The organism is Streptomyces albipurpureus, assembly GCF_023701525.1.
GTDB lineage: Bacteria > Actinomycetota > Actinomycetes > Streptomycetales > Streptomycetaceae > Streptomyces > Streptomyces albipurpureus.
Map to the genome: position 1 here is coordinate 1 of NZ_JAMQAW010000040.1, position 115343 is coordinate 115343.

The 115343-nt window shown below is 68.8% G+C and carries 102 protein-coding genes, 1 pseudogene and 2 riboswitches (1 of these 105 running past the window's edge); of the genes and pseudogenes, 43 read left to right on the top strand and 60 right to left on the bottom strand.

All coding sequences use genetic code 11. From position 1 onward, the window contains the following. Nucleotides 1-372: 372 nt before the first annotated feature. The 4 genes from NBG84_RS29535 to NBG84_RS29550 form a co-directional block, all read right to left on the bottom strand. Nucleotides 373-1056: an ABC transporter permease gene (locus NBG84_RS29535; protein WP_250922705.1), complete on the bottom strand. Its 684-nt coding sequence runs from the start codon at nucleotides 1054-1056 to the stop codon at nucleotides 373-375. 99 nt (nucleotides 1057-1155) lie between these two features. Further along, nucleotides 1156-1983, bottom strand: coding sequence for an ABC transporter permease (locus NBG84_RS29540; RefSeq protein ID WP_250922706.1), 828 nt, complete (start codon nucleotides 1981-1983; stop codon nucleotides 1156-1158). Further along, nucleotides 1980-2954 carry an ABC transporter ATP-binding protein gene (locus NBG84_RS29545; RefSeq protein WP_250922818.1) on the bottom strand — a complete coding sequence of 325 codons (975 nt, stop codon included), beginning with the start codon at nucleotides 2952-2954 and terminating at the stop codon, nucleotides 1980-1982. Before NBG84_RS29545 ends, NBG84_RS29540 begins: the two co-directional genes overlap by 4 nt. A 37-nt stretch (nucleotides 2955-2991) precedes the next feature. Beyond that, complete coding sequence (locus NBG84_RS29550; protein ID WP_250922707.1) at nucleotides 2992-4239, bottom strand: NYN domain-containing protein; 1248 nt, start codon at nucleotides 4237-4239, stop codon at nucleotides 2992-2994. Nucleotides 4240-4551: 312 nt separating this feature from the next. On the opposite strand from NBG84_RS29550, the gene NBG84_RS29555 reads away from it, so the two are divergent. Further along, on the top strand, nucleotides 4552-4731 hold the full coding sequence (locus NBG84_RS29555) for a hypothetical protein (protein WP_250922708.1): 180 nt from the start codon (nucleotides 4552-4554) through the stop codon (nucleotides 4729-4731). 155 nt (nucleotides 4732-4886) lie between these two features. On the opposite strand, the gene dnaE is transcribed toward NBG84_RS29555, so the two are convergent. Then, entirely contained in the window at nucleotides 4887-8429 is a 3543-nt protein-coding gene (dnaE, locus tag NBG84_RS29560; protein WP_250922709.1) for a DNA polymerase III subunit alpha, read from the bottom strand. Nucleotides 8430-8672: 243 nt separating this feature from the next. On the opposite strand from dnaE, the gene NBG84_RS29565 reads away from it, so the two are divergent. The 4 genes from NBG84_RS29565 (at nucleotide 8673) to NBG84_RS29580 (ending at nucleotide 13927) form a co-directional block, all read left to right on the top strand. Continuing rightward, nucleotides 8673-10103, top strand: a complete 1431-nt coding sequence (locus NBG84_RS29565) for a DUF2252 domain-containing protein (protein ID WP_250922710.1) — start codon at nucleotides 8673-8675, stop codon at nucleotides 10101-10103. 36 nt (nucleotides 10104-10139) lie between these two features. Next, nucleotides 10140-10826, top strand: a complete 687-nt coding sequence (locus NBG84_RS29570; protein ID WP_250922819.1) for a hypothetical protein — start codon at nucleotides 10140-10142, stop codon at nucleotides 10824-10826. A gap of 347 nt (nucleotides 10827-11173) precedes the next feature. Next, nucleotides 11174-11986, top strand: a complete 813-nt coding sequence (locus tag NBG84_RS29575; protein WP_250922711.1) for a DsbA family protein — start codon at nucleotides 11174-11176, stop codon at nucleotides 11984-11986. A gap of 360 nt (nucleotides 11987-12346) precedes the next feature. Continuing rightward, the gene (locus NBG84_RS29580) at nucleotides 12347-13927 is read left to right on the top strand and encodes an alkaline phosphatase D family protein (protein WP_250922712.1); all 1581 of its coding nucleotides are present in this window, start codon (nucleotides 12347-12349) and stop codon (nucleotides 13925-13927) included. Nucleotides 13928-14099: 172 nt separating this feature from the next. Here NBG84_RS29580 and NBG84_RS29585 read toward each other — a convergent pair whose 3' ends face one another. Then, nucleotides 14100-14678, bottom strand: a complete 579-nt coding sequence (locus NBG84_RS29585; RefSeq protein WP_250922713.1) for a dienelactone hydrolase family protein — start codon at nucleotides 14676-14678, stop codon at nucleotides 14100-14102. A 23-nt stretch (nucleotides 14679-14701) separates the two neighbouring features. Here NBG84_RS29585 and NBG84_RS29590 point away from each other — a divergent pair, with 23 nt between their 5' ends. Next, complete coding sequence (locus NBG84_RS29590; protein WP_250922714.1) at nucleotides 14702-15841, top strand: mechanosensitive ion channel family protein; 1140 nt, start codon at nucleotides 14702-14704, stop codon at nucleotides 15839-15841. Nucleotides 15842-15910: 69 nt separating this feature from the next. Here the strand turns inward: NBG84_RS29590 and NBG84_RS29595 are convergent, their stop codons facing one another. From NBG84_RS29595 to NBG84_RS29620, 6 genes are all read right to left on the bottom strand, one after another. Beyond that, a complete protein-coding gene (locus tag NBG84_RS29595) occupies nucleotides 15911-16657 on the bottom strand; it encodes an SDR family NAD(P)-dependent oxidoreductase (RefSeq protein WP_250922715.1) in 747 nt (248 codons plus the stop codon). 336 nt (nucleotides 16658-16993) lie between these two features. Next, nucleotides 16994-18580 (bottom strand): Na+/H+ antiporter, encoded by a 1587-nt coding sequence (locus tag NBG84_RS29600; protein WP_250922716.1) that lies wholly within the window; start codon nucleotides 18578-18580, stop codon nucleotides 16994-16996. Between the two features lie 469 nt (nucleotides 18581-19049). Continuing rightward, entirely contained in the window at nucleotides 19050-19523 is a 474-nt protein-coding gene (locus tag NBG84_RS29605; RefSeq protein WP_250922717.1) for a GNAT family N-acetyltransferase, read from the bottom strand. Continuing rightward, entirely contained in the window at nucleotides 19520-20461 is a 942-nt protein-coding gene (locus NBG84_RS29610; protein WP_250922718.1) for an RluA family pseudouridine synthase, read from the bottom strand. The genes NBG84_RS29605 and NBG84_RS29610 overlap by 4 nt, the downstream gene beginning before the upstream one ends. 83 nt (nucleotides 20462-20544) lie before the next feature. Next, complete coding sequence (lspA, locus tag NBG84_RS29615; protein WP_250922719.1) at nucleotides 20545-21105, bottom strand: signal peptidase II; 561 nt, start codon at nucleotides 21103-21105, stop codon at nucleotides 20545-20547. 59 nt (nucleotides 21106-21164) lie between these two features. Further along, the gene (locus tag NBG84_RS29620; protein WP_250922720.1) at nucleotides 21165-22133 is read right to left on the bottom strand and encodes a TraR/DksA family transcriptional regulator; all 969 of its coding nucleotides are present in this window, start codon (nucleotides 22131-22133) and stop codon (nucleotides 21165-21167) included. Between the two features lie 544 nt (nucleotides 22134-22677). Between NBG84_RS29620 and ileS the strand changes: the two genes are divergently transcribed. Further along, nucleotides 22678-25815, top strand: a complete 3138-nt coding sequence (gene ileS / locus NBG84_RS29625) for an isoleucine--tRNA ligase (RefSeq protein ID WP_250922721.1) — start codon at nucleotides 22678-22680, stop codon at nucleotides 25813-25815. Between the two features lie 235 nt (nucleotides 25816-26050). Next, entirely contained in the window at nucleotides 26051-26212 is a 162-nt protein-coding gene (locus NBG84_RS29630; RefSeq protein WP_250922722.1) for a hypothetical protein, read from the top strand. Between the two features lie 160 nt (nucleotides 26213-26372). Here NBG84_RS29630 and NBG84_RS29635 read toward each other — a convergent pair whose 3' ends face one another. The 16 genes from NBG84_RS29635 to rsmH form a co-directional block, all read right to left on the bottom strand. Beyond that, on the bottom strand, nucleotides 26373-27656 hold the full coding sequence (locus NBG84_RS29635) for a DivIVA domain-containing protein (RefSeq protein ID WP_250922723.1): 1284 nt from the start codon (nucleotides 27654-27656) through the stop codon (nucleotides 26373-26375). A 63-nt stretch (nucleotides 27657-27719) separates the two neighbouring features. Beyond that, nucleotides 27720-28010 (bottom strand): YggT family protein, encoded by a 291-nt coding sequence (locus NBG84_RS29640; protein WP_250922724.1) that lies wholly within the window; start codon nucleotides 28008-28010, stop codon nucleotides 27720-27722. A 71-nt stretch (nucleotides 28011-28081) separates the two neighbouring features. Beyond that, on the bottom strand, nucleotides 28082-28699 hold the full coding sequence (locus tag NBG84_RS29645; protein WP_250922725.1) for a cell division protein SepF: 618 nt from the start codon (nucleotides 28697-28699) through the stop codon (nucleotides 28082-28084). Between the two features lie 141 nt (nucleotides 28700-28840). Next, nucleotides 28841-29560 carry a YggS family pyridoxal phosphate-dependent enzyme gene (locus NBG84_RS29650; protein WP_250922726.1) on the bottom strand — a complete coding sequence of 240 codons (720 nt, stop codon included), beginning with the start codon at nucleotides 29558-29560 and terminating at the stop codon, nucleotides 28841-28843. After that, nucleotides 29557-30336 carry a peptidoglycan editing factor PgeF gene (gene pgeF, locus NBG84_RS29655; RefSeq protein WP_250922727.1) on the bottom strand — a complete coding sequence of 260 codons (780 nt, stop codon included), beginning with the start codon at nucleotides 30334-30336 and terminating at the stop codon, nucleotides 29557-29559. The genes NBG84_RS29650 and pgeF overlap by 4 nt, the downstream gene beginning before the upstream one ends. Then, the gene (ftsZ, locus tag NBG84_RS29660) at nucleotides 30333-31547 is read right to left on the bottom strand and encodes a cell division protein FtsZ (protein WP_250922728.1); all 1215 of its coding nucleotides are present in this window, start codon (nucleotides 31545-31547) and stop codon (nucleotides 30333-30335) included. The genes pgeF and ftsZ overlap by 4 nt, the downstream gene beginning before the upstream one ends. A gap of 275 nt (nucleotides 31548-31822) precedes the next feature. Further along, on the bottom strand, nucleotides 31823-32638 hold the full coding sequence (locus tag NBG84_RS29665) for a cell division protein FtsQ/DivIB (protein ID WP_250922729.1): 816 nt from the start codon (nucleotides 32636-32638) through the stop codon (nucleotides 31823-31825). 52 nt (nucleotides 32639-32690) lie between these two features. Next, a complete protein-coding gene (gene murG / locus NBG84_RS29670) occupies nucleotides 32691-33785 on the bottom strand; it encodes an undecaprenyldiphospho-muramoylpentapeptide beta-N-acetylglucosaminyltransferase (protein WP_250922730.1) in 1095 nt (364 codons plus the stop codon). Nucleotides 33786-33791: 6 nt separating this feature from the next. Continuing rightward, entirely contained in the window at nucleotides 33792-35126 is a 1335-nt protein-coding gene (gene ftsW, locus NBG84_RS29675; RefSeq protein ID WP_250922820.1) for a putative lipid II flippase FtsW, read from the bottom strand. Between the two features lie 431 nt (nucleotides 35127-35557). Next, a complete protein-coding gene (murD, locus tag NBG84_RS29680) occupies nucleotides 35558-37051 on the bottom strand; it encodes a UDP-N-acetylmuramoyl-L-alanine--D-glutamate ligase (protein WP_250922731.1) in 1494 nt (497 codons plus the stop codon). Continuing rightward, the gene (gene mraY / locus NBG84_RS29685; RefSeq protein WP_250922732.1) at nucleotides 37048-38118 is read right to left on the bottom strand and encodes a phospho-N-acetylmuramoyl-pentapeptide-transferase; all 1071 of its coding nucleotides are present in this window, start codon (nucleotides 38116-38118) and stop codon (nucleotides 37048-37050) included. The genes murD and mraY overlap by 4 nt, the downstream gene beginning before the upstream one ends. Then, nucleotides 38115-39554 carry a UDP-N-acetylmuramoyl-tripeptide--D-alanyl-D-alanine ligase gene (locus NBG84_RS29690; RefSeq protein WP_250922733.1) on the bottom strand — a complete coding sequence of 480 codons (1440 nt, stop codon included), beginning with the start codon at nucleotides 39552-39554 and terminating at the stop codon, nucleotides 38115-38117. The genes mraY and NBG84_RS29690 overlap by 4 nt, the downstream gene beginning before the upstream one ends. Nucleotides 39555-39558: 4 nt before the next feature. After that, on the bottom strand, nucleotides 39559-41364 hold the full coding sequence (locus tag NBG84_RS29695) for a UDP-N-acetylmuramoyl-L-alanyl-D-glutamate--2,6-diaminopimelate ligase (protein ID WP_250922734.1): 1806 nt from the start codon (nucleotides 41362-41364) through the stop codon (nucleotides 39559-39561). A 15-nt stretch (nucleotides 41365-41379) separates the two neighbouring features. Further along, nucleotides 41380-43335, bottom strand: a complete 1956-nt coding sequence (locus tag NBG84_RS29700) for a peptidoglycan D,D-transpeptidase FtsI family protein (RefSeq protein ID WP_250922735.1) — start codon at nucleotides 43333-43335, stop codon at nucleotides 41380-41382. A 4-nt stretch (nucleotides 43336-43339) separates the two neighbouring features. Then, entirely contained in the window at nucleotides 43340-44005 is a 666-nt protein-coding gene (ftsL, locus tag NBG84_RS29705; protein ID WP_425608726.1) for a cell division protein FtsL, read from the bottom strand. Nucleotides 44006-44105: 100 nt separating this feature from the next. Then, nucleotides 44106-45110, bottom strand: coding sequence for a 16S rRNA (cytosine(1402)-N(4))-methyltransferase RsmH (gene rsmH, locus NBG84_RS29710; protein WP_250922736.1), 1005 nt, complete (start codon nucleotides 45108-45110; stop codon nucleotides 44106-44108). A gap of 323 nt (nucleotides 45111-45433) precedes the next feature. On the opposite strand from rsmH, the gene NBG84_RS29715 reads away from it, so the two are divergent. The 4 genes from NBG84_RS29715 (at nucleotide 45434) to NBG84_RS29730 (ending at nucleotide 51045) form a co-directional block, all read left to right on the top strand. Continuing rightward, entirely contained in the window at nucleotides 45434-45976 is a 543-nt protein-coding gene (locus NBG84_RS29715; protein ID WP_250922737.1) for a beta-class carbonic anhydrase, read from the top strand. 194 nt (nucleotides 45977-46170) lie between these two features. Further along, nucleotides 46171-47229 (top strand): AAA family ATPase, encoded by a 1059-nt coding sequence (locus tag NBG84_RS29720; protein ID WP_250922738.1) that lies wholly within the window; start codon nucleotides 46171-46173, stop codon nucleotides 47227-47229. After that, a complete protein-coding gene (locus tag NBG84_RS29725) occupies nucleotides 47229-48602 on the top strand; it encodes a DUF58 domain-containing protein (protein ID WP_250922739.1) in 1374 nt (457 codons plus the stop codon). The genes NBG84_RS29720 and NBG84_RS29725 overlap by 1 nt, the downstream gene beginning before the upstream one ends. 16 nt (nucleotides 48603-48618) lie before the next feature. Next, nucleotides 48619-51045: a transglutaminase TgpA family protein gene (locus NBG84_RS29730; protein ID WP_250922740.1), complete on the top strand. Its 2427-nt coding sequence runs from the start codon at nucleotides 48619-48621 to the stop codon at nucleotides 51043-51045. Nucleotides 51046-51898: 853 nt separating this feature from the next. On the opposite strand, the gene NBG84_RS29735 is transcribed toward NBG84_RS29730, so the two are convergent. From NBG84_RS29735 to NBG84_RS29745, 3 genes and pseudogenes are all read right to left on the bottom strand, one after another. Continuing rightward, nucleotides 51899-52306 (bottom strand): DUF3040 domain-containing protein, encoded by a 408-nt coding sequence (locus NBG84_RS29735; protein ID WP_250922741.1) that lies wholly within the window; start codon nucleotides 52304-52306, stop codon nucleotides 51899-51901. A gap of 249 nt (nucleotides 52307-52555) precedes the next feature. Then, nucleotides 52556-53338: a methyltransferase gene (locus NBG84_RS29740; protein WP_250922742.1), complete on the bottom strand. Its 783-nt coding sequence runs from the start codon at nucleotides 53336-53338 to the stop codon at nucleotides 52556-52558. A 719-nt stretch (nucleotides 53339-54057) separates the two neighbouring features. Then, nucleotides 54058-54633, bottom strand: a pseudogene (locus NBG84_RS29745) (SAV_6107 family HEPN domain-containing protein); the annotation flags it as partial. A 155-nt stretch (nucleotides 54634-54788) separates the two neighbouring features. On the opposite strand from NBG84_RS29745, the gene NBG84_RS29750 reads away from it, so the two are divergent. The 7 genes from NBG84_RS29750 to NBG84_RS29780 all read left to right on the top strand — a co-directional run bounded on the left by NBG84_RS29750 (nucleotide 54789) and on the right by NBG84_RS29780 (nucleotide 62941). Then, the gene (locus tag NBG84_RS29750) at nucleotides 54789-55793 is read left to right on the top strand and encodes an ATP-binding cassette domain-containing protein (protein ID WP_250922744.1); all 1005 of its coding nucleotides are present in this window, start codon (nucleotides 54789-54791) and stop codon (nucleotides 55791-55793) included. Further along, nucleotides 55765-57849, top strand: a complete 2085-nt coding sequence (locus tag NBG84_RS29755) for a YhgE/Pip family protein (RefSeq protein WP_250922745.1) — start codon at nucleotides 55765-55767, stop codon at nucleotides 57847-57849. The genes NBG84_RS29750 and NBG84_RS29755 overlap by 29 nt, the downstream gene beginning before the upstream one ends. 60 nt (nucleotides 57850-57909) lie before the next feature. Further along, on the top strand, nucleotides 57910-58527 hold the full coding sequence (locus NBG84_RS29760; RefSeq protein WP_250922746.1) for a TetR/AcrR family transcriptional regulator: 618 nt from the start codon (nucleotides 57910-57912) through the stop codon (nucleotides 58525-58527). 513 nt (nucleotides 58528-59040) lie between these two features. Continuing rightward, the gene (locus tag NBG84_RS29765) at nucleotides 59041-59652 is read left to right on the top strand and encodes a DUF4126 domain-containing protein (protein ID WP_250922747.1); all 612 of its coding nucleotides are present in this window, start codon (nucleotides 59041-59043) and stop codon (nucleotides 59650-59652) included. A gap of 96 nt (nucleotides 59653-59748) precedes the next feature. Next, a complete protein-coding gene (locus tag NBG84_RS29770) occupies nucleotides 59749-61203 on the top strand; it encodes a phytoene desaturase family protein (protein WP_425608729.1) in 1455 nt (484 codons plus the stop codon). A gap of 212 nt (nucleotides 61204-61415) precedes the next feature. Further along, nucleotides 61416-62039 (top strand): TetR/AcrR family transcriptional regulator, encoded by a 624-nt coding sequence (locus NBG84_RS29775; RefSeq protein WP_250922749.1) that lies wholly within the window; start codon nucleotides 61416-61418, stop codon nucleotides 62037-62039. Further along, complete coding sequence (locus tag NBG84_RS29780) at nucleotides 62036-62941, top strand: SDR family oxidoreductase (RefSeq protein ID WP_250922750.1); 906 nt, start codon at nucleotides 62036-62038, stop codon at nucleotides 62939-62941. Before NBG84_RS29775 ends, NBG84_RS29780 begins: the two co-directional genes overlap by 4 nt. Before the next feature lie 54 nt (nucleotides 62942-62995). On the opposite strand, the gene NBG84_RS29785 is transcribed toward NBG84_RS29780, so the two are convergent. The 6 genes from NBG84_RS29785 to NBG84_RS29810 all read right to left on the bottom strand — a co-directional run bounded on the left by NBG84_RS29785 (nucleotide 62996) and on the right by NBG84_RS29810 (nucleotide 67913). After that, on the bottom strand, nucleotides 62996-63841 hold the full coding sequence (locus NBG84_RS29785; RefSeq protein ID WP_250922751.1) for a hypothetical protein: 846 nt from the start codon (nucleotides 63839-63841) through the stop codon (nucleotides 62996-62998). Nucleotides 63842-63892: 51 nt separating this feature from the next. Further along, nucleotides 63893-64810, bottom strand: coding sequence for a methylenetetrahydrofolate reductase [NAD(P)H] (gene metF, locus NBG84_RS29790; protein ID WP_250922752.1), 918 nt, complete (start codon nucleotides 64808-64810; stop codon nucleotides 63893-63895). A gap of 100 nt (nucleotides 64811-64910) precedes the next feature. Continuing rightward, the gene (thiE, locus tag NBG84_RS29795; RefSeq protein ID WP_250922753.1) at nucleotides 64911-65633 is read right to left on the bottom strand and encodes a thiamine phosphate synthase; all 723 of its coding nucleotides are present in this window, start codon (nucleotides 65631-65633) and stop codon (nucleotides 64911-64913) included. A 171-nt stretch (nucleotides 65634-65804) separates the two neighbouring features. Beyond that, complete coding sequence (locus NBG84_RS29800) at nucleotides 65805-66170, bottom strand: Rv2175c family DNA-binding protein (RefSeq protein WP_250922754.1); 366 nt, start codon at nucleotides 66168-66170, stop codon at nucleotides 65805-65807. A gap of 121 nt (nucleotides 66171-66291) precedes the next feature. Further along, nucleotides 66292-67527, bottom strand: coding sequence for an NAD(P)/FAD-dependent oxidoreductase (locus NBG84_RS29805; RefSeq protein ID WP_250922755.1), 1236 nt, complete (start codon nucleotides 67525-67527; stop codon nucleotides 66292-66294). A gap of 29 nt (nucleotides 67528-67556) precedes the next feature. Beyond that, the gene (locus NBG84_RS29810; RefSeq protein ID WP_250922756.1) at nucleotides 67557-67913 is read right to left on the bottom strand and encodes an avidin-fold protein; all 357 of its coding nucleotides are present in this window, start codon (nucleotides 67911-67913) and stop codon (nucleotides 67557-67559) included. Nucleotides 67914-68018: 105 nt separating this feature from the next. Then, nucleotides 68019-68132: riboswitch (TPP riboswitch) on the top strand. On the opposite strand from NBG84_RS29810, the gene thiO reads away from it, so the two are divergent. The 6 genes from thiO to NBG84_RS29840 all read left to right on the top strand — a co-directional run bounded on the left by thiO (nucleotide 68129) and on the right by NBG84_RS29840 (nucleotide 74378). After that, nucleotides 68129-69325 carry a glycine oxidase ThiO gene (gene thiO / locus NBG84_RS29815; RefSeq protein WP_250922757.1) on the top strand — a complete coding sequence of 399 codons (1197 nt, stop codon included), beginning with the start codon at nucleotides 68129-68131 and terminating at the stop codon, nucleotides 69323-69325. Its footprint overlaps the riboswitch before it by 4 nt. Next, nucleotides 69322-69537, top strand: coding sequence for a sulfur carrier protein ThiS (gene thiS / locus NBG84_RS29820; protein ID WP_250922758.1), 216 nt, complete (start codon nucleotides 69322-69324; stop codon nucleotides 69535-69537). The genes thiO and thiS overlap by 4 nt, the downstream gene beginning before the upstream one ends. Before the next feature lie 5 nt (nucleotides 69538-69542). Next, nucleotides 69543-70388: a thiazole synthase gene (locus tag NBG84_RS29825; RefSeq protein ID WP_425608727.1), complete on the top strand. Its 846-nt coding sequence runs from the start codon at nucleotides 69543-69545 to the stop codon at nucleotides 70386-70388. Between the two features lie 328 nt (nucleotides 70389-70716). After that, nucleotides 70717-72684 carry a Stk1 family PASTA domain-containing Ser/Thr kinase gene (gene pknB / locus NBG84_RS29830; RefSeq protein ID WP_250922759.1) on the top strand — a complete coding sequence of 656 codons (1968 nt, stop codon included), beginning with the start codon at nucleotides 70717-70719 and terminating at the stop codon, nucleotides 72682-72684. A gap of 163 nt (nucleotides 72685-72847) precedes the next feature. Next, the gene (locus NBG84_RS29835; protein ID WP_250922760.1) at nucleotides 72848-73699 is read left to right on the top strand and encodes a deoxyribonuclease IV; all 852 of its coding nucleotides are present in this window, start codon (nucleotides 72848-72850) and stop codon (nucleotides 73697-73699) included. A gap of 67 nt (nucleotides 73700-73766) precedes the next feature. Beyond that, a complete protein-coding gene (locus NBG84_RS29840; RefSeq protein WP_250922761.1) occupies nucleotides 73767-74378 on the top strand; it encodes a DUF4396 domain-containing protein in 612 nt (203 codons plus the stop codon). A 21-nt stretch (nucleotides 74379-74399) separates the two neighbouring features. Here NBG84_RS29840 and NBG84_RS29845 read toward each other — a convergent pair whose 3' ends face one another. Further along, the gene (locus NBG84_RS29845) at nucleotides 74400-74825 is read right to left on the bottom strand and encodes a hypothetical protein (RefSeq protein WP_250922823.1); all 426 of its coding nucleotides are present in this window, start codon (nucleotides 74823-74825) and stop codon (nucleotides 74400-74402) included. 169 nt (nucleotides 74826-74994) lie between these two features. Here NBG84_RS29845 and sigJ point away from each other — a divergent pair, with 169 nt between their 5' ends. Beyond that, complete coding sequence (gene sigJ / locus NBG84_RS29850; protein ID WP_250922762.1) at nucleotides 74995-75939, top strand: RNA polymerase sigma factor SigJ; 945 nt, start codon at nucleotides 74995-74997, stop codon at nucleotides 75937-75939. 35 nt (nucleotides 75940-75974) lie between these two features. Here sigJ and NBG84_RS29855 read toward each other — a convergent pair whose 3' ends face one another. Then, on the bottom strand, nucleotides 75975-76607 hold the full coding sequence (locus tag NBG84_RS29855) for a sulfite oxidase-like oxidoreductase (protein WP_250922763.1): 633 nt from the start codon (nucleotides 76605-76607) through the stop codon (nucleotides 75975-75977). Nucleotides 76608-76764: 157 nt separating this feature from the next. Between NBG84_RS29855 and bfr the strand changes: the two genes are divergently transcribed. Beyond that, nucleotides 76765-77244 (top strand): bacterioferritin, encoded by a 480-nt coding sequence (gene bfr / locus NBG84_RS29860; protein WP_250922764.1) that lies wholly within the window; start codon nucleotides 76765-76767, stop codon nucleotides 77242-77244. 109 nt (nucleotides 77245-77353) lie between these two features. Here bfr and NBG84_RS29865 read toward each other — a convergent pair whose 3' ends face one another. Both NBG84_RS29865 and NBG84_RS29870 read right to left on the bottom strand, forming a co-directional pair. Further along, entirely contained in the window at nucleotides 77354-77596 is a 243-nt protein-coding gene (locus tag NBG84_RS29865) for a (2Fe-2S)-binding protein (protein WP_250922765.1), read from the bottom strand. 173 nt (nucleotides 77597-77769) lie between these two features. Beyond that, on the bottom strand, nucleotides 77770-79116 hold the full coding sequence (locus tag NBG84_RS29870; RefSeq protein WP_285368036.1) for a class II 3-deoxy-7-phosphoheptulonate synthase: 1347 nt from the start codon (nucleotides 79114-79116) through the stop codon (nucleotides 77770-77772). Between the two features lie 208 nt (nucleotides 79117-79324). On the opposite strand from NBG84_RS29870, the gene NBG84_RS41650 reads away from it, so the two are divergent. After that, entirely contained in the window at nucleotides 79325-79381 is a 57-nt protein-coding gene (locus NBG84_RS41650; RefSeq protein WP_425608730.1) for a trp operon leader peptide, read from the top strand. 109 nt (nucleotides 79382-79490) lie between these two features. Beyond that, nucleotides 79491-81386 carry a chorismate-binding protein gene (locus tag NBG84_RS29875; RefSeq protein ID WP_250922767.1) on the top strand — a complete coding sequence of 632 codons (1896 nt, stop codon included), beginning with the start codon at nucleotides 79491-79493 and terminating at the stop codon, nucleotides 81384-81386. 81 nt (nucleotides 81387-81467) lie between these two features. On the opposite strand, the gene NBG84_RS29880 is transcribed toward NBG84_RS29875, so the two are convergent. The 5 genes from NBG84_RS29880 to NBG84_RS29900 form a co-directional block, all read right to left on the bottom strand. Continuing rightward, nucleotides 81468-82463: a 2-hydroxyacid dehydrogenase gene (locus tag NBG84_RS29880; RefSeq protein WP_250922768.1), complete on the bottom strand. Its 996-nt coding sequence runs from the start codon at nucleotides 82461-82463 to the stop codon at nucleotides 81468-81470. A 99-nt stretch (nucleotides 82464-82562) separates the two neighbouring features. After that, nucleotides 82563-83591 carry a 6-phosphofructokinase gene (locus NBG84_RS29885; protein ID WP_250922769.1) on the bottom strand — a complete coding sequence of 343 codons (1029 nt, stop codon included), beginning with the start codon at nucleotides 83589-83591 and terminating at the stop codon, nucleotides 82563-82565. Between the two features lie 364 nt (nucleotides 83592-83955). After that, nucleotides 83956-84672 carry a response regulator gene (locus NBG84_RS29890; protein WP_250922770.1) on the bottom strand — a complete coding sequence of 239 codons (717 nt, stop codon included), beginning with the start codon at nucleotides 84670-84672 and terminating at the stop codon, nucleotides 83956-83958. Nucleotides 84673-84935: 263 nt separating this feature from the next. Further along, nucleotides 84936-86165 (bottom strand): MacS family sensor histidine kinase, encoded by a 1230-nt coding sequence (gene macS, locus NBG84_RS29895; RefSeq protein ID WP_250922771.1) that lies wholly within the window; start codon nucleotides 86163-86165, stop codon nucleotides 84936-84938. A 31-nt stretch (nucleotides 86166-86196) separates the two neighbouring features. After that, entirely contained in the window at nucleotides 86197-86997 is an 801-nt protein-coding gene (locus NBG84_RS29900) for a lysophospholipid acyltransferase family protein (protein WP_250922824.1), read from the bottom strand. Nucleotides 86998-87177: 180 nt separating this feature from the next. Between NBG84_RS29900 and NBG84_RS29905 the strand changes: the two genes are divergently transcribed. After that, complete coding sequence (locus tag NBG84_RS29905) at nucleotides 87178-87957, top strand: alpha/beta hydrolase (RefSeq protein ID WP_250922825.1); 780 nt, start codon at nucleotides 87178-87180, stop codon at nucleotides 87955-87957. Next, entirely contained in the window at nucleotides 87950-88531 is a 582-nt protein-coding gene (locus tag NBG84_RS29910) for a hypothetical protein (protein WP_250922772.1), read from the top strand. The genes NBG84_RS29905 and NBG84_RS29910 overlap by 8 nt, the downstream gene beginning before the upstream one ends. 121 nt (nucleotides 88532-88652) lie before the next feature. Here the strand turns inward: NBG84_RS29910 and NBG84_RS29915 are convergent, their stop codons facing one another. After that, the gene (locus tag NBG84_RS29915; RefSeq protein ID WP_250922773.1) at nucleotides 88653-89414 is read right to left on the bottom strand and encodes an endonuclease/exonuclease/phosphatase family protein; all 762 of its coding nucleotides are present in this window, start codon (nucleotides 89412-89414) and stop codon (nucleotides 88653-88655) included. Nucleotides 89415-89689: 275 nt separating this feature from the next. Between NBG84_RS29915 and NBG84_RS29920 the strand changes: the two genes are divergently transcribed. Genes NBG84_RS29920 through NBG84_RS29930 form a run of 3 tightly spaced genes read left to right on the top strand, consistent with a single transcriptional unit; the run spans nucleotide 89690 to nucleotide 90869 of the window. After that, complete coding sequence (locus tag NBG84_RS29920) at nucleotides 89690-90100, top strand: phage holin family protein (RefSeq protein WP_250922774.1); 411 nt, start codon at nucleotides 89690-89692, stop codon at nucleotides 90098-90100. Beyond that, a complete protein-coding gene (locus NBG84_RS29925) occupies nucleotides 90097-90606 on the top strand; it encodes a DUF3618 domain-containing protein (RefSeq protein WP_250922775.1) in 510 nt (169 codons plus the stop codon). The genes NBG84_RS29920 and NBG84_RS29925 overlap by 4 nt, the downstream gene beginning before the upstream one ends. Continuing rightward, nucleotides 90603-90869, top strand: coding sequence for a DUF4235 domain-containing protein (locus NBG84_RS29930; protein WP_250922776.1), 267 nt, complete (start codon nucleotides 90603-90605; stop codon nucleotides 90867-90869). The genes NBG84_RS29925 and NBG84_RS29930 overlap by 4 nt, the downstream gene beginning before the upstream one ends. A 270-nt stretch (nucleotides 90870-91139) precedes the next feature. Here the strand turns inward: NBG84_RS29930 and NBG84_RS29935 are convergent, their stop codons facing one another. From NBG84_RS29935 to NBG84_RS29955, 5 genes are all read right to left on the bottom strand, one after another. Next, nucleotides 91140-92081 (bottom strand): ROK family glucokinase, encoded by a 942-nt coding sequence (locus tag NBG84_RS29935; RefSeq protein WP_250922777.1) that lies wholly within the window; start codon nucleotides 92079-92081, stop codon nucleotides 91140-91142. Between the two features lie 63 nt (nucleotides 92082-92144). Beyond that, entirely contained in the window at nucleotides 92145-92654 is a 510-nt protein-coding gene (locus NBG84_RS29940; protein WP_250922778.1) for a DUF5304 domain-containing protein, read from the bottom strand. A gap of 78 nt (nucleotides 92655-92732) precedes the next feature. Continuing rightward, nucleotides 92733-94022 carry an ArsA family ATPase gene (locus tag NBG84_RS29945; RefSeq protein ID WP_250922779.1) on the bottom strand — a complete coding sequence of 430 codons (1290 nt, stop codon included), beginning with the start codon at nucleotides 94020-94022 and terminating at the stop codon, nucleotides 92733-92735. Further along, a complete protein-coding gene (locus tag NBG84_RS29950) occupies nucleotides 94022-94471 on the bottom strand; it encodes an SRPBCC family protein (RefSeq protein ID WP_250922780.1) in 450 nt (149 codons plus the stop codon). Before NBG84_RS29950 ends, NBG84_RS29945 begins: the two co-directional genes overlap by 1 nt. Before the next feature lie 151 nt (nucleotides 94472-94622). Further along, on the bottom strand, nucleotides 94623-95390 hold the full coding sequence (locus NBG84_RS29955; protein ID WP_250922781.1) for a metallophosphoesterase family protein: 768 nt from the start codon (nucleotides 95388-95390) through the stop codon (nucleotides 94623-94625). A 276-nt stretch (nucleotides 95391-95666) separates the two neighbouring features. Between NBG84_RS29955 and NBG84_RS29960 the strand changes: the two genes are divergently transcribed. Next, nucleotides 95667-97463: an AMP-dependent synthetase/ligase gene (locus NBG84_RS29960; RefSeq protein ID WP_250922782.1), complete on the top strand. Its 1797-nt coding sequence runs from the start codon at nucleotides 95667-95669 to the stop codon at nucleotides 97461-97463. A gap of 451 nt (nucleotides 97464-97914) precedes the next feature. Here NBG84_RS29960 and NBG84_RS29965 read toward each other — a convergent pair whose 3' ends face one another. Then, a complete protein-coding gene (locus NBG84_RS29965; RefSeq protein WP_250922783.1) occupies nucleotides 97915-99057 on the bottom strand; it encodes a glycosyltransferase family 4 protein in 1143 nt (380 codons plus the stop codon). A 240-nt stretch (nucleotides 99058-99297) separates the two neighbouring features. Between NBG84_RS29965 and NBG84_RS29970 the strand changes: the two genes are divergently transcribed. Beyond that, entirely contained in the window at nucleotides 99298-100536 is a 1239-nt protein-coding gene (locus tag NBG84_RS29970) for a glycosyltransferase 87 family protein (protein WP_250922784.1), read from the top strand. A 52-nt stretch (nucleotides 100537-100588) separates the two neighbouring features. Here NBG84_RS29970 and NBG84_RS29975 read toward each other — a convergent pair whose 3' ends face one another. From NBG84_RS29975 to NBG84_RS29995, 5 genes are all read right to left on the bottom strand, one after another. Beyond that, nucleotides 100589-101833 (bottom strand): gluzincin family metallopeptidase, encoded by a 1245-nt coding sequence (locus NBG84_RS29975; protein WP_425608728.1) that lies wholly within the window; start codon nucleotides 101831-101833, stop codon nucleotides 100589-100591. A 59-nt stretch (nucleotides 101834-101892) separates the two neighbouring features. Continuing rightward, nucleotides 101893-102921 carry a C40 family peptidase gene (locus tag NBG84_RS29980; protein WP_250922785.1) on the bottom strand — a complete coding sequence of 343 codons (1029 nt, stop codon included), beginning with the start codon at nucleotides 102919-102921 and terminating at the stop codon, nucleotides 101893-101895. 279 nt (nucleotides 102922-103200) lie between these two features. Further along, on the bottom strand, nucleotides 103201-104235 hold the full coding sequence (locus NBG84_RS29985) for a C40 family peptidase (protein WP_250922786.1): 1035 nt from the start codon (nucleotides 104233-104235) through the stop codon (nucleotides 103201-103203). 377 nt (nucleotides 104236-104612) lie between these two features. Then, a complete protein-coding gene (locus NBG84_RS29990; protein ID WP_250922787.1) occupies nucleotides 104613-105974 on the bottom strand; it encodes an NYN domain-containing protein in 1362 nt (453 codons plus the stop codon). 43 nt (nucleotides 105975-106017) lie between these two features. Beyond that, nucleotides 106018-106263: a hypothetical protein gene (locus tag NBG84_RS29995; RefSeq protein ID WP_250922788.1), complete on the bottom strand. Its 246-nt coding sequence runs from the start codon at nucleotides 106261-106263 to the stop codon at nucleotides 106018-106020. Between the two features lie 240 nt (nucleotides 106264-106503). On the opposite strand from NBG84_RS29995, the gene NBG84_RS30000 reads away from it, so the two are divergent. The 7 genes from NBG84_RS30000 to NBG84_RS30030 all read left to right on the top strand — a co-directional run bounded on the left by NBG84_RS30000 (nucleotide 106504) and on the right by NBG84_RS30030 (nucleotide 113112). After that, complete coding sequence (locus NBG84_RS30000; protein ID WP_250922789.1) at nucleotides 106504-107241, top strand: rhomboid family intramembrane serine protease; 738 nt, start codon at nucleotides 106504-106506, stop codon at nucleotides 107239-107241. Beyond that, nucleotides 107238-107519 carry an Lrp/AsnC family transcriptional regulator gene (locus NBG84_RS30005; RefSeq protein WP_250922790.1) on the top strand — a complete coding sequence of 94 codons (282 nt, stop codon included), beginning with the start codon at nucleotides 107238-107240 and terminating at the stop codon, nucleotides 107517-107519. The genes NBG84_RS30000 and NBG84_RS30005 overlap by 4 nt, the downstream gene beginning before the upstream one ends. A gap of 159 nt (nucleotides 107520-107678) precedes the next feature. Then, nucleotides 107679-107984 carry a small secreted hydrophilic protein gene (locus tag NBG84_RS30010; protein ID WP_250922791.1) on the top strand — a complete coding sequence of 102 codons (306 nt, stop codon included), beginning with the start codon at nucleotides 107679-107681 and terminating at the stop codon, nucleotides 107982-107984. Beyond that, the gene (locus tag NBG84_RS30015) at nucleotides 107911-109464 is read left to right on the top strand and encodes a sensor histidine kinase (RefSeq protein ID WP_250922792.1); all 1554 of its coding nucleotides are present in this window, start codon (nucleotides 107911-107913) and stop codon (nucleotides 109462-109464) included. The genes NBG84_RS30010 and NBG84_RS30015 overlap by 74 nt, the downstream gene beginning before the upstream one ends. Further along, entirely contained in the window at nucleotides 109461-110123 is a 663-nt protein-coding gene (locus tag NBG84_RS30020; protein ID WP_250922793.1) for a response regulator transcription factor, read from the top strand. The genes NBG84_RS30015 and NBG84_RS30020 overlap by 4 nt, the downstream gene beginning before the upstream one ends. Before the next feature lie 323 nt (nucleotides 110124-110446). Next, on the top strand, nucleotides 110447-111859 hold the full coding sequence (locus tag NBG84_RS30025; RefSeq protein ID WP_250922827.1) for an SLC13 family permease: 1413 nt from the start codon (nucleotides 110447-110449) through the stop codon (nucleotides 111857-111859). Nucleotides 111860-111888: 29 nt separating this feature from the next. Then, the gene (locus NBG84_RS30030; RefSeq protein WP_250922794.1) at nucleotides 111889-113112 is read left to right on the top strand and encodes a glycerate kinase family protein; all 1224 of its coding nucleotides are present in this window, start codon (nucleotides 111889-111891) and stop codon (nucleotides 113110-113112) included. On the opposite strand, the gene NBG84_RS30035 is transcribed toward NBG84_RS30030, so the two are convergent. Both NBG84_RS30035 and trpD read right to left on the bottom strand, forming a co-directional pair. Then, the gene (locus NBG84_RS30035) at nucleotides 113055-114461 is read right to left on the bottom strand and encodes an aminotransferase class V-fold PLP-dependent enzyme (protein WP_250922795.1); all 1407 of its coding nucleotides are present in this window, start codon (nucleotides 114459-114461) and stop codon (nucleotides 113055-113057) included. The two genes, NBG84_RS30030 and NBG84_RS30035, sit on opposite strands and share 58 nt — an antisense overlap. Before the next feature lie 209 nt (nucleotides 114462-114670). After that, a riboswitch (SAM riboswitch) is annotated at nucleotides 114671-114788 on the bottom strand. A 154-nt stretch (nucleotides 114789-114942) separates the two neighbouring features. After that, on the bottom strand, nucleotides 114943-115343 hold the final stretch of the coding sequence (trpD, locus tag NBG84_RS30040) for an anthranilate phosphoribosyltransferase (RefSeq protein ID WP_250922796.1). Its footprint extends 664 nt past the window's final position; only the last 401 of its 1065 coding nucleotides appear in the window; its start codon lies beyond the right edge, outside the window — the gene reads right to left on this strand; it ends in the stop codon at nucleotides 114943-114945.

The following is a 115343-nucleotide window of genomic DNA, read 5'->3' on the forward strand; positions in this document are numbered from 1 at the left end:
GCCCGGAACCCCCCCACCCCCAGGTGAGAACACCCAACACAAGGGCGTCGTGCCCAAGCACCCCGCGCCCCGGCCACAAGCACCCCCGCCGAAACGAGCACCCCGCCAAGGGGGCACCCCCAGCCCGGGTACCCAAGCCCCCGGGACACCGGCAGCCCCAGCGACCAAGGGCCCGCCCCGGCAGGGGCAAACTCAGCCCGTCCGGCGCTTGAGGACGAACCCCACCCCCGGTGAGGACACGGAAAGCGGGCGCGCCCAGCCCAAAAGCCAAGACCCCGGGCACCAGCACCCCACGCAAACGAACGCCCCACCAGGGGGCACCCCAGCACAAGCGAGGCCCAGCCCCCGAGGCAGACATCACTCAAGGAGCGACTACTCCTCAGGAAACGGCTCCGGGTCCCGTGGCCCGAACATCGCTGTCAGGGCCAGGTGCCCCGCCATCGCCGCCACCGGCCACGCCAGAAGCGCCCCCTTGGCGTTCAGCTCCAGTGGCGCGTCGAACACCACCCCCGCACCCACCGCCTTCGCGTGTGCGACGACATCCTCTGTCGGCCCCAGCCAGGTACCCACGCCCCATGCCAGGAGCGCCCCGGCCAGCCCGCCGAGTGCCAGCCCCACCACCAGCGCGATGCCGCCGCCTCGGCGGAACAAGAACGCGCCAACGGCGCTCACCGCGCCGAATGCCACCCCGAGGAGGGCAAACGTTCCGTCGGCACCGACGGCCTCCTCGCCCTCGGAGTCTCGGAGGAACACGGCCTTACCGTCCGAGATCAGCGGCACGCTGGGTGCCAGCCATAGCCACAGGAGCCCGAGGCCGACGCCTAGGACCGCCACCGCGAGGAGGACGATCGCTCCGTCCCGTAGGTCTTCACGCAACGCCATGGTTCCCTCTTTGTGGAGGATTCCGGGCCCGTGCTGCGGGGCCTGCCAAGGGTCGCCGCCCGGGTCCCCGGGTGATGGCGGACGGTGTGGTTGGTGGGGCGGTGTCAGCGGTGCGGTCACCCCGCCATCGTGCCAGGCGAGGGCAGAGCGCGCCTCACCGGACCGGTGGCTCATGGGGGTGCCCGGCCCTGGGAAAACCGGTGACCTCGGCATACCGCGGTGAAACCCAGCCCGAGGGATTCAGCGGACCGCAGCCCGCCGCAGGGCCCAGATTCAGCGGACCGCGGCCCGCCGATAGGCCCAGGTCGCCACCGTCAAGGAGACGACACCCACCAGTGCGCAGATCGCCAGGTCGAATCCCACGGCCGCCCAGTCGGGCCGCGGCCCGAAGGTCCGCGCCAGTGCCTCGACTCCGTAGGTGGAGGGCAGTAGATCACGTGCGTACGAGATGGGCTCCGGCAGCCGATCAGGTGGCAGTACGCCCAGGAGCAGCGCGGCGGACATCCCCAGCTGCCCCAGCAGGGTGGCGAGCTCTTGGCGCGGTGCGAGCAGGCCGAGGGCGGCGCCGAGGCCGGCGAGGGCGGCTCCGGCGAGCGGGATCACCGCTACGAGGACCCAGAGGTGCGTCAGGGGCAGCGAGAACAGCACGCTGCCGGTGACCGCGGTGATGATGGTGCCGGGGACGGTGAAGGAGGCGTAGGCGCCGGCCGCTCCGAGTACGACGGCCGCGGGTGGCACGGGCAGGGTGGCGTAGTGGTCGAGTCCGCCGCTGGCCCGCAGCTGCCCGAAGTACTGGGCGAGCAGATTGAGCGCGACGAAGGCGACCACGAGCACCGACGATCCGGCGACCACGGCGCGCGCCTCGTCCCCGCCGTCAACGACCCCCCGCATCAGGACCATGATCCCGATGGATTGGAAGGTCGCCACGAAGAGCAGCGGAATCCGGGCGACGCGGGCCCGGGACAACTGTGCGGTGTAGACCGCCCCGAGCGCCGGTAGTAGCCGTGCCCGGGGGGCGAGCGGCGCGGGGGCAGCGACGGCAGTATCGCGCCCCCTGATCCGCGTCTGCCCGGACACTGCCTCCATGGGCACGATGCTCACGCTTTGACCAGCCCCTTCATCGCGTTCCCCCCGAGAGCCAAGTACACGTCCTCCAAGCTCGGCGTCGCCAGCGTGAAGTCGTCGAGCGCCGCGAACGCGGCACCGCCGGTCACCGCGGCGACCGCGGCCCGTGCCTCGTCGGGTGCGAGTCGCAGCACCCAGCGGCGGCCGGATTCCTGTGCGGAGCCGCGGAGCGCGGCCACCTCGGGTACATCCAGCGGCGCGCGTTCTCGCCAGACGAGTTCCACCCGGACCTCGCCTGCGACGTGTTCCTTCAACCCGCTGGGTGTGTCGCAGGCGATGACGCGGCCGCGTTCGAGCACGGCGACCCGGTCGAGCACGGTCTCCGCCTCGATCACATTGTGGGTGACGAGCACGACGGTCGCGCCGTGCTCGGCCCGGCGGCGGTCGACCGCCGCCCAGACCGCGCGGCGGGCGACGGGGTCCATTCCCGTGGTGGGCTCGTCCAGGACGAGCAGCGGCCGCTCTCCCACGAGGGTGGCCGCGAAGCAGGCCAGCCGGCGCTGCCCTCCGGAGAGTTTCTTCAGCGGACGTCCGGCCAGTTCGGTGAGGCCCAGTTCGTCGAGTACGCGATCGCGCTCGGCCCTGGCATCTCGAATGGAGAGCCCACGGAGTCGTCCGGTGGTCTCGGCCGCGAGCGAGACGGTCAGTTCGTCGAGTGCGGTGGATTCCTGCCCGAGGTAGCCGATGAGTCGGGCGGCCCGCTCCGGGTGGCGTACGAGGTCGTGGCCCAGTACCTCGATGCTGCCGGAGTCAGGGCGCATCAGTCCGGTCAGCTGGCGTACGAGCGTTGATTTCCCGGCGCCGTTGGGCCCGAGCAGGCCGAAGATCTCTCCGCCCTGGACTTCCAGGGTGATCCCGTCGGTCGCGCGGACCTCCGGTGTCGCGGGGACTCCTCGGCGACCGCGCGCAGCAGGGTACGTCTTGACCAGCCGCCGCACCACGCACACCGTACTCACGAGGTATGAGGGTACGGGGTCGCCCTTACTACTCCCCGGCCGGGGCGTGTTCCGCCGCGGCCCGCACATCGATCTCGCGCCAGAACCCGGCCCTGATCGCATAGCGGTCATGCTCGTCGATCTGGTCGTCCTTGTGGGCCAGCAGGCCGAAACGTGCTGCGTAACGCAGTAGTTCTCCATCGATCCGGTGCGGAATCCGGGGGTACATCGTCGAGAGTTTCTGTACATGGCCGCTCTCGGGCAACCGCTCCATCCAGCGTCGGGCGAAGACCTGGCCGACCTCGAACGGGTCGCCGCCGACGGTGGTGATGTCTTCTTCACGGTCGGCCCAGCGCTGCTCGGCGCTGGTGAGCTGGGCGAGGGTGGGGAGGGAGGCCGTCTCGGGCGGTTCCCCCACCGTCGCTCCGGTGCCGGGGCGTTCCACCCAGCCCTTGTCGGAGGACCAGCGCAGGGTGGCGCTCGGGGGCGGCTGGTGCGGCGGGTGCGGGCCGGGGGTGCGCAGTCCCGCGAGGTCCTTGGGGGTGGGGACACCCCTGGAACTGCCGGGGGTCGGCGCGTTCGCGGTGTCGTGGTCGACCGTTGAGGGCTGTACGCCGTTGGCCACGGCGTCGGCCGCCGCCGCCTGGGAGGCGGCCAGCGCGGATTCGGGTAGCGGGGCGGAGAGGATCGCCGCGATCTCGGGGCGGGGCACGGGTGGCGGCGCGCAGACCCCGGTGAGCTCCTTGGCGCGTACGGCCCGGGTGATCCAGACGCGGTCGAGGACCCGGCGTTCATCGGCCTCGGCGACGAGGTCTTCCGACTGGTTGTAGTCGCCGTCGGCGGCCTGGACGGCCCAGAGGTGGACGGCGACTCCATGTTCCTTGGCGGACATCAGGCCGGGCAGGAGATCACCGTCCCCGGTGACCAGCACAACATCCGAGCAAGCGCGATTTCTGGCCAACTCGGTGAGCTCTGCGTGCATGGCCGCGTCGACGCCCTTCTGCGCCCAGCGCCCATCACTTCGGGTCAGCGCTCCGAGTCGGACCGTGACTCTGGGCATCACGCGCAGCCGGCGGTGCTCGGGTTGCGGTACCCGATCGGGGGCACCGTCGAACCAGTAGATACGGAGCAGGGGACGCTCCGTGTCCGCCTCGGCAAGCTCACGTAGGCCCTGGATGAGAGCGGTGTGATCGACGGTGATCCGGGAACGCGCCGGCTCTCCGGCGAGGAGGCTCGCGGCGGCGCCGAGCAGATAGCCGGCGTCCACCAGCACAACGCAGCGGTCCACGCGCTCCACCCTCTTTCGGGAACTCCGAGGCCTCGGGGACCAGGGATTCTTTAAGGATCTTGGGAATTTGGGATCTTGGAATTCAAAGAGAAATAACGTCCCCGGAGTCGCTTGCGAACCGGGGAGTGTCACAGACTGCTTTGAGTCTGCCCGACCGGAAGAGGCTAAACGGCCGGAACTCGATCATCGGCGTGGCGGAAGTTCGCCAGGGCCTGTGACAAGGGGCGTTTACCCACGGCAATGATCCAAAATGCGACGTATCGCACCATATGTGAGTCTGGTCCCGGCCCTGGCCCCTAGACCCCACGATGGAGGCACACCATGGCCAAGCACAAGAATCGCAAGGGTGGCCATCAGCAGGACCGCTCGTCGCAGTCCGAGCGCGGCGAGGAGCAGGCCAAGTCGACCGCCTACGAGGCCCAGTCCCAGCCGCAGTCGCAGGCACAGGGCAGCCCGGCGGATGTTGCTCGCAAGCACCAGCGGCGTTTCGGCCACAACTGATCACACTCAGCTAGCTCGCCAGGGCTGCCGAACGGCCCTGGATCAGTAGGAAGAGGAGAAGGGGCGCACCCCGCCGCTCTGGCCGGGTGCGCCCCTTCTCCTCACTGTGTGCTCAGCCTTCGGTGGCAGCCGGTGATCGGCCCGTCAGAACGGGATCAGCCGGCCAGGCAGGCAGGACCCAGCAGCACCTTCAGATCACCGAAGAGCGCCGGGTCGGGCTGCACTCGATGCCGATCGAGCCGCAGCACCGTGGTGGTGCGGGGCCCCTGGAGCTTGATCCGCACCTCGGTGTTGCCCCTGTGGTGACTGAGGATCTCACCGAGGCGGGTCACCATCGGAGGGGTCACCTTCACGGTGGGGATGGTCACCACCACCGGCGCGTTGGTGCCCGCCGACGAGAGGTCGGGGACCATCAGCTCCATCGCGACCAGGCGGGGCACGTCTTCTCGTTTGTCCAGACGCCCCTTGACGAAGACGACGGTGTCTTCCACGAGCTGGGTGGAGACCAGCTGGTAGGTGGCGGGGAAGAACATGCACTCGATGGAGCCGGCGAGGTCCTCGACGGTCGCGATGGCCCAGGCATTGCCCTGTTTGGTCATCTTGCGCTGGAGGCCGGAGATGATGCCGCCGATGGTGACGATGGCGCCGTCGGCGTGTTCACCGCCGGTGAGTTGGGAGATCGCCGCATCGCTCTTGTCGGAGAGGACGTGCTCGATACCGAAGAGCGGGTGGTCGGAGACATAGAGTCCGAGCATTTCCCGCTCCTGCGCCAGCAGGTAGGACTTCTCCCACTCGATATCGGAGAATTCCACATCGAGCCCGAAGCCGGGCTCATCCGCGCTGTCGTCGCCGCCCATGCCGCCGAAGAGGTCGAACTGGCCCTCGGCTTCCTTGCGCTTGACCGCGACCACATTGTCGATCATGGGCTCATGGTGGGCGACCAGGCCCTTGCGGGTGTGGCCCATCTCATCGAAGGCGCCGGCTTTGATGAGTGATTCGACCGTGCGCTTGTTGCAGACCACGGCCTCGACCTTGTCGAGGAAGTCGGGGAAGGTGGAGTACTTCCCCTTGGTCTTACGGCAGCGAATGATCGAGTCGACCACATTCGTACCGACATTCCGAATGGCGGAGAGGCCGAACAGAATCACATCGTCGCCCTGGGCCGCGAAGTTCGACTGTGATTCATTCACATTAGGCGGTAGCACCTTGATGCCCATCCGCCGACACTCGTTGAGATAGACCGCCGACTTGTCCTTGTCGTCCTTCACCGAAGTCAGCAGTGCCGCCATGTATTCGGCGGGGTAGTTCGCCTTGAGATACGCCGTCCAGTAGGTGACAAGGCCGTACGCGGAGGAGTGAGCCTTGTTGAAGGCGTATCCGGCGAAGGGGACCAGCACATCCCACAGCGCCTGGATCGCCTCGTCGGAGTACTGGTTCTTCCGGGCACCCGCCTGGAAGATGGTGAAGTTCGCTGCCAGCTCTTCGGGCTTCTTCTTGCCCATGACTCGGCGGAGGATATCGGCTTCACCCAGTGAGTAGCCCGCGATGATCTGCGCGGCCTTCTGCACCTGCTCCTGGTAGACGATCAATCCATGGGTGATGTCCAGAACCTCTTTGAGAGGCTCTTCCAACTCCGGGTGGATCGGGGTGATCTCCTGCTGCTTGTTCTTCCGCAGCGCGTAGTTCGTATGGGAGTTCATTCCCATCGGGCCCGGACGGTACAGGGCCGATACGGCGGAGATGTCCTCGAAGTTGTCGGGCTTCATCAGCCGCAGCAGTGAGCGCATCGGGCCGCCGTCGAACTGGAAGACGCCGAGGGTGTCACCGCGGCAGAGCAGTTCGTACGTCGTGGGGTCGTCCAGGGGGAGCGCCAGCATCTCCAGGTCGATGCCCTTGTTGGACTTCACCATCTTGATGGCGTCGTCCATGATGGTGAGGTTGCGCAGGCCGAGGAAGTCCATCTTCAGCAGGCCGAGCGATTCACACTGCGGGTAGTCCCACTGGGTGATGGTGACGCCATCGGTGTGCCGGACCCAGACCGGGGCGTGGTCGGTGATGGTCTCGCTGGACATGATCACACCGGCGGCGTGCACACCCATCTGCCGGACCAGGCCCTCCACACCCTTGGCGGTGTCGATGACCTTCTTCACGTCCGGTTCGTTCTCGTACATCCCCCGGATCTCGCCCGCCTCCGAGTACCGCGGATGGGAGGGGTCGGTGATCCCGGAGAGGTCGATTCCCTTACCGAGCACATCGGCGGGCATGGCCTTGGTGAGCCGGTCGCCCATCGCGTACGGATAGCCCAGCACTCGGGCCGAGTCCTTGATGGCGTTCTTGGCCTTGATCTTTCCGTAGGTGCCGATCATGGCCACCTTGTCGGAACCGTACTTCTCCGTCACATACCGGATGACTTCCACGCGCCGACGCTCGTCGAAGTCGATGTCGACATCAGGCATGGAAACACGCTCGGGGTTGAGGAACCGCTCAAAGATCAGACCGTGCTCGATCGGATCGAGGTCGGTGATACCCATGGCGTACGAAACGATCGAGCCGGCTGCCGAGCCACGGCCCGGGCCCACCGCGATGCCCTGGTTCTTGGCCCACATGATGAAGTCGGCGACCACCAGGAAGTAACCCGGGAACCCCATCTTGATGATGACGTCCATCTCGTACTCCGCCTGCCTCTGGCGGTCGTCGGGAACGCCGCCCGGATACCGGCGGTTCATGCCGACCCGGACTTCCTCCTGGAACCAGGTGACCTCCGTGAAGCCCTCCGGGATATCGAACTTGGGCATGAGGTTCTTCGCCTCGAACATGCCGCTGGTGTCGATCTGCTCGGCGACCAGGAGAGTGTTGCGGCAGCCGTCCTGCCAGGCGTCCGATGAGTCGATGGCGTACATCTCGTCCGTGGACTTCAGGTAGTAGCCGGTGCCGTCGAACTTCAGCCGGTTCGTATCGGAGAGGTTCTTACCGGTCTGGATGCACATGAGCGCGTCGTGCGCGGTCGCCTCGTGCGCGTATGTGTAGTGCGAGTCGTTCGTCACCAGCGGCGGAATGCCGAGCTTCTTGCCGACCCGGAGCAGATCGTCGCGGACCTTGTGCTCGATGTCGATGCCGTGGTCCATCAACTCCAGGAAGTACCGGTCCTTGCCGAAGATGTCCTGGTACTCCGAGGCGGCCTTCAGCGCTTCGTCGAACTGACCGAGGCGCAGCCGGGTCTGGAGCTCGCCGGAGGGACAGCCGGTGGACGCGATCAGACCATCGGACCACTGGGCGATGGTCTCCTTGTCCATGCGCGGCCATTTCTGGAGCCAGCCCTCCGCATAGGCGTCCGAGGAGAGCCGGAAGAGGTTGTGCAGCCCCGTCCTGTTCGCCGCCCAGATCGTCGCGTGGGTATAACCACCGGAACCGGACACGTCGTCGCGCTTCTGGTGCGGCTGGCCCCACTGGATCTTGCGCTTGTTCCGCCGGGACTCGGGGGCGATATACGCCTCGATCCCGATGATCGGCGTGACGCCCGCCTTCTTCGCGGTGTGGAAGAAGTCATACGCCCCGTGGAGGTTGCCGTGGTCCGTCATCGCAATATGCGACATCCCCATCTCGTTGCACGCGGCGAACATGTCCTTCAACCGCGCCGCACCATCCAGCAGCGAGTACTGGGTGTGCACATGCAGATGCGTGAAGGGCGGTTTTGTCACGGCGGGGGCCTCCGGAGAGCGAGCGACGAGGGGGCGGCGAGGGGCCTGAGGGGGACAGGCAGGAAGTCTACGACCCCCCACCGACACATCGTGGTGGGCGGCGCGAGCACCCCCGGGTCCCGCGGCGGACGGGCACTCCCGGACGCGGTCGAGCGTTGAAGGGGCTGAAGCCGCATCCCCGGCTCTGGGTGCCGGGGAGGGGCCTGACCGTTATGCACGTACCGCACCAGGAGGCACAGAGCGATGCCGGTTCCGCACCCCACCGAGGTCACGGCCGAAGAGCGTGGCGAGCAGATTCTCGCCGTCTTCGAGACCGCCTTCGGTGACCTCCTGGCCGCCGACCCGGCCGCCTTCCGGGTCAAGTTCCGCAAGATGGCGTCCTCGGCGTTCGCCTTCTACCGGGGTACGGCCTGCCTGTTCTACCGCGACCTGGAGCGGGAGCACACCGAGCAGGATGGCAGAGCGTCCGAGCCGGACGCGTCGAACGGATCGGACGGATCGTACGAGTCGAACGGGTCACTCCGAAGGCACCCCTACCTGGACGAGCGCACCAGTCGGGTATGGATTCACGGTGATCTCCACGCGGAGAATTTCGGCACCTATATGGACTCCAGCGGCCGGCTCGTCTTCAACGTCAATGACTTCGACGAGGCCTACATCGGCTTCTTCACCTGGGACCTCAAGCGGCTCGCCGCCTCACTGGCGCTGATCGGGTACACCAAGGCGCTCAGCGACGAGGAGATCAGCTCCCTCGTGCGGATCTGCGCCAACGCCTACCGGGAGCGCATCCACGCCCTGGCCGCCGGTGCCAAGGACGACGATGTGCCGCCGTTCACCCTGGACACCGCGGACGGTCCGCTGCTGGACGCCCTGCGTGATGCCCGCTCGCTCACCCGGTTCTCCCTGCTGGACTCGATGACCGAGATCCGTGACTTCGAGCGCCGCTTCACCTCGGGCGGCGGTTCCATCGAGCTGGACGCGGCCACCCGGTACAAGGTGCTGGCGGCCTTCGACGGCTATCTGGAGACCCTGCCCGAATCCAGCCTGACCCGTCCCGATTCCTACCGGGTGAAGGACGTCGTCGGTCGGCGCGGCGTCGGTATCGGTTCCGCGGGCCTGCCCTCGTACAACATCCTGCTGGAGGGCAACAGCGACGCCCTGGAGAACGACGTCGTGATCTATATGAAGCAGGCCCAGACACCCGCGGTCTCCCGGCACATCGACGACCCGACCGCCCGGGACTACTTCCAGCACGAGGGCCACCGCACGGTGATCTCCCAGCGAGCGCTCCAGGACCATGCCGACCCCTGGCTGGGCTGGACCGAGCTGGATGGCATAGGCCAGCTGGTCGCCGAGGTCTCCCCGTACGCGGTGGATCTGGATTGGTCGGACATCGACGATCTGGAGGAGATCGCCGCCGTGGTGGCCGATCTGGGTCGGGCGACGGCCACCATGCACAGCGCCGCCGACGATGAGAGCGGACACTCCCTGGTGCCCTTCTCCACCGAGCGGGCCATCGATGCGGCCATCGCGGCCGACGAGGACGGTTTCGCCGAGCTGCTGGTCGATTTCGCGCACCGCTACGGCGCGCGGGCGCGAAGTGATCACCAGATCTTCGTCGATCTGTTCCGCAATGGGCGCATACCCGGCCTGGCGGGCGACGGCATCCGTTAAGGCTCCTCTCAGGCGGCCATGGCACACTCGCAGACGATGGACGTATCGGGGATGCAGCTCAGAGCGCTGCGGGCGGCGATCTTCACGGCACTGGTCGTGACGCTGTCCGCTGCCTCCCATGTGCTGCTCTCCCAGTCCCCGCTGCCCTGGACCATGCTCGCCGGTCTCTCGGTGGGCGTCTTCGCCGTCGCCTTCGTGCTCTCCCGGCGCGAGCGCGGCTTCTGGCGCATCGCGGGCTTGCTGATACCGCTTGAACTCGCCGCTGACACGGTCTTCACCGCAGGACAGGACCTCTGCTACGGACCGGGAGGCGGTCCGGTCACCGGCTCGCTGCGGACCTTGGGGCTCGATGTGCTGTGCGGGGGCGGCGTGGGCACTCAGCTGCCCGGGGTGGCAGCCGCCGAACAAGGCACCGTCCCACTGCTCGACACCCCGCATCCCGCCCTTCCCTGGGTGCTGCTCGCCGCCCATGTCTCGGTCGGACTGCTCTCCGCGGCCTGGCTGTGGCGTGGCGAGGCAGCGCTCTGCGGGCTGATGCGTACGGTGGCGGCGTTCACCTTCCGACCGCTGCTGCTCGCGATCGTGGTGACGGTGCGCGGGCTCCCGGGACCCCTGCGGCGCATGGTGCGCTCGCTGCCGCGGCACACGGCCTCCCGCACCCTGCTGCTGGTGCACTCCCTGGGCCTGCGCGGTCCGCCCCGCCCGACCGCGGCCCTCGGCTAGGTCCACTGGACCCCGAGCCTCACGTCCGGCGAATTCGTCAGGCCATGAGCGGTTCCGTACTGCTCCGACCAGGCCAGCACGGTTCCCTGAGTGAGCGGCGCACGGTAGCCCCTGGTCGGTCTCGATCACGCGGCGGCCGGGGCCGGGGTCCTCATCGCGGTGGAGCTCCCGACACCGTCGACAGCCGGTCACGAGCCTTGGACCCCAAGCCGGCCCGATCACCGGCCGCGACGCGCGGGGCCGATCCCCAGGGGCGCCCCCGAGTGCCCCTGGCCGTCCCTCGCTCTTCCCCACCTTCCCCATAACTTCCGCACCGCTGAGTGCGGCATGACCCGGAGTGATTCACCATGAGCGCACGCAACAGCAAGGCGAACAAGGCAGCGGCCCGTGAGCGGCTCCGTTTGGAGCGCGAGGCCCAGGCCAAGAAGGACAGGACCCGTCGGCAGCTGATCGTCATCGGTTCCACGATCGCCGTTCTCGCCGTCGCCGGCGGTATCAGCTACGGAGTGATCCAGGCCAACAAGCCGGATCACTGGGAGTCGGTGGGCAAGGAGGCGGTCACCGCCCCCAAGAACACCGACGGCACAAATGGCACCAATGTCGTCATCGGCAAGCCGACGGCCAAGAAGACCCTGGAGTTCTACGAGGACGCGCGCTGCCCGAAGTGTGCCGAGTTCGAGCAGGGCGTCGGCGAAACGGTCAAGAAGGACCTCGCCGCGGGCAAGTACAAGGTCAAGTTCGTGGGCGCGACCTTTATCGACAACATGGACCAGGGCGAGGGCTCCAAGAACGCGCTGAGCGCCATGGGAGCCGCCCTCAATGTGAGTCCGGAGGCATTCTCCGACTACAAGGCCGCGCTGTACTCGAAGAAGTTCCACCCCACGGAGAGCGAGGACAAGTTCGCCAAGGACTCCTATCTCCTGGAGGTCGCGGACTCCGTCCCGGCGCTGAAGGGGAACACCGAGTTCAAGAAGAACGTCCAGGACGGGACCTTCGATGCCTGGGCGGTGAAGATGTCGGGCACGTTCGACAAGAGCGGGGTCGAAGGCACTCCGACGCTCAAGATGGATGGCAAGAAGGTCACCGTGGAGGGCACCGCGAACCCGCCCGTGACCGCCGCCGAATTCAACACGGCAGTCGACAAGGCACTGAAGGGCTAGAGCCACCAGCCCCCGCTACCAGCGGGAGCCGGACCAACCTCTTGGCCGCCGTATCCGTTGCACCGCACCGAGGGCGCTTCGCTCACCCAGCGGTGCGGATACGGCGGCCAAGGTCGCTGACAGCACGTCACTCCCCCTGGGCGATCACCTCACCGGGGGCCGATTTCAGGACGGACTATGGCGGGAATCCCTACACCCCCACTGGACTACTGATCAGTAGGCTGATCGGCCGTGACCAGTCGAGCCCATTCCTCCCCGCCAGCCCCTTCCGCAACCTCTGGGCCCCCGTTAGCCACGGCGGCCCCAGCTCCCACTCGACGTACTCTCGTCAAGGCCGCAGCCGTCGGCGCTGTTGCCGCGGTGCCCGCGTCGGCCCTTGTCGCCACGGTCGCAACCCCGGCCCATGCCGCGCGGCTCCCGACGTTTGCGCATGGTGTCGCCTCGGGGGATCCGCTGCCCGATGGCGTACTGCTGTGGACCCGTGTCACCCCCAGCCCGGATGCCATCCCCGGGTCGGGCAGGGGCGCCGACACCGCTGTCGGCTGGGACGTGGCGGAGGACGCCGGTTTCACCAGGATCGTCACCCAAGGGACGGTGACGACGACCGCGGAGGGCGATCACACCGTCAAGGTGGATGTCCGAGGCCTCCGGCCGGCGACCACGTACCACTACCGCTTCGTGGCGGGCGGCGCGGTGTCCGCGACCGGTCGCACCCGCACCGCCCCGGCCGCCGACGCGACGGCCACGGGCATCCGCTTCGGACTGGTCTCCTGCGCCAACTGGGAGTCCGGCTACTTCGCCGCGTACCGGCATCTGGCCGCCCGAAGCGATCTGGACGCGGTTCTCCATCTCGGCGACTACCTCTACGAGTACGCCACCGGAAGCTATCCGCCCCCGGAGGATTCCGTACGGCAGCACTCCCCCGCCCACGAGATCATCACCCTCGCCGACTACCGGCTGCGGCACGCCACCCACAAGACGGACCCCGATCTCCAGGCGCTCCACGCGGCCCATCCCATGATCGCGATCTGGGACGACCATGAGATCGCCGACGACGCCTGGTCCGGTGGGGCGGAGAACCACACCCCTGGTACCGAAGGCGACTACGCCACCCGGGTGGCGGCCGCCCGGCGGGCGTACTTCGAGTGGATGCCCGTACGGACCTCCACCGAGGGCACGGTCTACCGACGGTTGCGGTTCGGCAGACTCGCCGAGTTGCATCTGCTGGATCTGCGGAGCTTCCGCTCCCAGCCCGTGCGGGCCGGCAACGGAGGCGTCGACGACCCCGACCGGACCATCACCGGACGGGCCCAGCTGGATTGGCTGAAGGCGGGACTCGCCGGATCGGACGCGTCCTGGCAGCTGGTGGGAACCTCGGTGATGATCTCCCCGGTCGCCTTCGGGGCGCTCCCCGCCCACCTTCTGGCGCCGCTGGCGGAGTTGCTGGGGCTGCCCGAGGAAGGCCTGGCGATCAACCCCGACCAGTGGGACGGCTACACCGACGACCGCCGCGAGTTGCTGTCCCATCTCACCGCGCGGGGCATCGACAACACCGTCTTCCTCACCGGTGACATCCACATGGCCTGGGCCAACGAGGTGCCCATCACAGCGGCCACCTATCCGCTCTCCGGCTCGGCCGCGACCGAGTTCGTGGTGACATCGGTGACGTCGGACAACTTCGACGATCTCCTCAAGGTCGCCCCCGGCACCCTGTCCCGGGTCGCCGCCACGGCCGTGCAAGGCGCCAACCGCCATGTGAAGTGGGTGGACATGGACAGCCACGGCTACGGCGTACTCGATGTCACCCCCGAGCGCTCCCAGATGGACTACTACGCGCTCTCAGACCGCAAGCGGCCGGACGCCACCGCCAACTGGATACGTTCCTACCGAACGCTCAGCGGTACGCAGAAGGTGGAGCGGGTCAACCAACCGGTGCGCTGAACCCAGCCCCGGTGATCAGCGCGAACAGCGGCGGCCAGAGCGCTTCCGTACCGCGTGCAGTGGGCGGGTGGCTGCACGCGGTACGAAGGGTTGGACGGTCGGCGCGGCCAAGGGAGGCCATCGCGATCCAGGGCGGATCAGCCCTGGGGAGGCGAGCACCCCGGAGACAGGCTCAGTTCCCCTTCAGCGTGGCGAGAAAGCCCAGTGCCACACGCCAGGTCTGCTCAGCGGCCCTCTCGTCATAGTCCGGAAGATCCGGATCGGTATAGAGATGCCCGGCGCCCGGATAGCTGTAGACCTCCACATCCGCTCCCGTACGCCCCATCCCCAAATACCAGGCGGTCAACCAGTCATGGGGCTCAAAGGCATCAGGGTCCGCGATGTGGAGCTGTACAGGCAGGTCATCCACCGCCGCGTTGGGGGCGATGTCGGAGGTGCCGTGGAGCAGCAGCAGTCCGCGTGCCTTCTCGTCCCCGAGCGCCAGATTCTGCGCGATGGAGGCACCGAGCGAGAACCCCGCGTACACCAGTCCGCGATCCGAGTGGGGCACAGCGGCGAGAACCGCCCGCTTGAGAAGTTCGTCCTTGCCGATCCGGTCCTTGAAGACCATGCCCTCCTCGACCGTGTCAAAGGTCTCCCCGTCGTAGAGGTCGGGCGTCCACACCCGGTGACCGGCGGCTTCGAGGCGCTCGGCTGCCATCCGCACGGCAGGTCTCAGACCGTAGGCGGAATGGAAAAGCATGATGTCCATGGAGTCAGGTTACGTTCGAAGACATGGAGAACGTGCTGCGTCCATTGATCGTCCTCGGCGGTACGGCCGTGCTCACGGTGCTCGTGGGCTGGCTGGCCGACCTGCTGCTCCGTCGTGTCGACGCCCGGCATCCGGAGACTCCCCTGTGGGGTCTGCTGCGGCAGTGCCGGATCCCCCTCCAGGTCGTGCTCGCCACGGCCCTGTTGCGGGGGAACTACCGCCAGGCAGAGATCGAGACCATCCGAAACCACTACGCGGGCATCGGGCAGATGCTGACCCTGGTGCTGATTGGAGCGTCCGCCTGGCTCGTGGTGAAGATCGCCACGGCCATCGTCGAATCCACCTACAGCCGCTACGCCGCGGCAACCCGCGATCCCGCCAGGGTCCGCCGGGTACGCACCCAGGTCACCCTGATCCAGCGGGTGGTCATCGCCGTGGTCGGCGTGGTCGCGGTCGCCGCGATGCTGCTGACCTTCCCCGCCATGAAGACCGTGGGAACCTCCGTGCTGGCCTCGGCCGGCCTCATCGGCATCGTCGCGGGTGTCGCCGCCCAGTCGACACTGGGCAACCTCTTCGCAGGCTTCCAGATCGCCTTCGGCGACATGGTCCGTATCGGTGACACCGTGGTGGTGGACGGCGAGTGGGGAACCGTGGAGGAGATCACCCTCACCTTCCTCGCCGTACGCACCTGGGACGAGCGCCGGATCACCATGCCCGTGTCGTACTTCACCAGCAAGCCCTTTGAGAACTGGTCGCGCGGCGGGGTGCAGATGACCGGTACGGTCTACTTCCATCTGGACCACTCGGCTCCCGTGGTGCGGATGCGTGAGCAGCTGCACCAGATCATCAAGGACCACTCGGCGTGGGACCGGCGCGACTGGTCGCTCGCCGTCACCGACACCACTCCGACGACCATTGAGGTACGGGCGGTGGTCACGGCCAAGGACGCCGACGACATCTGGACCATTCGATGCGCGGTACGCGAACAGCTGATCGCTTGGCTTCATGAGCACCACCCGTACGCCCTCCCCAAGGTGGCTACCGCTCCGGCCGCGCAGCTGGGCAGGGCCCAGCCGACCGCCGTCGCGGCGCTGGGGCACCGGCCCGGGCCGAAGGAGAACCACGCGCCGGACGATGAGCCCGCCCGGACGGGCCGCGGCTGAGCCACGAGCCGATGGTCGTCCCCCGGCCGCCGCGTCCGTCGGCTGGGCCCAAGGAGAACCGCGCCACCTTCAGTGGCCGCGCTCCGCACCGCCGTTGACCTGGATGATCTGCGCGGTGATGTGGCCGGCCCCGGACGAGGCGAGCCAGTGGAGGGTCCCTGCGACATCACCGGGATGACCGAGGCGACCGGTATCGGTCTCGGCGGCCAGGGCCTCCCTGCGCTCCCGCGGAAGCGGGTCGGCGAAGAAGTCGGTCTCCTCGACAAGGCCCGGGGCGACGACGTTCACCGTGATGCCCCGGGGACCAAGAGCGCGGGCTAGTTGGAAGGCGTACGGATGCAGTGCCGCCTTGGACGCCCCGTAGGCCGCTGACCCCGATCCCCGGTATGCGGCGATCGAGCTCAGAAAGAGGACGCGACCGCCCGGAGTGGCCAGATGCCCCTTCAGCGCCTCGGTGAGTAGAGCCGCGGTGAGGGTGTTGAGTTGGAAGTTCACCGTCCAGTCGTGGGCCACCGCCGCGAGCGGGTCATCGCTCTCGATCCGGTCCTCACGCCCGCCGTTGCCGCCCGCGCCATGCACCAGCACATCGACTGCCCCGTACTCACGCTCAAGGAAGGCGGCGGCGCTCCGTACCTGGGTGGGGTCCCTGAGGTCGGCTGCGAAGTGGCGTGCGGACGGCAGCCGTTCGGCCGCACGGGCCAGGACGTCCTCGCGTCGGCCGATGAGGACGACCTGATCCCCGTCAGCGGCGAACGTCTCCGCTGTCGCGAATCCGATTCCGGTACCCCCACCACTGATCACCACGGTCCGAGCCATGTCCGGAGCCTAAGGGCTGTCCGGTGATCCGGAGCGGGTTGGCGCGCGGCTTCGGACGCGGTGCGTCGCCGGCCGAAGCACATCCCCACATCAGATGTACTCGGGCGGTACGCGTAGCACCGCACGGGGATACCGCCCCGGGCGCGGCCAGGCGCGCGGGGCTTGCCAGCTGTCGTCGTGCCCCGTCAGAGCCGGGCGAACGGCGCTGGGATGCGTCGACCGCAGGCAGGAAAGGCGGAAGGCCGGGAGAGATGTCTCCGGGAGGTCCCGCGGCGGGGAACCCGAGCGTTGCGGGGAGCCGTCCGCACCGCGCTGGGACCAGCGTGGGCCGGGCGGTTATCGCAGGCTGCGTACATCGAGTTGTCTCAGTACCCGGTCGACCACCTCCGGGTTGGCGCCCGGCTCACTGCGCGCGGAGAGAACCTCATGGCGGGCCGCTGACATCATCTCCCGCTGAATGCGGCGTATCGTCCGGACGCGTTCGGTCCGTTTGGTGTACCACTCCCTCCGGTCCTCGTCGATGATGTCGGGGCTGATCCTCGCCCCCACCTCGTACGCGCCCCGCAGCAGCCGCTCACTGACCTCTTCCGGGAGCTCTTCGACCGCTTCGATCTCCTTGAGCCGCTGCCGGGCCGCTTTCGCCGCTCGGATCGCCAGGCTGTGTTCCAGGTCCCGCTCGGCATCCGCGTCGACCCGGACCCCGAGTCGGCGGACGAGCCACGGGAGAGTGAGCCCTTGGAGCACCAAGGTGGAGAGGATCACCACAAAGGCGATGAAGATGATCTCGTCCCGGCCGGGGAAGCCGGCTCCGCTGTCCGTGGTCAGCGGAATGGCCAGTGCCAGCGCGACCGAGGCCACCCCGCGCATACCCGACCACCACATGATGATGGTCTCCCGCCAACTGACGGGGATCTCCTCGTTGTAGTCGCGTCGGTTGTGCAGCTTCTTGGCCAACGCGGTGGCGGGCAGCAGCCACAGCAGTCGTACGCCGACCACGACCCCGGTGATGACCGCGCCCCAGCCCAGCAGTTCGGGCACCCGGCCGTCCTCCGTACCGAAGACCGTGTGGAGTTCGAGCCCGATGAGCCCGAAGGCGACACCGGTGACCAGGGTGTCGATGATCTGCCAGAAGGTGTTCCCGGCGAGGCGGCCCATCACATCGTCCGCGTCCGTGGCGTGTTCGGCCAGATAGAGCGCCGTGGTCAGAACGGCCAGGACCCCGGAGCCGTGCAACTCCTCGGCCAGTACGTACGCAACGAACGGCACCATCAACGAGAGCCCGATCTGGAGCGTGGCGTCGCCGAGGAGGTCCATCAGCTTGTTGGACACCCAGCCCAGCGCGAAGCCCACGACAACGGCGACGACGCCGGACAGGACGAGTTGTCCGGCGGCCGCCGGCCAGGAGAACGTTCCGCTGACCACCGCCGCGATGGCGACATGGTAGAGAACGATGGCCGTGACATCGTTGAAGAGGCCCTCTCCCTCCAGAATGGAGACGAGCCGACGGGGCAGCCCGAGTCGGCCGGCGACCGCGGTAGCGGCGACGGGGTCCGGTGGGGCGACGAGCGCGCCAAGGGCGACCGCCGCCGCGATGGGCAGCCCGGGGACGATGGCATGGGCGACCGCCGCGACCGCCGCGGTGGTGACGAAGACCAGGGCCACGGCAAGTAGCAGAATGGGTCGGACGTTGGCCGCGAACTGACGCCATGAGGTGCGCTGGACCGCCGCGTACAGCAGTGGCGGAAGGATGAGCGGAAGGATGAACTCAGGCGAGATCTCCACCATGGGTGCGAACGGGAGGAAAGCGACACCCGCCCCGGCGAGGGTCATCAACACCGGCGGGGGTAGATCAAACCGCTCCCCGAGCGGGACGGTCACCACGGCTCCGAGCAGCAGAGCTAGCAGTAGCGCCACCTGATCCACGGCGTGCCCTCCGGGAGAGACCTCAACGATCGGGGCCTCAGCCTGCCACGCAGGATGGGCGATTTGCCCAAATGAAGCAAGAGCGCCGCTCGGCAAAACCGCCCAGGTCAAACCGTCACACCAGGGTCGGCCATGGCTGCTGGGGGCGTCGGGAAGCTACGGCACGGTGGGGCCAACGGTACGGAAGACGTTGGGGAGGCGTCCCGCTCCGGGTGCTCAGGGCTGCTGAGGAGCTCGGGGGCGCGAAGGGCGACTCAAAGGCTCGGGCCTCAGGGCCTCAGGGCCTCAGGGCAGCCTTCAGCCAGAAGAGACGCCCCGACACTCACCGCCGACCGGTGCGCCCTGGCCGGTGGCGCGTCTCGGTAGGGCCACGATCAGGGCCTTCGACCCGGTGGGCACGGGCGGCCCCGAGCCCATCCGGTATCCAGGCCCTTGCTCGGCGAGGGCCGCGCAGAACCGCACCAGCAGGCTAGAGCTCCCGCCGCATGGAGCGATGGCCGATCCCGGCTTCCATCATCTCCTCGCCGTACGCCACATAGCCGAGCCGCTCATAGAACCCCAGGGCATGGGTCTGCGCATGGAGATCCACCGCCGTCAGCCCGCGCTCACGGGCCGCGTCCTCGATGGCGCGGACCAGTGCCACACCCGCTCCCAGCCCCCGAGCCGCCTTGAGCACGGCGAGTCTGCCAAGGGAGCCAAGCGCGAGATCACCACCGGTCCGCTCGCCCGCTGCCGGTCCGTACAGCAAACGGGCCGTGCCCAAGGCGGTCCCCCGCGCATCGACCGCCACGACATGGACCGTGTCGGCGTCGGGTTCGTCGAAGCGGTCGTACTCAATCTCGGCGGGCACCCGCTGCTCGACCACGAAGACCTCTTGGCGTACCCCGAAGCACGCTTCCCGGTCCGAGGGGTCCTTGGCCACTCGCACCCGGATCGTCGTCATGCGCTCTCGGCTGCGATCTTGTCGAGTGCCTGCCGCAGATCGTCCGGATAGGTGCTCTCGAACTCCACCCACTGACCGTCCGAAGGATGCTCGAAGCCCAGCCGCACCGCGTGGAGCCACTGTCGGGTCAGACCCAGCCGCTTGGCGATCGTGGGGTCCGCGCCGTAGGTCAGATCGCCCACACAAGGATGCCGATGAGCGGCCATATGCACCCGGATCTGGTGGGTGCGCCCGGTCTCCAGCTTGATGTCGAGCAGCGAGGCCGCGCGGAAGGCCTCCATCAGGTCGTAGTGCGTCACCGACGGCTTGCCGTCAGCGGTCACGGCCCACTTGTAGTCATGGTGGGGATGGCGTCCGATGGGAGCGTCGATCGTCCCGCTCATCGGGTCCGGATGCCCCTGCACCAGCGCGTGATAGCGCTTGTCGACCGTACGCTCTCGGAACTGCTGCTTGAGCAGGGTGTACGCGCGCTCCGACTTGGCGACCACCATCAGCCCCGAGGTGCCGACGTCGAGCCGGTGGACGATGCCCTGGCGCTCGGCGGCGCCGGACGTCGAGATGCGATACCCCGCCGCGGCGAGACCACCGATCACGGTGGTGCCCGTCCAGCCCGGGCTGGGGTGTGCGGCCACCCCCACCGGCTTCATGATCACCACGATGTCGTCATCGTCATGGATGATCTCCATGCCTTCGACGGGCTCGGCGACCAGTTGGACCGGCGCGGGAGCCTGCGGCATCTCGACCTCGAGCCAAGCGCCGCCATGGACTCGTTCGGACTTTCCTACGACGGAGCCGTCGACCAGCACTTTCCCCGCGGCGGCCAGCTCGGCCGCCTTGGTACGGGAGAACCCGAAAATCCGGGAGATGACGGCGTCAACGCGCTCGCCTTCGAGGCCATCGGGAACGGGCAGGGTGCGGATCTCGGGAAGCGTACTCACCCGTCGAGTATGCCTTGTCCGCCACCATGTCCCGCGGTCGGAGCCGATCCCTGTGGATAACCCGCCACCGCCGACCCGGGCGATCAGTCCTTGTGGACGGTCCCGTCGGGGTCCAATCCGCGGAAGGAGAGGATGACGATCAGGATGCCGCCGCAGACGATCGCGGAGTCGGCCAGATTGAAGACGGCGAAGTGCTTGGGCGCGATGAAGTCCACCACCGCCCCCTCGAACACGCCGGGTGCCCGGAAGATGCGGTCGGTGAGATTGCCGAGCGCCCCACCCAGCAGCAGCCCCAGGGCAATGGCCCACGGCAGGCTGTAGAGCTTGCGCGCCAGCCTGGCGATCACCACGATCACGGCCGCCGCGATGACGGTGAAGATCACGGTGAAGGCCTCGCCGATACCGAAGGCCGCACCCGCGTTCCGCACCGCCTCGAACCTCAGCCAGTCGCCGATGACCTCGATGGGTTCGTGGTGCTCCAACCTCGCCACCACGAGCATCTTGGTGGCCAGATCGAGGGCATAAGCCACGAGCGCCACCGCGAAGAGCACGGCAATGCGCCGCCTGCCCTTCGGCTGCTCAGCCGAGGCCGCAGCCTCGTCATCAACATCCGGCGTACCGATGGTCCGCTCCGCCTCTGCCACGTGAGTCCCTCAACCTAGGTGCCTGACTGACCACGAGGGTACGTTACGGACGTGCGGTTCTAGCCCCTGCGCTCCTGCTTCTGCTTGCACTCCACACACAGCGTGGCGCGGGGGAATGCCTGCATACGGGCCTTGCCGATGGGTTTCCCGCAGTTCTCGCAGACGCCGTAGGTGCCGGCTTCAAGCCGCAGCAGTGCGCGCTCGGTCTGCTCCAGCATCTCGCGCGCGCTGGCCGCCAACGAGAGCTCGTGCTCCCTGGTGATGTTCTTCGACCCGGTGTCGGCGTCATCGTCCCCGGCGCCGCCCCCGGAGTCCCGCATCAGACCCATCAGCGCGGCCTCGGACGTGGCCAGCTGGGCATTGAGCCTGGTCACCTCGCCCTCCAGCTCGGTGCGGGCCTCGTCGACCTCCTGCGGGGTCCATGGGTCCTCTCCCGGCCGTACCGGCAGCTCATCCGAGGCTGTGGCGGCTGATGCGCGGGCCGTGGGCACCGCTGTCGGCCCGTCGCCCGCAGCCACGGTCTTCTTTGATCCCACCGTCCTGGCTCCTGTCTGCTGCGCGGCCTCAGCCGCATCCTCGGCCGCTGGCGCGGCCTCTTTCGCGGCCCTCTTGGCCGCGGTCTTCCGTGCGGACGCCCGTTTCCCGATCCGATCGGGCGCTTTCCCTGCCACGTGCTTCTCAGCCGCCGCCTTCTTGGCCGCGGTCTTCTCAGCCGCGGTCTTCTTGGCCGCGGTCTTCTTGGCCGCGGTCTTCTTGGCCGCCGCTTTCTTCGCTGCGGTCTTCTTCGCTGCGGTCTTCCTTTCGCCGCCCTCCTTCGCCGCGGCCTCCCCCGTCTCCGCCTTCTGCCCAGTGCCTCGCTCGCCCGCCCCCGCGGCCTTCTTCACCGGGGTCGACCCATGGGTTGGTGCCGTGGCCTTCTTCGCTGCGGCGCGCTCCTTGCCGTCCCGGTCCTCCGCGTCCCCCACCGCCGCAGCGGCGGTGGATTCCACGGACGCCGATTTCTCCTCGGCAGTCTTCTTCGCCACCATGACCGCGGCCCCTTCACATATCGTGATCTTGCACACGAATCGTGCTGGGACGATAAATCGAACGCAGCCTGGCCGCAAACGGGGCACACCACCCATTCCGCTCGCACCCGCCTTGGTGAAACAAGCCTCCATCCGTTGTGCCCAGCTCCCAGCCCCATGAATCAGCCCTCCCCGCACCCCGGGCCCTCCCGCATATGTCTGGCCATTCGGGTCATGGCACCCCTCGTTCGCCGTCCGCGGTAGAACCCGGTCGGTGAACGCCCATCGAGGCCCTTACACTGGGCGCAGCGAAAGGCTTGGATGGGGACGAGTAGCGTCGCAAGCAGCCATGAGCGACCCGGGGACGGTGTGAGCCCGGGAGCGAGCGCGATGTGAAGCATCACCCCGGAGCCGCCGGAAGAAAGCCATGAGGCGACTAGACCCGGCCGCGCGACCCCAATGAGGGGGCGGTGCGCAATGCGCCGCCAAGGAGGGTGGTACCGCGGGAGCCGCTGGCTCTCGTCCCTCCGACGGAAGAGAAACTGTCCGCCGGAGGAGTTCGTCGATGACACCCCCGCAGTACCGCCAGGTGCCCGCCCAGGTCGACCTGCCCGCGCTGGAGCACTCCGTGCTCGACTTCTGGCGCGACAACAAGGTCTTCGCCAAGAGCCTCGCCCAGTCCGAGGGCCGCCCCGAGTGGGTGTTCTACGAGGGCCCGCCGACCGCCAATGGAATGCCCGGTGCCCATCACATCGAGGCCCGTGTGTTCAAGGACGTCTTCCCGCGCTTCCGTACGATGCGGGGCTATCACGTGGCCCGCAAGGCCGGCTGGGACTGTCATGGGCTGCCGGTCGAGCTCGCCGTCGAGAAGGAACTCGGATTCGCCGGTAAGAAGGACATCGAGGCGTACGGCATCGCGGAGTTCAATGCCAAGTGCCGCGAGTCGGTCTCCCGCCACACGGACGCGTTCGCCGAACTGACGGCCCGCATGGGCTACTGGGTCGACCTGGACGACGCCTACTGGACCATGAAGCCCGAGTACATCGACTCGGTCTGGTGGTCGCTGAAGGAGATCTTCAACAAGGGGCTGCTGGTCCAGGACCATCGGGTCGCGCCCTGGTGTCCGCGCTGCGGCACGGGTCTGTCCGACCATGAGCTGGCGCAGGGGTACGAGACGGTCGTTGACCCCTCTGTCTTCGTCCGCTTCCCCCTGACCTCGGGTCCCCTCGCGGGCGAAGCCTCACTCCTGGTGTGGACCACGACCCCCTGGACCCTGGTGTCCAACACGGCCGTCGCCGCGCACCCCGACGTCACCTATGTGGTGGCGACGGACGGCGAGGAGAAGTTCGTCGTCGCCGAGCCGCTGGTGGCGAAGGCGCTCGGCGAAGGCTGGGAGGCCACCGGGCAGTCCTTCACCGGCGCGCAGATGGAACGCTGGACGTATGAGCGCCCCTTCGAGCTGGTGGAGTTCCCGGCTCCGGCGCACTACGTCGTGAACGCCGAGTACGTCACCACCGAGGACGGCACCGGTCTGGTCCACCAGTCCCCCGCCTTCGGTGAGGACGACCTCAAGGTCTGCCGCGCCTACGGCCTCCCGGTGGTGAACCCGGTCCGCCCGGACGGCACCTTCGAGGAGGACATCCCACTGGTCGGCGGGGTGTTCTTCAAGAAGGCGGACGAACAGCTCACCGCGGACCTCCAGGCGCGCGGCAAGCTCTTCAAGCACATCCCGTACGAGCACAGCTATCCGCACTGCTGGCGCTGTCACACCGCGCTGCTCTACTACGCGCAGCCCTCCTGGTACATCCGCACCACCGCGGTCAAGGACCGGCTGATCGCGGAGAACGAGGAGACGAACTGGTTCCCCGACTCGGTCAAGCACGGCCGCTACGGCGACTGGTTGAACAACAACATCGACTGGGCGCTGTCCCGCAATCGTTTCTGGGGCACTCCCCTGCCCATCTGGCGGTGCGAGGAGGACCACCTCACCTGTGTCGGCTCCCGAACCGAGCTGACCGAACTGACCGGCGCGGACCAGTCGTCGCTCGACCCGCACCGCCCGTTCATCGACGAGGTGACCTTCGACTGCCCCCAGTGCTCGGGTACGGCCACCCGCGTTCCCGAGGTCATCGACGCCTGGTACGACTCGGGGTCGATGCCCTTCGCCCAGTGGGGATACCCCTACCAGAACAAGGACATCTTCGAGAAGCGCTACCCGGCGCAGTTCATCTCGGAGGCGATCGACCAGACGCGCGGCTGGTTCTACACCTTGATGGCGGTCGGCACGCTGGTCTTCGATAAATCCTCGTATGAGAACGTAGTCTGTCTCGGCCATATCCTCGCCGAAGATGGCCGGAAGATGTCCAAGCATCTGGGCAATACCCTTGAGCCCATCGCGCTGATGGACCAGCACGGCGCCGATGCGGTCCGCTGGTTCATGGCGGCCGGCGGTTCTCCGTGGTCCGCGCGCCGGGTGGGGCACACGGCCATTCAGGAGGTCGTGCGCAAGACCCTGCTGACGTACTGGAACACCGTCGCCTTCCAGGCACTGTACGCACGCACCTCCTCGTGGACTCCGTCCGCCGCCGATCCGGCGCCGGCTGACCGCACGGTTTTGGACCGCTGGCTGCTGAGTGAGCTGAACGCCCTGGTCGACCAGGTCACACAGGCCATGGAGAGCTACAACACCCAGCGCGCGGGCAAGTTGCTGTCGGCGTTCGTCGATGACCTCTCGAACTGGTACGTACGCCGCTCCCGCCGCCGCTTCTGGCAAGGCGACCCCGCGGCGCTCAGGACACTGCACGATGTGATCGAGACGGTCACCCGGCTGATGGCCCCGCTGACCCCCTTCATCACCGAGCGGGTGTGGCAGGACCTGGTGGTCTCGGTGGCTCCGGAGGCCCCGGAGTCAGTCCACCTCAGCTCCTGGCCGGAGGCGGATCTCCTCGCCATCGACCCCGAACTCTCCCAGCAGATGGTGCTGGTGCGTCGGCTGGTGGATTTGGGGCGGGCCACCCGAGCCGAGTCCGGCGTCAAGACCCGCCAGCCGCTGTCGCGCGCGCTCGTCGGCGCCAGTGGTTTTGACACTCTCTCCCCAGAACTCCAGGCGCAGATCACCGAGGAGTTGAACGTCTCGTCCCTGGCCTCGCTCTCCGAGGTCGGCGGCTCCCTGGTCGACACCACGGCGAAGGCCAACTTCCGCGCGCTGGGCAAGCGATTCGGCAAGGGAGTTCAAGCGGTGGCGAAGGCGGTCGCGGAGGCGGACGCGGCCGCGCTCTCCCTCGCGCTGCGCCAGGGAACGGCCACCCTGGAGGTCGAAGGCGAGACCATCACCCTCGCCCCCGACGAGGTCATCATCACGGAGACCCCCAGGGAGGGCTGGTCGGTTGCCTCCGACGCGGGTGCCACGGTGGCACTCGATCTGGAGATCACCCCGGAGCTCAAGCTGGCGGGGTTGGCTCGGGACGCCATCCGACTGATCCAGGAGGCCCGTAAGAACAGCGGGCTGGATGTTGCCGACCGGATCTCGGTGGTGTGGAGTTCACCCGCGGCATCGACGACGGAGGCACTCACGACCCATGCTTCCCTGATCGCGGACGAGGTCCTGGCGACCGATTTCACCACGTCCGACCCGGATGACTCCTTCGGTCCCGCATTCGCGGATGAGTCGCTTTCGCTGACCTTCCATCTGCGCAAGCAGTAACGCTCCACCCCAGGCCGGGGCGGGTCCGCTTTCAGGACCCCGCCCCGGCTCAGTCATATCCGCGGACGAGCGGAAGAGCAGCGCAATGACATAAGACGACCGGCTTGTTGGAAATGGTCCAGGAATCGAATTCCCACCCGGCCCCTTCGGGCCCGCCAGCAGACTCTCGGTTAAAGCAGTGGGGCGACTCTCCAGGAACGCGCACCGGGAATCAGGGACCCGACGGCCTCGGCCGATGAGTCCGACCGCGCGCCTTCTCGACCTACGCGGCCCGTTCGGCATACCCGACCTGCCCAACGTACGCGGCCTACTCGGCGTTCCGGCCGACTGGCACGGCTGGTCGACCCGCGCCCTGGTGTCCGACCACCCTGCCGAGCGCATCCATCCGCCCCGCTAGGCGCTCTGCCCACTCAGTGACCTGCGGCGACCACCCAACCTGGTGAAGTGCCTCCCCCTAGGACTCGGCCCGCACGGAAAAGAGCAGTGCCCGGGACTGATGTCCCGGGCACTGCTCCTCGACTGCCGAGGGTTTTACGCGCGCAGCGCGTCGGCGCCTGTCAGTTGTCGTCCTCGTCGATCAGGAACCCACGCATCGGCGCGGGCGCCTGCTGCATCGGCTGCGGTGCCTGCGGCCGAACCGGTGCCATCGGCTGAGTCATCGCCGGGGACATCTGCTGCTGGCCACCGTAGGAAGGGGCTCCACCCATCGAGGGTCCACCACCCATGGACTGACCCATCGACGGGCCGCCTGCCATGGAGTGCCCCATGGAACTGGCACCCGCGGAGGCCATGGACGGTGACGGCGGCAGCGAAGCAGCCGCCGGCGTGCGCGGCGGAGCCAGCGAGTCATCCGCTTGGGTCTCCAGCTGACGCAGCTGGCTCTCCAGGTAGGACTTCAGACGGGTGCGGTACTCGCGCTCAAAGCCGCGCAGGTCCTCGACCTTGCGCTCCAGCGTGGCGCGAGCGGACTCCAGGGAGCCCATCGCGACGCGGTGCTTCTCCTGCGCGTCCCGCTCCAGCGCGTCCGCCTTGGCGCGGGCGTCCCGCTCCAGGCCCTCGGCGCGTGAACGGGCCTCGCCCACGATCTTGTTGGCCTCGGAACGGGCCTCCGCGATCGCCTGGTCGGCGGTCTGCTGCGCCAACGAGAGAACTCGGGCCGCGCTGTCGCCACCGGGGCTCTGAACGGGCTGCTGCATCTGCTGCGGGTGACCGCCCATGGGATTGCCCTGCATGGGGTTGCCCTGCATCTGCCCGGGTCCGCCCATCGGGCCACCCTGCATCTGACCGGGTCCACCCATCGGACCACCCTGCATGGGGTTGCCCTGCATCTGCCCGGGTCCACCCATCGGGCCACCCTGCATCTGACCGGGTCCACCCATCGGACCACCCTGCATGGGGTTGCCCTGCATCTGCCCGGGTCCACCCATCGGGCCACCCTGCATCTGTCCAGGTCCACCCATCGGACCACCGTGGTTCTGACCACCGTGGCTCGGACCGGCCGGCAGCTGCGGAGCGCCGACCGGCAGTTGGGGGGGACCCATCTGCGGGGGCTGCTGCTGCTGGACCGGAGGTCCGGATATGGCGGCGGGCACGGGGGCCCCGGGTCCACCGCGGCCATCCTGCGGCTCGGGGGGTTTACGCATGCCCTGCTGCTGGTTCTGCGCCGCCGCACGGGTCGCTGCCGCCAACTTGGCGCGCAGGTCCTCGTTCTCGCGGAGCAAGCGGGTCAGCTCGGACTCGACCTCGTCGAGGAAGGCATCGACCTCGTCCTCGTCATAGCCTTCTCGGAGGCGGACGGTCGTGAACTGCTTGTTCCGCACGTCCTCGGGGGTCAGCGGCATCTCTTCTTCACCTCTACGTAGTCGTCGGCAGTCGGCAAGACCGTATCGTCCACAGTTACTTGATCACCTCGCGAAGCCACTCACGATGGAGATCAAGATGTAAACGATGATCATCAGAACGAAGAAGGACAGGTCGAGTGCCACGCCCCCGAGACGCAACGGCGGGATAAACCGCCGAAGAAGCTTGAGCGGTGGATCGGTGACAGTGTAGGTGGCCTCAAGGACCACCACCATCACCTTGCCGGGTTGCCATGAACGGGCGAACTGAAAGACATAGTCCATGACAAGCCGGAAGATCAGCACGATGAGGAAGCACATCAGCGCGATGTAGACCACCTGTAGTGCGACGCCCATCCCGCGCTTCCCTCTCCCCTGTGCTCTAGCTCCGGCCACTTCGCGGCCGGGTCGTCTCGGTGTTGCGCTTCTCAGCTCTGGTTGAAGAATCCGCCCTCTGCGATACGGGCCTTGTCCTCCGCCGTGACATCGACGTTAGCAGGCGACAACAGGAACACCTTCTGTGTCACCCGCTCAATGCTGCCATGCAAACCGAAGACAAGTCCCGCGGCAAAGTCGACAAGTCGCTTTGCATCGGTGTCGTCCATCTCGGTGAGATTCATGATCACCGGAGTGCCCTCGCGGAAGTGTTCCCCGATGGTACGGGCCTCGTTGTAGGTCCGCGGGTGCAACGTGGTGATGCGGTAGGGCTCCCTCTCGGACACAACCTTGGGCATGATCACCGGCGCGTTCTTCTCCAGGCTCGGACGTTCAGGTGTGATAGACGCCACGGGGGCAATTCGCGCTGGACGTCCGCTTTCTGCGGATAGCGCAGCGGGTCGAGACAGCGGCTCGCGGGGTGCCGGAGGCTGCATCGCTCGGACCGGTTCGTCGCGTTCGACCGGGTGCGCGGGCTGATGCCGCCGGTGCTCCCGCTCGGGCTCCGGCTCGGGTTCGAAGTCGTCGTCGGGATCAAAACCCCTGCCGTCATACCCATCGTCCTCCACGAGGCCGAGGTAGACCGCCATCTTGCGCATCGCGCCGGCCATGCTCTGAGTCCTCCGCTCTGTGGTGGATCGCCCTAGTCACGAATGTCTCAGTGTCACCAAGTGCCCGCGATCCACTGGGCCTGCCCGCCTTACTGCGGGAATGACCATATTGTCTGCTGTGGTCCGACTTGCTTGGCGACGTTACCCGAGCCGAGGACGGACTCCGAGTACCGAGGTGCCGACGCGTACATGTGTCGCTCCGGCCGCCACGGCGTCTTCGAGGTCCGCACTCATCCCTGCTGACACCATGTTCGCAGCCGGATGCCCGACGCGCATGCTGGATGCGAATTCCATCAGCCTCTCGAACGCCGCCCGTTGCCGTCCCGCGTAGGGCCCAGCGAGTGGCGCGACGGTCATCAGGCCATCGAGCCTCAGCCCTGGCGCACCGTCAACCGCGCTCGCCAATTGTTCGATTCCGTCGGCGGCGATACCCCCTCGGTCGCCCCGCGCACCTTCCTCGGCGTCCAGCGCGATCTGAATCAGACAGCCGATCTCCCGACCGTCGCGGACCGCCGCGGCCGAGAGGGAGGTGACCAATTTGACCCGGTCCACCGATTGCACCACATCGGCATAACTCACAACGGAACGGACCTTATTGGTCTGCAATTGTCCGACAAAGTGCCATGTGAGGTTCAGATCGGCGCAGGCCGCCGCCTTAGGCGCGGCTTCCTGATCGCGATTCTCGGCCACATGACGCACACCCAGCTCATGAAGGAGTCGTACATCACTGGCGGGATAGGTCTTGGTGACGACGATCAGCGTCACCTCTTCCCGCTTTCGCCCCGCGGCGGCGCAGGCAGAGGCGATACGTTCCTCCACCATGTTCAGATTGCCGGCGAGTTCGATTCGACGATCCGTCATGCTGCGGTCTCTCCTGCGGGGGAGCCGGAATCCGTCCCCACGGAGAGCGGTGCCAGCCAGATGTATCCGGCCAGCCGTCCGGTGGTGCGGTCACGGCGATATGAGTAGTGGTCTGGCGATTCCCGTGTGCAGACCCCGGATGCCTGGAGGTCCCGCACACCGAGCGCCTGGAGCTGGGCGTGGACCGCGGCCGTGACATCGACGGCCGGGGTGCCCCAACTGGTCTGTGCCCAAGCGGCGGGTTCGACCGCCGCCACATCGGCCCGCATCTCTTCCGGGACCTCGTAGCAGTGCCCGCAGACCGCGGGTCCGGTGCGGGCGACGATCCGCTCGGGCTCCGCACCCAGCGCCATCATCGACTTGACCGTCTGGGGCACGATGCCGGCGACCATTCCCGGTCGTCCGGCGTGCGCGGCGGCCACCACCCCGGCGACCGGATCGGCCAGCAGTACGGGGGTGCAGTCGGCGGTGAGCACGGCGAGGGCGAGTCCACGGCGGTTGGTGACCAGCGCGTCGACCTCGGGCACCCGCCCCTCGCCCCACGGCTGGTCGACCTGGGCGACTTCCTTGCCGTGCACCTGGTTCATCCAGACGACCCGGTCCGGGTCAAGGCCCAGATTCCCGGCCGCGATGGCCCGGTTGGCCCGTACGGCGGCGGGGTCGTCACCGACCGCGCCGCCGAGATTGAGCTGTTCGTACGGAACGGCGCTCACCCCGCCCCACTTGTCAGTGAAGGCGAAGTGCGCGCCGCTCGCGTCTATTGCGTCGTACTTCACGGCCCCTTCAAAAAGTCGGGGACGTCCAGCTCCTCAACGGCGGGAGCGTCCCCGTAGGAGCGGGCCGAACTCGTCGGCGTGAGCCAGGTCGAGTCGTCCTCGGGGACCGCGACGGGCTCAGGCGCGGGCTTGGGGTGGACCTTGCCCAGGCCGGACGGCGGACGAACCTCTTCCCGAGGCGCGTTGGATGTGCGGCTGTCGGGAATCGTGGAGCCAGTCGTACCGCCGCCGACGACCTTGACCCGGTCTCGGGGACTCGGCGGCTGGCCTCCGTCAAAACCCGCTGCGATCACCGTGACCCGGACTTCATCGCCCAGTGCGTCATCGATGACCGCACCGAAGATGATGTTGGCCTCGGGGTGCGCGGCCTCGCTCACCAGCTGCGCGGCCTCGTTGATCTCGAAGAGACCGAGGTCCGAGCCACCGGAGATGGAGAGCAGGACACCGCGGGCACCGTCGATGGACGCTTCGAGGAGCGGCGACGAGATCGCCATCTCCGCCGCGGCCACCGCGCGGTCGTCGCCACGGGCCGATCCGATGCCCATGAGGGCAGATCCGGCCTCGGACATCACGGACTTGACGTCGGCGAAGTCGAGGTTGATCAGACCGGGAGTGGTGATCAGGTCGGTGATGCCCTGAACGCCGGAGAGCAGTACCTGGTCCGCGGACTTGAATGCGTCCAGAACGCTCACCTGGCGGTCCGAGATGGACAGCAGCCGGTCGTTCGGGATGACGATGAGGGTGTCGACCTCTTCGCGGAGCTCGGCGATGCCGTCCTCCGCCTGGTTGGCCCTGCGCCGGCCCTCAAAGGTGAAGGGTCGGGTGACCACACCGATGGTGAGGGCTCCCAGGGAGCGGGCGATGTTGGCCACGACGGGTGCGCCGCCGGTGCCGGTGCCGCCGCCTTCACCCGCGGTGACGAAGACCATGTCGGCCCCCTTGAGGACCTCCTCGATCTCCTCACGGTGGTCCTCTGCCGCCTTACGACCGACCGCCGGGTTGGCGCCGGCGCCGAGGCCCCGGGTGAGTTCGCGACCGACGTCAAGCTTGACGTCGGCGTCGCTCATCAACAGCGCCTGCGCGTCAGTGTTGATGGCGATGAACTCGACGCCCTTGAGACCGACCTCGATCATTCGGTTGATGGCATTGACACCACCGCCGCCGACACCGATGACCTTGATGACTGCGAGGTAGTTCTGCGGTGCTGCCACGTCGAAGGCCTCTCGCCTCGATTACGTGTCGCCACCGCGCGGTTCACGCGCTGCGACGACGGATGCCGAAGGGACGGTCCGAAACGCCGACCCAAACCCTAACGTTGAAGTTTAGGGTTACCAGTGTGACTGTTCGTTGGACTCTTCCGAACAGGACACTAAGTCGACAAGCGGCGCACGTTCAATGAACACGCCGAACCTCCCGTTTTTCTTTTCACCCTATGTGATCAGCCGTCGCGGTGACCAGCCAGGGTGCTCAGGAGCTCATTTGTGCGTCAACTCCCTGATGAAGCGGGCGCAATGGGAGAGCTCACATCGAATCGCCGCGCCTTGGGAGCGGCTTTCAACAGCGCTGCGAGGGCGCGGGCTTTCGCCTCACCCTCCTCCGGACTCCCCCAGACCACAACCCGACCGTCACCCAACTCAAGAGACATGTCGTCATATGAACGGACAACAACACTACGAGTGTTCTGTGCGACTTTCTCAGGGAGTTGACCGGTGAGGAGCACCGCCTCGGCAATCAGCCGGTCGGTGGGGAACCTCCGCAGACTGGGCGCTTGCTCGGTCGACAGTTTGAGGAGTGGAACAGCCTTGGGAGCCTTGTCCACGGTCGCGAACCGTACACCCCCGGCGTCCACTTCAACGAACTGTTCCCCCTTGGGAAGCAGCAGGACAGGTTTGCGCTCAGTGACTGCAAGGGTAATCCCGTGCGGCCAGGACCGAGACACTTCTACCGAATCGATCCGGGGAATCCGCTCCCGCAGCCGGGCCTCAATACTGTCCGTATCGAGGGAAATCAGCGGCGCCCCCATCGGAACCGCAGCGGCTCGGACGACCTGTTCCGTCGTGAGCACTCGGGTGCCAGTGGCCTGAACTCGTTCCACGCGCAGCCAGTCCGAGCCATACAGCAGCCAGATTCCGCCGGCGACCAGGGCGAGGGCCGCCAGTGCGAGCAACAGGACCCGGGGTGTCAGCAGCCGGCGAAGCCGGGTGGCACGGGAGTCGGGACCGTCCGGGGACGGGCCGGACGGCCGCTGCGATGACTGCGATGGATCGCGCGCACCGCGTTCGGCGGTGGTGGGTCCGGCCACGCTCCCGGTCTCCTTCCGACTGGGGGCCCGGGTGCTCCCCGGGCCGCGCGGTTTACGCCTGCCGACGTGCCGCGATCGCCTCGTACACCATGCCGACGAGTAGCTCGTCAGCGTCCCTGCGACCGAATTCAGCGGCTGCACGGGACATCTCGTACAGCCGGTGCGGATCGGCCAGTACCGGAAGGACGTTGCCCTGAACCCATTGGGGGGTCAGTTCCGCGTCGTCGACGAGCATCCCGCCGCCCGCCTTCACCAGCGGCTGGGCGTTGAGCCGCTGTTCTCCGTTGCCGATGGGCAGCGGGACATAGGCGGCCGGGAGCCCGACAGCGGAGAGTTCGGCGACGGTCATCGCGCCCGCGCGGCAGAGCATCATGTCGGCCGCGGCGTACGCGAGATCCATCCGGTCCACATACGGTACCGGGATGTAGGGCGGCATTCCGGGCATGTTGTCCACATGTGGGAGTTCATTCTTCGGACCGACCGCATGGAGGATCTGGATTCCGGAGCGTTGAAGCACCGGAGCCACCTGCTGGATGACCTCATTGAGCCGGCGCGCGCCCTGGGAGCCGCCGGAGACCAGCAGCGTGGGCAGATTGGGATCGAGTCCAAAGGCCTCGCGCGCCTCGGGACGGACCCGGGCACGATCGAGCGTGGCGATGGAGTAGCGCAGCGGGATCCCGATGTAGCGGGCGTTGCGCAGCTTGCTGTCGGGGGTGGCGACGGCCACCCCGGCGGCGTAGCGCGAGCCGATCTTATTGGCCAGTCCGGGGCGGGCGTTGGCCTCGTGGACGACGATCGGCACCCCGCGGCGCTTGGCCGCGAGATAGCCGGGCAGCGCCACATATCCACCGAAACCGACCACGCAGTCAGCCTTGGTGCGCTCCAGGATCTGCTCGGCCGCCTTGATGGTGCCGCGCAGCCGACCGGGCACTGTGATCAGTTCCGGGGTGGGCTTGCGAGGGAGGGGTACGGCGGGGATGAGCGCCAGCTCGTACCCGCGCTCGGGAACGAGTCTGGTTTCCAGTCCGCGCTCGGTACCGAGGGCCGTGATCCCCACGGATGGGTCCTGCCTGCGCAGGGCATCCGCGAGGGCGAGCGCGGGCTCGATGTGGCCGGCGGTTCCGCCACCGGCGAGTACGACATGCACCGAAATTCACCGCTCTCCGGACGGACGCTTCTTGACGCGCCGTCTCATCGTCTTCCATCTCACCCCTGGCCTCCGCACGGCCAGGGCTGCTTTCGCGGCCGGGTCCTCCCGCGCAAACGCAATCAGCAGCCCGATAGCGAACATGGACGGCAGCAGGGCTGACCCTCCGTAGGAGAACAGCGGTAGGGGGACTCCGGCAATCGGTAGCAGCCCGAGCACCGCACCGATGTTGACCATGGCTTGCGCCATGATCCAGGTGGTCACACCTCCCGCCGCGTACCTCACGAAGGGGTCCTCCGTGCGTCCGGCCACGCGGATACCCGCATAGCCTAGAGCCGCGAAGAGGGCGAGCACCGACAGCGTCCCCGCCAGGCCCAACTCCTCTCCCGTGATCGCGAAGATGAAGTCTGTGTGGGCTTCTGGGAGTTGCCCCCATTTTTCCATACCCGCGCCCAGGCCCGAACCGAACCATCCACCGGAGGCGAGGGCGTAGATTCCGTGGACGGCCTGCCAGCACTCGCCGGCGGGGCCGAGATCGTTGGCGCCGATGCACTCCAGGCGTGCCATGCGGTTCTTGCTCGTCTTGATAAACATGAAACCGACGAAAGCGGCGATACCGAGGACACCGGCGAAGAGCCGGGTGGGCGCGCCGGCGAGCCAGAGCAGGCCGAAGAGGATGGCGGTGAGGATGATGGAGGTACCCATGTCGCCGCCGAGCATGATCAGGCCGAGCAGCATGAAGGCGACCGGGACGAGCGGGACCAGCATGTGCTTCCACTGGTTGAGAAGCCGCTTGTCCTGCTTGCGGGCGAGCAGGTCGGCGCCCCACAGAATGAGGGCGAGCTTGCCGAACTCACTGGGCTGGAGCTGGAAGGGGCCGCCGATGGAGAGCCAGTTCTGGTTGCCCTTGACGGACTGCCCTATCCCCGGGATCTGTACCAGGACCATCAGGAAGACCGCGCCCACCAGGAGCGGATAGGCGAGCGCACGGTGCAGGCGTGAGGGCATCCGGGAGGCGAACAGCAGCAGTCCGGTGCCGATGGCCGCGGCGAGGAACTGCTTGCGGAAGAAGTAGGACGCCGGCAGGTCGTATGTCAGCGCCGTGATCATCGAGGCGGAGAAGACCATCACCAGACCGAGCACCGTGATCAGCAGGCTGCTGCCGAGGATCACGTAGTACGCGGTGAGGGGCCGGTCCCAGGCTCTGCGGACGCGCTCGTAGAGTCGGCGCGCGCCGCTGCCGCGGGGCGGTCGAGGGGCGCTGGGTTGGCGGGTGCGGCTCCGCGCGGCGGGTCCGCGGCTGCTGGCGGTCCCACTGCGCAGTGCCAGACCGGGAATCATCCCCGCGCCGCGGTCCTGGGCGATACCGGCGATGGCGGGCGAAGGCACCAGCGCACCGGCAGCCGCACACAGCCCGTCGCCGAGTGCGTGGGCGCGCTCACGAAGGCTCCGGGCCAGGGCGGCGAGCCCCGGGGTACTGGTGAGTGACGGGGAACCTGTTCCAGCCACCTGTGGCGGCGCGACCGGACCGTTGGTGAGTCCGGAGGGAACAGGGTCGGCCGTGCTGGCCGTGCCGTGCGCGGAGGCCGTCTCGTCACCGACCGTGTCGGGTCGCTCGGCCGCCCGTGCGGATGCCCACCGACCGCTGTGCGCGGTGGCGGGCTCGATGTCATCAGCCGGCATGGACGCTGTCCCCTCCAGTCGTGCCCGGCGCGCCGCCGGATACCGAAGCCTCCCCCGGTATCCGCGGTGCGGCATCGAGGTCGGGCCGGTCAGGCGCGCTCTGCGGCAAGGGCACGAACGGCGTCCGCGAACGCCTCACCGCGCTTGTTGTAGTTGACGAACATGTCCATGGACGCGCAGGCCGGGGCCAGGAGAACGGTGTCCCCTGGCCTGGCCAGGCGCGCTGCTTCCTGGACCGCCGCCGACATCGCCCCAGTGTCGGTCCGGTCGAGGTTGACGACCGGGACGTGGGGCGCGTGTCGCACGAGGGCTTCTTGGATCAGCGCGCGGTCCGCGCCCATGAGGACGGCTCCACGCAGTCGCCCGGCGGACTTGGCCACCAGTTCGTCGAAGGTCGCTCCCTTGGCCAGTCCGCCCGCGATCCAGACGATCGGGTCATAGGCGGCCAGTGATGCTTCGGCGGCGTGGGTGTTGGTGGCCTTGGAGTCGTCGATGTAGGCGACTTCCGCCACGTCGGCGACCTTTTCGATGCGATGGGGATCGGGGCGAAACGCCCGCAGTCCGTCGCGTACGGCTGCCGCGGGTACGCCGAAGGCCCTGGCCAGCGCCGCCGCCGCGAGGGCATTGGCGATGTTGTGGGGGGCCGGTGGATCGATATCGGCCACCTCCGCCAGTTCCTGGGCCTGCTTCTGCCGGTTCTCCACAAAGGCGCGGTCGACCAGGATGCCGTCGACGACCCCCAGTTGGGAGGGGCCGGGGGCGCCGAGCGTAAAACTGATCGCCCGGCAGCCCTCCTCCACATCGGCGCCGCGGACGAGGTCCTCGGTGGCCTTGTCCGCCGCGTTGTAGACGCAGGCGACCGTGTTGCCCTCGTAGATACGGCCCTTGTCCTCGGCGTACGCCGCCAGGGAGCCGTGCCAGTCGAGGTGGTCCGGCGCCAGGTTGAGGACCGCGGCGGAGTGGGCGCGTAGCGAGGGCGCCCAGTGCAGTTGGTAGCTGGAGAGTTCCACGGCGAGTACGTCATAGGGCTCTTCGGTGTCTTCGGGACTCCCCAGGACCGCGTCGAGGAGGGAGACACCGATATTGCCGACGGCCGCCGTGCGCAGTCCTGCCGCCTCCAAGATGGCGGCGAGCATCCGTACGGTCGTGGTCTTGCCGTTGGTGCCGGTGACGGCGAGCCAGGGGGCGGCCTTTCGGCCGTTCAGGCCGCGTAGCCGCCAGGCCAGCTCCACATCACCCCAGATGTCCACGCCCGCCTTGGCCGCGGCCAGGAAGAGAGGCTTGTCCGGCTTCCAGCCAGGGGCGGTGACGATGAGCTCGGTGCCCTCGGGCAGGGTCGCGCCATCGCCCAGTCGGACGGTGATTCCGGTGGGCCGTCCAGGGCCGGCCTCCTGGGAGTCGCTCCGCGCCGCGGCCCACTGCTCCAGTTCTGCCGCCTGGGCCCGGGAGCGCTCGTCATCGCCGTCGTTGACGACGGTGACGACGGCGCCGAGACCGTGCAGGACCTTGGCCGCGGGAATGCCGGACACCCCGAGTCCGGCGACGGTGACCCGTCGGCCCTGCCACTGTGCCGCCGTACTCACTTGTCAGCCGCCCAGCCCGCGTAGAAGAGCCCAAGACCCACGATGACGCACATGCCCTGAATGATCCAGAACCGGACCACGACAAGGACCTCGGACCACCCCTTGAGTTCGAAGTGGTGTTGCAGCGGAGCCATTCGGAAGACTCGCTTCCCGGTCATCCGGAAGGAGCCGACCTGGATGACCACGGACATGGTGATCAGGACGAAAAGCCCACCGAGGATGGCCAGCAGCAACTCCGTGCGGGAGCAGATCGCCAGACCTGCGAGCGCACCGCCGAGTGCGAGCGAGCCGGTGTCGCCCATGAAGATCTTCGCGGGTGAGGTGTTCCACCACAGGAAGCCGAAGCAGGCGCCCATGAGGGCCGAGGCGACGACCGCGAGGTCGAGCGGATCGCGCACTTCGAAGCACGCGGCGGGGTTGGTCAGCGATGCGGCGTTGGCACAGGACTCCTGGAACTGCCAGAGGCCGATGAACGTATAAGCGCCGAAGACCATCACGGATGCGCCGGTGGCCAGACCGTCCAGGCCGTCCGTCAGATTCACGCCGTTGGACATCGCGAGAATCATGAACAGCGCCCAGATCACGAACAGCACGGGGCCGATCGACCAGCCGAAGTCATTGATGAACGACAACTTGGTGGAAGCCGGGGTCAGATCGCGCTTGTCCGCGAACTGGAGCGAGAGCAGCGCGAACGCGATACCGACGATCAGCTGACCGGCCATCTTCGCCTTGGCCCGCAGCCCCAGCGAACGCTGCTTGACGATCTTGATGTAGTCGTCGAGGAAACCGACCACGCCCATACCGGCCATCAGGAAGAGGACCAGGATGCCGGAGAACGTCGGCCGCTCCCCGGTGATGACCTTGGCGAGCGCATAGGCGATCAGCGTCGCCAGGATGAAGGAGATGCCGCCCATGGTGGGCGTGCCCTTCTTGCTGCCGTGGCTGCGCGGACCGTCATCCCTGATGAACTGCCCGTAGCCCTTGCGGGCCAGGAGCTTGATCAGCAGCGGTGTGCCGATGAGAGTCAGGAAGAGCCCGATGGCCCCCGCGAAGAGGATCTGCCTCATCGACCGGCACCCTGCCCATCCGAGGAAACTGCCACGCTGTCGAGCAATGCCTGGGCCACCTGCTCAAGACCGACCGATCTGGAAGCCTTCACCAGCACGACGTCTCCCGGGCGCAACTCACTGCGCAACAGGTCGATCGCCGCCTGCGCGTCGGACACGTGCACCGACTCCTCACCCCACGAACCCTCGTTATATGCGCCCAGTTGCAGCCAGGACGCTTCCCTGCCCCCGACCGCGACGAGCTTGCTGACGTTGAGTCGGACGGCGAGCCGTCCAACCGCGTCGTGCTCGGCGAGCGCTTCGTCACCGAGCTCGGCCATCAGGCCGAGCACCGCCCACGTCCTTCCCCCCCGGGCCTGAGCGCCTGCGCCCATGGCGGCAAGCGCGCGCAGCGCCGCCCTCATGGATTCGGGGTTCGCGTTGTAGGCGTCGTTGACGATCGTCACGCCGTCCGAACGCTCGGTGACCTCCATGCGCCAGCGGGAGAGGGTGCCGGCCTGCGAGAGCGCGAGGGCGATCTCATCGGCGGACAGGCCCAGCTCATGGGCGACGGCGGCGGCAGCGAGCGCGTTCGACACGTGGTGCTCACCGTACAGCCGCATGGTCACATCGCTGCACCCGGTGGGGGTGTGAAGCGTGAACGCGGGCTGCCCTTGGGGGGTGAGCCGGACATTCTCGGCACGCACGTCGGCTGTCTGCGACTCGCCGAAGAAGAGCACTCGCGCCGTGGTGCGGGTCGCCATGGCGCGTACGAGGGGGTCGTCGGCGTTGAGGACGGCGACGCCGCCATCGGCGGCGGAGGGCAGCGCCTCGACGATCTCCCCCTTGGCCTGGGCGATCTGTTCCCGGCCGCCGAACTCCCCGATGTGGGCGGTGCCGACGTTCAGTACGAGGGAGATCCGCGGGGGCACCAGGCTGGTGAGATAGCGGATGTCCCCGACGTAGCGGGCGCCCATTTCCAGGACGAGATGCTCGGTGGTCTCATCGGCGCGCAGAGCGGTCAGCGGCAGGCCGATCTCGTTGTTGAGATTGCCCGCCGGGTAGACGGTGGGGCCCTTGCGCTCAAGGAGTTGGGCGATCAGGTCCTTGGTGCTGGTCTTGCCGGCGGAGCCGGTGAGAGCGACGGTGGTGGTGCCGAGGCGGTCGACCACATGGCGGGCGAGCGCGCCGAGGGCCGCGGTGATGTCGTCCACGACGATGGCGGGGACGCCGACGGGCCGGGTGGCCAGGACGGCGACCGCGCCATCGGCGACGGCCTGGGCGGCGAAGTCATGGCCGTCGACACGTTCGCCGGCGAAGGCGGTGAAAAGGGCACCTGGTCGGACCTGGCGGGAGTCCATCACGACCGGGCCGGTGATTCGGAGAGCCGAATCCGGTATGTCGTGGGGCTGCCCGCCGACGATGGCGGCGACGTCGGCGAGGGAGAGGGCGATCACTGGGTCATCCCTGGGCTGTGTGGTGAAGGGTGGCACGGGAGTCGCGGATGGTCTCGCGGAGCACTTGGCGGTCATCGAAGGGGCGCACGACCCCGGCGATGTCCTGGCCCTGCTCATGGCCCTTCCCGGCGATCAGTACGGTGTCGCCGGGCTCGGCACGGGCGACGACCGTGGCGATGGCGGCGGCTCGGTCGGCCTCGATGAGGACGTCACCGCGCTCATGGACGGGGACTTCGGCGGCTCCGGCGAGCATGGCGGCCAAGATCGCGAGAGGGTCCTCCGAGCGGGGGTTGTCGGACGTCAGTACGGTGGTGTCGGCGAGGCGGGCTGCCGCCGCACCCATCGGACCCCGTTTGGTGGTGTCCCGGTCACCGCCGCAGCCGATGGCGATGTGCAGCCTGCCCTTGGTGACCTTGCGCAGGGAGCGCAGTACGGATTCGACGGCGTCGGTCTTGTGGGCGTAGTCGACGACGGCGAGATAGGGCTGGCCCTCGTCGACGCGCTCCAGTCGGCCCGGAACGCCGGGAACCGCGGCGATCCCGTCGGCCGCGATCTGCGGATCGATACCGGCCGCGGCCAGGGTGACGATGGCGGCCAGGGTGTTGGCGACGTTGAACGCGCCGGGCAGCGGTGCCCTGGCTTCTACGCGCCGGCCATCGGGGCCGATGACGGTGAGGGTGGAACCGAACACCCCCAGTTCGATGTTCTCGGCCCGCCAGTCGGCGTCCGGGTGCCCTTCGGTGGAGAAGGTGACGACGGGGACGGTCGCCTGGCCGACCAGCCGGTGGCCGTACTCGTCGTCGAAGTTCACCACGCCGAGTTTGCTTCGGGCGGGGGTGAAGAGCTGTGCCTTGGCTTGGAAGTAGTCCTCCATGCCGGAGTGGAACTCCATGTGCTCGGGGCTGAGGTTGTTGAAGACGGCGACGTCGAAGACACAGCCGTCGACCCGACCGAGTACCAGGGCATGGCTGGAAACCTCCATCGCGACCGCCTCCACACCCCGCTCGCGCATCACGGCGAAGAGGGCCTGCAGATCCGTGGCCTCGGGGGTCGTGCGTTCCGACTTGATGGCCTCGTCGCCGACCCTCATCTCGACCGTGCCGATCAGCCCGGTGGCACGGCCTGCGGCCCGTAGCCCGCCTTCGACGAGATAGGCGGACGTGGTCTTGCCCGAGGTGCCGGTGATGCCGATCTGGAGCAGACCGTCGCCCGGGTGCCCGTAGATCTCCGCGGCGAGGGCGCCCATGCGCCCACGAGGGTCGTCGGTCACCAGGACGGGCAACCCGGTCGCGGCGGCGCGCTCGGCACCCGTTGGATCGGTGAGGATCGCCGCGGCGCCCAGATCGGCCGCCTGGGCGACGAAGTCGGCGCCATGGAGCCGGGCACCGGGAAGTGCCGCGTAGAGGTCACCGGGGCGTACGGCGCGCGAGTCATGGGTGATGCCGGTGACTCTCACCTGGCTGGACCCATCGGGCCCGGTCCCGCAGGGGACGGTGACGCCGCTCTCCTGCGACCCGCTGTTCCCCGGGCCCGCCGGGCCGTCCTGACCGGTGACCGTCTCGGTACCGGCGGCGTCGGCCGGACCGGGGTCCTGCGCCCCCAGCCGGGCTGCCAGCTCCCCGAGCGGGGTCGGGTGGAGCCGGTCCGGACGGGGCGCACCCGGCTGCTTTGCCGAGGCTTCCTGCTGGGCGGTTTGGAACTGATCACGGTGGGGCACGGCGGTGAGCGTACCGGGCTCACCCTGCCGGGGGCTAAATGAGCGCTGCTGCCCGGGGCCGCTGTTCCCGGGATCGGGCTTCGTCGTTGTCACTGGTGGTTCCTCGGGTCATTCGCCGGGCTTGAAGGTCACGGGCAGCCGGGTGGGTTCGTTGCCGGTCGGCGGCACCTTGAGGGTCTTCAGCGCGAACTCCATCACCTTCTGGTAGATCGGGCCGCAGATCTGACCGCCGAAGTAGCTGCCCTTGGTGGGGTTCTGGATGGCGCAGTAGACCGTGATCCGGGGTTTGTCGGCGGGTGCGAAACCCGCGAAGGAGGCGGTGTACCCGCGGTAGCGGCCCAGCTCCGGGTCGACTCGGTTGGCGGTGCCGGTCTTGCCGGCGACGCGGTATCCGGGGATGCGGGCCTTGGTGCCGGTGCCCTCCTCGTTGCCGACGACGGACTCCATCATCGTGGCCAGCGTTCGAGCGGTCTGCTCGCTGACGACCCGGGTCTTCTCGGGGGCGGGGGCCGGGGCGAACTGGCCGTCGGGCCCCTTGGTGCCACGGACGAGGGTGGGTTCGATGCGTACCCCGCCGTTGGCGATGGTCGAGTAGACCGATGCCGCCTGCATGGCGTTGATGGAGAAGCCCTGGCCGAACGGGATGGTGAACTGCTGGGAGGTGGACCACTTCGAAGGGGAGGCGAGGATGCCCGCGGTCTCCCCCGGGTAGTCGAGCCCGCTGGGGCTGCCCACGCCGAACTTGCGCAGATAGGAGTGGAGGACCTGATTGGCTTCGGCCTGCGTCTTGCCGAGCTGCCCGGTGGCGAGGATCGTGCCGATGTTGCTGGACTTGGCGAGGACGCCGTTGAGGGTGAGGTACCAGGTGGGATGGTCGATGTCGTCCTTGAACAGCCGGTCGCCGCGGTGCAGCCGGTTGGGGACCACGACATGGGTACCGGGGGTCGCGACCTTCTCCTCCAGCACGGCGGCCATGGACATGACCTTGGCGGTGGAGCCGGGCTCGTAGACGTCCTGGAGCGCGGCGTTGCCCATCGAGGTGGTGTTGGCCTGGGAGAGGTCGTTGGGGTCGAACCCCGGCGCGTTGGCCATGGCGAGGACCTCGCCGGTCTGGGTGTCCTGCACTATCACATAGCCGCGGTCGGCCTTGGACTTGCGGACCTGGTCGCTGATCGCTCGCTGCGCGGCCCACTGGATGTCGCGGTCAATGGTCAGCTCGATGTCGGAACCGGGGACCGCGGGTGTCTCGCGGGTGCCCTCGGCGGTGGGCACCCGGCGGCCGCCGGACTGCGGGTAGGTGAGCTCGCCGTCCTTGCCCGCCAAGGTCTTGTCGAGCATGGACTCGATGCCGCCGCCGCCCCGGCCTTCGCCGTTGACATAACCGAGTATTCCGGCGGCGAGGTCGCCGTTCGGATAGACCCGCCTGCTGCTGGGTTCCTGGAGGACCCCGGCCAGGACGCTGACGCCGGCGCCGCCCTTGGCCTGGTCGTCCCTGGCCTTCTGGGTGTAGACGCTCTTGAGGTCCTTGATCTGGTTCCAGACCTGTGGGGTCTGGCGGCGGGCCAGCACGGTGTAGCGGGACTTGGGGGTCTTGAGTTTGCTGACCAGCTCCGCCGGGGTCTTGCCGAGGATCGGGGCGAGCAGGGCCGCGGCCTGCTCCGGCGCGTTGGGGGACTTGCTCTCCTCGGGCGTGAACAGCTTCGGATCGGCCGTGATGTCGTAGGCATCGACGCTGGCGGCCAAGGCGATGCCGGCCCGATCGGTGATCTCACCGCGCTCCGCGGCCAGTTCAACGCTCATGAAGCGATGCTTCTTGGCCTTGCTGGTGTAGGTGTCGGCGTCCACCGCCTGGACCTGGAGCAGCCGTACGACGAAGGTCAGCATCACCAGGGTGAGACCGAGGCTGACCAGCCGCAGCCGGGGGCGGGGATTGCCGAGCTTGAGCGCCTGGGGCGCGGGGCGCCGGGGCGGCGCTGGCCGGCGGGTGGGCCGGCCAGCAGTGCCCGGGCGGCGCTGGGCCGGCCCCGGCACGCGACGCCTGGGCGGTGAATCCTTGGGGGGCACTGCGTCACCTGCCAGGAGGTGTCGGGGTCGGCTTGGCGAGCTCTGTGATCACCCGTGTGGAGGCCGCGGGGGCTGACATGGCTGCCGGGACGGATTCTCGGTCCGCGCTCTGGGCGGGTTCGGTGTCGGCGGCTGGTCTTGAGGCCTGTCGATCGGCCGGGGGCGCGACCGGCGAGGCTCCCGTTGGACTACCGGGGGCGCCGGGCGCCGCGGACCGGGCCGGCTGGGAGGAGGAGGCCGTGGTGGAGGCGGAGGGGCTCGCCGTGGTGTCCGGGTCGGCCGAGGCGCTGGACGACGGCTCCGCGCTGGCCCGGCCGGGATCACCGCGTACGGTGCCGTCGGGGTTGATGAAGGCGGGGGCGCCCCCGGGGACCATGCCCAACTCGCGTGCTTGGCGCTCCAGTGCGTCGGGGGCAGAGAAGTCGTCCACGTCCCGCTGGAGCGCCTGTTGTTCATCGGTCAGCTCGGTGGTCTTGCGCTTGAGTTCGCTCAGCTCGAACGAGCCCTCGTTGAGGGCCGAGTTCAGCAGGAGCAGGGCGATCAGACCGCCCCCGAGCAGCACCACGACCAGCAGGACGAAGGGGGTCCGGGCGGCGGAGCTCGGGCCGGCTGGCATCAGCCGGGCGAGTCTGGCCGCGCGCCCCTTGAGCTGCTTGGCCGTTGCGCTCACCGCGTCCTCCCGTTCCTTCCGCTCGTACCCCCGACGGCAGGTGCGCCAGCCGGGGGCGTCGCGTCCGTGTGCTGCGGCCGGCGGGCCGTCTGCACGTCGCTCACGACGCGTCCTCACGGATGCGCTGTGCTCCCCTCAGACGCGCGGGGGCCGCACGGCGGTTCTCGGCGACCTCTTCTTCGGTGGGAAGTTCGGCGCCGCGGGTGAGCAGCTTCAACCGTGGCTGGTACTTCTCGGGCACCACGGGCAGGCCGGCGGGTGCGGTGGTCGCCGCGCCCGCGGCGAGGACCTGCTTGACCAGGCGGTCCTCCAGCGACTGGTAGGAGAGCACCGCGATCCGACCGCCGACCGCGAGTGCGCCCACCGCGGCCGGAACAGCCCGCTCCAACACGCTGAGCTCGCCGTTCACCTCGATGCGCAGGGCCTGGAAGGTGCGCTTGGCCGGGTTGCCGCCGGTGCGCTTGGCGGCCTGCGGCAGTGCGTCACGGATCAGTTCGACCAGGCGGGCGCTATGGGTGAAGGGCTCCTTGTCCCGCTCGCGTACCACCGCGGAGACGATTCGGCGGGCCTGCTTCTCCTCGCCGTACATCCGCAGGATGCGCACCAGTTCACCCGGCGGATAGGTGTTGAGGACCTCGGCGGCGCTGATGCCGGTCGTCTGGTCCATGCGCATGTCGAGGGGGGCGTCCTGAGCGTAGGCGAACCCGCGCCCGGCCTCGTCGAGCTGCATGGAGGACACGCCGAGGTCGAACAGGATTCCCTGGACCCGGGGGATGCCGAGGCGGTCGAGTACCTCGGGCAGCTCGTCGTAGACGGCATGGACGAGCGTCGCACGGTCCCCGAAGGGCGCCAGACGCTCACCGGAGAGTCGCAGCGCCTCCTTGTCACGGTCGAGCGCGATCAGTCGGGCGGCGGGAAAGCGGGTGAGGAGGGCTTCGCTGTGCCCACCGAGACCGAGGGTGCAGTCCACCACGACCGGCCCACCGGCCCCCTCGCCTGGCGCGGCGTCCGAGGTGGTGGGGGACTCCCCTGATCGCTCCAGGGCCGGGGCCAACAGGTCCAGGCACCGCTGGAGCATCACCGGGACATGGCGGGTATTGCTCAAGGCGCCCTCTCAGGTCCGGCGCGGGGCTCAATCGACCGGCGAGCGGGGGCCGAGCCGTGCGTACGCCGCACGCAGGGAATTCATGGGAAAAGTGCAGGATGTGTCCGTTGAACTCCGCGTCACTTTAGTGCACCGTACTGCGCGGTCAATCAACTGCCCGGCGGCGTGGCGGATGGGTTGGGGAGGCGCGGCGGAGCGGAACAGTTCACTCGAACGGGCGTGTCGGTCTCATCCCTGTGGGTTACCTCACAACAAGCGATCTTGATGTTCTTTGTCGACTCTCCTCACAGTCTGCGGGGCATCCGGCGATTAACGTCGTCACCATGACGACTTCCGCGCCCCGTCCAGCCGACTCCCTGCGTGCGGCCGGCTCGGTCACCAACCGCCTCGTCGAGGCGAACCAGCGTTACGCGGCCGGGTTCGAAGACCCCGGGATGGACGCCCGCCCCGTGCTGAAGGTGGCCGTGGTCGCCTGCATGGACGCCCGGCTCGACCTCCACTCCGCGCTCGGCCTCGAACTGGGCGACTGCCACACCATCCGCAACGCCGGAGGCGTGGTCACCGACGATGTGATCCGATCACTCACCATCAGCCAGCGAGCGCTCGGCACGGAGTCCGTCATCCTCATCCACCACACCGGTTGCGGCCTTGAGTCCTTGACCGAGGAGTTCCGGATCGAGCTGGAGAACGAGGTGGGGCAGCGCCCGCAGTGGGCGGTCGAGGCGTTCCGGGATGTCGAGCAGGATGTCAGGCAGTCGATGCAGCGCGTGCGGACCTCACCCTTCCTGCTCCACACCAATGATGTGCGCGGATTTGTGTTCGATGTCCACGACGGGCTCCTGCGGGAGATCGACCCGGCCCTGTGACCGTACGAGCACCTAGCGAAACCTCCCTAACCCGGCAAATCCCATCCAGTTATCCACAGGCGAGTGACACGACCCGGTAACGGCAACAAGAATGCGGGGGAAGCACCCCTCCGGAACTTCCGGGGACCGGTGTTCGTGTTTGGGGGGTCGGGTCGTGTGTGGACCCGACCGGAGAACGTGCCGAGGAGGGCCGGGTGACGACCTATGACGATCGAGCGAGCCTCACAGACCTAACCACCACAGCGGATCGAATCCGCAGATCGGTGGAGGGTGTGATCGAGGGCAAGCCAGAGGTCGTACGGCTTTCGCTGACCGTGCTGCTCGCCGAGGGCCATCTTCTGATCGAGGATGTGCCAGGCGTGGGCAAGACCATGCTGGCCAAGGCGCTGGCGAGATCCATCGACTGTTCGGTACGACGGATCCAGTTCACACCGGACCTGCTGCCGTCCGACATCACCGGGGTGTCGATCTTCGACCAGCAGCAGCGCGACTTCGAGTTCAAACCGGGTGCGATCTTCGCCCAGATCGTGATCGGCGACGAGATCAACCGCGCCTCGCCCAAAACGCAGTCAGCGCTGCTGGAGTCCATGGAGGAGCGCCAGGTCACCATCGACGGCAACAGCTATGAACTGCCGAGCCCCTTCATGGTGGTGGCCACCCAGAACCCGGTGGAGATGGAGGGGACCTATCCCCTGCCGGAAGCCCAGCGGGACCGCTTCATGGCCCGGGTCTCCATCGGCTATCCCAGCGCCGAAGCCGAGCTCCAGATGCTCAGTGTGCACGGTGGCGCCTCTCCGCTCGATGACCTGCAACCGGTGGCCCACGCCCACGACATCGTCAAACTGATCGACGCCGTGCGCAGTGTCCATGTCGCCGAGCCCGTGCGCCGCTACGCGGTGGAGCTGGTCTCAGCCACGCGCAACCATCCGGATCTCAGGCTCGGAGCCTCGCCCCGGGCCACCCTCCATCTGCTGCGTGCCGCCAAGGCCACCGCCGCGTTGGCCAGGCGGGAGTACGCGCTGCCGGACGATGTCCAATCGCTGGTGGTTCAGGTGCTGGCGCACCGGTTGCTGCCGACGGCACAGGCGCAGTTGAACCGGCGGACCGCTGAGCAGGTGGTGCTGGAGATCCTGCAGCGCACCCCCGTGCCCACCGCGGAAGGCGCGGAGAGCGCCTACCTCACCGGCCGCCCGCCCGTCGGCCGCCCGCCCCAGCCGCTGTACGGTCAGCAGCCCGGCGCCCGGCGGTTGTGATGTCCGCAGGGGGGCCCGCCCCAGTGGTGGACGCTGAAGGCGGTGCGAGCACGGACGCCACCGGGGTGTGGGCTGCCCTGGGCGGGCTGACCACACGGGGCCGATCGTTTCTCGCGGCCGGTGTGGCGGCGGCGATCTGCGCCTATGTCCTGGGGCAGAGCGATCTGCTGCGAGTGGGACTGTTGCTCACCGTGCTCCCGCTGGTCTGTGTGATCGTGCTCTACCGCACCCGCTACCGGGTGGCGGGCAGCCGACGGCTCGCGCCATCGCGGGTGCCCGCGGGGGAGGAAGCACGGGTGCATCTGCGGATGGACAACATCTCGCGGCTGCCCACCGGTCTGCTGATGCTCCAGGACCATGTGCCCTATGTGTTGGGGCCCCGGCCGCGGTTCGTTCTGGACCGGGTGGAGGCGGGTGGCAGGCGCGAGGTGTCCTACCGGGTGCGCTCGGACCTTCGGGGCCGCTACCCGCTGGGCCCCCTCCAACTGCGGCTGAACGACCCCTTCGGCATGTGCGAACTCACGCGCTCCTTCAGCGCCTTCGACACCCTCACCGTGATACCCCGGACCGAACCACTGCCACCGGTACGGCTGATGGGCGACGCCTCGGGCTATGGCGACGGGCGACTGCGCTCACTCGCGCTCGCCGGTGACGACGATGTGATCCCCCGCAACTACCGCTACGGCGACGATCTACGTCGAGTGCACTGGCGCTCCACCGCGCGTTTCGGCGAGTTGATGGTGCGCCGTGAGGAGCAGCCGCAGCGGGCGCGGTGCACCGTGCTCCTCGACACCCGATACACCGCCTATGAGGGCTCGGGGCCCGATTCGGCCTTCGAGTGGGCCGTCTCGGGAGCCGCGTCCACCCTGGTGCACATCCTGGAGCGAGGCTTCGCGGTGCGACTCCTCACCGACACCGGGAGCTCAGTGCCCGGTGAGGGCACCGATGGCTTCACGACCTCGGCCCAGGAGTCGGCGGAGTCGGCGGGGCTGATGATGGACATGCTCGCGGTCGTCGACCACTCGGACGGCGACGGTCTGACGGCTGCCCACGAAGTGCTCCGCGGAGGGAGCGAGGGGCTGCTGATCGCCTTCTTCGGCGACCTCGACGACGAGCAGGCGGCGCTCGCGGGACGAATGCGCCAGCGCAGCAAAGCAGCTGTCGCCTTCGTCCTGGACAGCGAGAGCTGGATGTCCGGTGGGGCGCCGAGCCAAGCGGTGGTGGAGCGCGTCAGAGTGCTGCGCGAGACGGGTTGGACCGCGCTCGCGGTGGGTCCGGGGGCCTCGCTGCCCGCGCTGTGGCAGCAGGCGGGCCAACAGCGCCTCGACACCTCCAGCAGTGGTGTGCCCGGGACTCCGGGAGGCTGGTCATGAACGGTGGGGGTAGGACATGAGCGGTCGCGGAAGGCTGGCACTGTGCGCCTACGCCGCCACCCTGATGACGGCGGCCGCGCTACTGCCGCTGCTGGACTCGCCCGGGTGGCTGGTGCAGGCGGCCGTGCTGCTGGCGATCCAGAGCGGAGTGGGCGCGGCGGCGCGGCGAGTACCGCTGGCCCGACCACTGACGGTGGTCCTGCAACTGCTCGTGGCGCTGGTCCTGCTGACGCTGGCCTTCGCCAGGGAGCAAGCGGTACTGGGGGTGATTCCGGGTCCCACGACGTTCACCTGGCTCGGTGACCTCTTGGCAGCGGGCGGCCAGGACATCGGACAGTTCGCCACCCCGGCTCCGGCCACCGACGGCATCCGGCTGATGGTGATCGGCGGAGTGCTGCTGATCGGCCTGCTGGTGGATGTGGTCGCGGTGACCTTCCGCAGCGCCGCTCCGGCGGGTCTGCCGCTCCTGGCGATGTACTCGGTCGCCGCGGGCCTCTCCGGCGGCGGAGCCAACTGGCTCTGGTTCCTCCTCGCCGCCTCCGGCTATCTGCTGCTCCTCCTGACGGAGGGCAGGGATCGGCTGTCGCAGTGGGGTCGGGTCTTCCGCGGCGCGCCTGCCAAACCGCCGCGCGGTGCGCGGGCCTTTGAACCAGACGACGGCGCTCCACAGGCACCGGTGCGCACGGGACGGCGCATCGGCGCCCTCGCCCTGGGTGTCGCACTCGTCGTACCAGCGGCGCTGCCGGCGTTGGACGGTGGTCTGCTGGCCGGGGTCGGGGCCACCGACGGTTCAGGGTCCGAAGGTGGTGGCACCATCACCGCCGTCAACCCCCTGGTGTCGCTCCAGGACAATCTCAATCAGTCCGACAACCGCGAGGTCATGCGTTACCGCACCAGTGCGCAGTCCACCGACGACCTCTATCTGCGGTTCGTGGCCCTCGACCGGTTCGACGGGACGACCTGGAAGTCTTCGGAACGCAAGGTCAAGGACGTGCCGGATCGGCTGCCCCAGCCCCCCGGGCTGAGCGCAGCGGTGAAGACCACCGAGGTCAGGACCAACATCTCGGCCGCCGGCTACTACGAACAGAACTGGCTGCCGCTCCCCTACCCCGCGACAGAGGTGTCGATCGACGGCCGCTGGCGGTTCGAGCCCGAGGGCCGGACCGTGGTGGGCGACAGGGGCGAGGACACCCGGGACGCCCGGTACTCCGTCAGCAGTCTGCTGGTGGAGCCGACAGCGGCACAGTTGGCGGACGCCCCACCCGCTCCGCCCAAGCTGCGGCGCGAGTACACCAAGGTGCCGGACACCCTTCCCGCTGTGGTGAAGGAGACCGCGGAGCGGGTGACCAAGAACGCGGCGAACGACCACGAGCGGGCGGTGATGCTCCAGGACTGGTTCGCCACGAGCGGTGGCTTCACCTATGACACCCAGGTGCAGTCCGGTACGGGGGTGAACGCGATCACGCGTTTCCTCCGGGAGAAGCAGGGCTTCTGCATCCACTTCTCGTTCTCGATGGCCGCGATGGCACGGACGCTGGGGATACCGGCGAGGGTCGCCGTGGGCTTCACCCCCGGCGCGCCCGGCACGGACGGCACCGTCTCGGTCACGGTGAAGGACGCGCACGCCTGGCCCGAGCTGTACTTCGAGGGAGTGGGGTGGACCCGCTTCGAGCCCACCCCCAGCCGGGGGAATGTACCCGGGTACGCACAGCCGGAGGCACCCGCCGGGTCGCCGAGCAGCCCGGCCCAGCCCGAGGCGACAGCATCGGATGAGCCTTCGGTGACCCCGTCGACATCCGACAGCTGTACGACCGAGCTGCGGCGGCTCGGTGAGTGCGGCGCCGGCACCCCGCAGGACCTCGCCACACCGACCGACTCGGGAACTTCGGCGGGAACCGTGGTGCTGACCGGTCTGACCGTACTGGCCGCTGTGGCGGTGCCACTCCTGCCGATGCTCTGGCGCCTGCGAACCCGACTGCGACGACTGGGCTCAGGGGGCCGTACGGAGACCGCTGCCCGGGCCCGGACACTGGGCGCTTGGCTGGAGGTCTCGGACACCGCATGGGACTACGGCATCCCGCCCCAGGAGTCCCAAACCCCGCGGAAAGCGGCGGCCAGGATCGTCGAGCTGGGGAAGCTGGAGGGCGACGCGGCGAGCGCCGTGCAGCGGATCGCGAGTGCGGTCGAGCAGGTGCTGTACGCCCCCCGGCCCTACCCGGTCGCAGGACTGGCTGAGGACGCCGAACGCGTCCGGGCCGGTCTACGGGCAGGGGTGGGCCGAGCGACCCGGCTCAGGGCATTGCTCCTGCCCCGATCGACCGTCCGGGTGATGTGGGCGGCTTCAGCGCGCTGGCTGGACTTGACCGATCGATGGCGAGCCAGTCGATGGTCTCCAGCAGGTTGGCCGACCCTACTGCGCCGCCCATCCCGAGAACGGGGCTGAGCGGGCGCGAGAGGACAGCGGGCGAGGGCCGACGCGGTAGGGAAGAGCGTCGGCCCGGTCCCCTGGGCCCAGGCCCCGGGGACCGGGGACAAGCCGGGGCAGGGTGGCTGCGGCTGGGCCGGGCAGGGACGGTCGCGAAGGGGGAGCCACCGCGGTGGATGAGGCGGGTTGAGCCGTCGGGAGCCCAGGAGGCGCTGGTGGCTTCACCGAGGCGGCTGGAGGGCTGGGGCAGGGGCCGGACGGCACCAGGCACAGGGACATACGGGGCACGGGGAGTGCACTTCTGTGGGAACGGTCCCAACGGCTGGAGCACCCCTGTTCGACCTGCGCGATCGCAGCCGGATGTCTCTCTGCCGGCCGGAGGCAACGCAATGAGTCGGCCAGAGCCATCAAATCCGGCGGATGCTCCCACCAGCAGGGTGTCCGCGGTGGGAGGTCGACCCTGTGCACCGGGCAGGGATGCCGGTCGTGTCGATGTGTCGGTCGGCCGAAAGAGCTACCGATGGCCAGCGGCAGCCTTGGGGCACCAGCGCCAGAAGGCCCCATTCCACACGAGATGACGGCACAGCGCGTGCATGCCGAGGAGTCAGAGGCGCACCCTGAGCAGCACCGATGGCGGGCGTCGGCGATGGGGAAAACCGATCGGATCAGGGCGCCCATTCAGGCAGGTCCGGTCAGCTCCAGCCGGCGTTCTGTCCGACAGAACCTGCGCAAAGCCGAGATCGATAGACCCCGGCCAAGCGTCGCAGGGCGGATCGATGGCGCCTTACCGTACTCATCCGAGCCAGGAGCTGAGCGCGGGCACCGACGGCCAACAAAGCCGGCCCGGTCTCGGGCCGGCAGGATCAGCTACTCAGTGGCCTTGCTCATCGCGGCGGCGCTGCCACCGCTCCTCGATCCGGTTCATCATCGACTTACGCTGACGAGACTGACGGGGCTGGCTGCGGGCACCCGCTGCCGCATCCCCCAGGGTCTGTTGCTCACCCGGCTTGGGCGCCTTGCGCCATCCGGTGACCGCCAGGACCGCACAGCCCAGCATGACGAGGAACCCCACCACGCTGATCCAGATCTCCTGTGCGACCATTCCGGCCATGAGGAGCGCGATACCCACCAGGAAGCCCGCGACCGCTTGGTAGACCCGTCGCCGGGTGTACGTACGCAGCCCGCTTCCCTCAAGCGCTGTAGCGAACTTGGGATCTTCGGCGTACAGCGCTCGCTCCATCTGCTCGAGCATTCGCTGCTCGTGCTCCGAGAGCGGCACGGAGTCCTCCTAGTCGTCGGCCGCGGGGGCGACCGTTTGCGGCCCTTTCAGGATAGGCAGGGAATCGCCCCCGTGAAACCCGCCCACTACGCCAATTCGCCAGCTTGGGCCGCCACGGCGGCTTTGGCTGTTGAGGCGTAGATTCCCCAACCTCCGATCCGTCATGCCGGATGGTGTCCTTCGATCATACGGGGCGATCGACACGATCGGGGGGTCTGTGGCGTACTCCATCTGCTGCTACGCCCCTGATCAGGCGCGCTTCTCACCCAGGACATGCAGCTGAGAGGCGACGGAGTGGAAAGCGGATAGCTCAGCCGCGGCCGCCTCAAGCTTGAGGAGCGCGTCAAGAGCGCCGGGTTCGGTGTCCACCAGCACCCCGGGAACCAGATCGGCGAAGACTCGAACGCCGTGCACCGCCCCGACCTCCACACCCGCCTCCCCACACAGCTCCGTGAGCTGCTCGGCGGTGAAACGTCGGGGTACCGGGTCACCGTCGCCCCAGCGGCCTGCGGGGTCCGTCAGGGCCCGACGGGCCTCCGCGAAGTGGCCGGCGATGGCCCGGGCGATGACGGCGCCACCGAGCCCGGCCGCCAGCAGGCTGATCGCGCCCGCCGGACGCAGCGCGTCCACCGCGTTGCGCACGCCCTCGCCGGGATCGTCCACGTACTCCAGCACCCCATGGCAGAGGACCACGTCAAAGGCTTCGCGCTCGACCACGTCGAAGAGGCCGTGGACATCGCCCTGCACACCCTGGACGCGGTCGGCGACCCCCGCCTCGGCGGCGCGCCGCTCCAGCGCGAAGAGCGCGTTCGGACTGGGGTCGACCACGGTGACACGGTGACCGAGCTGGGCGACGGGCACGGCGAAGGACCCGCTGCCACCGCCGGTGTCGAGGACGTCAAGGGTGTCCGTGCCGGTGGCCTTGACCCGGCGATCCAGAGCGTCTTTCACGACCTCCCAGACCACAGAGGTGCGCAGCGAGGCACGGGGAGGGCGCGGTGGGGTCTCCCCACGGGGGGACTGGTCCGGCACGACAGTTGACTCCTCGGACGGTGCCGCCCCGGGCCTGTGCGGCGCGATCGGGACGGACGGTGTGCGGTGATCAGGGCCGACGGATGTCGGGTCGGACCGGATCGATGGACGCTCGTTGGGCTGAAGACAACGCCCACCCTATTGCCTCCACCGCACGTCCCAGCGTTCCGTCTCACCTTGCGGCATGCGTCACCTCCTCGGCCCGGGCCTGCCTTGTCGGCCGCGTCTTCCCCGGCTCCCTCTTCGTACGCCGGCCCGTGTCCTCGCGGCGCACCTCGGGCAGACGAATCCCGACTTCTCCGATCAAGTCAACCGGGGGCGCCCGCCCCGGGATGGCGAGCCAGCACCGGATCGCCGCACCAGGCCCGCGCGCCCCGGCCCGGCGCCCCGCCAAGACCGAGACGCGCCACTTGGGCGCCCACTTGGGCGCCCACTTGGGCGCCCATTCACCCGACCATGGCTGCCGCGCCGCACCCGCGTGCCCGAGCCCCTACCCCGGGGCGGTCATGGCACAGGGCAGTCGCCCCTCCCCCGCGCCACCAGGCCTCAGGGACCGACCCGGCTCCCCGATCCCTGGCCTCTGGCCTCTGGCCTCTGGCCTCTGACCTCTGGCCTCATTGGTTTACCTGGTTTACCTCGGCTGCCAGCGGTTGCGGCACCTCAACCCCTTCCAGGACCTCCTCCAGCACCGCGGGGGCCTCCGGTTCCACCGGCCCAGCCTCCAACGGGTCGCCGGGACGGCTCTCCCTCGGCTTGGGGAGGACCGGTTGGGCCAGCAGCATCCGCTCGACGAGCCGCAGGAACATGGCCGCGTCGCGCAGTAGTTCATCGGCATCGCGGACGCTTGCCGCGTCGCGTATACCGGCCTCGGCGCGCGCTCGACGGCCGGCGCCCGAAGCGAACAGGGCACTCCACTCGGAGAGTTCCGGCGCGGCCTCGGGAAGGAGCTCCCAAGCGCTGCGGATGCCCGCCCTGCGACTACCGCGACCACCGCGGGCGACGGTTCCCCGAGTGCGGGAAGCGGCAGGCGGGTTGTCGGGGTAGCCGCGCACGGCAAGCACCGCGGCGGCCGTGCGCAGGGCGGCCAGATGCGCCGTGGCGTACCGCTCGTTGGGCACATCCAGGGTGGCCGCCTCATCCAAGCCGTTTCGGGCCTGGCTGAGCAGATCGAGGGCTGCGGGCGGTGCCGAAGCACGCCGCAGGACGGGGTGCACATCGCTCGCGGGCCCGGTCAGTGAGGGGACAGGGCCGGTGGCACGACGCCGGTGTGCGGCTGCCGCGTGGTTGTTGGCCATGACGAACCTCCTGTCGTCGTGTGACGGCACTGTGGCCGTATGCATCCATCGTGAGGGGCCCCACTGACAATCGGCCCTGACCTGGACTTTTGCCGCAATCCTGGGTTCGCTATAGTTTTTGAACTGACTGGTCAGTTCAAAAACTGGGAGGGTGCGTGGACAGGCCGCGCGGGGCAGCCGTCATCGCCGGAGGACTTGGGCTCAAGGGACCCCGAGGCTGGGCGTTTCGTTCGGTGGACATCGACGTCGAGCCCGGGTCGCTCCTGGCGATCGAGGGCCCGTCAGGCTCAGGACGCACCTGCCTCCTGCTCGCGCTCACCGGCCGCATGCGGCTCACCGAGGGCCATGCCGAGGTCGGCGGATTGCCGATGCCGCGCCGGATGGCAGCCGTACGGAGGATCAGCGCCCTCGGCCATGTACCGGGGGTGAGTGAGCTCGATCCGGCACTGACCGTCGCTGAGCATCTGCGCGAACGTGCCCTCCTTCGGCGCCGCTTCGATGGCTCGCTACCCGAGTTGTTCCGCGGCCTTCTGCGCCCCCGTGCCGAACGAGCAGCCGATGCCCAGCGGCAGATCGACGAGGCCTTGGACGCATCCGGCCTGGCCCTGGGTGAGTTGCCGGCTCAGGGGCGCACTCCGGTGCGTGACCTGGAACGGCTGGAGGCCCTACGGCTCTCCGTTGCGCTCGCGCTGATCGGCCGACCCCGGCTTCTCGCCGTCGATGACACCGATCTCAAGCTCTCCGGCAGCGAACGGCTCGCCGTCTGGCAACTGCTGCGGTCGGTCGCGGATTCGGGCACCACCGTGGTCGCGGTCTCCAGCGAAGCCCCGGCGGACGCAATCGTGGTCAACACCGCGACAACCACGGCCACCACCTCGCCGAGCGCGCCCACAGCGATCGCTTCAACGGGACCCGGAAGGGGTCCGTCCAACGACGCCCGCGCCACCGCCCCCCGCACTCTCCAGCCCTGCGCCGCGGACAAGAGCGCTGCAGCCAAGAGCGGCGAGAGCGGCGAGAGCGGCGAGAGCGGCGAGAGCGGCGAGAGCGGCGAGAGCGGCGAGAGCGGCGAGACGAACGTACAGAACACGGGGACCGGACAGAACCCGCAGACCGGGCAGGGGGTGACGGCAGATGCGTTCGCCGAGGCTGGCCGCGCTTGAGCTGAAGCGATTCGGTAGGGGCAGGCTGCCACGCGCGGCCATCGTCGCCGTCGTGCTGCTGCCGCTGCTGTACGGCGCGCTCTACCTGTGGTCCTTCTGGGACCCCTATGCCCAACTCGACCGGGTCCCCGTGGCGCTCGTCAACGAAGACACGGGAGCGACCGCGGATGGTGAGCGCGTCGCAGCCGGCGATGAGATAGCCAAGGGTCTGCACGACAGCGAGGTGTTCGCCTGGCAGGAGGTAAGCGCCGCACAGGCCCGGGAAGGCGTGGAGAGCGGTGCGTACTACCTCTCGCTGACCATGCCGAAGGACCTCAGTACCCGTATCGCGTCGAGCTCGGGCGGATCTCCCGAGACCGGTGCTCTCCAGGTCCGTACGAACGACGCCAACAACTACATCGTGGGGCAGATTTCTCGTACGGTCTTCGCCGAGGTTCGCGCGGCCGCGTCCGCCAAGGCCTCCCGTTCGTTCTTGGACCGGATCTTCATCTCTTTCTCGGACATCCACGACGCCACACAAGAGGCGGCGAAGGGCGCCGACGAACTCAAGGGAGGTATCGGTGAGGCGAAGAAGGGGTCACGGGACCTCGCCGACGGCCTGAAGGAGGCCAAGGCCAGTAGCGGTGGGTTGGCCGGCGGTCTGACCCGGCTGAGCAAGGGCGCCGCTGAACTGGAAACGGGCTCACGGCGGATCACCAGCGGCACCCAGGCGCTTGCCGACAAGGTCAATGCCGTCGCGGGTGGTATCCGCCCCTACCTCAAGGACGACGGCAAGTCGATCGGTAAGGCCGCCCGGCTGGTCGCTGACTCCTCTCAGGGATTGCGCAACAGCCTCAACACCTTGGTGGCCTCGGTACCGACCGCCGCGTCCAAGGCCCAGAAGTCGGCCGATGAACTGGCCGTGATCCACCGCGAACGCTGTACGGAAGCGGAGCAGCCCAACGCTGCCTGTCCTTCCTTGCAGCAGGCCAGCGCGGCGGCGGCCACCGCCGCCGGCGCGGCCGTTGACGCCGACGCACTGCTGAAGGGGAACAAGCGCGAGTTGCAGGGGTTCGACGCCGAACTCGCCGACCTCCAGGACAGGGCGACCGACCTCGCCAAGCGCTCCCCGCGGCTGGACAGCGACCTCAAGATGGCCGTGGACCGGGTCAACGCGCTCAACACGGGTGCCAAGAAGGTGTCTCAGGGCGCGCAGAGACTGCGTACCGGACTGGGCAGCGCGCAGTCAGGGTCCACCGAACTTGACGCGGGTGTGGGCAAGCTCATGAAGGGTGCCGGAAATCTGGACGGCGGGCTCTTCAAGCTCGCTGATGGATCCACGACGTTGGCCGTCGGTCTCCAAGACGGCGTGACAAAGATCCCGGACTACGACGAGAAGGATCGGGACCGCCGTACACAGGTGATGGCGGACCCCGTACAGCTCGCCAGTAACTCTCTTCACAAGGCGCCCAACTACGGCACCGGATTCGCCCCGTACTTCATTCCGCTCTCCCTCTGGGTGGGCGCAATGGTGGCGTACATGATCATTCAGCCGCTCAACCGCAGGGCACTGGCCGCCGGGGGTTCGGCCTGGCGGATAGCGCTGGCGGGTTGGCTTCCGGTGGTGGCGATCGGGCTGGTGCAGGTAGGCACCCTGATGGCGGTGCTGCACTGGGCTCTCGGGCTCACCATGGCGCACCCGGCCGGGACGATCGCCTTCCTCGGCCTCACCATCGGTTGCTTCGCCGCGATCATCCAGTGGTTGAACGCCCGCTTCGGTGCCGCGGGACGCATTCTCGTGCTCGCGGTACTGATGCTCCAACTGACCTCGGCGGGCGGAACCTATCCCGTCCAGACCAGCCCGACGTTCTTCAACATCCTCCACCCCTTCCTGCCCATGACCCATGTGGTCGAGGCTCTGCGCCGACTCATCACCGGCGGTGGGCTCGATCCGGTGTGGCAGGCGAGCGCGGTACTGCTCGTGTTCACCCTCGGCGCGCTCGCCCTCACCGCGCTGTCCGCGCGCCGCAGGCAGGTGTGGACACTGGACCGGCTACACCCCGAACTGAGTCTCTGAGGCGCCGCGGAGACATGAGGGCGATCGATGGAGCGGGTCGGACCTGTGAGAATCGGCACCATGGACGCGAGGGACAGCAGCAGCACCAGACGCCGGGCAACGCGGGCGAAACTGTACGAGGCCGCGGTAACGCTCATAGCCGAGCAGGGTTTCTCGGCCACGACGGTGGATGAGATCGCCGAGCGGGCCGGGGTGGCCAAGGGCACGGTCTACTACAACTTCAAGAGCAAGACCGAGCTCTTCGAGGAGCTGCTGCGCTACGGGGTCGGTCTGTTGACCGCCTCGCTCCAGTCGGCCGCCGACGGCACCGCGGAACGCGGCGGCACCAAGGTGGCGGCGCTGGACGCGATGATCAGAGCCGGCCTTGTCTTCATCGAACGCTATCCCGCGTTCACCCAGCTGTACGTCGCGGAGCTGTGGCGTACGAACAGGGCCTGGCAGTCGACGCTCCTGGTGGTGCGGCAGCAGGCGGTGGCGGTGGTGGAAACGGTGCTCCGAGAAGCCGTGGAGAACGGCGAGCTGAGCGCGGAGATCGATGTTCCACTCACCGCCGCCGCCCTGGTGGGCATGGTGTTGGTGGCGGCGCTGGACTGGCAGTCGTTCCAGCGCGAGCGGTCGCTCGACGATGTCCACGCGGCGCTCTCGCTGCTGCTGAACGGGAGGGTGAGCGGTCGCTGAACGGGCTGCGCGCCTTGAGATCCGAGGAGTGGGTCCCGGAAACAGATCTACAGGAGTGGGTGTCAGGGGTTCGCGAGGAGAGCGGCCGAAAAGGGAGCCGGCCCGTCGAGCACCCGGATTTCCGAGTGTCCGCCGGACCGGCGTCCCTACCGCAGTCCCCGGGAGCTTCCCCCGTCCCCTGGGACGCTCACCCCCGTGTCCCCCGTATCCCCCGTTCTTCTCCCCCGTGTGCCCTCGGGCTCTCCGCTCCCCCGAGGGCGGAGGGCCCGAAGCCATCTACTTGCCGAACGGCCCTGGAGCCGTACGACCCCCGATGTGTCGAGGAGCCGCGCCGTTCCGCCACCCCGTGTCGGCGGTACCGGCGCTGTGCCCCTCTCCGTGATCTCCACTCTTCCGTCAGTGCAGGTGACGGCCCATCCGTGCGGATACTCAAGTCGGCGACTAGGTATGTGTACTCATCGCTTCGCGCTCACCCCCACCGGTGGCGGGCCGTCCCTGGTTACGATCGCCCCCGTGTCCGTACTCCCCCTCGTCTTCACCAGCGGCTGGGCCAGCGGGATCAACGCCTACGCGGTGGTCCTGCTCCTTGGCGTCTTCGGTGCCACCGGGCTCACCGATGAGGTGCCCGAGTCGCTCCAGCGCACCGATGTGTTGATCGCGGCGGCGGTGCTCTTCCTCTGCGAAGCCGTCGCGGACAAGATCCCCTACGTCGACTCGGCCTGGGATTCGGTGCACACCGTGATCCGCCCCGTGGCAGGGGCCGTGGTGGCCGCGCTGCTCGCCGGTGAGAGCGGCTCGCTGCCAGAACTCACAGCCGGTGCGGTCGGTGGCTCGACCGCGTTGGTGAGCCACCTGGTCAAGGCCGGGACGCGGATAGCGGTCAACACCTCACCGGAGCCGTTCAGCAATATCGCGGTCAGCGTGGCGGAGGATCTCGGGGTCGCCGGGATCATCACCTTCGCCATCTACAACCCCGTGGCCGCGGCCATCATCGCCGGGACGCTGCTGGTGCTGGGCATCATCACCGTCGTCCTGCTCGCCGCGAGGATTCGCCGCTTCTGGCGGCGCAGGGCACAGCGCCGGGAGGAGAAACGGCTCGCTGCGGGTCGGAGGCCTTTCGACTGAGCCCCAGGTCAGCAGCGGGTCAAGGCGTTGTCAGTCGGGGTCGGTAGAGTCCCTGGCATGGCACGGATTGCGGTGATCGGCGCTGGGATGGGCGCCATGGCGGCGGCTGCCCGGCTGGCCGTGGCAGGCCATCGGGTGACGGTGTACGAGCGTTCGGAGACCTACGGCGGGGCCGTGGGCTCGTTCGAGCGCGATGGGTTCGTCTTTGACACCGGGCCGGGGCTGCTGCATCTGCCCGCCGTCTGGCGGGACCTGTTTGTGAAGACGGGCAAAGAACCTCTGGAGAGTTGTGTCCGCCTGGTCCAGACGGACCCCGCGAGCAGGCATCTCTTCTCGGACGGCACCGACGCGTCACTGCCGAACGCCTCTCGGGCGGGGATCGTCGCCGCGCTGGAGAGCGCTGTGGGCGCGGGCGCGGGCGAGCGGTGGGGAGAGTTCCTGGGCCGGGCCCGCGATGCCTGGGACCGCTCGCGCAGACCACTGCTCGAAGAGCCGCTGCGGTCCGAGTGGCGCCTGCTGGAACGCGACCCCTACCCGGCGCAGCGGCAGCGCAGGGTTCTGCGCACCCGACAGGCCGCCACGGTCGCCGAGGTGGGCGCCTGGGAGCTCAGGGACCCGCGCCTGGCCGCACTCTTCGAGGGATACGCCCTCTCCTACGGACTCGACCCCCGGTACGCGCCGGCGGGCACCGCCCTACTGCCCTACATGGAGCAGACCTTCGGCAGCTGGTACATCGAGGGTGGGCTAAGGGAGTTGGCCCGTGCGGTTTACGAGCGGTGCCTCGCGCGGAGGGTGGGTTTCGTCTTCGGGGCGGAGGTCACCTCGGTCGTGGAGAAGGACGGCCGTGCGGCTGGGGTCGTCCTGTCGGACGGCGTCGTCCAGGAAGCGGACCATGTGGTGGCAGGCGTGGCGGACCCGGCAGCACTGACCGAGCGGTCGCTCTGGCTGGATCAGGACCTGTCCCCCCGGGCGAGGGACGGCGCCGTGCAACCGGGCCGGTTCACGGTGCTGCTGGCGCTGCGTGGTGCTCGGTCATCGGGCGCACACCGCACCGTGGTGCATTCTCCCGACGCGGCGGCGGAAGCGGAGGCAGTCTTCAGCGGTCGGGCCGCGGAGCACCCCACGGTCACCGTGTTGCGCCCCGATGATCCGCGTACCCGCCCTGATGACGGCCATGAGGCGATCACGGCGTTCGCGACCGTCGCCGGACAGGGCGGGCGGCTCGACTGGACGGACAAGGCAGTGCGTGAGGGCCATGCGGAGATGCTCATCGATGCTGTGGGCAGAGCGATCGGCGGCCAGGAGGGGATACGGCAGCGGCTGCTCTGGCACGAGGTCCTGACACCGGCCGAGACCGGGTCCCTGACCGCGCCCGCACTCGCCGGGGCGCAGGGGCGCTGGCTGCACCCGGGGAACACCACCCGGCTGCCTGGCCTCTATCTGGTGGGCGGGCACTGTCACCCCGGCGGCGGGCTGGCTCATGCGGGGATGTCGGGGGCGCTGGTGGCGGGGCTGATCGTCGAAGGGGCGGGCTTCCGCGGGTCGCAGTGATCGCGCTGAGAGACGACGTCTGGGAGATGACGGGCAGGGAGACGACAGGCAGGGCGGAGCCGGCTGAGGTGGTTTGATCACCAGCCGCGCCTCCGTCATCTCACCGCAAGGGTCCCCAACTGCGGGCGGGGCATGGTGATTTTTGGGCTACACATGACCCAGAATCGATTTCATGTGCCTCATTAGGGGTGAGTCATTGCTACCTTATGGTTATGGCCAACCCATATCCAGAGACCGGGACTCGCAGCCGTACCCGTCGAGCCATCCTCAGCGCCGCCGCGGCGACGCTCTCTCGACGCCGAGACGCCACCCTCGCCGAGATCTCCACCGCGGCGGAGGTCGGGCGCAGCACCCTCCAGCGGTACTACTCGGAGCGTGACGAACTCATGGCTGCGGTCATCGAGGACTCGCTGCGGCTGCTCAACGAGGCCTTGAAGGACGCCAGGATCGAGGCCGGCGCACCGCTGGAGGCCCTGCGTCGGCTGGTGAGCGCCATGCTCGACGTGAGCGACCAGGTGCTCTTCCTCTACGGCGACCCGCGGATCTCCGAATCCATCGCGTCCGCTGACGAGCCGGACACCGCGGGCGAGGACATCCGCCGCCTCATTCGACGCGGCCAGGACGGAGGGGTCCTGGACCCGGAGGTGGGGGCCGACTGGATCGAGCATGTGCTGTGGGCGCATGTGTCCGCGGGGTGTATGGCGATCAGCGGTGGAGACATGCCGCGCCACGGAGCGTCGGACCAGGTCATTCGGACGCTGGAGAACGGTATCGGGGCGGCCAGGCACGAGACCGGCACGGCCGGGACCAGCACGGAGGGGAAGGGGGGTTCATGACGATCCTGGTGACGGGGGCGACCGGCAACGTCGGACGCCATGTGGTGCGACGACTGCTGGCCGATGGCCATGAGGTGCGGGCACTCTCCCGGAATCCGCAGCCCGGGGCGTTTCCGGCGGAGGTGGGGGTGTTTCGGGGAGACCTCGACGAGCCTCGCTCGTTGTCGGCCGCGTTGGAAGGCGTCCAAGCGCTCTTCCTCTTCCCGGTCGCCGAGACCGCCCGCGAGGTGGTGGCTCTGGCGGAGGAGGCGGGGGTGCGTCGGGTGGTGGTGCTCTCGTCCGGAGCGGTCACCGACGGGTCCGATACGGACTTCCACCTTCCGGTGGAGCGGGCCGTCGAAGCATCGGGTCTTGAGTGGACCCATGTGCGGCCCGGGGAGTTCGCCAGCAACAGGCTCGCCCTGTGGGGGCCGCCCATCCGGGAGGGCGATGTGGTGAGCGATCCCATGCCCGATGACGCCTGGTTCCCCGTCCATGAGAGGGACATCGCCGATGTGGCCGTCCTCGCCCTCACCGAGGAGGGACACAACGGCCAGGCGTACACCGTGAACGGGCCCGAGTTGCTCTCGCGTCGGGAGCAGGTGGGGCTCATCGCGAAGGCACTCGGCAGGGAGATCCGCTGTGTGGAGGTGAGCCGCGCGCAAGCTCGGGAGATCTACCTCGAACAGGGCGGCTTCGCGGCCGAGAACGCGGACTTCCTGCTCGGTTACGAGGACTACTCGGGGGAGGCGGCCGACGCGGAGTGGGACGCGGAGTTCGACCCCGCGTCGCTCACCGACGTACCCACGGCGCAGGCCGTCACCGGCAGGCCGGCCCGGACCTTCGCGCAGTGGGCAAGGGACCATGTGGAGGATTTCCAACCGCTGCCACGTGCCCGGGAGAGTGGCGGTGGGCATCGCTGAGCGAGCACCGCCAGCAGCCGGCCGCGCCCCAACTCCGCCTGACGGGTGCCGTGTTCAGTAGCGGTACTGCTGCGGCTCGTTGTACCCGGGGTCGTAGCCGTAGGGAGAGGGCTCCTCCTGCGGCGGCTGTTCATCGGCGTCCCGCTGCTGCGGGACCCAGACTCCGCCCGGGGGCGTATCCGACGGGGGTTGTTGCGCGTAGTAGGGATCCGCCGGGAACTGCTGCTCATTGCCGAAGCTGTCGTAGTTGCTGTACTGCTGTCCGCCTACATAGGGATCGGAGTACGCGGCGTACTGCTGCTGCCCGCTGCCGTAGTCGTACTGTCCCGCCGGGGTGTCCTGCCCACCGGGTTGCTGGGCGTAGTAAGGGTCAAAGGCCCCGTCGTACTGCCCCTGGGGCTGGTCTTGGCGCTGGTTCTGGTCGTTGCCCTGCTCGGCGTTCAAGGCTTCGTAGGCAGCATCGCTGTAGACGCCGTACTGGCCGGTTTCATCCGGCATGGGGAGCGGCTCGTAGAAGGCCTGCGGCTGCGCGGTGGTGTCCATCGAGGCGAAGGAAAGAGCGGTCTCCTCGACCGCCGATACCTCCAGCGCCGGTTCACGCGGGCCCTCGGAGCTGCCGGCGCGACGGCGTCGACTGGCGCCCGGGCTACCGCCGATGGCCCAACCGGTGGAGAAGCCACGACGGAAGGAGAGGGTCACATAGGTCTGGCCGATCGCAAAGGCGATGGCACCGAGGCCGATGACGACCACGGACGACATCAAGACCCCGATGACCACCCCGAGGAAACCGCCGAAGGCCAACAGCCGCCAGCGCAGCCGTGCCTTGTACTGCAGCAGCACCTCACCGAGCAGCCACAGCGCGACAACGCCGAAAGCGATATAGAGGACCGTCCAGCCCATGCCCGCCCCTCTCCTGCGGCCGCTACCCAGGCTCAGGGCAGATACGGCCGATCACGACTGCACGTGCAGTCCGAGATTCTCGTAGATTTCGAGCGTCGCCGTCGAGTTGTTGAGCGTGATGAAATGCAGTCCGGGGACACCCTCGGAGAGCAGCTCTGCACAGAACTCCGTTGCGAACTCGATACCCATGGAGCGTACAGCCGTGGGATCGTCCTTGACCGAGTGGATGCGATCTTTCAGCTCGGACGGGAACGCGGCATTGCTGAGCTGAGCAAATCGCTCAAGCTGCCTCACGCTGGTAACCGGCATGATCTCGGGGATGATCGGGGTGTCGCAGCCCGCTGCCGCCACCCGGTCACGCAGTCGCAGATAGTCCTGGGGCTGCCAGAACATCTGGGTGATGGCGTAGTCCGCACCGGCGCGGCACTTGTCGATGAAGTGCTGGATGTCGGTATCCCAGTCCTGGGATCGCGGATGCATCTCGGGGAAGGCGGCGACGCCGACGCAGAAGTCTCCCGACTCCTTGATCAGCCGGACCAGTTCCGCCGCGTACTCCACGCCCTCGGGGTGCTTGATCCACTCCGCCGTGGGGTCGCCGGGCGGGTCGCCGCGGACCGCGAGGATATTGCGAATCCCCGCGTCGGCGAACTGGCCGATCATATTGCGCAGCTCGGCGATGGAGTGGTTGACCGCGGTCAGATGGGCCACGGGGGTGAGCGTGGTGTCTGCGGCGATCTGCTGCGTCGCTCTGACCGTCCCAGCGCGGGTGGAGCCCCCGGCGCCATAGGTGACGGAGACAAAGTTGGGGGCGACCGCTTCGACCCTGCGCAGGGCGTTCCAGAGGTTGCGCTCGCCCTTCTCGGTCTTGGGCGCCCAGAACTCGAATGAGTAGGAGGTCTTGCCTGTGGCGAGCAACTCACGCACCGTCCGTGCGCGATCCGTCCTGGTCGAAGAGGTTCCGAGGGCCATAGTCGCAGGCTATCCGGGGTCAGGGGGCGGCCCAACCGGAGTCCACCCATCGGACACAGACTGTCCGTAATCAATCGGTCCTGGACGGTGGTCTCAGCCGCTAGCCGTCCTGCCGGGCGTGGGCCTGGATACGGGCCCGCAGCGCCGCGGCCGCGGCTGCGGGATCGGGAGCCTCCGTGATGGCCCGTACCACCACGACCCGGCGTGCTCCTGCGGCCAGCACCTCGTCGAGGTTCCCTGCGTCGATACCGCCGATGGCGAACCAGGGCCGGTCGGTGCCCAGGGCCGCCGTGTGGCGCACCAGGTCCAGACCCGGGGCGTGTCGGCCCGGTTTGGTGGGGGTGGGCCAGCACGGGCCGGTGCAGAAGTAGTCCACGCCCGGTTCGCTGGCTGCGGCGGTGGCCTCCGCCGCACAGTGGGTGGATCGACCGATCAGCGGGTCGGCACCGATGATGGCCCGGGCGGCCGGGACGGGAAGGTCGCCCTGGCCCAGATGGAGCACATCGGCGCCGACGGCATGGGCCACATCCGCGCGATCGTTGACCGCGAGCAGCTTGCCGTGCCGTCGGGTGGCTTCGGCGAAGACCTGGAGGTGGTCGAGCTCCTCCGCCGCCTCCATGCCCTTGTCCCGCAGTTGCACGATGTCCACACCGGCGGCGAGGACCTCGTCGAGGAAGTCCGGAAGGTCGCCCTGGGTCTTCCGGGCGTCGGTGCAGAGGTAGAGCAGTGCGCCCGCAAGCGCGGCCCTCAGAGGTCGGGCCGCGCTTGCGGATAGATCAGAAGGATTGGCTAGATCTGACGACGGCGCATGAGTCGCAGGCATGGCGATCCCCCCAGAGCGGTTCCGTGGTGTGCGGCCGGGCTTGGGCCGGGCCGCACACCCACTGCTGCCGTTGGGCACAACCCCGAGCGGGGGGTGTGCCACGGCGTCTGACGTTGGCGAAGCCCGGTGGGCGTCAGGGGCCCAGAGCTCGGTCGGCTGGGCAGCCGGAGCTCAGACGGCGAGCGCCTGTGCCCTGCGCTTCACTTCCGTACCGCGATTCTCGCCGAGCGCCTGCGCGGGAGTGCCCGGCAGGGTGGCATCGGGGGTGAAGAGCCACTCCAGCATCTCCGCGTCGGAGAAGCCGTCGTCCCGCAGCAGGGTCAGGGTCCCGGCCAGCCCCTTGACGACCTTGTCGTCGCTGATGAAGGCAGCGGGGACCTGGAGCACCCTGTTCTCCCCGCGGCGCACGGCGATCACTTGGCCGTCCCTGACCAACTGCCTCACACGGGTCACCTCGACGCCCAGCTTCTCCGCGATTTCGGGGAGGTTGAGCCAGGCAGGGACGAGAGCATCAATCTTTGCGTCAATCTCGGTCACGGGACAAGCCTGCCATCTGGGACTGACAGTGGGTAGCCGGACCGGGGGCACCGAGTGTGGTTTTCCTCATTCGGTCTGACGAAACCGCAGGTCAGAGAGGTATCAGAACGCCATTTTCGATTCAGAGGGAAGCGGCCTTCAGGGGGATGGCGGGGTCGGCCGCCCGCTGGGGGTCCAGCGGCACCCCCGACTGGATGAGCTTGCGGCCCTGTGCCAGATCCCGAGGCCTTCCCACCGCCAGCAGGGCGACCAAGGCACCGTCGCGCAGCCAGAGCATCGACCAGTCCCGGTCTGCGGGGTCACCGCGCCAGAGGGTGGTGCTCGCGACCGAGTGGTCTCCGGCGTACTGCACAAAGCGCCCGAACTGCTCGGACCAGAAGTACGGCACGGGGTCATAGCCCTGCGGTGGCTCGTCGAGCCGGGAGGCGAGCACATTGGTCGCGACCGTTCGGGGCCCCTGGAGGGCGTTGTCCCAGTGGTGGACGAGCAGTCGCCTGCCGTAGCGGGCCGAGGGGAAGGAGGCGCAGTCCCCGACCGCGTACACATCGGGCAGCGACGTACGCAGGTACGCGTCGGCGGCGATGGCTCCGTCCGGGCCGATGTCGATCGACGAGTCCTTGAGCCAGGCGGTGGCGGGGCGGGCTCCGATGCCGACGACCACCGCCCCGGCGGGAATGCGCCGGCCGTCCGTCAGAAGCACCGAACCGCCCTCGACCCCCGCCACCCGGGCGCCGGTGATCAGCCGCACGCCGCCCTCGGCGTACCAGGCCGCCATCGGGGCGGCGGCCTCGGCGGGCAGCGAGCCCGCCAGCGGTCGGTCCGCGGCTTCGATCACCGTGACCGCACAGCCCGCCGCACGGGCCGCCGTGGCGAACTCCGCGCCGATCCAGCCCGCTCCGACGACCGCGATGTCATGCTGCTCGGCGAGTACGGGGCGCAGCCGCGCCGCGTCATCGAGTGTGCGCAGCAGATGGACGCCGGGAGTCGCTTCGGTCCCGGGCAGCGCGATCGGCTCCGCTCCGGTGGCGATCACCAGCGTGTCGTAGCGGAAGGGCCCGGCTTCGGTGTCCAGCTCATGGGCCTCCGCGCGGACTCCGATGACCTCGCAGCCGAGCCGCAGTTCGATGTCCAAGGCCTCGAAGTCGACGTCAAAGGCCGAGCCCTCGGCGTTGCCGAGCAGGATGGCCTTGGACAGGGGTGGCCGGTCGTAGGGCTGGTGGGGCTCGGCCCCGATCAGGGTGATCCCGCCGGTGAAGCCCTGCTCGCGCAGGGCGACGGCGGTCTGCACCCCGGCCATGCCCGCACCGGCGACCACCACACCCGGCTCCTGCCGTTCTCCCTGCTGCTGCTCGCTCACATCACCCACCTTAAGCATCTGACAAATCGTCAGGAAAGGGGGGCGTCCAGCACGACCTCCTCCACCACGCTGGTCCCACTGCCCTCCTGCGACTCCCACTCCCAGGTCTCATCCAACCGGACCCGCCCGTCGGGCAGCTCGACCACCGTCGAGACGCAGTGCCCCGAGGACGTGCTCAGGTCGGTCTTCAGCTGTACGTAGCGGAAGTCGATCCGATCGGCCTCCCGGGTGCCGACCAGAAAGCCCTGGACCACGTCGCCGCCCTCGTACTCGGCCCAGATCCGGCCGTCCCGCTCGTGGTAGGCGAACCGGGTGCTGGTTCCCACCTGGCCCGGGGCCTGGTCGGCCACCGGTGCGAGCACGAGTCCATCGAGTGACCTGGCCATGAGCTCTGCTCCCTCGTATCGGGGCCCATGCGAACGATCAGGTCCGCCGCGGTGCGCCGACCGCCGCTTACCACGCATTGAGGCCTGGGGTTAGGGTGGCCACCGTAAAGCACTCGCGGGAGCCCGGACGCACCGGGCTGAGAGGGAGGCTGGCCGGCCTCCGACCGTACGAACCTGATCCGGGTCATGCCGGCGAAGGGAGGAGCTGGCCAACCATGCCGTACGACCCCCGCCCCCGTTCCACCGCATCGCAGCGTTCCGCAGGCGCCGACGTACTGATCATCGGAGGCGGCATCATCGGGCTGGCCACGGCCTGGCGAGCCGCTCAGCGCGGGCTCGACGTCACCGTCGTCGATCCATCGCCGGGCGGCGGGGCGGCACAGGTGGCAGCGGGCATGTTGGCCGCCGTCACCGAACTGCACTACGGCGAGGAGACACTGCTCGCCCTCAATCTGGAATCCGCCCGCCGCTACCCGGACTTCACCGCCGAGTTGGAGGCGTGCAGCGGCCAGAGCGTCGGCTACCGCCCCTGCGGCACGCTGGCCGTGGCGCTCGACAGCGACGACCGCGCCCATCTGCGCGAACTCCACGCCCTGCAACGGCGCTCGGGGCTGGAGTCCCAGTGGCTCTCAGGCCGTGAGTGCCGACGGCTCGAACCGATGCTCGCCCCCGGGGTCCGCGGTGGACTACGCGTGGACGGCGACCACCAGGTCGATCCCCGCCGCCTCGCATCCGCGCTGGTCACTGCCTGCGAGCGGACCGGGGTGACCTTTCACCGCGGCTGGGCGCAGCGGCTCACGGTCACTCAGGACCGGGCGACCGGCGTGGTGTGTTCCGATGGGCAGCGGCTCGGCGCTGACCACATCGTGCTGGCCGGCGGCAGTTTCAGCAGAGAGCTGGGCGGGGTGCCGCCGGAGGTGCTGCCCCCGGTGCGCCCGGTCAAGGGGCAGATCCTGCGACTGACCGTGCCCGGCGCCTACGCACCCTTCCTCTCCAGGACCGTGCGCGCGGTGGTGCGCGGCAGCTCCGTCTATCTGGTGCCTCGACAGAGCGGCGAACTCGTCGTCGGCGCCACCAGCGAGGAGCAGGGCTGGGACACCACCGTCACCGCTGGAGGCGTCTACGAGCTGCTGCGGGACGCCCATGAACTGGTCCCCGGGATCACCGAACTACCGCTGGTCGAGACCCGCGCCGGGCTGCGCCCCGGCACCCCCGACAACGCTCCCCTGCTCGGCCCGACCGCGCTACCGGGTCTGCTGCTCGCCACCGGTCACTACCGCAACGGGGTGCTGCTGACCCCGGTCACCGCCGATGTGATGGCCTCGGTGCTCATCGACGGCGGCTTGCCCCCTGAAGCGCTTCCGTTTACCTCGCACCGCTTCTCCCACCTAGCTCAGGAGCAGCCCGTATGAACACTCTTCCCGTGGTGGTGTCCATCAACGGCGAGTCGCGTGAGCTGGCCACCGGAACCACTCTGGACACGCTGGTCGCCCAGCTCACCGCGGCGCCGACGGGGGTCGCGGCCGCCGTCAACGAAACGGTCGTCCCCCGCAGCCGCTGGGCGGGCACCCGGCTCGGCGACGGCGACCGCGTCGAAGTGCTCACCGCCGTACAGGGAGGCTGATCGCCGTGCCCACCACCGTGCCGTCCGCGTCCCTCAGCCCCGAGGCCCGGCCAGCCGGTCCGGATGACCGGTTGGTCATCGCGGGGACCGCCTTCGACTCCCGGTTGGTCATGGGTACGGGTGGCGCGCCCAGTCTCGACCTGCTGGAGCGCGCCCTGGTGGCCAGCGGCACCGAGCTGACCACGGTGGCGATGCGCCGTCTCGACCCCACGGTGCAGGGCTCGGTGCTCTCCGTCCTCGGCAGGCTCGGCATTCGCGTTCTGCCCAACACCGCGGGCTGTTTCACGGCGGGCGAGGCCGTGCTGACCGCGCGGCTCGCCCGGGAGGCCCTGGGCATCGACTGGATCAAACTGGAGGTCGTCGCCGACGAACGGACCCTGCTGCCCGATCCGATCGAGTTGTTGGACGCGGCGGAGACCCTGGTCGACGACGGGTTCACCGTGCTGCCCTACACCAATGACGACCCGGTGCTGGCCCGGAAACTGGAGGACGTGGGGTGTGCGGCGGTGATGCCCCTGGGGTCCCCGATCGGTTCCGGTCTCGGCATCCGCAATCCGCACAACTTCCAGCTGATCACCGAGCGGGCTCAGGTGCCGGTGATCCTGGACGCTGGTGCGGGCACGGCGTCGGACGCCGCACTCGCCATGGAGCTCGGGTGTGCCGCGGTGATGCTGGCATCCGCCGTGACCAGGGCCCAGGAACCGGTGCTGATGGCCAAGGCCATGCGGCACGCCGTCGCGGCGGGCCGGCTCGCCCATCGCGCGGGCCGCATTCCCCGCCGGCACTTCGCCGAGGCGTCGTCCCCGGTCGCGGGCATGGCCGAGCTGGACCCCGAACGCCCCGCGTTCTGACGCCTGGACACCGCGGCCGAGAGCTACCGGGCGAACGGCACGACTCAACCCCAAGAGCTACCGGGCGAACGGCACGAACCGACGCCAAGAGCTACCGGGCGAACGGCTCGGCACGATCGTCGAAGGCGCGGTCGGGGCGCCCCCGTCGACCTCCGGAGTCCGCGAAACCGTACAGGCCGCTTCTCTCGCGCACCGCTGGTTCGCGCCTTGGCCTGGCCCTTCACACTCCTGCTGCGCAGGCCCAGCGGTGTGCCCGCGCTGTCACAGCTCTGCTGCGGTGCGCCCCCGGTCAGACGGGGGTGTCACCACCGGCTCGTAGAATCACCTCGTGGACACGACCCTCCAGGACCCTCTCGTCGGGCAGCTGCTCGACGGCCGCTACCGCGTCGACGCGCGTATCGCCGTCGGCGGGATGGCCACGGTCTACCGGGCCGTCGACACCCGTCTCGACCGCGAGCTCGCCCTCAAGGTGATGCATCCGGCCCTCGCCACCGACGTGACCTTCGTGGAGCGCTTCATCCGCGAGGCCAAGTCCGTCGCCCGGTTGGCACACCCCAATGTGGTGGCGATCTTCGACCAGGGCGCACAGGGCGCATATGTCTACCTGGCGATGGAGTACGTCGCTGGTTGCACCCTGCGCGATGTGCTGCGAGATCGGGGGGCGCTCCAGCCGCGGGCCGCGCTGGACATCCTGGAGCCCGTACTCGCGGCGCTCGGCGCGGCGCATCGGGCGGGCTTCGTCCACCGCGACATCAAGCCGGAGAATGTGCTCATAGGGGACGACGGCCGGGTGAAGGTCGCCGACTTCGGCCTGGTCCGGTCGGTGGGCTCGGTGACCAACACCACCGGCACGGTCCTCGGCACGGTCTCCTATCTCGCCCCCGAGCAGATCGAGGACGGCGCATCCGACACCCGTACCGATGTGTACGCCTGCGGGGTGGTGCTCTACGAGATGCTGACCGGGTCCAAGCCCTATGGCGGACAGACACCCGCTCAGGTCCTCTACCGGCATCTGAACGACGACATTCCGCCGCCCTCCGCGCTCGCCCCGGGGCTCGCGCCCGAGCTGGACGGGCTGGTCGCCGGCGCGACCGCGCGCCATCCCGACGCACGCCCCGATGACGCGGTGGTGCTGCTGGCGCGGGCCCGCCAGGTGAGGGCCGCCCTCAGTGACGGGCAACTCGATCTGGTGCCGCCGCGGGCAGCGGCCGCGGCGAGCGGTCGGTCCGCGGCGGGCTCATCGGGCCGGGCAATCGCCGATGCGGACGGGTCCGCCGGCTCCGAGGAACGTACGGACTTCATTCGACGGGAGTTGCCACCCACGCGGGACGGCATCAGTCACACGGCCCGTCTTGCCATGTCTCCCGTACCACCGGAGCAGCCTCGCCCACGACGTCGGCCCGCCCTTCCCCGGCGGAGTGTCATCGCGATCCTCACGGTCTTCCTGATGGTGCTCGGTGTGGGTGCGGGCGTCTGGTACATCAACTCCGGACAGTTCACCCGGGTCCCGGCGCTCATCGGCAAGACCGAGAAGGACGCCCGTCAGGAGCTGCGCGGCGCCGGGCTCGATGTGCGGGAGGTCCGAAAGGACTTCAGCGAGACGGTCAAGAGGGGCACGGTCATCGACAGCGATCCGGGCACTCATGAGCGCATTCGCGGCAATGGCTCGGTCACCCTCATCGTCTCGCGGGGCCCGGAGATCGTGCGGGTGCCCGAGGTGCGGGGTGAGTCGCTCGATGACGCGGAAAAGGCACTGCGCAAGGCCGGGCTGGCGCCGGGGGTGGTGACCAAGGCATTCAGCCCGGAGGTCCCCCAGGGGTCGGTCATCCGTACTGATCCCGCCGCAGGGGCGGGACGCAGCCCGGATTCCGCCGTGGCCATCGTCGTCAGCAAGGGTGCCCCCATCACGGTGCCGGATGTCAGCGGGCAGCCGGTCCAGGAGGCGACCAGCGAGCTGGAGGGAGCCGGTTTCCAGGTCGAGGTCGCATCGGAGCGGGTCCACGCGTCCCAGCAGGAGGGGACCGTGGCCCGCCAGTCCGCGGCCCAGGGCGCACAGCTCGCCAGCGGAGACACCATCACGCTGACCGTGTCCAAGGGGCCGCGCATGGTCGATGTCCCCGACGTGGTCGGCAAGGGCGAGGACGACGCCAGGAGCGCCTTGAAGGCGGCTGGCTTCCAGGTCAAGGCGGAGAAGAACTTTCCGTATCTGGGCGACACCGTGGAGAGCCAGTCCCCCGGCGCGGACGGAGAAGCGCCCGAGGGCAGTACGGTCACCATCAGGATCAAGGGTCTGTGAGGGCAGCGTCGACAGGGATTCGACAGCCCTGGTCGTGAGGTGCCGTCTGCGACGAGCGGCCCCGTCGGCCTGAAGAGAAAACCAACGGTTCATCGCTCCACGGCGCATCGCCCCAGGCCATGTGAACGTGGAGCTCCATCGGATCAGAACAGCGAGAACACCCATGCGCAACCCCGTCGGCGGACATGTCCCGGTGGCGGGTGGTCTCGCCACCATCGGCCTCGGCTACGCCCGAGAGCTCAAGGCCGAGACCGTCCAGGTCTTTGTGGCCAATCCGCGTGGCTGGGCGACCCCATCGGGGAATCCGGCACAGGACGAACAGTTTCGGGCTGGCTGCGCCGAGGCCGGGCTCACCGCCTGGGTACACGCCCCCTATCTGATCAATTTCGGCTCGCACACCGAGGCGACCGCCGAGAAGTCGGTGGAGTCGCTGCGCCACTCACTGCGCAGGGGGCGGCAGATCGGTGCGAAGGGCGTGGTCGTCCACACCGGCTCCGCCACCGGGGGTCGCTCCCGTGAGGTGGCACTGGCCCAGGTCAGGGAACTGGTGCTGCCGCTGCTCGATGAGCTGACCCATGACGACGACCCGTTTCTGCTGCTGGAGTCCACGGCGGGACAGGGTTTCTCCCTCTGCTCCCGGGCCGAGGACTTCGGCCCCTACTTCGACGCCCTTGAGGCCCACCCCCGGCTCGGTGTCTGCCTGGACACCTGCCACATCCATGCGGCGGGGCACGATCTCGGGGACCCGCTGGGGGTGCAGCAGACCCTTGATCTGCTGGTGGAGACGGTCGGTGAGGGTCGGCTGAAGTTGATCCACGCCAATGACTCCAAGGAAGCAGCCGGCGCGCACAAGGACAGGCACGAGAACATCGGCGCGGGTCACATAGGGCTGGAGGCGTTTCGCCGACTACTGCGGCACCCCGCGACGGACGGTGTGCCGCTGATCATCGAAACCCCCGGCGGGCCGGAGGGACATGCCGCGGATGTGGCCCGACTGAAGGATCTCCGTGGGTAGCGTCGTACCCTAGGGGGGTATATGGTTCGCCGGGCAGAAACCTTACATCTGACTTTGGGGAACTCTCATGCAGCACGACGCTCACGCCCATGGGGCGGGTCACGGCCAGAGCCCGGACGGCACGAGCCATGAGCACGGCTCGCATGACGCCCACACCGCCGCCGGCAGCCCCGCCACGGACCCGGGACACCAGGGGCACGACCAACACCAGGGCGAGGCCGCTCACCAGGGCCATGGCTCCGGGAGCGTCAGCTGGTCGATGGCCGCCAGGGCCACGCTGCACTGCCTCATAGGCTGTGCCATCGGCGAGGTTCTCGGCATGATGATCGGCACGGCACTCGGCTGGCACAACGTCCCGACGATGGCTCTCGCCATCTTCCTGGCCTTCATCTTCGGCTACTCCTTCACCATGATCACCATCCTGCGGGCGGGTCTGAGCTTCAGGGCCGCCGTCAAGGTCGCCCTCGCCGCGGACACGATCTCCATCCTCGTCATGGAGATCACCGACAACAGCGTGCTCGCCCTCTGGCCGGGCGCCCTGCACGCGCAGCTGTCTGACGGTCTGTTCTGGTACGCCCTCGCCATCGCCTTCGCGGTCGCCTTTGTGATCACCACACCGGTGAACAAGTGGCTGATCGGCCGCGGCAAGGGCCATGCCGTGATGCACCAGTTCCACTGAGGTAGCCCTGGTTCGCGGCGGCTACGACCGGGTGCCGGAAGACCGGGTGCCCGAACGCCGGGGCAGGCGGACGGACAGCACCGGGCCCAGCGCCAGCACGCTCAGGCCGAACATGAGGACGCCCAGGGGGACATGGAGCGACGGCAGGTGTGCGATGCCCGACACCACCTGCGCCGAAGCGAGTACGAGGAAGCCGGACGCGTACAGGAGGGGACGTGGCGACCCGCCGCCCGGGCGCCACGCCAGGATCGCGGCGAGCACGTACACCATCGACGCGCCGTACATCACGCGCGATCCGATGTCATGCAGTACGTGGCCGTGGGACGAGGACAGGAGCATTCCGGCGGTGACCGCCTGGAAGAAGAGGGCCAGCGTCTGCAGGGCGAGCGCGACCTGGAGGAACGCAAGGGTGCGGATGCGGTGTTCTGACGTCGTCTGCGCGGCCATGGCGGTCCCCGTCTTCTGCCTCACGGCGGTGGATCGGTAAGGTCTCGCTACTCCGACGACATGGGCCCGCGAAATGTGAGGCGAAGCGCCGAGACCACTGTCCGGTGCGGTGTCTCGTCGAAGTGGCGAGAGCGGAAGCGGTCGAGGGGAACAGGGAGAAGTCGCGACCATGAGTACCGCGTCCGAGCCGGGGCACGACCGGTCCGAGCCGGCCCTGGGCACGGTCATCGGTGAGCGGCGCCAGCTGGTCAATCTCGCCTACCGGCTGCTCGGTTCGCTGGCCGAGGCCGAAGACGCCGTGCAGGAGACCTACGCCCGCTGGTACGCGATGTCGCGGCAGCAGCAGGAGGCCATCGAGTCGCCCGGCGCCTGGCTGACCACCGTGGCCACCCGCGTCTGCTGGGACCTGCTCGGCTCGGCGCGGGTCAGGCGCGAGCGCTACGTCGGCGAATGGATACCCGAGCCGCTGCCCGACCGGATGGAGTGGATCAGCGGGTCAGCGGTCAACAGGGCCGAGCGGGCCGACCCCGCCGACCGGGTCACCCTGGACGAGTCGGTGAACATGGCCTTCCTCGTCCTCCTGGAGTCGATGACGCCGGCCGAACGCGTGGCGTTCATCCTGCACGACGTCTTCCGGTACCCCTTCGCCGAGGTCGCCGAGATCCTCGGCCGGACGCCGGCGGCCTGTCGGCAGCTGGCGTCCTCGGCTCGTCGACGTGTTCGCGCCGGGCGGGCTCCGGCGGTGGCGACGGCCGGTCAGGCCGGTGTGGTGCGGAGCTTCAAGGAAGCGTGGGAGGCCAGGGACATCGGGGCCCTGGTCGACCTCCTCGATCCGGACGCCACGATGATCGCCGACGGTGGCGGACTGGCCGGCGCGGCCCTCCGCCCGGTCGAGGGCAGCGAGCGCATCGCCGCGTACCTGATCCACATGGCCAGCAGGGCCACGGGGCTGACACTGCTGGAACGAACGGTCAACGGCCAGCCCGGCCTGGTCGCCCAGCACGCCGGCATCACCGTGACCGTGGCGGCGTTCGGCCACGCTGACGGCCGCATCGCTCGCATCTGGGCGATCCGCAACCCGGAGAAGCTCCGCCCGTGGAACGGACGGAGCTGACCCGCGGCCACCCTCAGCGCGGAAAGGGCTAGTGGCTACAACTCCGGGCCGTCCCCGGGTTCCTCCTGGTAGGAGTACCGCTGCTCCTGCCAGGGGTCACCGAGGTTGTGATAGCCGCGCTCCTCCCAGAAACCACGGCGATCGGCGGTCATGTACTCCACGCCCCGGACCCATTTGGGCCCTTTCCAGGCATAGAGATGCGGCACCACCAGTCGCAGGGGAAAGCCGTGCTCAGCCGTGAGTAGTTCACCGTCCTTGTGGGTGGCGAAAACAGCGCGCTCGGATGTGAAGTCGGCGAGTCGCATATTGGCGCTGAATCCGTACTCGGCCCAGACCATGACATGGGTGACATGTTCGGCAGGCGGTGCGAGATCCACGATCGTGCGGGTGGACACGCCACCCCATTCGGCTCCCAGCATGCTGAACTTCGTCACACAGTGGAGATCCGCAAGCACCGTGGAGAACGGCAGCACCGAGAACTCCTCATGGTTCCAGCAGTGCTTGTCACCATCCGCCGTAGCGCCGAAGACCCGGAATTCCCAGCGGTCCGGTTTGAATTTGGGCACGGGACCGTAGTGGGTAACCGGCCAGCCACGCTGTATTCGCTGCCCCGGCGGAAGCGTGGACTCCTCTGCTGCACGGTATTCCCGGCTCTCCGGCTGACCCATGCGTTCCATGGTGACAGACCGGGAGGGGTGGTCATGACCAGGTCTGGCCCGATTCGGGCAACTCCTACTAAGGAGGCACTTACTGGACGGCTCTTCGTGGCAGTGCGAGGATGCGCGGACCTGCCCCCGAACCACACACGTGGAAGGAGCTTCTGCGATGCAGGGCGACCCCGAGGTCCTTGAGTTTCTCAATGAGCAGCTTACGGCCGAGCTGACGGCTATCAACCAGTACTTCCTCCACGCGAAGATGCAGGAGAACTTCGGCTGGACGAAGCTCGCCAAGTACACCAGGGCAGAGTCGTTTGATGAGATGAAGCACGCGGAAGTGCTGACCGATCGAATTCTGTTCCTCGATGGACTGCCGAACTACCAGCGACTGTTCCACGTCCGAATCGGTCAGACCGTGACCGAGATGTTCCAAGCGGACCGACAGGTCGAAGTCGAGGCAATCGACCGACTGAAGCGCGGTATCGAGGTCATGCGCGCCAAGGGCGATGTGACATCGGCGAATATCTTCGAGTCGATCCTCGAAGACGAAGAGCACCACATTGACTATCTCGACACCCAACTGGAGCTGGTCGAGAAGCTGGGTGAGCCGCTGTATATCGCGCAGCTCATCGAGCAGCCGGAGAGCTGAGCACCGGGGCTGAGTGGATTTCGCGATCCGCGTCGATCGACCCCGCTCGGCGCCATCCGGAGGCGCAGGGGTTGGACGCGGAGTTCGCCCCAGGCCCGGGAGATCCGGCTCAGGCGGCCTCGTTCAGCTCCGACACGACGGTCAGAGCCGGCTTGCCCTGGTCGAGAAGCTCACGCCGCGGGCAGCTGCCGCGGCCGAGAATCGACTGGATACGACGCACACAGGATCCACAGTCCGTGCCGGCCTTGGAAGCGGAAGCTATCTGGCGCGGAGTGCAGGCGCCAGCGTCCGCGTGCTCCCTCACCTGCTTCTCCGTGATGCCGAAGCATGAGCAGACGTACACGCGGGTCACCTCCCCGGCGGGCCGATGGGATCGATAGGTCGCGCCTTTTCCGATTGATCGTCCCGATTGATCGGTGAGGCAAACCTAACCTTACCCGCCGTGGGTGCGGCTGAAAAGCAGTGTGGGGCACGTATCACATGGATACGTGCCCCACCTGGTTCAGCTCAAGATCGCCGGTCAGCTCACTGGTCGCGGTACATCTCAGCCACCAGGAACGCCAGGTCCAGTGACTGGCTGCGGTTCAGCCGCGGGTCACAGGCGGTCTCGTACCGCTGGTGGAGATCGTCGACGAAGATCTCGTCGCCGCCGCCCACGCACTCGGTGACGTCGTCGCCGGTCAGCTCGACATGGATGCCGCCGGGGTGGGTGCCCAGCGCCTTGTGGACCTCGAAGAAGCCCTTGACCTCGTCGAGGACATCATCGAAACGACGGGTCTTGTGGCCGGAAGCCGCCTCGAAGGTGTTGCCGTGCATCGGGTCGGTGACCCAGGCGACGGTCGCGCCCGAGGCGGTGACCTTCTCCACCAGCTCCGGAAGCTTGTCGCGGACCTTGTCGGCGCCCATCCGAACGATGAAGGTCAGCCGACCGGGCTCGCGGTCCGGGTCGAGGCGGTCGATGTACTGGAGCGCCTCGTCGACGCTGGTCGTCGGACCGAGCTTGATGCCGATGGGGTTGCGGATCTTGGAGGCGAACTCAATGTGCGCTCCGTCCAGCTGACGGGTGCGCTCACCGATCCAGACCATGTGGCCCGAGACGTCGTACAGATGGCCCGTACGCGAGTCGACACGGGTGAGGGCGTCCTCGTAGTCCAGCAGCAGGGCCTCGTGGGAAGCGAAGAACTCGACCGTACGGAACTCCGCGGGGTCCGTACCGCAGGCCTCCATGAAGTTCAGCGCGTTGTCGATCTCACGGGCGAGCTGCTCATAGCGCTGGCCGGAGGGCGACGACTTCACGAAGTCCTGGTTCCAGGCGTGCACCTGGCGCAGATCGGCGTAACCACCGGTGGTGAAGGCGCGCACCAGATTGAGCGTGGCCGCGGACGCGTGGTACATCCGCTTGAGGCGCTCGGGGTCCGGGATACGGGCCGCTTCGGTGAAGTCGAAGCCGTTGACGGAGTCGCCGCGGTAGGTCGGCAGCGTCTGCCCGTCGCGGGTCTCGGTGGGCTTGGAGCGCGGCTTGGAGTACTGGCCCGCGATCCGGCCGACCTTCACCACGGGGACCGAAGCCGCGTAGGTGAGGACCGCTCCCATCTGGAGGAGGGTCTTCAGCTTGCCGCGGATGTGGTCGGCGCCCACGGCCTCGAAGGACTCGGCACAGTCACCACCCTGGAGGAGGAACGCCTCACCGCGGGCGACTGCCGCCATCCGGGCGCGCAGCTGGTCGCACTCCCCGGCGAAAACCAGCGGGGGGTAGCTCTCCAGTTCGGCGACGACCCCGCGAAGAGCTGCGGGATCGGGATACTCGGGCTGCTGCGCGGCAGGCAGGTTTCGCCAGGTGGGCACAGGGGCAGCTGAGCTCTCAACGTTCATCGTCACAGTGCCAGGTTACGACGTCCTATGGCCGTACTTCCCGACCGCTCACACTCTGGACAGGGATCATGGCCGGTTCGGACATCCGGGCCGGTCACCGGGGGCAGGTGGTGGGCGGACGGCCCATGGCTCGCGCGGGTCCACGGGCCCACACCGTGGTTTTGGTCACAGCCCCGGCAACGGCACCCGGTGCGCTACAGTTCGCGACGTGATCGCGCACTCGCTTCAGAACTGGTGGTGGACCGCTCAATCGGCGGCCCACTGACTGCGCGTATCCCCACAGAACTCGCAAAGGCCGCCCGAGGGGCGGCCTTCGGTGTTTCCGCAGCGAAACCGGCCGTTCCTCCCTCTCTCCGCTGGAAGGAACACCCCGGATGTCCATCGCTGACACTCCCCTCGACCGCCTCGCCCGTCTCCTCGAAGAGGACTGCCCGCCGTTCGCGCTGCTGCGCAGACGCACCCCCGGCCACGACCACGACGTCGTTGAGGTGCTGATCGGCCCGGTCCATGAGGTGGAGACCCTCGCCGAGATTCCCGTATCCGTCCGCCCCTCGCTCGCTCTCATCCCGTTTCGGCAGATCAGGGAGCGCGGCTTCGAGGTCGCGGACGACGGCACCCCGCTGAGCGTGCTGATCGCCGACGAGTCGTGGGAGCTGCCGCTCGACGAGGTCGTGCGCTCGCTGCCCGCGCATCCGGTGACGGTCGAGTCAGGGGCGTTCGACATCGGGGACGAGGAGTACGCGGAGGTGGTGCGCCGGGTCATCGCGGATGAGATCGGCCAGGGGGAGGGGGCGAACTTCGTGATCCGCCGTACCTTCACCGGCCAGATCCCCGGTTTTGGCCGATCCGACGCGCTGGCGCTCTTTCGCCGGCTGCTGACCGGGGAGCGCGGCGCCTACTGGACCTTTGTGGTGCACACCGGGGAGCGCACCCTGGTCGGCGCCAGTCCCGAGGTGCATGTGCGGATGAGCGGCAGCACCGTCGTGATGAATCCGATCAGCGGCACCTTCCGCTATCCGGCCGAGGGGCCGGACCCCGAGTCCCTGCTGCGCTTCCTCGACGATCGCAAGGAGCGCGATGAGCTGTCGATGGTGGTCGACGAGGAGCTGAAGATGATGTGCACCGTCGGGGACCGCGGTGGCGTCGTCATCGGCCCCCGCCTCAAGGAGATGGCCCACCTCGCCCACACCGAGTACGAGCTGCGTGGACGCTCCTCGCTCGATGTGCGGGAAGTGCTCAAGGAGACCATGTTCGCGGCGACGGTCACGGGATCGCCGGTCCAGAACGCCTGTCGGGTCATCCGTCGGTATGAGACGGGTGGCCGTGGCTACTACGCGGGTGCGCTCGCCCTCCTCGGGGTGGACGCCAACGGCCAGCAGACGCTGGACTCGCCGATCGCGATCCGCACGGCCGACATCGACGACAAGGGCGGGGTGAAGGTGCCGGTCGGCGCCACCCTGGTACGCCACTCCGATCCGATGGGAGAGGTCGCCGAGACCCATGCCAAGGCGGCGGGGGTGCTGGCCGCGCTGGGAGTGGGCCCGCAGCGGCCCGCACAGGGCGCGGATCACCCCCGGCTCGCGGATGATCCCCGGGTGCGGGCGGCCCTGGACTCGCGGCGGGCCCTGCTCGCCCCGTTCTGGCTGCGGATGCAGGAGCGCGCGGCCGAGCCCCTGGGACATGCCCTGATGGTCGATGGCGAGGACACCTTCACGGCGATGCTGGCGCATCTGCTGCGTTCGACGGGTCTTGAGGTGACCGTGCGGCGCTATGACGAGCCGGGATTGCGGGAGGCGGCGCTCACCCATCCGGGGCTGGTGGTCCTCGGCCCCGGGCCGGGTGATCCGACCGAGGCGACCGACCCCAGGATGCGCCTTCTCCGCGGGCTCACGGCGGAACTGCTCCGGAGACATCGGGGGGGTCTGTTGGGCGTCTGTCTGGGGCATGAGCTGATCGCCGCGGAGTTGGGAGTGGGGATCGTACGGAAGGAAGAGCCGCATCAGGGCGCACAGGAGCGGATCGAACTCTTCGGCAGGCGGGAGACGGTCGGCTTCTACAACAGCTTCACCGCACGCTGCGATGACCGGGTGGCGGCGGAGCTGGCCCAGCGGGGGGTGGAGGTGGCGCGCGACCCCGGGAGCGGAGATGTGTACGCGCTGCGGGCGGCGGCCTTCGCCTCGGTGCAGTTCCATCCGGAGTCGGTACTGACGCTGAACGGTCCCGGAGTGGTTTCGGGGCTGCTGGCGGGGTCCGTGCTGCGGCAGGCGTGAGCGAGAGGGTCAGTCCGGCGGTCGCCCACCGACGTTTCGGTGGGCGACCGCCGGACCGGCCCGGAGTCTTCGGAGCGCGGGTCAGACCCGGGGTACGAGGAAGTTCTCGTTGCGCCGACCGGCGACGTAGTCGGTGACGTTCTGGAGCGTCGCCGCGACGATCTGGCCGACCGCGTCCTGGGTGTAGTACGCCTGGTGCGAGGTGACCAGCACCTGGGGGAAGGTGACCAGCCGGGCCAGGGTGTCGTCCGTGATCGCCTCCAGGGACCTGTCGAGGAAGAAGAGCCCGGCCTCCGCCTCGTACACATCGAGTCCCACCCCGGTGAACCGGCCCTTGCGCAACTCCCCCACCAGGGCGTCGGTGTCGATCAGCCCACCACGGCTGGAGTTCACCAGGATCGCGTCGTCCTTCATGGCGCGCAGCTCTTGCCGCCCGATGAGGTGGTGGGTGGCGGGCAGCAGGGGGACATGGAGGCTGATGAGGTCGGATGTGGCGAGGAGTTCGGCCTTGTCGACGTATCTCATGCCCAGCTCCACACAGGCGGGGTTCTCCGCGACGTCCCAGCCCAGCAGGTTCATTCCCAGGCCGTGGGCGATACGGGTGAACGCCTCGCCGATCTTTCCGGTGCCGACGACGCCGACCGTCCGGCCGCGCAGATCGCGCCCCATCAGCCCGTCGAGTCGAAAGTCAAAGTCCCGGGTGCGGCCCGATGCCCGGACGATTTTGCGGTTGACGGCCATGGCCAGGGTCCAGGCGAACTCGGCAACGGAGTAGGGCGAGTAATAGGAGACCCGGGCAATGGTGATCCCGAGCCGCTCGGCAACCTCAAGATCGATATTGTTGAAACCGGTGGAACGCTGAGCGATCATGGTGGTGCCGCCGACGGCGAGGGTCTGGAGCACCCGACCACTGAGATTGGCATTGACGCTAGTGGAGATCATTTCATGGCCGGCCGCGATGGGAGCGGTGTCCGGGGTGAGGAAGACTTCCACACAGCGAATGTCATGGAGCCCTGCGAATGCCTTCTCGATCAGCGGCTTCTCATCGGCCTGCACTCCGAAGGCAAGGATTTCCACGGCTTTCTCCCGGAATGTGGACTGCGGACCGGATATTGCAAGATCCAGATAGCGCGAATATACGGCCCACAGCCCACAAGCGCCGATCAGAGTCGCGGATCAGCCGAAGAACACACCCGCTTCTTCGTACAGCTTGGGATCGACCGTCTTGAGTTTGGACGTGGCGTCCGAGATCGGCACTCGTACGATGTTCGTGCCCTGGAGGGCGACCATCTTGCCGAAGTCGCCGTCCCGTACCGCTTCGATGGCGTGCAAGCCGAAGCGGGTGGCCAGCCAGCGGTCGAAGGCACTCGGAGTACCGCCGCGCTGCACATGGCCGAGAACAGTCGTTCGCGCCTCCTTGCCGGTGCGCGCTTCGATCTCCTTGGCCAGCCACTCGCCGACTCCGGAGAGCCGCACATGGCCGAAGGAGTCGAGTGTGCCGTCCTTGAGCACCGCGTCGCCGTCCTTGGGCATCGCGCCCTCGGCCACGACGACGATCGGCGCATAGGTCGCTCTGAAACGCGAGGTCACCCACTTGCAGACCTGGTCGACCTCGAAGCGCTGCTCCGGGATGAGGATGACGTTGGCGCCACCCGCGAGACCCGAATGCAGCGCGATCCAACCTGCGTGCCGACCCATCACCTCCACGACAAGTACCCGCATATGGGACTCAGCCGTGGTGTGCAGCCGGTCAATCGCCTCGGTGGCGATGCCGACGGCCGTATCGAAGCCGAAGGTGTAGTCGGTCGCGGAGAGATCATTGTCGATGGTCTTGGGAACCCCGACACAGGGAATTCCGTACTCACCGCTGAGAGCCGTCGCAACACCGAGAGTGTCCTCGCCGCCAATCGCGATCAGCGCATCCACCTCGTGTTTTGCGAGATTTTCCTTGATACGGCGGACGCCGTCCTCCGCCTTGAGCGGGTTGGTGCGGGAGGAGCCGAGAATGGTGCCACCGCGAGGCAGAATGCCGCGAACTGCCGCGATGTCGAGCGGGATCGTGTCACCTTCAAGCGGTCCGCGCCATCCGTCGCGGTAACCAACGAACTCGTACGCGTACTCCTGAATGCCCTTCCGGACGACACCGCGGATGACGGCGTTAAGGCCGGGGCAGTCGCCGCCCCCGGTCAGTACTCCTACGCGCATGGATACTTCCCTTCGCCTGAATGGGCCCCGGAAACCGTCTTCTGCTCGGGGCCGCAGGAAGGCAACGCTAGTGGTGATACAGCTCACTGCGGGATGCCAGGGATAGCCAATTCCTGCGCGATATAAGGCCGTTACAGCGCTGGATAAGGGGCTGTTTTCACTCTTACGAGCGGGGGGACGCTCGCCCGCTCACCACCACCCGGGCGAGGGCCACCGCACACACCGGCGGGCGGGAGCGCCTGAGGGAGGGAGTAGACCCGCGCGGAAGGGGTGCGACGCACTGCCGGGGCGGGTGGCGGCGACCGAGTCGGCCACCGGTCCACGGGGGACATGGGCCCGCCCCCGGCACAGAGGTGCGGTCGCGTCAGCGAAGGGAACCGTCGGGGCTGGTGGTGCCGTCGTGTGTGTCCGGGGTGTCTATACCGCGCTCTATCGCATAGCGCACCAACTCCACCCGATTGTGCAACTGGAGTTTGCCCAGGGTGTTCTGTACGTGGTTCTGCACCGTGCGATGCGAGATGACCAGACGCTCGGCGATCTGCTTGTACGAGAGCCCCTTGGCGACCAGCCGGAGCACCTCGGTCTCCCGATCGGTCAGCTGCGGGGCCTTGGGGTCGTCCGCACTCGCCGACTGACCCGGATCGGATGCCAGCCTGCGGTACTCCCCCAGCACCAGTCCGGCGAGACCGGGGGTGAAGACCGCGTCTCCGACGGCGGTTCGGCGCACGGCGTCGGTCAACTCCTGCGTACTGGCCGACTTCAGCAGATAGCCGGTCGCGCCCGACTTCACCGCCTCCAGCACATCCGCGTGCTCACCGCTCGCGGAGAGCACCAGCACCCGCACCCCGGGCAGCGCCGCGACCACTTCCTTGCACACCTGGACACCGGGGAGCTCGGGCAGGTTGAGGTCGAGCACCAGCACATCGGGCACCGTGGCCTTGGCGCGGCGCACCGCCTGCTGGCCGTCGCCCGCCGTCGCCACCACATCGAACCCGGCGGTGGCCAGATCGCGGGCGACCGCGTCCCGCCACATCGGATGGTCATCGACCACCATCACCCTGACCGTCTGCTGCTCCGTCATCCTGTGCCGCCTTCCCCCGCTGAACCGATAGCGCGTGTCGAACCGATCAAACCCGTGTTACTCGTCAAACCCGTGTTACTCGTCGAACCCGTGGTGCCCGTCAAGCCCGTGAGACCGCTACAGCCCCAGGGGCCCAGGACCCCGTGGGGCCCATAAAACCCTGTTGAACATGTCAAAACGGTGGAACCGACCAAAGCTACCGACCAAAGCGGTCGAACGCGCCGTAGTACCGGGCGTCTACCGGGCGTCACCGCCGGCGGACCTCACGGGCTGCGGGGCACCTTGAGCTCGACCTCCGTGCCCTGGCCTGGCACCGAGATCAGCTCGGCGGTGCCGCCCAGATCGCGCAGCCGCCCCCGGATGGAGAGCGCCACACCCAATCGGCCCTCACCCTCCGCCTGGGCGAGGCGGCCGTCCGGAATGCCGGGACCGTCGTCCCGGACCGTCACGATCACCTCATCCGTCCAGTCCTCCACCAGGATCCAGGCATTCGCGTCCGCACCCGCGTGGAGTCTCACATTGTCCAGGGCGGCACTGACAGCGGCGGCGAGCTCGGTGGCGGCAATCGCCGGGAGCGGAACCGCGGCTCCGGGCTCCGAGAGGGTGACCTTGGGCCCCGCGTACTGCGCCAGCAGGGCGCGCAGATCGTACTCCTGGGCCGCCGCCGGCTCATCGACGTCCACGACGTACTCCGTCCGCGCCCCTTCGGCCGGATCGGTCGTCGCCTCACGGGCCGCGGGTACCAGCCCCCTGGAGACCAGGGTGCGCAGGGCGATCTCCTGCTCCCCCGCCATCCGCCCCAGCTCCGCCGCCTCACCGCCGAGCGCCGTACCCCGGCGCTGCACCATGGCCAGCACCTGCAGCACCCCGTCATGAATATCGCGGGCCAGCCGCTCCCGCTCCCGGGTCGCCGCCTCGATCTCCAGGGCTCGGGCCAGGGTTCGCTCGGAGGCTCGGGCGACCTCGACCACATATCCGATCGCTATCGAGGCGACCCAGACGAGCAGCACGTTGTGCAGGGTGTCGCGGGTGGGCTCGGCGCGCTCAACGATGTTGGCGACGGCAACCAGGGACGATGCGAAGCCGGCCCAGCGCCAGCCGCCCTTGATGGCGAAGGCCAGTACCGAACCGGCGGTCCAGATCGAGGGCAGCGTGGGCCCGTCGATCTGCTGTGCCTGGAAGTCGGCGAGGGGGGTGAGCAGAATGCCGGTGAGGGCGATGGTGAGATCGATGCCCAGGAAACGCTTGGTGCAGCGGGCGGCGTTGGAGACCTGCGGGAGGGTGGCCAGCGTCCAGATCGCCATCACCGCGAGGAAGACGCCCGCCACCCAGGGGCGCTCGAACTTGTCGGGGGTGAAGACGAAGAGGAGTATCGCGTAGATCATGGTCAGTACGCGGTAGCCGGCGAGCGCACGCCACAGCGGCAGCTCGACCGACATCCTGACGACCCGTTCACCCTTGGTGCCCCTGGCGACTCTGGTCACTGCGGCCATCTCCCCCACCCCCCGATCGACGCCAGCGCGGCTAGGGTCCCTCCACACGGCCGGGGCCGTCAGCGGTTCCGTCCGAGGCAGCCGGTCCCACGGCCGGGGCCGGTGGCTCTTCGCCCTTCGCGGCCTCGGCCCTGGCCTTCGCCGCCGCCTTGGCGGCCTTCTCGGCCTCGGCGATCTCCCGCTTGGCGACCGTGGCGTAGATGTCGACGTACTCCTGCCCGGACAGCTTCATGATCTCGTACATGACTTCATCAGTCAGTGAACGCAGAATGTAGCGGTCCTCCTCCATGCCCTGGTAGCGGCTGAAGTCGAGCGGCTTGCCGATCCGGATGCCGGGGCGCATCAGCCGGGGGACGACCTTGCCCGGCGGCTGGATCTTCTCCGTGTCGATCATGGCGATGGGAATCACCGGGGCTCCGGTGGCGAGCGCCACCCGTCCGAGGCCACCCGGCTTTCCGCGGTAGAGCCTGCCGTCCGGGGAGCGGGTGCCCTCGGGGTAGATGCCGAAGAGTCCACCGCGCTCCAGCACCTCGATACCGGCCCTGACCGCCGCCTGGCCCGCGCCACGTGCGCCGGACCGGTCCACCGGTAGCTGTCCCACGCCCCTGAAGAAGGCGGCGGTGAGCTTGCCCTTGACTCCGGGAGAGGTGAAGTACTCCGCCTTGGCGATAAAGGTGACCTTGCGGTCGAGCATCGCCGGCAGGAAGAAGGAGTCAGAAAAGGAGAGATGGTTGCTCGCGAGGATCGCCGGGCCATCGGCGGGAATGTTCTCCAGACCCTCCACCCAGGGTCTGAAGGCAAGCTTGAGCGAGCCTCCGATGGAGAACTTCATTGCGCCGTAGATCAACTCGAATGCCTCCTGTTGCTGTCGAACAGACCTTAACCCGACGTGACCGCAGGCCCGGTGCATCCCCCGCGCCGGTGGACTTATGGATCTGGTCGGTGTCAGTTCGGTCGCGTACGGTGAGATGCACCCCCTTCGATGCTTCATGCCACAGAACAGGAGAACCCGGTGCCGGTCCTTCCCGGAGCCGAGCCGTACCGCCATGAGGGCGGAGAGGTAGGCGTCCTTCTCTGTCACGGATTCACCGGCTCCCCGCAGTCGCTGCGTCCCTGGGCTGAGTATCTGGCGGAACGGGGACTGACCGTGTCGTTGCCGCTGCTCCCTGGCCATGGCACCCGCTGGCAGGACCTGCAGATCACCGGCTGGCAGGACTGGTACGCGGAGGTCGACCGGGAGTTGCGTGAGCTGCTCACACGGTGCGCGGAGGTCTTCGTCTTCGGCCTCTCCATGGGAGGGGCGCTCACGCTGCGGCTCGCCGCACAGCACGGGGATGCGATTCGGGGCATCGTCATCGTCAATCCGGCCAACAAGGTGCATGGACTCGGTGCACCCGTGCTGCCGGTGGTGCGTCATCTCATCCGTACCACCGAGGGCGTGACCAGCGATATCGCCAAGGAGGGCATCGAGGAGGTCGGGTACGACCGGGTGCCCCTGCAGGCCGCCCACTCGCTGCGGAACTTCCTCCGTCTGGTCGACGGCGAGCTACCGCAAGTCACCCAGCCCATGGTGCTCCTGCACAGTTTGCAGGACCATGTGGTACCGCCGGTCGACTCGGCCCGGATCCTTGGCCGGGTCTCTTCCCTCGATGTCACGGAGATCCTGCTGGAACAGAGCTACCACGTGGCGACGTTGGACCACGATGCGGAGCGGATCTTCCAAGAGAGTTGTGCGTTTGTCGACCGGCTCGCTCCGAATGCCGTGAGGAAGGGGAGCACCACCGGTGGCTGAGCAGCATGACGCGGACCGTGAGCCGCAGCCCATCGACGAGGAGGCGGCTTGGGCTGCCATCGTCGCGGGTTACGGCGATGAGCCGGCGGATCCGCCGGGTGCCAAGCCCTTCAAGTCAGTGGAGGACCTGGCCCTCCTTGAAGGCGACATCAACGAATCGCCGCAGGAAAAGCAGGAAAGGCAGGAGAAGGGGAGCGAGCGGGCACCCGATGAGGATCAGCCCACGCTCGGTAGCTCCATCACCTTCGCCCCGGGGGTCGGCGGCCCTGGCCCGCGGGACTACCAGATGGCGGAGCCCAAGGAGGACGACCTCGACGAGAGCGACGAGGGCCACTTCGTACCTCCGGAGCCGCCGCCGTTGCCGGAGGCCGATGTCACGGCGAAGTTCGCCTGGCTGGCGGTGCTCGGCGGGCCGGTGCTGATGCTGATCGCGGTCCTGCTCCAGTGGGAGATGACCTGGTGGCTGACGACACTGTGCGTGGGCGGCTTCCTCGGTGGCTTCGCCACCCTGGTGGCCAGGATGGCGCACGGTGACGAGGAGGACGACGACCCGGGCAGGGGAGCAGTCGTCTAGCTTCTCTGGTCTGGCTTCTCTGGTCTGGCTTCTCTGGTCTGGATATGGGCGGACCAGGTGGGCCAGCGGGGATCGGGGGCGACCCGGCGCGATCCGGACGGGCGGCCTCAGAGCCCGTTGGCTACGGAGATCTCGGGGGCGCGGGAATTCTGAGCGCGGCGAGTACCGGCAGATGGTCGGTCGCCGCGCTCAGATCGTTCGGGTCGACACCGGGGAGGTCGAGCGGCACCCCGCAGCCCAGTACCTCCACCCCCTCACTCGCGAAGACGGCGTCGATCCTGCGCCGGGGCTCGGCGGGGTCAAAGGTGTGCTCACCACCCCAGGGCGCGACCGCCCAGCAGTCCTGGAGTCCGGCGGCGATCCGTCGAAAGCTCCGCCCGTCGGGCCGCTCGTTGAGATCACCCGCCGCGATGGCGTACGGCACGTCCATGGCCGCGAGTTGGTCGAGGAGCATCCCGGCCTGGGCGTAGCGCTCCCGGTCCTGAAGGCTCAGATGGCAGCTGAGCACACCGATTCTGGCGGCCCCGATCGTCACGACGGCGGTGGCGAGGCCACGGCGGTGCTGTCCTGGAGTACGCGGTAGCAGGATGTCCTCGGTACGCTCCACGGTCGCGCGCAAGGTGCACATCAGCAGCGGGCCGGCCGCGGTCGCACCGCCGCTGAGAACGACCAGCCCGGCCTTGGCCGCGAGTCGGGCGGCGTGCTTGCGCCAGCGGAAGAACCGAGGGGCCTCCTGGATGAACACCAGGTCGGGGGCGCAGGCCCGGATCACCCGGGCAAGGGCTTCCTCGTCGTCCCGGAGCGAGCGAATGTTGTAGCTGAGGGCCCGGACAACCACGGAACCATCCGGTTCGGTGCGGGAGTTGGGCAGCGCTGTGGCCATACCCGCACCCTATGACGGAGTCACCCGCCTTCCCCGGCGCCACGAGACCGGGTGGAGTGGCCTGTCCCGGTCGCCGAGGCCGAATCGGCCACCAGATCCTCACGGGTACGAGGCGGGGGCGCATCCCTGTGTGCGGTGAGTACGCGGTGCCCATCGCCCCTGGGCGCGTTCCCGCTCGCGGGACACTCCGGACAGAACGGTGCCGACCGGAGGCCTGTTGCGCGGTGGATCGGGTAGCCGCAGCAACTGAAGCCCGGAAAGGCGGTGAGGACCCCATGAGTAGTGAACTGCACCAGAGTGAACCGGAGCAGTCGGTGAGTGCTCTGGTCACCCAAGCGACCCAGCAGATGTCCCAACTCGTACGCGATGAGATGCGCCTCGCGCAGGCGGAGCTGACGCAGAAGGGCAGGCGATTCGGTAAGGGCGGCGGTCTGTTCGGCGCCGCCGGGCTGTTCGCCGCTCTCGCGCTCCAGGCACTGGTGGCCACGGCCATCATCACGCTCGGTCTGGTACTGCCGTGGTGGGCGTCCGCGCTGGTCGTCACCGCCGTTCTGGTCATCATCGCCGCGGCACTCGCGGCGCTCGGCGCCAAGAACATCAGCCGGGCGGCTCCGCCGGCCCCACGGCAGACGATCGACAGCATCAAGGCCGATGTGGCCGAGATCAAAGAAAGGGCACACCGATGAACGGCACCCCCCGTCCCCAGCACGACTCCCCCAACACCTCAGGGGCCTCCAGGACCGCCAAGGACTCCAAAATATCCGAGAAGCCCGAGAAGCCTGAGAAGTCCGAGCACTCCGAGACCGAAGAGCTTCGTGCCCGGGCAGAAGACACCCGGGAACAGCTGGGACAGACGGTCGACGCCCTCGCCGCGAAGGCCGATGTGAGGGCTCGGGCGAAGCAGACCGCCACCGAGGTGAAGGAGCAGGTGGGCGAGAAGGCGGCGCAGGCCAAGCAGACCGCCACGGAGGTGCGGGAGCAGGTGGGTGAGAAGGCGGCGCAGGCCAGGACCCAACTGACGGAAGCCGCAACGGCGGTGAGCGAGAAGATCCGTGAGGCGACACCGCAGCAGGTTCAGGACACCACCGTGTTGGTCGCCAAGACGGCACGGGCCAGGCGCACCCCGCTGCTGGCCGCCGCTGTCACGGTCGTCGCGGTGGCACTGCTGGTTCAGCGGCGGAGGCGCCGATGAAGATCTCGAAGATCCTGTACAAGCCGGTGGGATTCGGTGTCGGCGCCCTGAGTGGTATGGCTGCCAGCGCGGTGTTCGGACAGGTCTGGAAGCGGCTCGGGCGGGACGATGAGGCACCGAGCCCCACCGACGAGCAGCGCGGCTGGGGCGAGGTGCTGCTTGCGGCAGCGCTGCAAGGAGCGATATTCGCGGTGGTCAAGGCTTCCGTGGAGCGTGGTGGGGCCACCGCGACCCGCCGGTTCACCGGGGCCTGGCCGGACTGAGGGCTGTCCCGCAATCTGGGCGGATCAGCGTGCGGCGTCAGATGATGGGGGGCCACCCGGGCCGCCAGGCCCACGGGGTGGGGGTACCTCCCGGGCCCCCAGGCCCAGGGGGATGCCGTAGCTGTCGTCGCGCGCCCGTCAGGGACTGCGGGACACCCTTTAGGCCCCGGCCATCTGCGCATTCGGTGCGGCCCGACCGGGGGCGATACCCGGGTCGGGCCGCGCTGCCGTTGTGGCAGGCGGGCAGCCGAAAGCGTCGGGGGAAGGCCCCTAGCCCTGGCGGGCCAGGTCGGCCGCACCCACCAGGCCCGCCTTGTTGCCCAGCTGGGCCGCGAGGACCTGGGCGTGGGGACGCCACTGTCCGCCGATCAACCAGCGGCGGTAGGACTTGCGGATCGGTCCGAGCACCAGCTCGCCCTCATCCGAGACACCGCCGCCCACGATAAAGGCCGACGGGTCGAACAGGGACGCCAGATCCGCCAGCCCGGCGCCCGCCCAGCGGGCGAGCTCCCGGAACGAGTCGGTCGCGACCGGGTCGCCCTGTCGCGCCGCGGCGCTGACGTGCTTGCCCTCGATGCCGTCCGGGGTGCCGTCGCCGAGGCCCAGCAGGACCTTGGCGTTCTCGGGCGTCGCGTTGGCACGCTGCCGGGCGTAGCGGACCAGGGCGCGGCCCGACGCGTACTGCTCCCAACAGCCCTGGCTGCCGCAGCCGCAGAGCAGGCCGTCCGGCACTACGCGGATATGACCGAACTCGGCGGCCACGCCATAGCGCCCGCGGCGCAGCTTGTTGCCGATGATGATCCCGCCGCCGAGCCCGGTGCCGAGCGTGATGCAGATGACGTCGTCGTGGCCCTGTCCCGCGCCGAAGCGGTACTCGCCCCAGGCCGCCGCGTTGGCGTCGTTCTCGACGACCACCGGGAGGCCGGTACGCTGCTCGACCTTGTCTTTCAGCGGCTCATGGCGCCAGTCGATGTTGGGTGCGAACAAGACGGTGGCCCGCTTGTCGTCGACATAGCCGGCCGCGCCGATGCCGACGGCTTCGACCTGGTGGCCCTTGCTGGCCGCGCCGACCGCCGTGCAGATGGCGTCCACGATGCCGCTGGGTGTCGGTGGGGTGGGCACCTTGTGTGTGTCAAGGATCGTGCCCGCCTCGTCGACAACGCCCGCAGCGATCTTGGTGCCGCCGATATCGACGCCGATGGTGAGTCCCATGTGTCCCTCAGTTCCCGGTATAGCCACTGGCGCCAACCGTACCTGAGGGCCGTTGGACCATGATCAGTCGAGATCGATGGGCTCGCCGCTACCCGGGCCGTCGTCCTTCTTCGAGCCGTCCTTCTTGAAGCCGTCTGCCTTCGGGCCGCCCTTCTCCAAGGGGTCCTTGTCCGGGGCGTCAGCCTTGGCCTCGCTCGACGAGTCACCTGGTCCCTGGGTCCAACGCCGCTCCTGGCCCTCGACGGCGGAGCGATAGGCGGCGAGCAGTTCGCCGCCCGCGGCCGCGAGGTGGTCAAAGACCTGGGGGTTGCGTTCGAGGACCGGCTCAACCGCGGACTTGGCCTGGTTGACCAGTTGCTGTACGGCGCTCTGGGCTGCCACTCCCGGCAGCGAGGACTGAAACTCCGAGACCTTGTCGGCGACCGCCCCGAAGAGCTTCCGCAGCTCATCGCCGGCGGAGCCGGGCGGTGAACCGTACTCGGCGCGGCGGCGGGCCTTCTCCGCCGCGAGGTCTTCGGCGCATGCGTCAGCCCAGGCGTCAGCGTCGGCGGGCCGCTCGGTGGCATCGCTCATGGCGTACTCCTGCACAGGGCGTTTGGTCCGGCGATGGGTATTCGTACACTCGACGGTACCCGAACGAACGTGACCGGTTCAGCGGGTACGCGGCCACAGATCGGGGTCGGGGGTGAATCGAACCCGCAGCGCGCCATCGGTGAGCGCCGCCCCGGAGACGGTGCAACGGCGCAGCAGGGACGGCAGCGGAACGATCCTGCGGAACGGTCCGACGGTGAGGACCAGTTCTTCGCCCCGGCGCACCAGATGGACATCTCCCTTGACGGCCCCGGGCAGGGAGAGCACCCAGACGAAGGTGCCGTCCTCGGAGCGTTGGTCGATGACCCGCTTCGATGGGAGGTCATCGCCAGGGGTGCCAGCGGCAAGGTAGGTGTCGGCGGCGGTGGTTCCTGCCGGGCCGCGGGCGGTGTGTCGGTGCAGTTCGGCGCCGATATCACGCAGTGCATCGAGGCCCCGCGGGTCCCGCCCGGCATGGGCGACCTCACTGACCGGGGAGTGCGGCCCCCACTCGTCGTACCACTCGTGCAGGGTCTTCTCCTGCTGCGCGGCGAGCCCCGCGAGCCAGGGGTCGGCGGAGTGACGCGGAAGGACCCGGTTGGCGATGACCTGGTCTATCCGCAGGTCATGCAGGGCCAGGCCGGTCCGGGCGGTCCGCAGCGCGTCGGCCGCGGTCAGGCCGGGTTCGGCGACCAGTCTCAGCACCGTATCGGGGGACTCGATCACCTGCTGGACCGCGGCGAGTTCCGCGTCCAGGCGGGCCGTCGTCTCGTACAGCCAGTGGGCGGGCATCGGGACCCCGGCGAACGAGGCGAGTAGGGGCCGCAGGGCACGAGCGGCCTGCCGCTCGGGCGGCAGCAGCCGGCGCAGATAGCGGCGGAGCTGTTCGGGGAGGGCGAGCAGCGCGATCGTCTCCCGCACGGGCGGCATGTCGACGACGACGGTGTCCCAGTCGCCAAGGGCGGCCGCGGCCAGGGCTCTGAGGAGTGCGGCCTGTTCGCTGCCGGGGAGTTCCGTCAGTTCCTCGTCCGCGAGCCGGGTGGCGCCGAGCAGATCGAGAGCGGTCGAGGCGCGTTCCTGCAGGGCCAGGAACTCGGTCCGGAAGCGGGCAGCGCTGTCGATACGGGCGGCCCACAGCCCTTCGGTGATCTCAACGGCGTGGAAGCCGTCGGAGAGCTCGGTGGTGCGCAGTCCTGGCGCGGGGGCCACCGGCACACCGAGGACGGGAGCGGGGTCGGTGGAGAGGAACAGCACCCGGGTCACAGGTGCGTCGGGGTTCACTGCCGCGGATTCGGCCGCGACGAGCGCGGTCGCCGCGGCGACGGTGGTGCGGCCCGCGCCTCCGAGGCCGGTGACGAGGACCTGCCGCATCAGTGGGTCTGTCCGCTCTCGACGCGCTTCTTCAGCCCGTCCAGGGCCCGGTCGATGATGACCTTCTCCGCCTTGCGCTTGATCATCCCGAGCATGGGGATCTTGACGTCGACGGTGAGTCGGTAGGTGACCTCGGTGCGATCGCCACCGCCGACGGGGGTGAGGGTGTAGGAGCCGTCGATGGCCCGCAGCATCTGGGACTTGACCAGGGTCCAACTGACCTGGTTCGCACCGTTCCAGGTGTACGCCAGGGTGTGGTCGTCCTTGATCGCACCGGCGTCGAGGACCAGTCTGACCTGCTCGGCGCGGCCCTCGGTGTCTCTGGAGATCACCTCGGCCTGCTTCACTTCGCCGGTCCACTCGGGGTAGCGGTCGAAGTCGGAGATCACTCCCATCACTTCGGCCGGCGCCGCCTCAATGGTGATGCTTGAGCTGGTGTGTTCCGCCATCGCTGCGGCTCCCTGGAGTGCGGTACGGACCGGTTACTGATGGTGCAGAGGCTATCGCGACCGAGGGTGACGTCCGGCTGCGGCCCTCCGGCGCCGAATCGGGAGCGGAGCCCCGGCGCGGGGAGGATTCACCGGCTGGGTGGGGTGGGCTTCACCACTCCAGGGTCCACGGTCGGCCGGTCGAGGCGAAATGCCCGACGTTCACACACTCGGTCGCCCCGACACGCATCCGGGGGACGAGGGGCTGATGGACATGGCCGAAGAGGGCGTAGCGGGGGCGGGTGCGGTGAATGGCGTCCAGCAGCGCCGAGCTTCCCCGCTCAAAACGGCGGGCGACGGTGTCATAGGTCAGCTCCGGCATCTCCGGCGGAATGTGCGAGCAGAGCACATCGACCTCACCGAGCGCCTCGACCTTGGCCGCGTAGTCCTCGTCCGAGATCTCATAGGGGGTGTGCATCGGGGTGCGCAGACCTCCCCCGACGAAGCCGAAGGTCAAACCGCCGATCTCGGCCCGTTGACCATCGAGGACCGTGGTGCCCTCATGGGCGTATTCCGGCCATAGTGCAGGGATATCGACATTGCCGTAGGTGGCGTACGTAGGAGTGGGGAAAGCGGCGAAGAGTTCGGCGTACTGACGGCGTACCGCCAGCTCAATGGTGCCGTCCCGGTCCTCCCCCAGTTCCGCCCAGAGGCCGCGGGCCAGCTCGCGGGCCTCGTCAAAGCGGCGGGCAGTGCGCAGCTCCACGATCAGCTCGGCGTTCTCCAGACCGAACAGATCAGGGAAAATGCCGCGTGAACGGTCGGCGTAGTCGAGGAAGAGGACAAGGTCGCCGAGGCAGACCAAGGCATCGGCGCCCTCCCCCGCTCTGGCGAGATCCTGGGTGTTGCCGTGCACATCACTGATCACATTGACCCGCATGGCGGTCACCCTAGGGCGCAGTCGCGGTGGCTGGACAGTAGGGCAGGCCGGTCGTTCTTCCGGGTCCGGGGAGGAGTGCACTACTCTGCGCGAAGTACTGCCATATGCATGTGATGCAGGGAACATCTGGCCGGAAACCCCTACCCGGAACCGAGTACCGGTGGGTAACGTCCGGGCAGTCGATTCCGCTCACCCCTGAGCACCAGCCCGTTCTTGGACCGCAGCCGGTGCACTACACAGAGCCGTGGCGCCGGAGCCCGATGAGGAGCAGCAGTTTTGCGCGAGTTCAGCCTTCCGGCCCTGTACGAGGTCCCGTCGGACGGAAACCTGACAGACCTGATCCGCCGCAACGCAGCGCAGCACCCCGATGTCGCGGTCGTCGGCAGGAAGGTCGCGGGCGGCTGGGAGGATGTCACCGCCCGGCAGTTCCTCGCCGAGGTGCGATCGGCCGCCAAGGGGCTGATCGCGGCGGGCATCCAACCGGGTGACCGTGTGGCCCTGATGTCCCGTACCCGGTATGAGTGGGTGCAGCTGGACTTCGCGATCTGGAGCGCCGGGGCGGTGACCGTGCCGGTGTACGAGACCAGCTCGGCCGAGCAGGTCTCCTGGATCTTCTCCGACTCCGGCGCGGTCGCCGCGCTCGTGGAGAGCGACGCCCATATCGCCGCGGTGGAGTCCGTACGCGATCGACTGCCGGCGCTGCGTCATCTCTGGGGGATCGACGGCGGCGCGGTGGCCGAGCTGATCTCGATGGGCGCCGAGGTCGAGGACTCGGTCGTGGACGAGCGGACCAGGGCCGCCAAGGCGGACGACCCGGCCACCATCGTCTACACCTCGGGTACCACCGGGCGTCCCAAGGGCTGTGTGCTCACTCACCGCAGCTTCTTCGCCGAATGCGGCAACGCGGTGGAGCGGTTGAAGCCGCTCTTCCGTACGGGCGAGTGCTCGGTGCTGCTGTTCCTCCCAGCCGCACATGTCTTCGGTCGGCTGGTCGAGGTGGCCGCCGTGATGGCCCCGATCAAGCTGGGCTGTGTGTCCGATGTGAAGAATCTGACCGATGAGCTGGCCTCCTTCCAGCCGACGCTGATCCTCGGCGTACCCCGGGTCTTCGAGAAGGTCTACAACGGGGCACGCGCCAAGGCGCAGGCCGACGGCAAGGGCAAGATCTTCGATATGGCCGCACAGACGGCCATCTCCTACAGCCGGGCCCTGGACACCGCGAAGGGCCCGTCGTTCGGGCTGCGGATCAAGCACAAGATCTTTGATCGGCTGGTCTACGGCAAGCTGCGGACGGTGCTGGGCGGGCGCGGCGAGTACGCGATCTCCGGTGGCGCTCCCCTGGGCGAGCGCCTGGGGCACTTCTTCCGCGGCATCGGCTTCACCGTCCTTGAGGGGTACGGCCTCACCGAGTCATGCGCGGCGACCGCTTTCAACCCGTGGGACCGGCAGAAGATCGGCACCGTCGGGCAGCCGCTGCCGGGATCGGTGGTGCGGATCGCCGACGACGGTGAGGTGCTGCTGCACGGTGAGCACCTCTTCCAGGGCTACTGGAACAACGCGGCGGCCACCGCGGAGGCGCTGGCCGACGGCTGGTTCCACACCGGTGACATCGGTGCGCTCGATCAGGACGGGTACCTCACGATCACGGGGCGCAAGAAGGAGATCCTGGTGACCGCGGGCGGCAAGAACGTCGCTCCCGCGGTGATCGAGGACCGTATCCGCGCCCATGCCCTGATCGCGGAGTGCATGGTGGTGGGCGACGGGCGGCCCTTCGTCGGGGCGCTGATCACGCTGGACGAGGACTTCCTCGGCCGCTGGGCGGCCGACCACGGCAAACCCGCCGGATCGACCGCGGCCGTGCTCCGGGAGGACCCTGAGCTGTTGGCCGAGATCCAGCGGGCGGTGGACGACGGCAACGCGGCCGTCTCCAAGGCGGAGTCGGTGCGCAGGTTCCGGATCCTGGCCGCTCAGTTCACCGAGGACGCCGGGCACATCACCCCGTCGCTGAAGCTGAAGCGCAATGTGGTGGCGAAGGACTTCGCGGATGAGATCGAGGGGATCTACCGCGGCTAGTAAGTGTTACGCCAGGTCCGGTCAGGCGGCCGGGCCCGAGTGCCGGACGACCAGACCGGGTGCCGGTGGGTCGGGTGCCGGTGGGTCGGGCGGGTGCGGTCTTGGCCGCCCGGACGGCAGACCCGGAGTGCCCCATCGCCGGCAACGGCGGGGGACGGCTCGACAGCTCACGGCAAGGGCCCGATACGGCCGAACCAGGACACGGCGGCTGGCTGGCTGGCGATGCCCGCATATGACGGCGCATCGGATACCAGCTGATCTGGGGCACCGGCCGGGGAGCGGCGCACGGTCGTCCCGGGGCGGACCAAGAGCCGGGAGCCCTAGCCCTGCTTGGGCTCCGGGCCTTGGTCTCGGAGCGGCGCACGGTTGCCCCGGGGCGGACGACGAGCCCGGAGCCCCGACCCTGCTCAGGCCTGGGGCCTTGGTCTCGGAGCGGCCCGGGCTCAAGGGGTCAGAGCAGTTCCCTCAGCCGCGCCGCCAGGAGATCCCAACGCCACCTCTCCTCCACCCACCGCCTGCCACGCTCCCCCATCAGCCGCCGCAACTCCGGGTCCAGCAGCAAGGCGGTGATCCGTTCGGCGGCGTCCTGGGCCGAGCCACCGCGCACCACCCATCCGGTCTCCCCGTCGAGTACCGCGTCCGGGGCCCCGCCCGAGTCGCCCGCGACCACCGGGAGACCGGTGGCGGAGGCCTCCAGATAGACGATCCCGAGCCCTTCGACGTCGAGCCCGCCCCGCCGAGTCCGGCAGGGCATCGCGAACACATCGCCCGCGCCGTAGTGGGCGGGTAGCTCCGCCCAGGGCACGGCTCCGGTGAACACGACGGAGGTCGAGACCCCCACGGTCTCGGCGAGCCGGCGTAGCTCCTTCTCATACGGCCCGCCCCCGACGATCAGCAGCACCGCGTCCGGGATCCTCGCCAGGATCCGGGGCATGGCCTGGATCAGGGTGTCCTGCCCCTTGCGCGGTACCAGCCGGGAGACACAGACCACCACGGGACGGTCAGCGAGCCCGAGACGGCGCCTCACCTCGGCCCCGCCCGAGTCCGGGTGGAAGGTCTTCTCATCCACTCCGGGAGGCAGTTGCACCATCCGCCCGGCCGCCTCAGGGCTGAGTGCGGCGGCGATGCGGGAGCGGGTGTACTCGCCCAGGTAGGTGATGGTGTCGGTGCCGTTGCCGATCCGGCGCAGCAACTGCCGGGCCGCGGGGAGCTGCGCCCAACCGGCCTCATGGCCGTGCGAGGTGGCGACCAGCCGCCGGGCGCCGGCCTTGCGCAGCGCGGGGCCCATCAGGCCGAGCGGTGCGGCCGCCCCGAACCAGACGGACTCACAGCCGTGTTCCCGCAGCAGGGAGACGGCTCGGCTGGTGACCCGCGGTGTCGGCAGCAGCATGGTCGTGCGGTCGCGCACCACGGTGAACGGCTGCTCCGCGTCGAAGGCCGCGCTCGCCTCGGCGCCCTCATGGCCGCGCTTCCAGGTGGAGGCGTAGACAACGAGGCGGTCCGGGTCCAGTCGCAGCGCCATGTTGTGGAGGAACGCCTGGATCCCGCCGGGCCTGGGCGGAAAGTCATTGGTCACGATCAAGGTCTTGTGCATCGGGCCCGACAGTACCCAAATCCGTCGGGGCGACCGAGTGGCCCCGCCTGGAGCGAGCGCACCGCAGGGGACACGGCAGCCGAGGCCTCCACTCCGAAGATGCCTTCCGGGGTCCGCGGTATGCCCAGCCCGAAGGTGTCCTCTCCCCCGGACGCCGGCCCTGTCTGAGCATCCCCATCGGGATCTTCCCGACATTATTGACAATTCACCATGCCGTCCGGCTGAGGGATGCGAGGGCCTATGACGGATCTGCGGTCGGGACCGGTGGCGCAGGGCTCGGTGTGGCTCCTCACCCGGGCCGTGCTGTTGCTCTGGGTCCACCAGGTCGTCCCGTTCCCGGGGCCCGATGTGACCGCCGATGTGTCGGTGATCTACCACCGCTGGTACGAGACCCTGCGGGCGGGCTTCTATCCGCTGGACGATGTGACCTGGCAGTACCCGCCGGCCGCCGCGCTCGCCATTCTCTCGCCCGCGCTGCTGCCCTTCCTCGACTACGCCTCCGCGTTCTTCGTCCTCATCCTGCTCTGCGACGCCCTGGTGTTCGTGCTGCTGCGGTACGCGGCGACCCGCCCCGGCAACTCCCCGCGCGGGGCCTGGGTGTGGATCGTGGGCGTACCCCTGCTGGGCCCCACCGGATACGCGCGCTACGACCTGATGGTCACCGCGGTGGCCGTCGCCGCCCTCCTGGCGGGCGCCCGTCGTCCCAGGGCCCTGGGTGCCCTGGCCGCCCTGGGCGCACTGCTCAAGGTGTGGCCGCTGCTGCTGCTCATCGGGGTGCCGCGGGGCCGCGCCACCCGGCTGGCCTGGGGTACGGCGGCGGGCACGGCGATCGGGCTGACGGTGGGGTTCGTGGTGGCGCTGCCGGGGGCGCTGGCCTTTCTGCTCTTCCAGCGGGATCGGGGGACGGAGGTGGAGTCGCTGGGCGCGTTGGTGTTCCATGTCGCCCGGCACTTCGGCTGGGAGGGGCGGGTGCTGTTGAACTACGGCTCACTGGAGTTCCTCGGACCGCATGTCCCGCTGGTGTCATCGCTCGCGTTGGCGCTGGCGCTGCTCGCGCTCGGCTGGCTCGTCCTGTGGCGCTGGCGGGCCCGCGCCTTCGGTCCCGGCTCCCTGGCGGACGCGGCGTTCACCGCCGTACTGCTGTTCACGGCCACCAGCCGTGTGATCAGCCCGCAGTATCTGCTCTGGCTGGTGGGCCTGGCAGCGGTCTGCCTGGTGCTGGCGGGCAGCCGTATGGCGCTACCCGCCGCCCTGGTGCTGGCGGCGACCGCGGTGACGACGCTGGAGTTCCCGATCTGGTTCGCGCAGGTGGTGGCGAGTGACCCTCTGGGGGTGTCGCTGCTGGTGGTACGGAACGGTCTGCTGGTGGCGGCGGCGGTGACCGCGGCCCTACGGCTGTGGCGCGGCACGGTCCGGGAGCCGCGCGCCGGCGGTCAGATGGCGGCACCCGATCAGGACGGTCAACTGCTCGCCTCATAGGACCCGGCCCGATGAACGCCCGCGCCTCGCTGTCCGAAGGACTTGGCCGGGCTCAGCCCCCCAGCCGCTCCCGCAGATGGTTGCGCCACTGCACGGTGAAGTGCTCCGGTGTCGTCTCCAGCACCTCGGCCATCGCCTTCTCGACGGCGCCGGCCCGGGACTTGGCCGCGCCCACCTCGCGGTAGAACGTCGTCAGGTTCTTCTCGCCCCACCGCTCGGCGATCAGCTCAGCGGCCAGCCAGCCGCCTTCATAGGCGCGCGCCAAGGCGTCCGGCTGCGCGCCGAAGGCGAAGTCGTCGTCGGACGGCAGCGCGGGGGGCACGTCGCCCGCGCGTACCGCACGCTGGAGTTCGGGCGCGCTCTGGCTCGCGGTGCGACCGCTGCCGCGGTACGCCACCCAGTCGGCGAACCCCTCCGACAACCACATCGGGGTGGCGTGGGAGGTGTGGGCGCGGGTGGCCACATGGGCGGTCTCATGGGTGAGCACCACATCCTGGCCGAAGTCACCGAGGACCGCGTACGCGGAGGGGTTCACGATCACCCGGTCCGCGGGGGTGGCACCCGCCCTGCCGGTCTCCCCCGTGGTGACGGCGGCAATACCGCGGTAGCTGGTCGCGGGCGCGCCCAGCAGCGCCCCCATGGCCTCCAGCGAGGCCGGCACCAGCACCACGACGCGTCGGGCCCACCGCGACGGCCAGGCGTCGGAGACCGCGGGCACGGCGCGATCGGCGCGCTGGGCGAGGGCCTTGAGCCGGGCGGTGTCCTGGTCGACGCCGAGCACCAGGCTCCGCTCACCGTGCACGGCCCGTACCCGTCCCTGCTGCCAGAGCTGTTGGGCGCTGTCCTTGGCGGGTCTGTCGGCCGTCACGTACCAGCGGCCGTCCCGCAGCCCGAGTTCCACTCTGCGGGCGGAGATCACGGGGGCGCTGTCATATCCGGTGATGCGGTAGCGCAGTTCCACATCGGCGCTGGCCTGCGCCCCGTCGCGGCGCACATGGGCGGCCCGGTACTCCCAGAAGTCGAACGGCACCTCGGCGAGGTTGTGGAACTGCCGGCGTTCCTCCGCCCGTAGCTGGGTGGCCTCGGGTGCGAACTGTGCGAGGTAGCTGTGCTCGTCGCGCGCGAGTACGGCCGCCGCGCGGGCGTCGAGGGTGCGCTGGATGCCCCGTACCGAACCGTCGGAGGCCTTCGGGTCCGCGCAGCCCACCAGCAGCGAGGGGGTCAGCAGAGCCACGGCAGCGCCGAGCGCCGCCGCCGTCCGTATCGCCCGGCGTCGACCGGGACCATGACCTTCCACCCGCCGATGGTACGGAACCTGCGGACCAGCGGGCCGCTGTGCGGAGCTGACGGCGGTACTCAGACGCGAGTGATGGAGGAGATGGGCATCATGCCGACCGGGTCATAGCGGACCGATGCGCCGGGGTAGGGCGCGTGTACGACCTGGCCGTTGCCCATGTACATCCCGATATGGCTGGCGTCGGCGCGATAGGCCACCAGATCGCCGGGACGGGCCTCGGAGAGCGGCACCTGACGGCCCGCGTACCGCTGTGCCTGCGAGGTGCGGGGCAGTCCTACGCCGGCCCGTGCGTAGGACCACTGCATGAGTCCGGAGCAGTCGAAGCCGGACGGTCCGTTGGCGCCCCACACGTAAGGCCTGCCCACCGCGCTACGAGCGGCCGAGACCGCGGTGGCGGCCCGGGCGGAGGCGGGGGCGTCTCCCGAGAGCGCGGGCAGTGCGCCACGGCCGGAGCGCGAAGCCCGGTCGTACTCTCCGCGTTCTCCGGCGGGAAGCGAGTTCAGCAGTCTCTGCGCCTGGGCGAGCTTCCGCTCGACCGCGCGTTTGTGGCGGGCGACGGAATCCCTGCTGCGTTCCAGTTCGGAGAGGTCCCGGGCGGCTTCGGTGCGCAGTTGGCCGATGCTGCGCTGGGCTCGCTGGAGTTCCAGAAGGGCCGAGTGCTGACGTTCGGTGACCATGTGCAGCATCTCGGCTTGCGCGAGGAAGGTGTCCGGGTCGGACGAGAGCAGCAGGGAAAGGGTGGGATCGACCCCACCGGACCGGTACTGGGCGCCCGCCACCGAACCGAGGGCCTCCCGCATACGGTTGATGCGCTCCTGCCCCCGGGCCACGCCGTCCTGGGCCTCATCCACCTCTTCGCGCAGCTGGGCAACGCGCTCACCTGCACTGTTAAAGCTCTCGGTGGCCACTTCGGCCTCCTTGAACAACCGGTCCACGGTGGCCCGCGCACGCTCTGGCGAGGTATGCGGATCGGCGCCCGCCGGGGTGGCCCCGAACGTCGCCGCAGCCGTCGCCGCCGCCGCTGACAGAACGGTGACCCGGGCACTGTGAGTGAGACCGGACTGTGTGGGCCGTCGATGGGACGCCACGGGCCGCGCTCCCTTCCGCTGCACGAATCCGTTGACCGAATCCGCTGGTACGAGAACAGCGCCGCACGAACACACCGTGCGGACGCCGTACGAGGTCTGCTGCGCGCCAGACAGTAGTCGGGCGAACACACAGCGACCAACGACCTCGCCGTACACATACGGCCGCGCCCCGCCGGGAGACCACAGGTCACCGGCGGGGCGCGACGTCAGCAGAGGGAACGGGAAATCCCCCGATCGGGGGTGGGGCGCGGCGGGCCGTCAGGCCGCCCCCGCGCGTCTTCAGACGCGGACCCCGAACATGTAGGGCATGTTGCTGATGGGCTCGTAGCGCACGTTCGCTCCGGTGCGCGGGGCGTGCAGGACCTGGCCGTTACCGGCGTAGAAGCCGACGTGGTGCAGATCGTCGTAGAAGAAGACCAGGTCGCCCTGGCGCAGATCGCTCTGCGAGTTGATCCGCTGCCCGATGTTGGCCTGCGCCTGGGAGGTGCGGGGGATGGAGACATTGGCCTGGGCGAAGGCCCAGGAGGTGAGGCCCGAGCAGTCGAAGGAGTTCGGCCCCGAGGCGCCGTAGACATACGGCTGGCCGAGCTTGCTCTGGGCGGCGGCGTACGCGGAAGTCGCGCGCCCGGTGGCGGGCTTGGCCTCGCTGGGGTCGCTGAGGGCGGCCCGCTGATTGGTCCGGTCGGCGCGCTTCTCCTCGGCCTTGAGGGCCTTGCGCTCCTGGACGCTGAGGGAGTTCAGCAGCTTCTGCGCGTCGGCGAGCTTGGTCTGCACCTCGCGCTTCTTGGCGCCGAGTTCCTTGCGCGTGTCGGCCAGGTCGGTGAGCTTGCCCTGGGCCTCCTTGCGCTGCTGCGCAAGGGCGCGCTGCTTGTTCTGGATCTCGGCGATGGCTTCCTGCTGCTTGTCACCGAGGTGGTCGAGCGCGGAGGCCCTGTCGAGGAAGGTGTCCGGGTCGGACGAGAGGAAGAGCTGGAGCGAGGGGTCCATGCCACCCGAGCGGTACTGGGCGCTGGCCACCGAACCGAGCTTGTCCCGGAGGTCGTTGAGACCGTCCTGGCCGCGGGCGACCTGGTCCTGGAGGGTGTCGACCTGCTTCTGGAGCTTGTCCTGACGCTCCTTGGCACCGTTGAACTTCTCGGTCGCCTTCTCAGCTTCCTCGTAGAGCTTGTCGACCTTGGCCTTGACCTCTGTCTTGCTCGGCTTGGGATCGGCCTGAGCGGTCTGGGACGTCAGTGCGACTGCTGCGGCGGCGGTCGCGGTGAGCACGGTCACCCGAGTGCGGCCCGGCTGCTTGGGACGACGGTGGGACGCCACGAAGGCGAGCTCCTTCTTCCTCAGAGCCGCCTACCGGGTCGGTGGGGATTGCTCCCCGGCTCCGCGCACACAACTCCCCCGGGAATCGGCTGAATGCACAGACGCGGCGGCGCCTTCGCTGTTCGCCCCGGATGGGCGATCGACCGCGCGAAGGTTCGACGCCTGACCCTAGTGACGTTCTTGTGATCAGTTCAAATCCTGTCGGGAAAAATCTTGGCCCAGGAGCGTTTTCTTTACTTCTCTTCCACCCACAGTGAGGGACTTGACCCACCGTTCCCCATCGATGCCACCAATTCCGGCATTCGGCGCTCACGTTGGCATTCCATAGGAATGCCATCCGGAAGCGATCGCTTCCCCCAAGTCGCCGGGGAGCGCGCTCAGACCCGGGACAGCCGCTTGAGCAGCATCGCCGAGGCAACGGGACGGGCACCGGCCTTGGCCACCCCGTCCGCGACCTCGCGGTCGGTGGAGACCACCACCACCGGGCGACCCGAGGGCTCGGCCCGCACCAGTTGCCGGATCAGCTCATCGGCCGTGACACCCGCCTTGGAGAAGAGCACCCGCACTCCGCGCGGCGGGGCGAGCAGCACCGGAGCCGCCAACTCGGCGCCGTCGAAGACACAGGTGATCTCCGCACCTGACTGCGCCGCGAGCACCGAGAGTCCGCCCAGCAGGCGCAAGCGCTGCTTCTCCAGCGGCATGGTGGGATAGCCGGTCTTGGTGACGTTGTAGCCGTCGACGACCAGATGTGCCTGCGGCAGGGCCAGCAGCTGATCCAGCAGTGCCGGATCGGTCTCGGACAGGGCGCGGGAAGCGATGTCCTTGGGCGACAGCCTGCCCGGTTCCACCGCGTCCACCAGATCGGCGGGACGGATGGACGCGGGTGGCAGGGCCAGCTCCCGGCGCAGCCCCTGGGCCGCGTCCAGCACGGTGTCCAGCAGCAGCCGCAGCCGCATGTCCTCGACGGAGCGGCCCTCACGGCCCGCCCGTCTGGCCGCCTCCACGGCGGCCTCGGCCTCCCCGAGGCGGGCGCGCAGCCGTCGGGCCTCGGACTCGGCGGCGGACACCTGGGTGGCGGCTTCCGTACGTACGGTGTCGATCTCGGCGCCCGCCTGCCGCAGGGCCGCCTCACCGCGCTTGAGGTCGCTCTGGGCGCTGCGCACCTTCCGGCGCAGCGATTCGGCTTCCTTGCGGGTCGTCTCCAACTCGGTACGCAGTCGCTCGGTCTCGCTCTTGGTGTGCGCCCGCGCCTCGAACAGCTCCTCGCGCAGCCGCTCCAGCTCTCGCCTGCCCGCCTCGTCGGCGCGCTCGGCGTCGGCCCGCTGGGCCTCCTCGCCGGCGGCGGCGACGAGTTTCACCCATCCGGCGGGGCGTAGCACATAGGCCGCCGCCGCCACATCGAGCGGGTCGGCGGCCGCGGGCGGTGATCCAGCCGCCAGTGCGGCGCAGAGTTCGGGCTGGGCCTGGCTGAGCTTCTCGCCGATGCGCTGTCGAAAGACGGGGTCGCTCTCCAGCGCGGCCGCCATCGCGTTGCCCGCGAACTTGGCGCGCCGGGACGGGGTGAAGCGGGCGTACTGGCGCAGCTGAGCAGGTAGTTCGGCGACTGTCAGACCACCGAACGCGTCCGACACCAGGGCGACCACCCGGCGCCGTACGCCTTCTGGCAACGGTCGGTCGAGCGCCTCCGCGGCGTCACCGGCCGCGGAGGCCGGTTCGGCGCCACTGTCAGGCTGCTCCACGATCCGTCACCTCATTAGTCTGCTGCGCCTCGCGTCGCTCCCGTTAGGAACCGGCGCCCGGCCTGTCCACCAGCTCGATCTTGTCCACGGCATTGCACCAACGACAGCGCACGGACTCGATGGTCTCACTCAGCACCTCGCGCTCCTCGACCTTGGCCTCTCCCGCGAGGTCCAGATGGACGTACTCGACGACCTTGGAGGAACGGGTGACATCGAAGCGGGTGAGATTGCCGCAGAGCGTGCAGCGCCAGCGGGTGCCGGCCGTCGGCTTGGGAACCGTCGTCGTCATCGTGCCGTCCTTGTCTCTCAGACTTCTCTGGGCTTCGCTGAGACTTCGCCGAGACTTCAGGGTCTCGCCGACTTCTCTGAGACGTCAGGATCCCGTCTCGGATTTCCCGGTATGGAAGCGAGGTCCGCGGTGCGCCGTCGAACTGCGGGTGTACTCCCTGTAACTCTATGGCCTCGCGGGTACCCAGGGGCACGGCGAGGCACTCTGTACCGTTCCCGCCCACTACGCCATGATCTGTCCGTGATCGATTGGCGGGGTGTGGCCCTCAGAACGGTCCGGGGCGTGATGGCAGGGCCCACGGTGACGCATGGGGTGATCGCCGTCTGTTGTGCGGTCTTTCTCGTTAGTCCCGTATCAGGGGTCAATGCGTCGTACGGCACCGGAGACGCCCTGCTCGCGGCACAGGCCGCGTACTTCGAAAGGTGGGGGGTGATCCCCGCCGAATTGATGAGTGGCGACTCTGGCACCCTGCTGACCCCCCTCACCGCACTCTTCGTCCACGGCAACTGGCTGCATCTCCTCGGCAACATGCTGTTCCTCTATGTCTTCGGCGCGATGGCCGAAGAGCGCATGGGACAGATCGGATTCGCCCTGTTCTACACAGCCACCGGCTATCTCGCGCTCTGCGCCTACGCGGTGGCCAACATGGACTCGGAGCAGACCCTCGTCGGAGCCTCCGGGGCGATCTCGGGGGTGCTCGGCGCGTTCCTCTTCCTCTTCCCGAAGGCCCGGGTCACCAGCCTCTTCCCGTTCCTTTTCTTCCTACCCCTACGCTTTCCCGCCTGGCTCGTGCTGATCTTCTGGTTCGTCCTCCAGTGGCTGGCGGCTTCCGGCGCCGGCAGCGGCGGACCCGGTGTGGCCTATCTCGCACATGTGGTGGGCTTCGGCACCGGGTTCTGCTACGCCTGGGGGCGCTATGGGCGCCGGGCTAGAGTGAAGGTCCAAACCGCGGCCCCCGAGGGAGACAGTCAACCGTGATCACCGCGATCGTGCTCATCAAGACCAGCGTGGACCGCATCCCGGAGATCGCCGAGTCGATCGCCGCGCTGGACAGCGTCAGCGAGGTCTTCTCCGTCACCGGCACCTACGATCTGATCGCCATGGTCCGGGTGGCCCGCCACGACGACCTCGCGGATGTGATCCCCGGTCGCATCAGCAAGATCGCGGGCGTGGAGGCCACCGATACCCATGTGGCCTTCCGCACCTATTCACAGCACGACCTCGAAGCGGCCTTCGCCATCGGTCTGGACTCGTGAGCCACTCAGGGAGGCCATCGATCCCGTCGCCACACCGGCGCCCCGGGCCTCCCCGCAACCCCCTGAGCACCAAGAACACGAACCATCAGCGCACAATATGAAGACTTCTTCATCTGCGCCTCATGCGGCGGCCCGCCAAGAGCCGCCACCATCGAACCCATGGTCTTCTCGCATCGCCTGGCGACCCTCGCCGCAGTCGTCGCGATACCCCTCGGTATCGCGGTGACCAGCTACGCCCTCACCGACAACCCCGACGACCGCAAAGCCCCGCCCAAGGTGGAGCTGGAGAGCGGCTCACCGTCCCCTTCACCCAGTACGCCCGTACCCGCCCCCAGCAACGAAACGGTTTCGCCGCCGCCGATCCGCGACAGCCCATCGGGCGATGACAACAATGACGACGGCAACGAGCGAGGCGGACAGGGCGACGACGGCCCGGGCGGCGACGACACCGGTGAAGACGGCTGACTCCGGACGCCCCTGGGTCTCGGCCCGGCTGCGCATCCTGCTCTGGCTGGTCGTCGTGATGGCGGTGGCCCTCGTCGCCGTCGCCGCCGCCACCCGCTCGGTACTCCTGCGCGATGTGGACCACCGGATCGACAATCTGCTGGCCCAGGAGGCGGAGGAGTTCGCCAATCTCGCCCGCCGCGGGGTCAACCCGGAGACCGGCCAGCGGTTCACCGCCCCGAAGCCGCTGCTGAGACTCTTCCTGGAACGGCAGTACGCCGACCCGGACGAGGAACTGCTGGGACTCATCGAGCGCGCGGACCCCGCCCCCCCGGCGACGCTCGTGCAGTTCCGCGAGGTACGGGTGGACCACCCCCTGGCCGATGACCCCCGCTCGCTGACCGCCGTCTTCAAGTCCCCGAACGCCACCGGCACCCTGCACCGCCCCCAGGGCGAGATCCGCTGGGCCAAGGTTGAGATCGGCGCCAGCGCGGGCCATCCGGCCGCGGCCTTCGTCGTCGCCTTCCACCCGGAGGGCGAGCAGCAGAAGGCCGGAAACATCTTCACCATGCTGATCGCCATCTCCGGGGTGGCACTGCTGATGACCATCGGCATCGGCTGGGTGGTCGCCGGTCGGATACTCCGACCCGTACGCCTGGTGCGTACGACCGCGGCCCAACTCACCGAACAGGACCTCACCCAGCGCATACCGGTACAGGGCCGCGACGACATAGCCGCGCTCGCCGAGACCTTCAACGCCATGCTGGACCGGCTGGAGCGGGCCTTTGCCGCCCAGCGCGAGTTCGTCGATGACGCGGGACACGAACTGCGCACCCCCATCACCATCGTCCGCGGTCATCTCGAACTCATGGGAGACGACCCGGCCGAGCGGGAGGAGACGGTTCGGATCGTGCTGGAGGAGTTGGAGCGGATGAGCCGGATCGTGGAGGATCTGCTGCTGCTCGCCAAGGCGGAGCGGCCCGACTTCGTCTCCCCCGAGCCGGTGCAGCTCGGGGAGTTGACCGCCGATGTGTTCGTCAAGGCCAGGGCCCTTGGGGAACGCGAGTGGAACTTCGCCGGCGCGGTGGACGCCGAGGTGCTGCTGGACCCCCAGCGGATCACCCAGGCCATGGTCCAACTGGCACAGAACGCCGTGCAGCACACCGTGCCCGGGCAACGCGTCAGCATCGGCTCCCGCGCCAGGGCGGACGGGATCGAGCTCTACGTCGCCGACACCGGGCCGGGAGTCCAACCACAGGACCAGGAAGTCATCTTCGAGCGGTTCCGCCGCGGCACCTCCCGCCGTGGAGCCCGCGCCACCGGAGCGGGACTGGGCCTCGCCATCGTCAAGGCCATAGCCGAAGGCAATGGCGGCGCTGTCGAACTGCGGCCGACCGAAGGGGGCGGAGCCACCTTCGTCCTCGTCTTCCAGGGACTGCACGAACTGCACGAACCGAACGACCTGAACGAAGGGAAGGACATGGAGGAAGCCGCGCTGTGAACCGCATTCTCATCGTCGAGGACGAGGAACGCATCGCCTCTTTCGTCGAGAAGGGCCTGCGGGCCAATGGATTCACCACCACCGTCGTCGGCGACGGTGAGGCGGCCTACGACTACGCCATCACCGGCGGCTTCGACCTGGTGGTCCTGGACATCGGACTGCCCGGCAAGGACGGCTTCACCGTACTGCGCCAACTGCGCGAGGCCCGGGTCTCCGTACCGGTGATCGTGCTCACCGCACGTGATTCCGTACGCGATACGGTGGCGGGCCTGGAGGGCGGCGCCGACGACTGGATGACCAAGCCCTTCCGCTTCGAGGAACTGCTGGCACGGGTACGCCTGCGCCTGCGCACAGCGGCCCGCGCACCCGAGGTGACCGTACTGCGCAATGGCGAACTCACCCTCGATCTACGCACCCGCAGGGCCCGGTCGGGTGAGCGGATGGTGGATCTGACCGCACGTGAGTTCGTGCTGCTTGAGCTGTTCCTCCGCCACCCGGGGCAGGTGCTCTCCCGAGAGCAGATCCTCTCCCATGTCTGGGGCTATGACTTCGACCCGGGCTCCAACATCGTGGACGTCTATGTCCGCGCCCTCCGCAAGAAGCTGGGCGCGGACCGGGTGGAGACGGTACGGGGCATGGGCTACCGGCTGCCCGAATAGCTGGTAGCCGTACGAGAGCAGGGGCGTCGTCCAAGCCATCAGGGGCTTGGGACGGGGCCCCTTTTCCGCGTCTCTTCCGCGTCTCTTCCGCGTCCAACCGACCGGGACCTCCGACTGACGGCCCCAGACACCCGTGGTGGCCCGCAGTGGATCCGCACCCGCGGGACCAACTGGGCGCCAGTGGGGGCATATGACCTTGGCCTACCCTGCTGAGCTGGGAGTTCTCCCCCCTTCCTCGCTCACTCCCGCGCGTTCCCGCTCTGTGAAGTTCCCTTCATGAAGGGCTCATGAAGCGCTCACCGCCGCGGCGCAGTCTCGATGACGTGACCCTGAACCTGCGTCAAGCGGCGACCCTCTGCGTGGCCCTGAGCATCTGTGCGCTGCTCCTGGTGCCCGGCAACTTCCCAGAGCTCGGTGGCGATGCCCGCGTCACCCTCGCCGTCTTCGCCCTCGCGACCTGTGCCTGGATCGGCACCCCGATCGATGACACCTATATCGCGCTTGGCGCCGGGCTCGCCCTCACCGCAACCGGGGTGATCAGCAGTGACGCCCTCTTCGGCACCCTCGGCGATGACACGGTGTGGCTGCTGATCTGCGCCTTCGTACTGGCCGCCGCGGTGGCCAGAACCGGGCTCGCCGGGCGGGCCGCGGCGTTCCTGGTGGGCGGGGCCCGCAGTGTGCGGCAGTTGGTCCATCTGACCACCGCCGCTCTGGTGGTCACGGCGTTCGCGGTGCCGGCCACCTCCGGGCGAGCCGCGCTCGCGATGCCGGTGTTCCTCGCCCTGGCGAAGGCACTGGCGCACCGGAAGCGTCTGGTGGTGATGCTGGCGCTGCTCTTTCCCACCGTCATCCTGCTGTCCGCGGTCGCCACCCTGATCGGCGCGGGCGCCCATCTGATCACCGTATCGGTGCTGTGGGAGGCGGCCGGCGAACGCATCGGATTCACCGAGTGGCTGCTGCTCGGCCTTCCGTTGGCCATCGTCTCCTCCCATCTGGCGGCCGAGGCGGTCCTGTTCACCACGACGAGTCGCGCCGATCGCGAGGGGCCGGTGCACATCACCGCGGCCCAGATCCAGGAGCACAGCGACCGGCCCGTCATCGGCCCCTGGGAGGCGGCCGAGACCCGCTGCGCCGTGCTGCTGGCCACGGTCGTCGCGCTGTGGTGCAGTGAACCGCTGCACCGGGTCCCACCGGCCGTGGTCGCGCTGATCGGTGCGATCGTCGCGGCCTCCCCCGCGCTGGGAACCGTACGGCTCAAGGAAGCACTCAAGACCGTGCCCTGGTCGCTGCTGCTCTTCATGGCCGCGACCATGGCCATGGGCCTGGCACTCGCCGATTCCGGAGCGGCGAGCTGGCTGGTCAGCGGTGTCCCGCTGGATCTACCGCCCTGGCTGTTCCTCGCCGTGGTGGTCGCCGTGTCCACCGTCGCCCACCTGGTCCTTCAGTCACGATCGGCCCGGTCATCGGTGCTGGTGCCGTTGGTGGTCGCCGCCGCGGTCGGCGCGGGCGTCAACCCGGTCGCCGCCGCACTCGCCTCCACCGCGGCGGCCGGCTTCTGCCACACGCTGCCCGCGTCGGCGAAGCCGGTGACCCTCTTCGCCGACATCCCGGGCGTACCCACGTACACCCCGCGCGACCTGCTGCGGCTGTCCGCCGTGCTGGCACCCATGACCGCCGCGCTCGTCCTGCTCTTCGCCGTCGCCGTCTGGCCGCTGCTCGGCGTGCCCGTCCGCTGACGCACCCCCAACCCTCAAGGAGTGACCCCGTGCTGACCCGATTCGCCATTGCCCCGAGCGGCTTCAAGGAATCCCTGTCCGCCCAGTCCGCCGCCGCTGCGATCGCCGCGGGGGTGCGCCGGGTCGTCCCGGACGCGGAGATCGATCTGATACCGCTGGTCGACGGTGGTGAGGGCACCGCCGAGGCGCTCGCGTCGTCCTCGGGCGGGCGGCTGGTGCGGCTGTCCGCCACCGGGCCGACCGGTGAGCGGATCGGTACCCACTTCGCCCTGCTCGGGGACGGCGACGGAACGGCGGTGGTGGAGATGGCGGCGGTCGCCGGCCTCTCCCTGGTACCGCGCGAGCTACGTGACCCGGGCGCCACCACGACCTACGGCGTGGGCGAGTTGATCCGTGCCGCCCTCGACACCGGGGCGCGCCGGATACTCGTGGGCTGTGGGGACTCCGGCACATCGGACGGTGGCGCGGGAGCCCTCCAGGCGTTGGGGGCCAGGCTCCTTGACGCCGATGGCCACGAACTCAGCCATGGCGGGCGCGAGTTGCGCCGACTGACGCGTATCGACACCTCGGCGATCGACCCACGGCTCGCCGCCACCGAGATCCGGGTCGCCTGCAACCCCTTCAATGTGCTGTGCGGAGAGCGTGGGGTCGCTCGCGTCTTCGGCCCTCAGAAGGGTGCGACACCCGCGCAGGTCGAACAACTCGCGGCGGCGTTGGAGCACTGGGCGACCGTTCTCACCCGCGACCTCCGGGTGCCGGGCGATCTGTTCGGCGGTGCCGGCACGGGGGCGTCCGGCGGGCTCGGCGCGGGGCTCGCCGCGCTCGGGGCGCGGCTGCTGCCCCGATTCGATGTGCTGCTCGACCAGGTGGATCTGGATGAGCGTCTCGCCCGCGCGGATCTGGTGATCACCGCCGAAGGCGCGCTGGACCATCAGACCCCGCGCGGCAAGGTGCCCGCCGAGGTGGCCCGGCGCGCCAAGCGCTACGGACGCGAGGTGCTGGCCCTCGCCGGGACCATCGGCGAGGGCGCACACCAGGTGCGATCCGTGGGGGTGGATGCGTACAGCGCCATCCTGCCGGCACCGGTGAGTCTGACGGAGGCGCTCAGTCGCGGGGGTGAGTTCCTCACCGACGCCACCGAACGCGCCCTGCGGATGGTGCTGATCGGGACCAGGCTCGCGATGCGCGCCGAGCGTCAGAGCGCGGCGGCGGTCGCCCTGTCGGGAACGCAGCGGCCTTCCTCGGTACGGTAGTTCCAGCGCGCGCCGTCACGGACGAGCTCCTTGACGGCGCGTACGAAACGCTCCACATGCTCATCGGGGGTACCGGCGCCGAAGCTCACCCGAATAGCGTTGAGTGAGCCGGGGGTCTCATCCGGCGCTCCGCACTCACCGGGCTCCTGGGGGGTGCTGCCCAGCAGGGTGCGTACCAGCGGGTGGGCGCAGAACAGTCCGTCGCGCACCCCGATGCCGTACTCAGCGGAGAGCGCGGCGGCGAAGTGCGAGCTGTTCCAGCCCTGGACGACGAAGGAGATCACTCCGACCCGGGGTGCGTCATCGCCGAACAGCGAGAGCACCTTGACCTCGGGCACCTCGGCGAGTCCCGCGCGGACCGCGGTCACCAGGCGCTGCTCGCGGGCCACCAGAGTGTCGAAGCCCTCTTCCCGCAGGGCCTTGCAGGCGGAGGCGATGGCATAGACGCCGATGACATTGGGGGAACCGGCCTCATGACGGGCGGCCGTGGTGTGCCACTCGACCTCCACCCCGCCGTCGGCCCGTCGGGCCACCTGCCGGGAGGCACCGCCGCCGGCGAGGTAGGGCTCGGCGCTCTGGAGCCAGTCGGCGCGCCCGGCGAGCACACCCGAGCCGAACGGCGCGTACAGCTTGTGCCCGGAGAACGCCACCCAGTCGACATCGAGATCGCGCACGGATACGGCGTGGTGCGGGGCGAGTTGCGCGGCGTCGAGCACGATCCGCGCGCCGTGGGCGTGGGCGGCGGCGGTGAGTTCGCGTACCGGCCAGAGCTCACCGGTCACATTGGAAGCACCGGTGACACAGACCAGTGCCGGCCCGTACGGGTCGCGGTCGGCGAGCGCGCGCTCCAGGGTCGTGACGGCTTCTTCGGGGGTACGGGGGGCGTTGAGATAGGTGACCTGGGCGTCACGCCACGGCAGCAGGGAGGCGTGGTGCTCGGTCTCGAAGACGAAGACCTGGCAGTCGGCGGGCAGGCAGGCGGCGAGCAGATTGAGCGAGTCGGTGGTGGAGCGGGTGAAGACGATCTGGTCGCCATCACGGCAGTCGAGGAACTCGGCGACCGTCTGCCGGCTGTTCTCGAAGAGGTCGGTGGAGAGCTGGGAGAGATATCCGGCGCCCCGGTGGACGCTGCCGTAGTAGGGGGCGTACGCGGCCACATCGTCCCAGACGCGCTGGAGGGCGGGGGCGCTGGCGGCGTAGTCCAGTGCGGCGTAGGTGACTTCGCCACCGGTGACGAGGGGGACCGTCACATCCCGACCGAGTACGGGCAGCGGCGCGGCGCAGGCGGGATCGGCGTCGGCGAGGTCGAGGGAGGCGACGGAAGCGGCGGCGTGCGGGCGTGCGGACATGGCGATATCTCCCGGTTATGACACAGCGGAATGACTTCATCTACCCGTGCGCAGGCATGGCGGAAGCACGCCTTGCGGTGACGGGGATTGCCTCGGAAACGCGGAGATGGCCGCGCGGAGGGTGTGCTGAAGAGGGGGCGGAAAGCCCTATCGCATTCGCTTGCTCACGAGACTGCTCCCTTGAGGACCAGGACCCCAGGGTTCGCAGGGGTCCGCGCTTGCCGCGGGCCTCGCTGCCCACGGCCTGGTCTTCACCCGGGGCACCCCGCCACGGACGGAGGGTTGCCGGACAGCGGGCCGGGGCCGTAGTCGCTGTCGCTCATGACCTGAGGAGACGGTATGCCAGCCGGTCGCGGTACCGCAACCCGTTCCGCATTCCGGACACGCTGACGGGTGCCCGGGGGCGGATCGCTCCGACGCGAACGCCAGGGGGTGTGCCACGACCGGTCCGACGCGGCCTGGCACACCCCCGGCAAAAGCGTCAGGCGTTGCTGAGCCTCACCCAACGCTCCAGCGTCTGACGTGCGGCCCCGGAGTCGATGGCCTGCGCCGCTCGGGTGATCCCCGCGGCCAGCTGCTCGTTGAGCGTCCCCTCCCCCGGTGCCTGCGCCACCAGTGCCGCGGCCGCGTTCAGCAGCACCGCGTCCCGCACCGGGCCGCGCTCGCCGTTCAGCAACCGGCGTGCCACATCCGCGTTGTATGAGGCGTCCGCACCACGGAGTGCCTCCACCGGTACCAGCTCGATGCCGATGTCCCTGGGGTCGAAGTGCTCTTCCCGCACCGACCCGTCCCGTACCACCCAGACCCGGGAGGTCGCGGTGGTGGTGAGCTCGTCGAGGCCGTCATCGCCGCGGAACACCAGCGCCGATGAACCACGATCCG

What these genes read in the sequence shown, in the direction of transcription:
- sigJ (WP_250922762.1), top strand. Translation starts at nt 74,995, where the DNA reads ATGAGTACCGCGTCCGAGCCGGGGCACGACCGGTCCGAGCCGGCCCTG.
- NBG84_RS29785 (WP_250922751.1), bottom strand. Translation starts at nt 63,841, where the DNA reads ATGGGCTGGACGGTCCTCTATATCGCTTTCGGCGTTGTCGCGCTGTGG.
- NBG84_RS29920 (WP_250922774.1), top strand. Translation starts at nt 89,690, where the DNA reads ATGAGTAGTGAACTGCACCAGAGTGAACCGGAGCAGTCGGTGAGTGCT.
- NBG84_RS29835 (WP_250922760.1), top strand. Translation starts at nt 72,848, where the DNA reads ATGCGCAACCCCGTCGGCGGACATGTCCCGGTGGCGGGTGGTCTCGCC.
- metF (WP_250922752.1), bottom strand. Translation starts at nt 64,810, where the DNA reads ATGGCCCTCGGAACCTCTTCGACCAGGACGGATCGCGCACGGACGGTG.
- thiO (WP_250922757.1), top strand. Translation starts at nt 68,129, where the DNA reads ATGCCGTACGACCCCCGCCCCCGTTCCACCGCATCGCAGCGTTCCGCA.
- NBG84_RS29595 (WP_250922715.1), bottom strand. Translation starts at nt 16,657, where the DNA reads ATGGCTCGGACCGTGGTGATCAGTGGTGGGGGTACCGGAATCGGATTC.
- NBG84_RS29840 (WP_250922761.1), top strand. Translation starts at nt 73,767, where the DNA reads ATGCAGCACGACGCTCACGCCCATGGGGCGGGTCACGGCCAGAGCCCG.
- NBG84_RS29760 (WP_250922746.1), top strand. Translation starts at nt 57,910, where the DNA reads ATGGACGCGAGGGACAGCAGCAGCACCAGACGCCGGGCAACGCGGGCG.
- NBG84_RS29970 (WP_250922784.1), top strand. Translation starts at nt 99,298, where the DNA reads ATGACGGATCTGCGGTCGGGACCGGTGGCGCAGGGCTCGGTGTGGCTC.
- NBG84_RS29995 (WP_250922788.1), bottom strand. Translation starts at nt 106,263, where the DNA reads ATGACGACGACGGTTCCCAAGCCGACGGCCGGCACCCGCTGGCGCTGC.
- NBG84_RS29945 (WP_250922779.1), bottom strand. Translation starts at nt 94,022, where the DNA reads ATGCGGCAGGTCCTCGTCACCGGCCTCGGAGGCGCGGGCCGCACCACC.
- NBG84_RS29845 (WP_250922823.1), bottom strand. Translation starts at nt 74,825, where the DNA reads ATGGCCGCGCAGACGACGTCAGAACACCGCATCCGCACCCTTGCGTTC.
- NBG84_RS29605 (WP_250922717.1), bottom strand. Translation starts at nt 19,523, where the DNA reads ATGACGACGATCCGGGTGCGAGTGGCCAAGGACCCCTCGGACCGGGAA.
- thiE (WP_250922753.1), bottom strand. Translation starts at nt 65,633, where the DNA reads ATGCCTGCGACTCATGCGCCGTCGTCAGATCTAGCCAATCCTTCTGAT.
- NBG84_RS29620 (WP_250922720.1), bottom strand. Translation starts at nt 22,133, where the DNA reads ATGGTGGCGAAGAAGACTGCCGAGGAGAAATCGGCGTCCGTGGAATCC.
- NBG84_RS29925 (WP_250922775.1), top strand. Translation starts at nt 90,097, where the DNA reads ATGAACGGCACCCCCCGTCCCCAGCACGACTCCCCCAACACCTCAGGG.
- NBG84_RS29775 (WP_250922749.1), top strand. Translation starts at nt 61,416, where the DNA reads ATGGCCAACCCATATCCAGAGACCGGGACTCGCAGCCGTACCCGTCGA.
- NBG84_RS29810 (WP_250922756.1), bottom strand. Translation starts at nt 67,913, where the DNA reads ATGGCCAGGTCACTCGATGGACTCGTGCTCGCACCGGTGGCCGACCAG.
- NBG84_RS29855 (WP_250922763.1), bottom strand. Translation starts at nt 76,607, where the DNA reads ATGGGTCAGCCGGAGAGCCGGGAATACCGTGCAGCAGAGGAGTCCACG.
- NBG84_RS29725 (WP_250922739.1), top strand. Translation starts at nt 47,229, where the DNA reads ATGTCCGCAGGGGGGCCCGCCCCAGTGGTGGACGCTGAAGGCGGTGCG.
- NBG84_RS29935 (WP_250922777.1), bottom strand. Translation starts at nt 92,081, where the DNA reads ATGGGACTCACCATCGGCGTCGATATCGGCGGCACCAAGATCGCTGCG.
- NBG84_RS30015 (WP_250922792.1), top strand. Translation starts at nt 107,911, where the DNA reads ATGACGACGGCAACGAGCGAGGCGGACAGGGCGACGACGGCCCGGGCG.
- NBG84_RS29770 (WP_425608729.1), top strand. Translation starts at nt 59,749, where the DNA reads ATGGCGGCGGCTGCCCGGCTGGCCGTGGCAGGCCATCGGGTGACGGTG.
- NBG84_RS29555 (WP_250922708.1), top strand. Translation starts at nt 4,552, where the DNA reads ATGGCCAAGCACAAGAATCGCAAGGGTGGCCATCAGCAGGACCGCTCG.
- NBG84_RS29955 (WP_250922781.1), bottom strand. Translation starts at nt 95,390, where the DNA reads ATGCGGGTCAATGTGATCAGTGATGTGCACGGCAACACCCAGGATCTC.
- macS (WP_250922771.1), bottom strand. Translation starts at nt 86,165, where the DNA reads ATGGCCGCAGTGACCAGAGTCGCCAGGGGCACCAAGGGTGAACGGGTC.
- thiS (WP_250922758.1), top strand. Translation starts at nt 69,322, where the DNA reads ATGAACACTCTTCCCGTGGTGGTGTCCATCAACGGCGAGTCGCGTGAG.
- NBG84_RS29755 (WP_250922745.1), top strand. Translation starts at nt 55,765, where the DNA reads ATGCGTTCGCCGAGGCTGGCCGCGCTTGAGCTGAAGCGATTCGGTAGG.
- NBG84_RS29885 (WP_250922769.1), bottom strand. Translation starts at nt 83,591, where the DNA reads ATGCGCGTAGGAGTACTGACCGGGGGCGGCGACTGCCCCGGCCTTAAC.
- NBG84_RS29780 (WP_250922750.1), top strand. Translation starts at nt 62,036, where the DNA reads ATGACGATCCTGGTGACGGGGGCGACCGGCAACGTCGGACGCCATGTG.
- NBG84_RS29890 (WP_250922770.1), bottom strand. Translation starts at nt 84,672, where the DNA reads ATGACGGAGCAGCAGACGGTCAGGGTGATGGTGGTCGATGACCATCCG.
- NBG84_RS29645 (WP_250922725.1), bottom strand. Translation starts at nt 28,699, where the DNA reads ATGGCCGGCGCGATGCGCAAGATGGCGGTCTACCTCGGCCTCGTGGAG.
- NBG84_RS29900 (WP_250922824.1), bottom strand. Translation starts at nt 86,997, where the DNA reads ATGAAGTTCTCCATCGGAGGCTCGCTCAAGCTTGCCTTCAGACCCTGG.
- NBG84_RS29570 (WP_250922819.1), top strand. Translation starts at nt 10,140, where the DNA reads ATGGACGTATCGGGGATGCAGCTCAGAGCGCTGCGGGCGGCGATCTTC.
- NBG84_RS29650 (WP_250922726.1), bottom strand. Translation starts at nt 29,560, where the DNA reads ATGACGGATCGTCGAATCGAACTCGCCGGCAATCTGAACATGGTGGAG.
- NBG84_RS30035 (WP_250922795.1), bottom strand. Translation starts at nt 114,461, where the DNA reads ATGTCCGCACGCCCGCACGCCGCCGCTTCCGTCGCCTCCCTCGACCTC.
- NBG84_RS29635 (WP_250922723.1), bottom strand. Translation starts at nt 27,656, where the DNA reads ATGCCGCTGACCCCCGAGGACGTGCGGAACAAGCAGTTCACGACCGTC.
- NBG84_RS29875 (WP_250922767.1), top strand. Translation starts at nt 79,491, where the DNA reads ATGTCCATCGCTGACACTCCCCTCGACCGCCTCGCCCGTCTCCTCGAA.
- NBG84_RS29940 (WP_250922778.1), bottom strand. Translation starts at nt 92,654, where the DNA reads ATGAGCGATGCCACCGAGCGGCCCGCCGACGCTGACGCCTGGGCTGAC.
- NBG84_RS29715 (WP_250922737.1), top strand. Translation starts at nt 45,434, where the DNA reads ATGACGACTTCCGCGCCCCGTCCAGCCGACTCCCTGCGTGCGGCCGGC.
- NBG84_RS29730 (WP_250922740.1), top strand. Translation starts at nt 48,619, where the DNA reads ATGAGCGGTCGCGGAAGGCTGGCACTGTGCGCCTACGCCGCCACCCTG.
- ftsW (WP_250922820.1), bottom strand. Translation starts at nt 35,126, where the DNA reads ATGATTCCCGGTCTGGCACTGCGCAGTGGGACCGCCAGCAGCCGCGGA.
- NBG84_RS29870 (WP_285368036.1), bottom strand. Translation starts at nt 79,116, where the DNA reads ATGAACGTTGAGAGCTCAGCTGCCCCTGTGCCCACCTGGCGAAACCTG.
- NBG84_RS29590 (WP_250922714.1), top strand. Translation starts at nt 14,702, where the DNA reads ATGGAGAACGTGCTGCGTCCATTGATCGTCCTCGGCGGTACGGCCGTG.
- bfr (WP_250922764.1), top strand. Translation starts at nt 76,765, where the DNA reads ATGCAGGGCGACCCCGAGGTCCTTGAGTTTCTCAATGAGCAGCTTACG.
- NBG84_RS29535 (WP_250922705.1), bottom strand. Translation starts at nt 1,056, where the DNA reads ATGAGCCACCGGTCCGGTGAGGCGCGCTCTGCCCTCGCCTGGCACGAT.
- NBG84_RS29930 (WP_250922776.1), top strand. Translation starts at nt 90,603, where the DNA reads ATGAAGATCTCGAAGATCCTGTACAAGCCGGTGGGATTCGGTGTCGGC.
- ileS (WP_250922721.1), top strand. Translation starts at nt 22,678, where the DNA reads ATGACACCCCCGCAGTACCGCCAGGTGCCCGCCCAGGTCGACCTGCCC.
- NBG84_RS29575 (WP_250922711.1), top strand. Translation starts at nt 11,174, where the DNA reads ATGAGCGCACGCAACAGCAAGGCGAACAAGGCAGCGGCCCGTGAGCGG.
- NBG84_RS29585 (WP_250922713.1), bottom strand. Translation starts at nt 14,678, where the DNA reads ATGGACATCATGCTTTTCCATTCCGCCTACGGTCTGAGACCTGCCGTG.
- NBG84_RS29565 (WP_250922710.1), top strand. Translation starts at nt 8,673, where the DNA reads ATGCCGGTTCCGCACCCCACCGAGGTCACGGCCGAAGAGCGTGGCGAG.
- NBG84_RS30010 (WP_250922791.1), top strand. Translation starts at nt 107,679, where the DNA reads ATGGTCTTCTCGCATCGCCTGGCGACCCTCGCCGCAGTCGTCGCGATA.
- mraY (WP_250922732.1), bottom strand. Translation starts at nt 38,118, where the DNA reads ATGAGGCAGATCCTCTTCGCGGGGGCCATCGGGCTCTTCCTGACTCTC.
- NBG84_RS29950 (WP_250922780.1), bottom strand. Translation starts at nt 94,471, where the DNA reads ATGGCGGAACACACCAGCTCAAGCATCACCATTGAGGCGGCGCCGGCC.
- NBG84_RS29630 (WP_250922722.1), top strand. Translation starts at nt 26,051, where the DNA reads ATGAGTCCGACCGCGCGCCTTCTCGACCTACGCGGCCCGTTCGGCATA.
- NBG84_RS29915 (WP_250922773.1), bottom strand. Translation starts at nt 89,414, where the DNA reads ATGGCCACAGCGCTGCCCAACTCCCGCACCGAACCGGATGGTTCCGTG.
- NBG84_RS29965 (WP_250922783.1), bottom strand. Translation starts at nt 99,057, where the DNA reads ATGCACAAGACCTTGATCGTGACCAATGACTTTCCGCCCAGGCCCGGC.
- NBG84_RS29640 (WP_250922724.1), bottom strand. Translation starts at nt 28,010, where the DNA reads ATGGGCGTCGCACTACAGGTGGTCTACATCGCGCTGATGTGCTTCCTC.